The organism is Halobacteriovorax sp. RT-1-1 (assembly GCF_047085455.1).
In the GTDB taxonomy this organism is placed as follows: Bacteria; Bdellovibrionota; Bacteriovoracia; order Bacteriovoracales; family Bacteriovoracaceae; genus Halobacteriovorax_A.
In genome coordinates this window covers 1,600,368-1,715,710 of record NZ_JBKIXZ010000001.1, presented here as the reverse complement: position 1 = coordinate 1,715,710, position 115,343 = coordinate 1,600,368, and the positions used below count along the sequence as shown (strand labels likewise).

Genomic DNA, 115,343 nt, shown 5'->3' with positions numbered 1-115,343 from the left:
TGTACTAAAGCATAGACTGTTCTTTATTCCAATTTATAAGAAGACTTATAAACTAGAATCAAAGGATGCCTTTTCAATCGATCACTTTATGGACTCTCCAAATGTGGCAAAAATGAAGCAAGATCCTACAATGCGTGGATTTGAAAACAAAGGTTACTTCCAGCTTTTTGCAAAGCTTGAAGATGGAAAGTATATTTTTGTTGATCGCTCAAATAGAAAAGCAGACCTGAAAAAGATTCAGGCCCTGCTGTCGGAATTTTAATTTTTAATCGTCTTTAGAATTTTTATCGTCTTCTTCTTTGTAGTTTTGACGAATTGTTTTAGGACGGCGTCCGCCACCTAGGCGCTTTTCTTTAGAGTTGTCGCGTCCATCACGCTCCCAGTGGTTTTTCCATTCCTCTTTCTTAGAGTTCTTTTCTTCCCACTTAGCTTGACGCTCAGTCATTACTTTCTCAACTTCATCTTTCTTTCTAACTTTAAAGTTTCCAGATTGCTTAAGCTTTGAAAGTTTATCATTAACAACTTTTTTATTCTTAGCTTCGCGCTTTGCCTCAACACCAGCTTTAGAGTGTCCAGACATATCCACAGTAACTTCACCATTTACGATTGTCTGACATGACATACGCTCTTTAGTGATGTGAAAAACATTACCGATAAGCTTTTTTTCAACTTCTGTTGGTTCATTAAGATTATCTGCACCGGCCATTACACGAACGATACAATCTGTACAAGTTCCGTGTCCGCCACAACTAGAGTTAACATAAACTCCATTCTTTTTTAGATGCTCTAATAGAGACATCTCATCATCAACATAGATTGTCTCATTTGATGGAGTAAGAGTAACTTTGAACATTTTAAGCCTTCATTATTTTTATTGAGTTAGATAAAGAAGGATTAAACCGTCTTCTTAATCTTATTCTCAATGGTTTCTAAAATTTTTCCTTTAAGAGGCTTTAGCATAAAAGATAGGTCAAGATCAACCAGACAGTAAGATTCTTCAAACTTTAGCTTCAATTCAAAGCCTTTTCCTTTAGCTTGCATGGAAAAATTACCATCATCAGTCGTCACATCAGCTTTTACATTGAATTTTGCGACGTATTCAGGTGTTACGGCCTGCTTACCTAGATTGTAGGCTTCTTCTTGAGATGAAGCTTGGCTATAGTTTACTTTTAAACTCATTACAATAATCCTTATTTTACTACTTTGTCCCTGTTGAGCCGAAACCTCCAGCTCCTCTTTCAGTATCAGATAACTCATCCACGGCCGAAATTCTGGCCTGCCAAACCGGGGCCATAACCATCTGAGCAATTCGCTCACCATGCTTAATGATGAAATCCTCTTTTCCAAAATTTCCAAGAATGATCTTAACTTCTCCGCGGTAATCACAATCGATTGTCCCAGGTGAGTTAACAACAAGTAGGTCAGTCTTAAATGATAGTCCCGAACGTGGCCTAATTTGAACTTCATACCCGTGAGGGATCTCAAAACTAAGTCCTGTTGGAACTAAGACACGAGCACCTGGAGCAATCACAAGGCTATCTTTGTTCTCAAGATGAGCACGAAGATCCGCACCTGCAGCTCCAGTTGTTTCATATTGTGGAAGATCGAAGCTAGAGTCGTAATGCTCTAGCTTCTTTACTTTTAAATCAACTACTCTATCGATCATAAAAATCCTGATCTAACTAACTAGTCTTTTTTCTCACCACGAGGCTTTCTGTCACCTCTTGGCTTTCTGTCATCACGACGAGGGCGACGATCACCTCTATCACCATCTCTTGATTCACGTGGCTCGCGCTTTGGTGCATCTTTTTGAGCTTCTGCTTCAGTTTTACCATCACGACGAGTTAGTGCTTCAACAGCTTTGATTGAAAGCTTTGCACGTCCCATTTTATCAATTTCAAGAACCTTGATCTTAACTTCTTGACCTTCTTCTAGGTAGTCAGCTGCATCAGTGATTCTATCTTCAGCGATTTCAGAGATGTGAACAAGTCCACCAACACCAGCAGCGATATCAACAAATGCACCGTAGTCTTTAAGAGAAGCAACTTTTGCTTCGTAAACTTTACCAACTTCTGGTCCATTAAGTTGTAGGCCAACAAGTGCCATACACTCATCAATCATCTCTTGATTAGTTGAGATGAATTTAGTTGTTCCATCTTCATCAATCTCGATAGTAAGTTCGAAATCTTCTTGAAGCTTCTTAATATTCTTCCCACCAGGACCAATAAGGCCACCGATTTGGTCTTGCTTAATTTGCATAGACTTCATTACAGGAACACCCTCTTTAAGAGTCTTTCTTTCAACAGAAATAGTCTTTGCCATCTCTTCTAGGATGTGAAGACGTCCTTCTCTTGCTTGTGCCATTGCACTTTCAACGATCTCTTTAGTAAGACCTGTAATTTTGATATCCATTTGAATTGCAGTAATACCTTCAGTAGTACCAGCAACTTTAAAGTCCATATCACCTAGGTGATCTTCGTCACCAAGGATATCTGTAAGAATCTTGAATCTTTCACCATCAGTTACTAGACCCATAGCGATCCCTGCAACAGGAGCAGTTAGAGGAACACCAGCATCCATAAGTGCCATTGAACCTGAACATACAGAACCCATTGAAGAAGAACCGTTAGACTCTAAAACCTCACATACAAGACGAGTTGTATATGGGAAGTCTGTTGGGATAACTGCTTTAAGAGCACGCTCAGCTAGGTTTCCGTGACCTTGCTCACGACGTCCAACACCACGTACACCACGTGCCTCACCTACTGAATATGGAGGGAAGTTATAGTGTAGATAGAATTGATCTTCTGAAGTACCAATAATACGGTCACTCATTTGAGCACCTTTGCTACCACCTAGAGTAACAGCGGCCATAACCTGAGTCTCTCCACGTGTGAATAGAGATGATCCGTGTGGAACTTTAAGTACATCAATCTCAGTTTCGATTTCACGTACTTCAGCAAGTCCACGACCAGCAATACGCTTATCTTCATTTAAGATATCTCCACGAAGCATTTCATACATTAGTTCATCTACACCTTTGTATGCTTCTTTTCCGAATGCATCGTTTTCAGTTAGACCAAAAGCTTCTGGTGCGTCTGCCATTGCAGCTTTAACTTGAGCCTCAATAGCTTTAACAGCTTTTTGTCTTTCTAGCTTATCAGTAATCTTAAGCGCCTCACGAGCTGTTGCTGTGTAGTCTGCTCTGATTTTTTCAAGCATCGTATTGTTTGCAGCTGCTGATACGAATTCACGCTTAGCTCTACCAACTTCTTTTTGAATATCTTTAAGGAATGCAACAAAGCCTTCGATTTCTTTTTGACCAAAAAAGATTGCATCTAGAACATCTTGCTCAGGAGCGACTTTCGCTTCCCCTTCAACCATAAGGATTGCATTGTCACTTGCTGCAACAACGATTTCCATATCAGACTCTGCCCACTTGTCATGGTCAGGGTTAATAACAAATTCACCACCGATACGACCAACTTTACAAGTACCAATTGGACCTTCAAATGGGATATCAGAAATAGTTAGAGCTGCTGATGCACCAAGTGCAGCAAGAACCTCTGGGTCACCTTCTGGTGAGTAAGAGATTACAGTTGCAGAAATAACTGTATCAAACATATATCCGTGTGGGAAAAGAGGTCTTAGTGGCCTATCAATTAGACGAGCATTTAAAGTCTCACCAACTGAAGGACGACCTTCTCTTTTTAAGAATCCACCAAGGAACTTCCCTGCTGAATAGAATTTTTCTGTGTATTCAACTAGAAGTGGGAAAAAGTCTTGTCCGTCTTTTACTTCTGTTGCAGATGTAGCAGTAACTAGAACTTGTGTACCACCACTAGATACGATAACTGATGCGTCAGCTTGTTTTGCCATACGACCAGTTTCAATTGTAACTTCCTTACCACCAAAGTTGTAAGTAAACTCTCGTTTGTTGTTTAACATAAATAACTCCATTTATATTTTTGAATGTCTATATTTAGAAATGTGTTAGTTGGAATGTATGTGAGAAGAAATCCAAAGAATATGAAAATCTAAAACCACTGAGATCAGCGTGTTTTTAAATTTTAATATCCCTTAAATCTCAAACTCTCCTCTTAACCATTTCCGTACTAAAATTTTAACTGCTTAAATAAAAAAAAGGAAGCATAAAGCTTCCTTTCTTTTGCCTTGATATATAAAGCTTACTTTCTTAGACCAAGTTTCTTAATTAGTGCTTTGTAGTTTTCTTCGTTGTTTGTAGCAACATACTTAAGAAGACGACGACGACGTCCAATCATCTTAAGAAGACCACGGTTTGAAGAATAGTCGTGAATGTGTGCACCAAAGTGTGTCTTAAGGTTGTTGATTCTTGTTGTAAGAATTGCAACTTGAACCGCTGCACAACCACTGTCTTTTTCACCTGCACCAAATTCTTTACCAAATTCTGCTACGATGCTTGCTGTTTCTGCATTTGAAATCATATTTTTCTCCTAAAACTTACCCAAAACCGAGCAAGGAAGTTATTTTCCAGGCCAAGAAAGGGGCGCTATAATTTTGAGCATACTAACGTATTATTTCACTCATGTAAACCTTTAAATTCTCGAGCAAACGGGCCTCAATTTGGCGAATTCGCTCACGAGAAACCCCATAATCATCTGCGATGGCCTGTAGAGAGCGCGGAGCATCATTTAGAAGCCTTTCGCGAAAGATTTCCTGGTCACGAGGCTTTAGGCCTTGGATAAAATGATCCAGATTATCTTGTAATAATTTCAAGGATTGTTGGAACTCGATATCTTCGGCAAAATCACCAGAATCAGGCAGTAGGTCTCCCATGGTCGAAGACGACTCTCCAACCGGAGTATCAATACTAACTTCAGAGCCACCTTCACCCAGGCGCATATCCATCAGGGCCACGGCCTTTTCACTAACATCAAGGTTCTGGGCAATAGTCTTATGATCAGGCTTAATCCCTTGGGCCTCGAGACGCTCTTTTTCACGCATCAGGTTATAGAACAACTTCTTTTGTTCATTTGTTGAACCAAGTTTAACTAACTTAAAGTTATCGAGAATAAATTTTAGAATGTAAGATTTAATCCACCAAGAAGCATAATATGAAAGCTTTGCGCCTTTATCTGGTTCAAATAATGAGACGGCCTTCATAAGGCCAATATTCCCTTCTTGAATCAAATCCATCACATTAGCGTGAGCACTTCGGTACTCCATAGCGATTTTGACAACTAGGCGAAGATTAGAAACAACGAGTTTCTTTGCCAAATCAATATCACCTGATTCACGAAATTGCTTTACCAGTAGCTTCTCTTGTTCAGGAGAAAGTAGCTCATAACGTGAGATATCTTTTAGATATTGGTTTAATTTATTATCTAGTTTTGAAGGAACAGGAAGATTTGAGGCCAGGGCCGGAAGAGTCTCTTGAATGAGCTCAACTTCTTCATCTATCGTAAGTTTTTTAGGACTGATATCAACATACTCGAGATCATCCTCGATTACTTCGACATCATTATCAAAAAGATCAGAATCCTCAACTGATGGGAGAACCTCAACATCATAATTAGGATCTGACTGATTGTTATTCTTATTATTGTTATTAATTTTTGCCATTAAGGCTATTTATCATTTTTTGGCTTCCGAGGCCATAGAATCGATATTATTTAGAGTTTCTAAAGACTTAATTTCACTTAAATCTCTACTTGATAGATCAGATACAATTCTTTTATTTCGTATTGCAACAAGAGCAAATGGTGCAATTCTAATATTTACGCCAATCTTTAGTTGTCTATTATCTTCACCCTTTGGTAGCTCAATCATATCAATTATATCAAATTGTCTAAAAAGCTCATCTGTTATTATTTGCGTTAAATCAGCATTTACTGAAAACTGCATCAGCGTATCTTTAATATCCTTGTAATCATTTTCGACATAAAGGGCCAAACGCTCCTTTAACTTCTTGATCGACTTATCATCGTTTCCAACATGAGCGATTTTGTATTGCTCATAAATCCATTTGATATCAGTACGAGGAATATTAATATCAAAATGTAGGCCTAACATATTATTGATGTCACTTGCCTTATCAAACTCTCCATGAAGAACATTGAAATTAATCTGAGGAAAGCTTTTATGATAAACAAAGTAGTTATTTACTTCTTTATCAACTTGCATAACTAGGGCCTCTTCGTAAGAGAGCTTTTTAGAATTTGATTTCAGATAATCTGATGCCCAAAAATCCCATAGGCCATCATTTGACAATGAAATATAGTCCTTAATTGTTTTTGAATCATGAGTCCATACATTAAAATCAGGTATGCGAGTAACAAGGGCCAAGAACTGACCAATTAGGCGCGGCCTCTCTTCTTTAAACTCATCAAGAGCACTCACCAACTCAGGACTAACTTCTGTCGAATATTTAGGAGAAGAGAAACGAAATTTTTCACAATACGCTAGTTTGAAATCAAAATTTAAATTGGCAGAACCAACTGGTCGGATGATTCCATTTTGAATTTTTGTGATTTCTTTTGGACGACAAATTTGATTGCGACAAAGCGCCCCTTTTTTGTCAGACAATTTATCATCATAGCTATAAGTATCTAGGCCACTTAATTCACGGATGATAAAACTCATAACAGCGGAAGAAGAAAGAAATTTTGAAAGCTCTCTAGGATACTCAACTTGACCTCCCCAAGAGCATGCGTGTGAAAAAATCCCTGTCGTATAATAAAGTTCATTAACAAGAATTTCATTTTCACTTTGTAGCTTATTAAGTTTATCTGTAAATAATTTCTTTCTTTGATCTATTGGCAAGAATATTTCGCCTTCGTCTTTGAAGTAATTATCGAAATGATACTTTATAAGACGATGTCCCATTAAAGTTATATTTTGCGAACACTTTGAGATGAGAGATCTTACTAAATTATCATATTGCTCGCTATCAAATTGAAGTTTCTTGGCATAAGTCGCTATTGCATGCATCGAATACGTCATCATCTTATACTGAAGAGTTGCCATGATAGTGCGATAAAACTCGTCTCTTTCAAGGCCATTTTTAAAGTATAATTTTGCGCTATTTTCACGACAAAAATAATCAAGTTTCTCATCTTCAAGATAAAATTTTCTATAATCATTTAAGAGATCAAAGTTTTCTTTTGAATTTTTAACGCGAGATTGTTCGATTGATTTACTCAGATTATCAAAAATCATATCCCCTTGTTTGTTTAAAACAAGGCTATCGGCAGCTTGTGAATAAAGAGACAGCAGACCAAATAAGCTCACAAAAACAATGCGCATATAATTTAAGAATTTTGCGAAAACATCCATGTAAAATCCATTTAAAGTTTCCCTTAAGTTATCGGAATTATTCCCGAAAGGTTTAATAGGAAATTTAAAAGAATTAAAATATGAAAATAATTTCACTAAAGGCCATTCTTATACTCATTAGCTTATCATTACTAAGTGAAATGATTCGTGCCCAATCGTATTCTTCGATTATTTCCAGACAAGCAAAAAGAGAACTTGATCCTCCATACAATATTTATCATGAGATTGAGGCCGCCTACTTTAACGAAGGCCTACAACTTGATGATCGTAAAGACTTTCTCGATCAATTACGCGTGGCCAAGTCACTTTTAATAGACGGCCATTCCAACGATGCCATATTGGTATTAGAAAAGTTACTTGCAAAGACTAATAGTTATAAGAAAGAACTCCTTATTAAACGCTTCCTTGTTCTAGCATACTTTTCAGATGCTAGAGCAAAGGAGACAAGAGATACGCTTGCCTCTCTTCAAGATAATGCATCATGGTTTTATCAAAACTGTACACTAAGAATGGTTAGTGCCCTTTCTATGCCAAAGGAAATGGATTCAAAGGTTGAAGAAATATACAATAATTGCATTATTAGAGTACATAATAAAAACCCTTATCAAGATAATACATGGCTTAACTTGGTTTTAGAAAAACGCTTGAAAGGATATGTGAGATCAACACAAATACGAGATCTCATGGCCAGCAATAACTTAGATATCATTAAGACAGTTCTAAGATATGGAATCTTTTTTAAAGAACATGAGAGAGTGTTAAAGCATTATGGAAAAATCCCTGTTGATTTCTATGCTGATCCAATGCTTAGAACTTTAGTTGCAGTAAACCTTTATAATGCAGGAAAATATGATCAGGCTTTAAAACTTGCGCAATCAATAGATAATACGAATACAAACAAGATTAAAGGCCATATGGAAGTTCATAAAGGTGACATTAAAACGGCCTATTCACACTATATCTCTAACTTGATTTTAAAACCTGAATCAATTGTGAATAACAAGTTATTACTAGCTGCCGCATGGCTTAGTGGTAACTTTAGAAACGCAAGGGTTGCCCTATCAAAGATACCCGTATCAGACTCTTTATCGAGAGAGAAAGAGTTATTGAGAATAAATATTCTTATTAAAGAAGGTAAATTTAAGGAGGCCGTCTATCTGATGAATAATCTTGATATTCGTTACAACAAAAGACTTCCTTATGAAGCAGCTATTTTAAGTACATATTTAAAACTGTTAAATAACGATCAAAATTGGGTACAATTGAGTGATAAATCGTGTCTGAATAAGAATATCATCAGTTGTTGGTTACACATGCAATCGAAGCTTTGGAATAACTTTACAACTGAAGTCATAAGAAAAGACCAAAAAATGGAATCTAAAACAATACAGGACCGACTTGAGGCGATGATAGCACCTGTCTCAGATAAGAAATTCGAAGAGCCTGTCTTAATTTATCAAAAAGATATTTACGAGCTTGATCTAGCTCAGTACCCAAAACTTGGGCACTGATAAAAATCTTTTCTTAAAAAGAATAGCGATAGCCAATATTTAATACCGCTCCACTCATATCAACATCACTATCATTTCCACCACCAGAAATTGAATATGAATGGGCCAGATAATCAAATTCCGCAAAAATGAAACTAGCACGATTTAGCCAGTAATCGGCCTTAGCTCCAAAATAGAAACCAATCCCACTATCAACATCAAATCCATCATCAGCATTAGCAAGATTATACTTAGCACCGGCGCGTGCAAAAAGATCTAATTTATCTAGATTAATTACTTTTAGACCAAACTCCCCGATAAAATTAGTTAGAGTTGCACTTACGATACTTGAACTAGCACTAAGTACGATAGGCTCCTCATCAATTGACAGTTGTCCGCTAAGATAGAAAATATGGCCGAATTGATAATCAAGACCTAAATTCATTTGATAAAAACGTTCGATATTATTTGAAAAAGCAGAGGTTTCAAAATTTTCATTTAATAGTCTAAATTTTGCAAATGGCCTAAAACTTCCATTACCAATCAACGCTAAACTTAGCTCAATACCACGCTTACTCAGTTCAAAATCACCTGAACCATAACCGTAAGTATAACCTTGGTTAACGAGTGAAAGGCCAATGATATTTGAAGAAAATCTTTCTGCCGTAGTCATTTTCTTTCCACTTACATTTTTATAACTGGCCAATAAGAGATTTGACTTTAAAAGATTATTTAATTGATTTTGCTTCTCAATTGACTCATGAGTATTGTTGACCACAACAAAGCCACGATTTGGATCAAGAGTCAGATTTTTAGGTGCAATAAAGTTTCCATTTGAACCATTAATGCGGCCGATTTCACGGGCCTCATATACTCGGTATTCTTCGTTAAAAGTGGCATCTTTTTCAGGTGGAATATAAATTCCAGAAACTAAATCAATAAGGCCACCTGCCTTTGGCGCGTATCTTCTTTGATTAGCAGAGTACTGCCCGCGGTATGAACTAACTTGTTCTGCAGGCTTCATTAAGTTAGAAACTAAAGGATATGGTGCAATATTAAAATCATCACTATCAGTATCTTCAGAATAAACTGTCATATCAAGAAGTCTATTACTGTATAATCTTGATAATTGCAGAGGATTGATTTTTACAGGCATAGACACTGGTCTAGAATCGTGAAAAGTAGCACTATACTGTCCTCTAGCAACAGTTGAGACGTCCTTTAAGTTATCCCCAAAGAGGACTTCATTAATTTCCATGCTAAAGTTTTGGAGTTCATTATTTGTGCGAAACTTAAACTTGATCTTTTGCTCTTTAACGCTTCTTCTAAAAACAAGTCTTTCACCTGCACTAAATTTATGAGAACGATTAACTCTTTTCATATTGGCCTTACCTGTAAAAGTAAGAGCACCTGTTACGTTATTATAGATATTGTAGAGGATAAGAGAGTCAGAGTTTTCAAGTCCTACAAGAGCGCTATTAGTGCGCACAAAGACGCGATCAAATCGCCCCTCTCTTACTTTTCGCTGCTTTTTTGCCATGATTCTAACAAGGCCTGCATGAAGCGAAATAAAGTCACCTTCTGTCGCATTAATTAGTTCAATAGTAACCTTCGAATTTGGCCCTATAAAAATAGTATCACCGCGATCATTAACAAGGCGGGCATATGAATTATCTTCAGTAATGATAAGAGTGTCTTGAGAAAGTCCTATCTCTTGGGAAATTTTTGTTGCGTCAATTTGGCGTGAGCCATTCTTGCTAACGAGTGAAATATCACCACGTCCAGAATTTAACTTTATCGCTGCAAAGGTTTGAATTGAAAAGATTAACGATAAAACGAAGAGGGTACTTTTTGAAAGCATGAATATTCCTAAATTGACTTAAATTCTTATATCTAAAGATACTTCAATTTTACTTGAAAGTAATTTTAGGTCAATAAGCAATATAGATTACTCGTTAGTTATCTTCTTTAAACTCAATCCCATCAAAAAGATAAACAATGGACTTATCTTCAACGATAGTAGTGATTGAGACAGGTCTCTTCCAAACCTTGTAGATATTGGCCATTGTATCCTGGGCCTGCCCAACGTCAAGGTCTACTCCCTGGTGTACATGACGAAGAAGAAGCTCACCACGATTCTTATAATTTGCCGATTCCACTTCAATAATTGGTGTACCAAAATTTGTTAATTGATTAAGAAGCTTTGACTTAATTTCTTTGAAGTCACGCGTTTCAATTTCATTGCGTCCTGTACGCGAGTTATACTTATACGTAAAAAGCTGCATACGATTACAGAATTCTTCAGTAAAGAACTCATCAATGAAAGTAATATCATTATGAGTGCGTCTTACTTCGAAGATTTTCTCACGTCCCATATTTGTTTCAATATGCCAATTTTCTTTTTTATGAAGGTCTGTGCAATCTTGATACTCTTTTCCAAATTTTCCAGTATCCCAACGGTATTCAATATCACGCATAAGCTCAATGCCGATCTTATATGGATTGATATTTTGCTTACTCATGGCCATTACACCAGAATGAATATCAGCAAAGTCGATAATTTCAGAACTATTTAAGGCCTTCTTAGTAAGAATCTTAGAGTGCCAGTAAGATGCCCACCCCTCATTCATAATTTTAGTCATTCTCTGTGGAAGAAAGTAATAAGCTTCCTCTCTTAGAATTCCAATGATATCCGCTTGCCAGTCTTCAATTGGAGCGTGATCAATTAGAAATTTCATAATATCACGTGTTCCACGAATTTCTTCATCAAGAAGCTCAAGTGGTGTTTTCTTAACTTCCACCTTATCGCTATCAAGGCCTGAGCGCGCCATTTTAGAATTCATAAATGACTTAAGAACTTGCGAGCGGTCATCCTTAAATTCAAATTCATCATCAGCAGATGTTCTTTGTTTCTCTTCACTTTGGAAAAGCACATTAACATCAAGTAGGTTTTCAAATGATAAGACTGTATCAATAAATTCTTCGACACGGTCTTGGCCATATTTATCCATATAACGACGAACTTTCGTTCCATGATTGGCCATAACATCCATCATGCGACGATCTGTTCCTCTAAACCAAGCATTATTCTTAAAGAAGTCAGCATGCCCATAAACGTGGGCCATAACAAGTTTCTGATCAACATAGCGATTAGAGCTTAAAAGATATGCATAGCAAGGGTCAGTATTGATTACAAGTTCGTATATTTTTTGAAAACCATAACGGTTTCCTTTAGCAAGACGATCATACTCGAGCCCGAATCTCCAGTGCGGGTAGCGAGAAGGAAAACCTCCATTTGCTGCTAAAATACAAACTGTATCGTAGTCACAAACTTCAAAAACAACAGGATAGAAATCAAGGCCATATTCTACTGCATAGCTATGAACCTCATCTCTTAATCTTGCAAGTTCTCCACTTAGTGGTTTAGTTCTTTCCATACTACTTATTACTGGAGTCACGCCTTACTTACCTTTTCCTAGAAAGTCTTTAATTGAATCTAGGATTGCTTCTTTATTTTTAATTTTACTCAAAATAACATCTTCGTGTTTTTCACCGAATTCTTTGGCGAGGTCCTTATAAAACTGACCTGAACCATAACGAGACTCTACTTGTCCGTAGAAGAATGCATTTGAGTTTGGAATAATTGAATTCTTTAAAATATCAAGACAAACCTTAGTGTCCTCTGCAGACCAGTTATCACCATCCGAAAAATGGAAAGGATAAATATTCCACTCATCTGAATTATAATCGCTAGCAATCATATCCTTACAAAGTTTAAGTGCCGATGAAATAAGAGTCCCACCACTTTCACGAGTTCTAAAGAATGTTTCTTCATCAACTTCTTTTGCCGTTGCATCATGAATGATATAGCGAATTTCAATATCTTTATACTGCGACTTAAGCCAGAGATTGATCCAAAAAGATTCAGTGCGAACAATTTCTTTTTGTTCATCCCCCATTGATCCTGAAACATCCATCATGTAGATTACAACTGCAGAGTTTTCAAATTCTATCTTTGAATCACTTGCGCGGTAGCGCATATCACTTTTGATTGGAACAACGACAGGATTCTTTGGATCATATGTCCCCATTGCGATTTGTCGCTTTAGGGCCTCTTTAAAAGATCTCTTGTAGTGCTTAAGTGAATCTGGTCCAACTGTACCGATACTTGTGTAGCGATCAACAGTTGACTGCATATTCTTCTTACCTTTAGGCTCGATCTTAGGAAGTGCTAGCTCATTTCCAAGAATTGAAGCAAGCTCATCTAAGCTCATTTCAACATCGAGGGCCTTATCACCTTCCTGCTCACCAGCTTCACCTGGCTCCCCTTGACCTTCTTGCGGTTCACCTTGTCCATCGACTGGATCACCTGGCTGGCCATCACCCTGTCCTGTTCCTCCTTGGCTTTTATCACCAAAGCGAAATTGAGGAGTGTTGATTGAAGGCATTGGTACTTTAAATTGCCCATTGCCCTTTGGAATTGGCATCTCACCGCCAGCAATATACTTTCTTAGATTATCACGCACCTTTCCTTTAATAATTTTTCGAAAACGTGCGTGGTCTCTTTTAATCGGGTGATCCATTAACTCTCCAGTTGTGGAGGTGCTAAGTCCTAAGACTTAGCACTGTCTCCTTTTGCAAATATACTAGCGACGTAATTAAGAGCGTCAGTTGCTGAAATTTCACAGTAACCATAGTTCTTAATTAGACGAGACTTGATAACATCAATCTTCTCTTGTGTTTCTTTATCAACAACATTAGAGATGATTGTTGTAAGTTTAATCGCATCTTTTTGATCTTCAAAAAGCTTAAGCTCAAGTGCACGGTGTAGTCTTTCATTCATTTTGTAATCGAATTGTTTACCTTCGATTGCAAGAGCACCGATGTAGTTCATGATCTCACGTCTGAAGTCATCCTTGCGAGATTCAGCAATGTCGATCTTCTCTTCAATGCTTCTCATGAAACGCTCATCCGCTTCTTCAAGTTTACCTGTGTACTTGTTGCGAACCTTCTCTTTTTGAGTGTAGGCCTTAACGTTATCAATATAATTTGCACATAGAGTCTCAATTGCAGTTTCATCAAGAGAGATAGCTTTTTGAACATCATTTTTAACAATGTCTGTATACTCTTGGCGAACGATTGCTAGCATCTCACGATACTTATCTACTGCCTCTGGATTATTTGCCATAGAATTTTTAAGTCCAGACTCAAGTTCGTTGAAAACCATAAATGGGTTTAGTGAACCAGTGTGTCCATACTTAACAAGAGCGTTAGAAATTTTATCTTGGATATAACGAGGAGAAATACCTTCTAAACCTTCTCTTACCGCTTCTTTACGAAGCTCTTTGACGTTATCTTCATTATACCCAGTAAGAGTCTTACCGTTATAAAGCTTAAGTTTTTGAACAAGAGTAAGGTCTGCTTTCTTTGGCTCTTCCATTCTTGTTAAAACTGCCCACATTGCTGCCATATCTAAAGTATGTGGAGCGATGTGAACATGAGGGATTTTTTCAGCATTAAAATCACGCTGATAAATTCTCACTTCATTATCAAGACGAGTAATATAAGGAATATCAATTTTTACAGTACGGTCACGTAGAGCTTCCATAAATTCGTTATTTTGAAGCTTTCTAAATTCAGGCTCATTTGTGTGACCAAGAATGACAAGGTCAATATCTGTTTGAGCAAATTTCTTTGGCTTAATTGACTGTTCCTGAGACGCTCCTAGTAAGTCATAAAGGAAAGCAACATCAAGCTTTAACATTTCGATGAATTCGATAATACCACGGTTAGCGATATTGAATTCCCCATCGAAGTTAAAGGCGCGAGGATCTGAATCAGATCCGTATTGAGCGATTTTTCTATAGTTGATATCACCTGTTAGTTCAGTTGAATCTTGGTTTTTCTCATCTTTAGGTTGGAAAGTACCAATACCTAGACGATCCTTTTCAGAAAGAATAAGTCTCTTAACACGGATGTGATTTTCCATAACTTTCATGAAGTCACCGTCATATTTAATCATGTACTCATTTAAGATATAACGGTCAGCAGGACAAACTTCTCCGCGAATTTTAATTTTTTGTTCTTTATTACCCTTATTCATTGCTTCAATGAATTCTTTTCTTACTTCATGTGGAATTAGCTTTAATGGGTCTTCATGCATTGGAGATGGAAAAACTTTTTGACCACCAAGAATGTCTGATTCTTCTTCGTCATACCATTCGAAAGTATAAAGAGCTCCCTCATCTGTTCTTGAGTAGTGTTCAAGACCTTTTTTAAGATTTCTTGCAATTGATGATTTAGCAGAACCTACTGGACCGTGAAGTAGTAATACCCTTTTTTCAGTACCGTAACCAAGAGCAGCGGCCTTGAAAAAGTTTACTAATTTCATTAAGTGTACATCAATCCCAAAAACGGCATCTTTACCATTTCCAATTGGATCATCAAAGAAGTGATATCTAGTAATTTCTTTTTTATATTCTAGGTATGTGCTCGTTCCAAAAGTCATGATCATATCAAAAATTCTTTGGAATGAATTGCGTGCGATTCGAGGATCTTCAGATACAAGATCTACATATTCTTGAAAACTTCCTGTCCAGTGTAAGTGAGCAAAGTCTTCAACTTTGTAGTTCTCACTCATAAAGTCTTTCATATTCATTTTAGTCATATTTTCTCCATCCATGATTTGCATTCTCTGCAAGCTAAATTCCTAAATATATTATAACGTGAAAAACTAAGTAAGATCAAAGGTAAGTATAAAAAAAATATGTAGTGACTTTTTGACACCGTAAAACAATCAAGTAATCACTAAATTTACTAGGCAAATTCTTGGCAAAATTGAAGTCAAACAAAAGCATTTGACTAAAATCTGTATCCATTTGAAAATATAAGAATTACAGATTAAGAATTGTTGAGGGATTACAAGGGTGAACATGGAAATTATTTGTGCCGGCGTATCAGATATTGGCCGCAAGAGAGAAACCAATCAGGACTCTATTTACGTTGGAAATTCAAGTAAACTCTATATTGTAGCAGATGGCATGGGTGGACACTCTGGAGGTGAACTCGCTTCTACAATGGCAATTAAATATATTGCAGAGAAAGTTAAAGAACTAAAAGCTGCCAGCACTGATATCTCAGAAGTACTTAAAGATTCTGTTCACTTTGCAAATGAAAAAATCAAAAACTATGCGGATGAAGAACCATCGCTAAAAGGAATGGGAACAACTGTTGTTGGAATTCTTTTTGGAAAAGATAAAGCAAGTATTGCAAATGTTGGAGACTCTCGTGCTTATGTCATTACTCAAGGTCAAATTTTTCAACTAACAAAAGATCATTCAGTTATTCAAGAAAAAATAAATTTTGGAATTTATACCCGCGATCAAGCAGCAAATGATCCGAATAAGAATTACTTGTCTCGAACGGTTGGTTTTGAATCAGGAATTGAAGTCGACCTTTATGATTACAAACCTAGTAAAGGTGATATTTTTCTACTCTGCTCTGACGGACTTCATGGAAAGCTAAGCGATGAAGATATTCTTTTCATCATTAATGACATGATCAAAAAGAACGACGATCTAAGTCATCAGCTCATTCACGACTGTGCACAGACACTTGTTAGACAGGCCAACGAACACGGTGGTCAGGACAATATATCTGTAATCTTAGCTGTAGTTAATTAATCTTAACTTTCACTACTTGAGAGAAATATTTCGTCTCAATGTGTCATAGATTAATGTCTTGCAAACTGTTATCAAGAAACCTACAATAAACATCAGAAATTATTGAAAATTCAAGGAAGTAATTTTGAGTCGTTTTTACACAATTATGGTAATTCCTGAAAAAGAAAAAGGAGTTAAGTCATTTCGCATACCGCGCGTGATCTTCAACTCTGTATTATTCTTCATAGTTATCATTGTAGCAGTTATTGGAATTCTCACTTTTGACTATATAAAGATCCTTAAGCAGGTATACGAAAATCGTCACTTGAGTATTGAAAACCGTCAGCTTAAAGAGCAAATCCAGCTCTTTAATATGAAGCTCAATACTTTAACCGATGATATTGAACGTATTCAAAAAATCGAAAGTAAATTAAGAGTCATCTCTGGTTTTAAAGATTTTGATCTGACAAAGCCTGTAATGCAGAACTCTGATGAACAAGAGGCCCAAGAAGGTGATCACGGCCATAATCATTCGGCACCATCAAATCCATCTCGTAACCCACAATCTGTTCTCATTCCGCAAAGAGACCAGGAGTTAATGGACAAAGTTAAGTCGGAACTAAAGGAACTCAAAACAGTTGAGGAATTTAGTGACATCAATGATCTGTATGAAAGAAAGATCGCTACTAATTTTGGTCTAACTTCTGGTTATAGCTTCACAAAGGAATGGAGTAGCTTAATTAAACAAAGTTTTAAGTTAGCTGAAAACTTCGCGTTTTTTGATTATCGATATTCAATTCTACGCAAGATTTCAGGTGACTTAGAGATTCGTGTTAATGAGCTCGATCAATTCTTACTTGATCGCGAATCTTTTTTAAGATCAACGCCAACTCTACTTCCGGCCCGAGGCTGGATAACTTCGTACTACGGTCCACGTATGAGTCACTACTCAAAACGTGTAAAGATGCACGAAGGCCTAGACGTCGGTGCACCAATTGGAACAATCATCTTAGCGCCAGCGGATGGTATCGTTAAAGTATCAAAGAAAAATTACGGTTTTGGAAACCACGTTGAAATAGATCATGGATACGGTATAACTACAGTTTACGGACATAATTCAGAAAACATCGTTGTAAAAGGCCAAAAGGTCAAACGGGGGCAACCAATTGCAAAAGTTGGAAACTCCGGTTTATCGACAGGCCCCCACTTACACTACGAAATTCGTGTAAATGGAACGCCGGTGGACCCTCTCTATTATGTACTGGATTAATTAGGAGAAATTTAAATGTTTAATCCGCTTAAGTCTTTTTTTGGCACGAAACACGATCGTGACATCAAGAAAATCATGCCAATTGTTAATGAAATCAACTCACTTGAAGCACAGATGGAAAAGCTTAGTGATGAGGAACTAAAGGCCCAAACGACTAAGTTTAAGCAACGCCTAAGTGAAGGAGCAACTCTAGAACAACTTCTTCCTGAAGCATTTGCGACAGTAAGAGAAGCTGCAAAGCGTGTTCTTGGTATGCGTCCATACGATGTTCAGATCATTGGTGGTATTGTTCTTTTTAAAGGGATTATTGCGGAGATGAAAACAGGGGAAGGTAAGACTCTTACTGCGACTCTGCCTCTTTATCTAAAAGCTCTTGAAGGAAAAGGTGCTCACCTTGTAACAGTTAACGACTACCTTGCTAGCCGTGATGCTAAAGAGATGGGTGTTCTTTATAACTGGCTTGGATTAACTACTGGTTGCATCATTGCAGACATGGAAGATGAAGAGCGCCAAGCGGCTTACGCTTCAGACATTACATACGGAACAAATAACGAATTTGCTTTCGATTATCTAAGAGACAATATGAAATTCTCACTTGAAGAATATGTTCAAAGAGATTTTCACTACTGTATCGTGGATGAGGTTGACTCGATTCTAATCGATGAGGCCAGAACTCCCCTATTAATTTCAGGTCCAAGTGAAGGTGACTCAACACTTTATGGTGTTGCAAATAAAGTTATTCCACAGCTTACTGTCGAAAAACATTTCACGATTGATGAAAAATCAATGTCGGCTGTTTTCACAGAAGAAGGGATTTTGAAAGTTCAAGAGCTAATGAAAGTTGATAATCTTTACGATATCGAAAACTCAGCTCTGCTTCACCACTTAAATCAGGCCCTTCGTGCTCACCACTTATTTAAAAGAGATGCTAATTACATCATTAAAGATGGTGAAGTCATTATCGTTGATGAATTCACAGGGCGTCTTAAAACAGGTTCTCGTTGGTCAGATGGACTTCACCAAGCGATCGAGGCGAAAGAAGGCGTAGAGATTAAGCAAGAAAACCAAACTCTTGCATCAATCACTTTCCAAAACTACTTCAAAATGTACTCAAACCTAGCAGGTATGACAGGTACAGCAGATACGGAAGCGGAAGAATTTAAAAAGATCTATGATCTCGATGTAATTGTTATTCCTACAAATCTTCCAATTGCTCGTGTTGATGAAGCTGATGTTATCTATAAGAATAAGCAAGCAAAGTATAGAGCAATTATTAAGCTTCTAAGAGAATTAAATGAGAAAGGACAACCGGTTCTAGTTGGAACAATTACAGTTGATTCTTCTAACCTACTTTCTCAAGAACTTGAAAAAGCTGGTATTCCACACAATGTACTAAATGCTAAGCAACACGGTAGAGAAGCGGCCATCATTGAAAATGCTGGTCAAAAAGGTGCCGTTACTATTGCAACAAATATGGCAGGTCGTGGTACCGACATTAAAATTAATGACGAAGTGAAGGCCCTTGGCGGTCTATATATCCTTTGTACAGAAAGACACGAGTCACGTCGAATTGACAACCAACTTCGTGGTCGTTCTGGACGTCAAGGAGACCCAGGACGTTCAAAATTCTTCCTATCGCTTGAAGATGATTTAATGAGAATTTTCGGAAGTGATCGTATCGCAAAGGTTATGAACACTCTTGGGATGGAAGAGGATGAGCCTATTGAGCACAAGATGATCACTAATGCGATTGCTAAAGCTCAAAAGAAAGTTGAAACTCATAACTTTGAAATCAGAAAGCACCTTCTTGACTTTGATAACGTTATGAATGAACAACGTCGTGTTATCTACCGTATCCGTCGTGACATCCTTTCAGATGAAGACAACCTTGGATTCGTAAAAGAGATGACAGAAGATGTTGCAGATAACTTATATGAAAATTATCGTCCGCAAAAGAAAGTTCCATTAGAAGACCTTCCTTGGGAAGATATGAAGTCTGGCTTTAGTGCAACTTTTAACACTGAATATGAAGTAAGCGCTGTAGAATGTTCAGAAAAATTTGAAGGAAATGTTAGTAAGTACTTTGAAGAAAGAGCTAAGGAAATCCTAGAAAGCAAATTAGCTGGATACGATGATAGACAAGTAACTTTAGCTCTTAGAGAAATTCTACTATCAACTTTTGATCAACACTGGAAGGATCACTTAAGAAATATGGATCACCTTAAAGAAGGGATCAATCTTAAGGCCTACGCACAAAAAGACCCTCTTACAGAATATAAGAGAGAAGCATTTAACCTTTTTGAACAAATGCGTGTTGATGTAAAAGCAAGTGTTGTACGCAACATGTTTACTGTTCGTCTTTACACTCAAGAAGAAATTGAGGAACTAAGACGTGAGCAAGAAGAAGCACTACAAAGACAATTAGAACTTCTAAAAGCACAAAGAATTGCTGAAGAAGAAGGTCTAGATGAGCCTGTACAACAACAACAAGCTCCACGCTCTCGTGGCCAAGTTAAAGTTGGAAGAAACGATGCTTGTCCATGTGGTTCTGGAAAGAAATTTAAACACTGTCACGGATCATAATTAATATGTCAGATGGCGATAACAAAAACGATTTAACACGTATTGAAGACTTGTCAGAGTTTCTTCATCAAGGTGATGATGAACTCGACAAGCTTCTTGCTGATCTCGATGAGTCAGATGATGGCCAATCAAATGAACAGGAAGATGAACAAGAAGATGAGGCGGAAATCGAGTTAGCGCCATTTGAGTATTCTAATAATTCAAATGACTCCGAAAACGAGTTTGACGATGAAGCCGAAAATTACGAAAACTTCTCAGAAGAAGAATCGTATGACGAAGCCGATTACGCGTTTGACGGGCCAGAGCTTGAAGATGAAGAAAGTGGCCAAAAAAGTGATGAAGAGCAAAGCTTTGACAACTTTGACAACTTTGACAATTTTGAAGAGTCTGACAACTTCGACGAGGTCGACGACTTTGAAGAGTCTGATGACTTAGATAGTGTTGAAGAAGAGCAAAGTGACGATGAAGATTCAAGCTTTGAAAACTTCCCGACTTTTCAAGAAGATCAAGAAGATCAAGAAGATCAAGAAGAAGACCAAGAAGCAGACGAAGAAGCTGAAATCGAGCTCTCACCTCTTGAAGAAGACCAACCAGAATACGAAGCTGAGAGTGAAGTTGAACAAGAAGAGTTTGTAGCACCACAAATTGAGTCCTATGAACAAGTTGAAACACCTCTTACGGCGACTCCTGAAACAGTCGCACCTGAAATAAGGCCGGCCCAAGACTTTAGAGAAGTTAGAGATTTTGCGGCCAATTCAACATATGGAAAGGTAGCGATTGGAGGCAATCCTCCATTTTCAATTCTTATGCAAGGAATAGTTCCTGGAGAATACGACGAGAGTATTCTTGCTATTTTGAATGAGCACGGACTCTTAGGTGACAATGAAGAACTTTATCGAACAAGCTTAGAGAGTGGACAACTTCTCATCGCCCAAATTGGTGAGTTTAGTGCAATTTACTTAGCAGGAAAATTACGTCGCTTTTGTCGTGTGATAAAACTAGGTCTTGCTCATGAAATTCATGCTAGTCCAAACTATGACCATAGCGATCAAAGAGGATTAACAGGGCCACGCTCAATTAATCAGAATCAAACGAAGCACTTTATAAGAAATGACAGGGATTTTACGCAAGAAGATGTCTTATTAAGCTCTTCACACTTCGTCCCGGGATATTTGATAACACATAGCCTTGGACCAATGCAAATCAATGAAGTTATTGATGGCAATGAGTTTAATGATATTAAATCCATTAACCTAATTGAATATTTCAGCGAATTGTTTAGGGAAAGTGCGTTTAAAAAGGGTGCTAATGCAATTATCTCAATTCACTTTACAGTTAATCACCAACGCAGTGATTCGACATCAAATAATATCATTATCATGGCCCATGGGGACTATGTCGTTCTAGAAGAGAACAAAGCATAGCTAAATAGACAATTATGATTAGCAATTTAAGCGAAACAAAAGATTTTTATAGCACTATTATTATTGGTGGTGGCATCGTTGGAGCGGGAGTTTTTAGAGATTTAAGTCTCCACGATATTGATACTCTTCTTATCGATAAGAAGGACTTTGCCTCTCAAACAAGTTCAAAAAGCTCGAAGATGCTTCACGGAGGAATTCGTTATCTTGAAAACTTTGACTTCCCTCTCGTCTGGGAGGCACTACATGAGAAGAATCTTTGGTTAAAACTTGCACCGCACCTTTGCTTTGAAGAAAAATTCTATCTACCCATATACTCTGATTCGATTCGTCCAAAATGGATGATTAGAATTGGATTATTCTTATATGATTTACTATCAAGCTTTCAAAATTCTCCTTATGAGATGAAAAACAAGATTGAAACGCTTGAAATAAATGCAGATCTTAAAGAAGAGGATCTAAAAGGAAGCGGTGTCTACCACGATGCTGTTGTACATGACGGACGCCTAACCATTGAAGTTTTAAGAGACGCTGCAATCAATCCACGCTGTCATGCTCTTAATCATATAGGACTTGAAAATTATGAATTTCTTAATGATGGTAGAATTCGTGTCATTTTGAAAGATGAGATCGAAGGTGTGACTAAGGAAGTTTTCTGCAATGACATCGTTTTTGCAACAGGGCCTTTTACGGATAAAGTTCTAGCAAAGTCTGCGCAAATACATTGGAATCCACAACTTCTACCATCACGTGGAAGTCATATTTGGATCTCAAAAGAGCGCCTTAAGATTAAAACAGCAATTCTACTAACACCAAATGATGGAAGAGTAATCTTTGTCATTCCGCAAGCTGATCGTATACTTGTAGGAACGACAGAGTCTAAAGTAGAAGAAGAGTACTTTGATTTACAGCCGACTGCAGAAGAGATCACTTACCTATTAGCAAATTTAAACCAATATTTTCCAAAAGCTAAAATTCAAGAAGATGATATTCTCTCATCATTTGCAGGAATAAGACCTCTTGTTAAAGATGACTCGACAGCAACTCTTGGAAAAACAGCACGCGTACACAAATACTTTCAACCACTAAAGAATTGCCATGTTCTAGTTGGCGGCAAGTACACAACATTTAGAACGATGGCCCAAGATGTTGCAAGATCGATAGTACACAAACATAAGAAGGCCTATATTCAAGATAAGACCCTCGCTGAATTTCGCTTCAAAATGCGCTACAACCCATTTAAGCAAAAAGGTTTTACTCCTGAGCAAGAAGCGCAAGTGAGAAAGTATGAATTTATTCGTTGTGAAGAAGACTTTAACAGACGCCTCTAATTTCTTAGCTGCGTCTGTTAGAGAAGTAATTAGAAACGTAAATAAGCACCTGCGATTGCTCTAAATCCACTTAAAGAAATTGTATTCTCAACTGTTGAACCGCCGGTTTCGATGCTAAAAGTTGATGAGCTACTGAAGTAGTCACCTTTTGCATAAAAACCAAATCCTGAATCTAGTGTATACTTAATCCCACCACCAACATTCATATAAGTACCTGAACCTGATAAACTCTCAGTTGTCGATGATCCAGCATTTTGTGGAATTTCGTTAAGAGAAGTCATCGATAAACCAAATCCTACTTCTACGTATGGGATAAAACGATTCGTCGCAAGAGGGTTGAAAATGTGGAAGTTAACTGCTCCACCAAAGTCAATTGAAGAAGACGTTGAATCTGAAATTCCATTGCTTCCTGAATAGTAACCAACACTGGCCTTTAAAGAAAACTTTTGTAAAAAACTTTGCGACTTAGGAAAGAACAACTCAAACTCTCCAGCAAAGCCCAGTGTACTTAACTCAGCATCAGAGCTAACTCCAACGTTATCATAAGTACCACTTAGCATATTAAAGCCGGCCGATACATTTAGGGCCATATTTTTATCTAGAATCTTACTTGGTGTCGGCTTTGACATCGTTTGATTACTAGAAAAAGAAGTTGTTTTAATTGCATCAAGCTCACTTTCTTCATCAAAGCTTTCTGACATTGATTTAGAAGGTTGTGAATAGGCACTTCTTTGCTCAGGAGCTTGACGATTTATATCAACAGGCTCGCCCATTTGTCTTCCTGCAGGAAAAGTTGCTTGTAGAGATTTAGAGCGATCACTTGTCAATTTAACAGGTGATGAAATTTTTAAATTTGCAACCTTATCTCTTTGAATTTCACTAGGCTTAACAATGCGGTAAATACTCCAAACAGAGCGAGACGGTGTCGCTTTAATACAGACGGCCCTTGCAAAGACACCAGTTGTGATAAAGAACTTAGCGTGATCTCCAATGACTAATCCATCTTCTAATCCTCGATTCATTAGAATCGTCTTCTTTGAAGATGATGTTTGAAGAATTCTGAAAGTTAACTTCTCATCAATATCGAGAGCGAGAACACTCGAACTCAACAGAGTAATGAGTGAAATAGAGAGAATTTTTAATAAACGTCCTGTCATATCATTTCCTTAAAAAAATATACTTAAACTAGCTATAAATTTTAAATTATTAATTGTTTGATTAAGTTCAAAGTTAGAAGCATCTGTCGCATTAACCTCACTAATCGGGCTTAAACTAAGAAGCTCATAATTTAATTTGGCACCTATTCCATAGCCAAACATATTACCCTTTTCATAATCTCTAAAAGTTGAAATACGAGTTTTGATACCTAGTGAAATTGAGGGTAAGGCCACTAATTCATAGTCATAGCTATAATTAGTGAGTCTTGGCGAAGTTGTCTCACCTGTACCACGCTTTATCCCTAGGCCAACATAAGCAAGCAGTTTATTTCGAACATAAGGTGCATTGTAAAAATAGTAATTCACGTGGGCGCCAAAATTCATATAAGTCATGCGGCCATTGATCCCACCTAAATCAACATTTAGATTCGAAAGATCAAGCCCAAAGTCAACGCTCCATTTTTTTAATGAATCATGTGCTCTAATAAGATGAAACTCATATGAAGCGGCAAGGCCATATCCAAGATTCTGATGATTGCTATCAGAGTCTGTATAATTTGGCATAAGGTTAGAGATAAAACTTAATTGCACTTCATTACCACTTTCAATTGAAAGTACATTTTCTCGCCTAAATTTTTCGCGAGCAATTCCAGAAGATTTTAAGTAGCGACTAAGTTGTTCACTATCCATATCGGCAGACCACAGGGGGCCTTCTTTATCTAAGACGGCCTTAGCTGACTTCGTCACTCGATTCTTTGCTCTTTCTCGTGCAAGACTTTCTTCCATAGCATTTGGAATTGATAAATTTGAATTTGCACCGGTTAGATCTGGCTTTCCACTATAAAGCATTTCCTTATATCCATCTTGTGCAGCAGAAATTTTAATTAATTGATCTTTATTTTGTGCTCCCATTTGAGCATCAAATTCTTGTGCAGATAATTTTGAAGTATCAACAGGCTCTAGCTGGGAGTCCACATACTTATAGCGAAGTCTGCCATCCCTTACGATAATTTCATCACCGTTTCTTAGTTGCGTCTCTTTTGTCACTTTATAGATCGTCGAGTCATCAATATCCTGAGCATAATTCTTATCACTTGGCGTTTCTTTATCTTGAATTAAGTCCGTAGGAACCTGTCCATCAATTGCATGCTGATTATTAAATTCAGTTTTTTTCGACTCATATGCCTTAATTTCATAAACAGGCTTTTTCTTATAGCGGCCACTTGCAGTTTGAGAGCGAATTTGTAGAGCAAGTGTCGCATCAGGCGCGAAGTTTGCACGATTTATCTTATCTCCAGAAATATCCTTGAAGTACCAGTAAGATTCGCGATCAGACACTTTTAAGAGTTCAATGCTACCTAGATAAAGATACTTAGGCTTTTGGTAGTCACCAATGCGCATTGACACATCGGCCACGTCACCAGTTTTAAGTCCGGTAAGCTTACCGACAGAAAGCTTTAAGGTGCGTCCAGATTGAGAAAGGGCCACAACTTTTGCCTGCATCATGGCATAAGTATTTGCCATCAATAAATTTAGCAAAAGTATCATTACGAATTGTTTATATTTATCCATATATTTAATTATAACGAATGGAAGTATTTGAAACAATATGGTAAGGTATGTATATTTTTACAAAATTATGCCACGGTGCACCATGAGTGAACGGAGGAAGATATGGCCAAAAGAAAGAAGAATATTCAAATTTTTCGATACGAATGCCAAATGACTGGCGAAGTTTACAAAACAACAAAGAAAGCAGCTAATCCAGATGACCTAGTTAGCGTAAATGCATACTACGATATGCATCCAGAAGAAGATGATCGCCCTGAGGAAATTAAGAAAGAATTAGGAATTGAGTAAAATTTAATAAAACGGAGTTTTTAAATGGCACACCACAAAGTCATTATTATCGGATCAGGTCCTGCTGGTTACACAGCGGCCCTATATGCATCTCGTGCAAACCTTGGACCTCTAGTTATTGAAGGACATGAGCCAGGGGGACAATTAACGACAACAACTGACGTTGATAACTTTCCAGGATTCCCAGAGGGAATTATGGGGCCAGAGCTTATGGCCAATATGAAGAAACAAACTCAGAGATTTGGTACTGAATACCTGAGTGGTTTCGTCACTGATATTGATACAACAAAGAGACCATTTACTTTAACAGTTGATGGTGACAAAACTTATACTGCTGATGCAGTAATCCTAGCAACAGGTGCCTCAGCGAAATACCTAGGCCTTCCAAATGAGAAAGAACTTATTGGTAAAGGCGTAAGTGCTTGTGCAACTTGTGACGGATTCTTCTACCGCGACCGTGTCGTTCACGTTGTTGGTGGTGGAGATACTGCAATGGAAGAAGCAACTTTCCTTACAAAGTTTGCTTCGAAAGTTTATGTTGTTCACAGAAGAGATGAGCTACGTGCATCTAAGCCAATGCAAGAGCGCGCTTTCAATAACGAAAAGATTGAATTCGTATGGGATAGTGCTGTAACAGAAATCATTGCTGATGCAACTGGTGTTACTTCAATCAAAGTTGAAAACTTAAAAACTGGTGAAGTATCTGAAAGAAAAACTGATGGCCTATTTATGGGTATCGGACATAAGCCAAATACTGATTTCCTAAAAGGAAAAATTGAACTTGATGATCATGGGTTTATCGTGACTCAAGGAAAGCACCCTGATACAAGCGTTCCAGGTGTTTTTGCTTGTGGTGACGTTCAGGACTCTTACTATCGTCAAGCAATCTCTGCTGCTGGTTCTGGTTGTCAGGCGGCGATCAGAGCAGAAAGATTCATCGAAGAAAACGAATAATCTTAAAAATAAATTGTGGCCTAGTCTATTAACTAGGCCACATTATCTGAAATATACAACTCTACCCTTTCAACTGTTTCATTAAAAAGTCGCTTTACAACCTTACTACCATTTTTAAGTCGCTCAACCATATCTTCATATTCAATTAGCGATCCCTTCGCAACAGACTTTAGGCCAACAGCGCCTTCTTTTAATTGTTTTGCCACGAAAAAATATAGATAAAGATCAGCACACTCTTTTTCGTTTAAATCATGCTCATCAAAAGCATTAATTTTTAAGTCATTGGCCTCAATTGAGATTTGAGGTTGAAAATCTTTTTCAAATAATGGAGTGATCTCACTCGTACGAATAGTAAGATTTCCGCTACCTTTATTAAAGATCATAAGTCGTGCAATACAGGCCTTAAGCTCTGAAATATTTCCTGGCCAATCATAATCAAGCAGCATTTTTTGAACACGATGAGAAAGTCGCTTCTTTGCAGTATGATTCTTTAAACTATATTGCGATATGAAGTAATTTGCGAAGAAGAGAATATCTTCCTTTCTTTCAACTAATGAAATTGTTTTAAAACTTGGTATGGCCAACTCTGGAATATAGTCAGTACCTGTAAACATAGTTCGATAAGACTCTCTCTTATCAACTGTATTAATAATATAATTGGCAACACTAGTTGATAGCTTATCAAGGCCCTTAAATATAACGTGGCCATTAATAACGCGATCCCTGATCTTGTCAACGATATCATCAATATCTTTTTTGGTCATTTTGGCATAGCAATTAACAATTTCAATATGCGTGTTAGCGGTACTTGATTGCCTTGCAATTCTTTCACATAGAAAATACTTTCCACTTCCTTCACCACCATAAATATAGACAGGGCCTCTCTCATTTGGAGCACTATATTGCTCAAGAAAAGATTGGGCACCCTTTGCAAAAACACTAATCCCCATAGATGTGTTGAAGGCAACATCCGCCTCATAGTCATCGCTGTGATATTCTTCATATTCCTCAATTTCATCACTCTTATAAAAGTAAAGAAGTCCAATTACTCGGGCCAAAAACATAGCCTGCTTAAGGTCATTATCCGTAAATAGCTCATTCTTTTCTTTATTCGAGAAATTTAAAATACCAAAGATATTTTCATTGTGATCAAAGATCGGACACATCATATATGTTGAAATAGTCGTATTATTAACGACTTCATACATATTAAAAAATTCATCACTAGAAAGAGATTGAGAAAATTTTGATTTGATTCCACGAGGATGATTATAAAGCTCTTCTAGAATACCAACGATTGGATATTCAATTTCTTTCAATTGATTTGTCTGAAAATCAAATTCACTGAATGTATGCTCATCGTGTCCCACAATAAATGCTCGTGCATCGCGGGCCTTTACTATTCTTTGAACTTCTATGATAAATAATTTTATTAATTCGACTTTGTTACGATAATTTTTAAAAATATGAAACAAATCAAGGATCATAGAAACAGAAACATTATCATCAATATCCTTATCAAAGTTATTATCAGAATCATAATTTCCAGCAACAGCTTCATTTAAGACCATGTCATACATGAGATTTCTTAAGCGTCTTTTACCCATTGATGAAACGAGCTCAGTCATAAGATTCATAATATTTTCGACTTCATAATCAATAAACTCAAGGCCAAGGTAGTTATCGCCAATATTGTTAAAATTTGGCCTATAACGTCTAAGCTTTACTGTTTGAAAAAGACGAATTTTTTTGAAACGAATTTCGATTTTGAAAATCTGACTATCAACATACTCTCCTATGAGAACACCAATACCAGTTGTTGAAATATTATCGACAATGACATTAAAAGAATTTGAAGTAGAGTCTCCAATCATTTCATAGAGAATACACTCAATATTATCTGACTCTTTTAGTTTGATACGATAGTTTCTTAGCTTCTTCATATGAATAGTTATCGACTAGTAAAATTACTAACTTTAACTACAAGACATATAAAAATTCTAAAGAAATCGTCGATAAGGGAGTATCTCCAATCGAGCTAAAAATTGAGGAATAATTGAAGTTTAATATTCAAAATTACAAATTTTTCAAATCATATCGTTTTCCAATACATGAAGACGACAAAGTTAGTGCAGAAGTTAGCACAATTGAGCGTGAAAACATAAAGCATAACAGTGTTAGAATCGACTCAATCAACTTATCTGGATTAAATTTCATCTGCTCTCAAAAATACACATTGGGAGAGAAAGTAAAAATCAAAATTCAAACGAAAAGACTATTTAATAACTGGGACTTCGAGCTAACAGGCATAATTATTCGATCTTTCATTTACTGTGAGGATGTAACAAAGACAATCTATGGTATCTCTATTGAACCAAATTCTCAGACAACAGTATTAAAGTACTTCTTAAAAGACTTTTTATCACATTACAGAACCGCAAAACTCAAAGATAAGCTCTTTCAAATCTGCCAAAACAAAATTAAGATCAACCGAGATGACGGTGTTGAACTATTTTCACTTTTTCAAAGTTTGATTCAAAAGACTTATAGTGGAAAAATCATTGATATTTTAAATGAACTTCCTAGCATCTTTCGTTGTGAGAATTATCACATCTTTCTTTTTGATGCCAAAACTGGTGAATTTGAAATAGAGCGAACAAATAGTGACGTGACTCCAAGGGATCACAGCTTTAATAGCATTTTAAAAGAAGCCTATTTCAACAAAGTCATTATCAACAAGAGCTTTCATGAAAAGAAGGCAACGGGTGTTGACCTTGAAATAAAAAACATTCTTATGTCTCCTATCGTGAATCATAATGGAGAAAGCATTGGTATCATTTGCATGTCAAATAGTGTCTCTGGCGGAAAGTTTAATTTCACTATGATTGAGAATATAAAGATCATCGCAAGTCTTATCTCTTATTTCTATGAAGGTAAGAAGCATACAATAAGTAGTGAAAAAGTAGAAAATAAACTTCCTGATCACTTCATATTCAGCGATAAATCACAAACTGGACAGTCGATTATCAACACATTAAACACCATAAAAAACACAAGAGAGAATCTCTATATTCACGGTGAAGTTGGACTGGGAAAAAGCGCCTATGCTCGATATATTTGCGGAGACAATAAAGAAAATATTATCGATTTTAATGATGAAGAAGTGGCCAACCATAAGAAGTTAGAGCAAATAAGTGATCTTACAAACAAGGGAATCAAAGACCTCATTGTTAAAAATATTGAGATGCTAGGCTATGAGGATCAAGCGACTTTCTATAATATTATTAGATCCCTAAAGATTAGAATTGTTACAATTGCCACTAATGATCTTAAGGCGCTTGAAAAGAATGATATTATCCTTACTGATCTTTATAATCTAATAACAACAGTTAAACTCAATGTACCGCCGCTACGACTTCGTCGAGCTGAAATTGTTGAAATAGCCAAGCACTATATCAAATACGAATGTAGCAAAAGAGCAATACCGATAAAAAAACTATCTCAAGAATCGATAAATGAATTAGAGGCCGCAAACTGGGACTTTAACAACAGTACACTTCATTCTTTAATTGTAAAGGCCATTCTAAAGACCGAGTCAAACGAGCAAGTAATTCATCTTATGCTTAAAACAAGGGATTCCAAAAAAATCGTCAATAGCGACAAAAACGCTCAACTACAAGAGTACATCCTTAACACCTTAAATTCATGTGATAAGTCCATCTCTTATAAGAATACTGAAAGTATTTTTGTAGAAAATTTAATGAGAAAAAAAGCTTCTTAGATTTGACAGACCCAGACCAAAATTGAAATAATTTTATTAACAGATCACGGATCGATCTGAGAGTTTACATTTAGTAACTAAAAATTGCATCGGATAGCAATTTTAAAAAGACCAGGGAAGGTATCAATGAGTAATTTCTTTAAGTACAATACACTCAATATTTCACTATCTAGACAAACTCGCACTTGTAACGTTGTTGTTGCTAACAATGAGCAGTTTTTCAATACTTCAACGTACTTAAATGAACTCGAACACTTCTTTGATTGGTTAACTAATAAAATTGAAATTCATTCGGTAGTTTTTAAATTTGCTAGTGATGATATTGAATTATTCAAGAAAGAAGAATTAAGATTCTTCGATGAAGTAAACCTTGGTAATACCCTACAGCAACTCGCAAGGTTAAGTTGGGGACAACTATTATTACCACAGACGATCCTTTGGTCATTTCAAAAATCAGCTTGCCCATTTAGTCTTGAATTAGCTATGGGTGGTGATATTCGCTACTGTGCTCCTTCTTTTAGTGTGACATTTAACCAACTTGATAAGGGAATCACACCAATGGCCGGTATGAATACCCTTACTAATGAAAAAGCAAATAGTGCAAAGCTTATGCAATACCTACTATCTTCTCAAAGCGTAGGTGCCGATGCTCTTATAAGCGCAGGCCTCATCGGTAAAATCCTTTACAGCGAAAATGAACTTGAAGATATTGTAACTCGTATTTCTAAACAGTCTCCTACTGCAAGAATTCAAACAAAGAGATCATTTAACAACGCTCTTATTAAAGCAATGGAAGATGACCTTTTAGAGGAAATTACTTTTGCTAACTCAACGTTGGCCACAGGTGACTTTAAAAACTACGCAAATGGGAAGGACTTCATTAATCCACGCGACTTTGCCCGTGTTTTAAAGCAAACTCCTACTGTTGCAGAGGCCATCTAGCCTAAGAACGGCCCACCTCCTCTTCAAATAGGTGGGCCAAACAACTGATTTCACGTGAATTTCTCTCTAAAATATAGCTCACCATAAAATATTTACACAAAACCACGTAATACACTTTTTTCGTGTTATAACTTCCTCGAACAAGAAAACAAAAATATTGAATGAGGAGAGAATATGAAAAAGTTAATGATTGCACTTTCACTACTTACAGCAGCGAGCTCTTTTGCAAACTGTAAGCAGATTTCGAAACACGTTAAAATTTATGAATGTAGAGATGTAATTGCCAAGCACGTACTTAAAAAAGGTAAATGTTGGTACAACGATAATATGTATATCGAATCATATAATGCCTTTGCAGGTGTAGCTTTTGTGGAGGAAGTATATTTAAAAGATGAGAATCATAATCTGCTTACTGAAAGAAGAACTGTTCTTAGCACGACAAGTGGAACAAGTGCCGGAGTGCAGGCCATGGACTCATACTGGGATTGTCGTAAGGCCATGAATAATCTTGAAACTTACACTCTAGTAGAAGTTAAAGATCTTTATGGAATTGAACAGTAACAAATCAAATTAAATTAAAAAATAAAAAAGTAAACGGAGAAAATTATGAAGAATATTATTTTACTACTATCTATACTAGCAACTACAAATATCCTTGCAAGCACATGGTGTGAAAAAGGTAAGCATGATGAGAACTACAAGTGTCGTGTTTCTATAAATGAATATGCATTATCTGTAGGACAATGTTCTCCCTTTCCATGGCCAAATGGAGATGTTGAATATAGTGCAAAAGCAATGGCCGTCGAAGTATTTCAAGAGTTTGAAGTAAATGACAAGAATGAAGTAGTTTCAGATATTAGATATAACTATATTACAAAACAATCAGTATTCTCTGGAGTCTATGCAATGAGAACGATGAAAATTTGTAATGAAAAAAGAAAAGCGACTCCTACTCACAAACTCGCTGATATTAGAAAAATGTATGGATTAAAATAATTAAAAACTAGGCCCATTTTAAGTGGGCCTTTATTATACTGGTCTTAATTCAAAATTAGCTAGCTGTGTAGGAAGCTTAGAGATATCTCGGGCCAAGCCTAGAAGGAATCCTCCCCCTCCGGCGCCACAAAGCTTTAAATAAAAATCATCTGACTCAAGCCCCTCGCTCCAAAGATCACGATAGAGAGCAGGAATCATCGGATTAAAATGTTCAAACTGAAAAGATGACAGCTCTTTAAACTTCTTCCAAAGTTGTTCGCGATCATCAGCAATATAGTACTTAATGCACTCATCTGAAATAGGTGTTAAAACACGATCACAAAGATAGGCAAAATCCTTAGATGAACACTTTTCCATAAAAAGATTTACCAATGGCTCAGTTCTTCTTGCACGGCCAGTATTTAAAAGGAAAAGCCCTGGCCCTTTGGAATCATTTTTAAGAACAACTTCAGTTAGTTGCTTCTTACTATCAATTAATAGTGGAACATTTAGATAGCTTATAAGCGGATCAACTCCAGATGAAGAGCCATGAAAATGCGACTCCATTTCTTTAAAACAATCTTTTAAGAATGCGATATCATTTCTTTGTTCATCACATATACGAGCATAGCGATCGAAAACGGCTGCACAAAGAGCACCAGAGCTCCCAACACCATAACCTTGAGGGATAGTCGACTTAAATCTAATACCGCTAGAAATATCAAAAGAAAAAGATTGATGATCAAAGTTAAAGCTTAGCTTCCCTTTCTCATTTTGTTTTTTTAAGTATTGAGAAAATGCAGAAAGCTCAGAATCAATTCCAGTATTTTGATCTTCTGGAAAATTTAATTTCCCATCAAAAAGAGCATATGGCATTGCTAATGCTTTTGAAGAACGAATAATTGAATACTCACCAAAAAGAAGAATTTTAGCACTGAAGCTTCCGATATTTTCCATTATGATTCTCGATTTAGAAACTCAACCTCAACACCATTACCCATGTGATCATGGATAACAATCTCATTATGACACAGCTTAGTTACTTCTTCTTCGATGAATTGACGTACCTTCGCTTCATCTTCTTTCAAATAAAGAATGTGAACATTTGGACCAGCATCAAGAGTGAAACATATCTTTGCGCCTGATTGTGCTCTGAAGTTTCTAATCTTTGCAATAATGGCCAAAGTATTCGGTTCCATAAGAATAAATGATGGTTTTGAATTCATCATCAGGCCATGTAGTTCTAGCGCCTCGGCTTCAACAATTTCAGCAAAAGAATTAAAATCACCACTACTTAAAGCAAAGCAAAGTGAATTAAAGTTATTACATGCATTTAAAAAACGCGTCTTTGCAAATGGATGAGTATTCATAAGAGCGTGACCAGCTGTTGAACTAACGGCCTTTTCACTTGCACTTACAATAGCAATAGAATCACAGATACCTTCAAAAGACTTATCAAAGCTATCAAGCCCAATTGCATAGTCTTGAGAACTACCTTGAACAGATTTTCCCCAAATCGACATTTTTGGAAAAAGCGAGCGAGAAGCACTCCCTGATCCTAATCTGGCCATAAAAGAAGCTTTCTTTAGATAGTACTCTTCGTCGTGATCTTCTTCAGTAACAAGCTTCTCGATTTCACATAGTGCACTTGCAAAGTTAGACATTGAAGCAGCGGAAGAAGCAATCCCTGAAGAATGAGGAAATGAGTTCATTGAATCCATTTCAATATTGCACTCATTAATGAATGGGAAGAATTCGATGGCGCGATTAAAGAATTTCTCAACACGTGCCTGAAACTTTTCATTCTTAAGAGATTCAAATTTAAAATCTAATTCAAATTTATTAGATTTAGAAATCTTATAAGTTGTTAAAGTGTGAGCATTATCAAGTGTCACACTCAGTGAAGGATTAGAAGGCAGTTGCTCCCCATATTTCCCCCAGTACTTGATTAATGCAATATTTGAAGGGCTCTTTACTGTGAAAGAGCGGCCTTCATTTAATTTTTCTATATTATAATTCGTTAACTTGAAATTAGTGGACATTATTAGCTTCAACTTTTGGATCATTATCGACAATTAAATCACGGTAAGGAATGATAACCTTTAGGCCTTTTTCCTCAAAGTAATTTGAAACGTACTTTCTATTATTCATTGTTGAAGCAAGAATGAAATCTCCACCCCATGCACCAAGTGATTTGATTTCTCCATCAAAGTCACTAAACGCCTCTTGCTTAATAGGTTTAAGCTTTAACTGCTTTCCAATGATTTCTTCGTGAGCACGAATTAAGAAATTAAACTCTTCTTGTGTCTTTGCCGCAGCAATCTGATTTGAAAGTTCACTAATTGTATTAATTACTTCCGGTGAATGCGGACGTAATTGATTATAATATTCAATAGCGTCACGAGAATTTTTCTTATGACCTAGATAAATAAAGTATAAATTATTTTTAAATGATGGATTAAATTCTACAGGTGACCACTTTGGCCCATCACCACTTTTTTGATAGATAATTGGATCATCACTTTGCGCACAAGCAATGTCATAACCTGATCCACCTAAAGTATTAAATGCTAACTCAAATGGTGAAACCATCGCCCAATCAGCGATATTATGAATTAATGTCGATGAAGACCCAAGTCCCCATTCTAGAGGGAATCCAAGTTGTGTTACAACATGAACATCAACACCATCTCTTAGAAAGTGCTTATTCTGTCTTCTGGCCTGTCTAAGCATTTGCTGTAGAACCATCATCTCTTTCGTTGGGTTTTCATTTAAGATATTGAAGTGCCAAAACTCAAAGATAACTTCAAACCATAATTTTCCGGCCGGATCATATGACTTCCAATATAACTTTGGGTCAAAAGAAGCCGAATATTGTACGCGAAGAGATTGTCCAACAGTTGTTGGTAGACCAAGTGCTTGAGCACCATCTAAAACAAAATACTCTCCAGATAGAAGTAGTTTTCCATGTCCAAAATATAATTGGCCATTCTTTGGAAGTTCAAGAAATTGCTCTCCTTCCAAATACTTTAAAATTGTGTTGCTTGTGTGTGTTGTGTTCATAATTTAGTTTCTTAAACTCTCTAGTTGTTCTCTTACTGCACTAAACGAAACAACCTTGTCCGCAAAGTATTCAGCAATCTTTTCTTTCTCTTCATTATTAGCTTCAAGTTGTCCCAATATATTCATTAGGTGCATTTTCATGTGTCCTTTTTGAATACCACTTGTCACTAAACTCTTTAGAGCTGCAAAGTTTTGAGCAAGTCCTACACTTGCTGTAATCATCATTAGCTCATTTGCACTTGGACGCTCTAATATATCAAGAGACATCTTCGCTAGAGGATGTAGCTTTGTTAATCCACCAACAGTTCCCAATGCTAATGGAATTTCAATTTCAAATAAGAACTTATCCCCTTCAACCTTACAATTAGTTAATGAGCGATACTGTCCATCTCTTGCAGCATATGTGTGCCCACAGGCTTCAACTGCTCTAAAATCATTTCCTGTCGCAATAACAACTCCGTCAATACCATTGAAGATACCTTTGTTATGAGTTGTTGCACGATGCGGATCAATATGAGCGATGCGAACTGCACGTGAAAATTTTTGTACAAAAGTCTTTGCATCCATTCCAAGACTCTTTTCATTTAAGTCTTCAATCGGACACTCTACCCATGCACGGGCCTTACAATTAGGCGTATAATTAGAAAGGATACACATAATAACTTGTACATGCTCTCCTAGCTTTTCTTCTAAATATTTACCAACAGCTTCTAAAACAGAATTAATGAAGTTTGCCCCCATTGCATCACAAGTTTCAAATGCCATTTTGATTTGGTAGTAATTCTCTTCTTTATCAGTTAGATCAACTAATTCAATCGAGCGAATTCCACCACCTCTCTTATCCATATTAATTGTTAATGGAGTCAGAGAGTTTAAAATATCGATTTTTCCGTTTTCAAAGAACTCTTTAAGTTGCGCCTTCTCACCTTCGTAAACAAAGTGCACTTGTCCTATCTTTTCACTTCCAATAATTTCGGCCTTGAAACCACCACGAGAACTCCAAAATTTTGCAGCTTTTGAAAGAGCAGCAACAACAGAGCTTTCCTCAATAACCATTGGAACGTTATAAACTTTTTGATTTAATACAAAATTTGGAACCACACCATATGGTAGGTAGAAATTTGAGATGGTATTCTCAGAGAATTCATCAAAAGTATTTTGTAATTTTTGATCCTGATGCCAGAAAGAGAGAATTTGTTCCTTTGAACCTGTCTCGAGATTTTTGGAGATAAAATCAACTTTCTGCTCTTTTGTTAGTTTTGAAAAACCTTGAATCAATTTCAATTTTCACTCCTTACACTAAGGTATGAATTAGCAAATGCTAGACCTGCTTTAATTTGTGTAACTTGACGACTTACACTTTCATAGTCAACCATGGCCGTCTTTAAAAATTCACTGGCCATACCAAAAATGGCATTTCCTTTTGAGAGTTTACAAAGGTAGAAACCATCAAGATATGACTTAATTCCACCTGAGATAATAAAGTTCTTACACCTTACTTGCTCTCCTAATTGATCGATAATCTGATTGCTCATTTTTACCATTTCTAGGGCAGTATGGCCAACATGACACAGAGGTTCATGAATAGATAAGTCATTGGAATTTCTAATATATTCAAGTTTAGAAAAATTTGTTCCACCAAAGGCAGCAAATTCTATTGCGGCCAGATCCATTTGCATAAGGGCGGCCAAAGATTTTGGTCCCATTCCCTGTCCAACTTCTTTAACAATGATAGGAAAATCAAACTCTTCTAAACATATTTTTATAATTTCTAACGGCGAGCGCTTGATGATATCGCCTTCCGGCTGGAACCATTCTTGTGCAGGATTAACGTGAATAATTAAACCATTTGCACCAAGAGATGAGACCACATCACTTGCTTTATTAAGAGCACCTTCATCAATCAACTCTTCTAGTTGTGCCACACCAAGATTTGCATAGAAAGGAGAATTTCCACAGTGTTTTGCAATATCAAAATCACTGAAGAACTGACTACGACTGTCTTTTGAAAGAAGCTTTCGACAAGAGCCAAGTCCGATACCAATTCCAAACTCTCCACAAGCACGTGCTAAATTTTCATTAATTTTTGCAGCGATGCCCGTTCCTCCAGTCATAGAAGAAACCCAAATAGGTAGATCTAACTTATGACCTGCAAAGTCTAGACTAAGATCGGGCACTTCTCTATTTCCACTAAAAAGAGGTTCATAGTAAAAGCGCTTATCAGCTAAGATGTGAGCTGTCTGTGCAGCATCTGTTAATTTGATATGCTCAAGCTTACGATCGCTTGTTGCCTGAGCGTCTAAATTGTCTTTTTTCATGTACATACCTAATGATTTAGGCAATTTAGCAGATTTTATTCGAAGCAACAACATTCCATTTATGCTTTGGAAAAATCTATCTGATTTGCTTGGCCTCTAAACAATTACTTTATGATAAGAATGAACTCTTTCTTTAAACCAGAAACTTCTTTGAGTAATTTCGACAACTTACCATATTTTAATTCTTCTTCCTCACCGTTAAGTTCCATCCCAACAAAGCCAAGACGCTCACCAAATACTTCAACAGACTCTTCAAGAAGTCTTGTTAAGCGATAGGGAGTATCCATTAGTATCTTAGGCATATCGACTTTTGCTAATTTCTTTAGAAATTCTTTGCGCTCCTCTGGTCTTCGAGGAGGGAAACCAGCAAAGGTGAAATTTGCACAATCAATACCAGATAGCGCTACAGCTAGTGAAATAGAATTACTATGAGGCGTACAAGTGACACGAATACCAAGTTCATGACACCTTTTAACTAGTTTTTGACCTGGATCACAAAAGGCCGGAAGGCCTCCATCGCTCATTAAATAAGCGTCTTTACCGCTTTGGATCTTTGAGATGAGATCGTTTTCTATCTCAACTTGAGTGTGCTCATTGAAGAGAATAAAGTCTTCAATAATCTCTCGCTCAAGTCCAAATCTTATCCAACGTCTACGACAAGGCTTTAAGTCCTCGATTAGAAAAAGACTTTGCTCACGCTTTTCAATAGCAGACTTTAATAAATTTAAAGCTGTAGTCTCAAGCGGGTTTTGCTCATCAATAGGAGTTGCAATTAAATATAGAGTTCCGTATTTACTTTGTTTGGCCATATCATTTATATATGATCAATTGGTTATAAACTCAAGATCGTGTATATAAATAATATGCAAAAAGCTTCAAAAATTTACGAATTATTTCTCTCTGTTACTCCAGGACTAGAAGTCTTTGCCAAAGAAGAGATAAAAGACTTACTAAGTAGCGTATTCTTCAGTGAAGTTGAGCTTGATTTAGAAGATGGATTAACACTCAAATCCAGCGACTTGTTCGTGCTTCTTACCATTATTAAATTTTTAAAAATTCCAACGAGAGTACTTCTTAGAATTGAAGAATTTAAAGCAAGAGATCTTCCTAAACTTTATAAGAAACTTACTAAAATAAATTGGAATGATTATATACCGACAACTGAGATTGAATTTAAAGTTAGCTCTCATAACTCGCGTTTATTTGATGATCGCAAAATCATTAAGGCCACAAAAGATGCAATAAGTGACTATCAAAAGGCCCAGCCTTTTAAAGCGAAGTACTCACAATTAGAATGGAGTCATCCACCGATAATCTTTTTACGCTTTGAAGAAGATATGTGCCAATTATCAATCGATTGTTCTGGTGAAAGATTAGATAAGAGAGGACATAAAATCCTAAGTGCCAAAGCACCGATGAGAGAATCTCTTGGGGCCGCTTTAATCCGTTTTATCAACGAAAATGAAGACAGTGACTATCCCCTGCTTGATCCAATGGCCGGCTCTGGCACAATTGTCAGTGAATACCTTTTACAAGACGAGCTTAATAATAAGAGAGCTTATAATTTTGAGAACTTTCCAATCTTTAGAAAACTTCCAGCAAAGAAGATAGAGATGGCACCTATTGAAATTGCCAGGAAGGCCTTTGCAAATGATATAAACCAAGACAATATCAAGGCGATCAAAAAGAATCTAGAGCAATATAATCTAGAGGTTACTCATGGCGATTTCTTTAAGATGAAAGAACTTAATCATGACAATATCATTATTGCTTGTAATCTTCCGTACGGAAAAAGAATTAAAACACAAAAAAATATCCACGACTTTGTGAATGACTTTTTCTCAAAAGCACAACAAATTGGCGCCAAAAGCGCCTATGCTGTTATCCCAGAGACATTTATCATTGATAAAAAATTTAAGATTCTAAGATCACAAAGGATCAACAATGGCGGAATCTGGATTCAATTTGTAAGAGCTAGCTTTATTTAATTTTTATAGGCCATTGTCTTAACACTTACACCACTAACGTGCGCAACAAGAATTAAGTCTCCAGTCTTAGCAAACTCTGTTTCTGTTCCATTAGTATGTGTAATTTTATGAACTCTAGTTGTTTTAACTTTTCCATCAGGCGTTGTTAAACGAAGCTCATCTCCTACACTTAGGGCGCGATCCTGCCCACGCATTCCCTTAATAAGAATGGCCATATGAGACTTTTTCACAACATCAACGACTTCACCTAAAAAGCCTTCGTCTTGACGTTGAGTGCGCTTATTTTTTAGCTTCTTAAAAAGTACATCAGACTTATTTACGTGAAAGAAACCACGAGTAGTAGAGTTGCCAAATTGTTCTTTAATTTCTTTTGCTTTATGCTTATCGAAGTCATTTACTAAAGAGATAACATCAGAAAGAAGGTTATTATTTTCAAGATGGCGCGTATCCACTCTTAAATCATTAACTCCACACTCTTTTAGTTCATCAATATATTCTAATAGAAATTGATCCTTCGTATTAAACATAAATGTTCCATGTTGATTTTCAACAATTGGAAAACCTTTATGCGGAGATTCTTCACTAGAGCCACTCACTTCAATATAGTCGTCTTCTAGTTTTTCATCTGAATACAAAGGAGAGACAAGATTACGAGGTGTATAGAAAAGTAAAATGCGACCAAATACAAGAAGCTCAGTTTCTACGCCCCAAGATTTAATTTCTGAGCAAAACTCTTTAACCACACTACTTGATAACTCAATTGATAAAACAATCTTTCTTAAACGCTCACCAATTAGTTTCTTCCAAACCTTGATTGAATGTAGGTTATGATGTCCCCCCGTATCGAGAAGAAGATCAATATCAAGTTCTGGATATTCATTTAGACAAAAATTGATTGCTCCAGGATCTCTTAAGCGAATACTTTTAAATTCAAGATCAGCATATTTTCTAAATTGTTCTTTATACATGCTAAAGCGAGATTCAGTCATTAGAATATCCCACTCAAGACAATAAGAGATTCCTTCAGACTTTAAAGAATCGATGGCCTGGGACATCTCTTCAATTGTTAGTTTCCCAACTTGAGAAAACAGACGAGTCGCTAGAATAACTTCACTAATTGTTGCCTTATTAGCAATTATATTAGGAAGATCATTTAAATTATTTAGGTATGTTGTTGTCTTCATTAGCTAACAACCTTTGCACGTACAAGGTTGTTTACCTCAACACCTGCAACATAAGGGATTTTAAAAAGTGCACCAGGACGTGTACGTTCAAAATTCTCCCCCGCAAGATTTGAAATATGATCAACTCTTACATCAACATGAGCATTAGAAAAAGGCATAATCTCAAGAGACTCTCCTAGTTCAAATGCACTTCTAACATCAACGACGATAAATTCGTTATCGACAACTTGAGCAACTTTACCAATTGCCCTGTATGTTTTGTCCTCGTGTTCACGATCGTTATATATTGATGTTTCATCAGCTTCATCAACTAAAGAAGCTTGCGTATAAGCACGGTGAGTAACTTTCGTAAGTTCCTCTTCCCATTTTAAAAGATCATCACTTAAGAAGTTTCCATGCTCTTTGTAATAAGCAAGGGCCCCTGAATAAACCATAGAAATCGTTCCAGCATACATAGGAGACTTCATACGTCCTTCTACCTTTAGCGAATCGATTCCTGCATCAATAAAGTCTTGTAAAAGTCTAATACCTTCAAGATCTTTAGAACTCATGAAATAACTATTAAGCTCTTTTTTACCGTCTTCGATCTTGTATTCAAAGCGACAACTGTGAGCACAACCACCACGATTAGAGTCACGTCCTTGCGTATAATTTGAAATGACACAATTTCCGGAATAGGCCATACACATTGAACCGTGCACGAACATCTCGATTTCAACACCGGCTTCTTCTTTGATCTTCTTGGCATCCGCAATTGAAACTTCACGGCCAAGAACAATCCTAGTTACGCCAAGTTTTTTCCAAAGCTTTGCACTTTCAACGTTTAAACAGCTTGCTTGTGTTGATAAGTGAACCTCGAGATTAGTATTTTCCGCGATATAATTAATAACGCCAGGATCAGAAACGATTACCGCATCAACGCCAACATCATCGAGCTCTTTGATAAAATCAAGTAGGCCGTCAAAATCCTTATCATGGAAGAATGAGTTTAAGACGACGTAGACAAGAGCGCCACGCTCGTGAGCAAACTCAACCCCTTCACGTATCTCATCAATAGTGAAGTTATCGGCCGCTTGGCGAAGTCCATATTTTTGACCACCAAGATAAACGGCATTTGCACCGTAACTAATGGCCACTTTCAATTTTTCTAGGCTACCTGCTGGAGCTAAAAGCTCGGGTACCCATCTGGTGTTTTTTGCATCTTTCATAAGGTCTTCTATGTACCAGAAATTACGTATATAATAAAGTCATAGGGAAATCTTGATTAGTTTTTATGAAAAAAATATTTAACATCATATTTTATTTGGCCTGTGCGTTCATTATCACAATTTTGGGACTTCTAAGTTACCATTATCACGAAGCACCTCTGCGTGAAACGCCAGCACCTTATGTCATGGCCCCTGGAGTCTTTGGCCCAGATGAAGTTGCATCAAATGCAGATGTACTTATTGTTGGCGACGAGATGGGTGTCTCAATAGGTCCATTTATTAACGATATTACGACTCAGCTTTCAAAGAAGCTTGCTCGTCCGTTATCAATTTATAATATTTCCACTAAAGGTGAATCACTTTATCGCACGATTGAGCGAGTTGCTGCTTTAAAAAAAGTTCCAAAAATTCTCATTCTTGCTTCTGGATATTCTGAATTACAAGAAGATATTTATCCGACTAAAAAAGATGCCATAAAAGTAAATAATCAGAATTTTAAATTATTTAGAAATCTGTACATCCAAAGTTTAATAAAATTACACCCTAATCTTTCACGATTAATATTTTTAAACGAAAATCTTAAGCAGTTAACCTCAGAGATTGAACAAATTGATTTCGAGAACCTTTCACCTGAGAGATTTAGAAGTATTCTAGAAAAAGAGCTACTACTCTATGATATTCGCCTAGAAAAATTCTTCAGAAACTTAAAATCACAAGGAATCAACATCCTGACAATAATCCCTCCAATTAATATGGAAATTAACGATTTAAAAATTTGTCAGGATACAACAAGTGTTCTATTTGAAGATGCCCTAAGTAAGCTTGAGACATTACTGTCAGAGTCAAAAACAAAAGAGGCCCATGTCCTTGTACAATCACTTGATAAGAATATTTTGGCCAACACAAAGTTTCATCAACTGAAACAAGAATTTTTTGAGAAGCAAGGTGAAATTACAAAGGCATATGATCAGGCATTACAAAAGGTTGCCTTTGCATGTGAAGTAAAGTCATCACATCCTCTTTTTATAAAACAGTTAGAAAAGATAGCGGCCCATCAAAATGTCGACATCGTAGATTTTAACGAAGTTCTTAAGCAAAATTATACAAGAAACCCTTTATTTATTTCTAATAAAGCCCCACAATCTATCTATTACCCTAAGCTTGTAAGTGAATTAGTCATTAAGCTCAAGCAGATTACTCAATTAAAATAAGAGGCCATATGAGAATTGTTCATAATGAAAATACTATCATCATTAAACAAGGAGACTCTTCGGACACAATCTATCTAGTGGAGGAAGGAGAATTACTTGTCTTTGTTGTTGATGGCAATAAGGTAAGTCCAGTTGCACTAGTTGGCCCAGGGGAGATGATTGGAGAGATGGCCTTTTTTGCAGGCACTCACCGCGCAGCTTATGTCATGGCAAAGTCAAAGGTAACCCTTATGGAAATCGATAGTGAAACGATCAAAGAACAACTACCTGATTGGCTATTTAAGATGACAAAGAATGTGGTTGATCGTATTCATCATCTCGATAAAGTTATTGCTAAAAGTGGAATCAAAAGAAAAAAAGCTGACACGATTAAACCACTTAGTATTGAAGAACAAAGAGAGATTCTAACTCTCATAAAATAATTTCAAGAAGGGCGAGTATATGAAAAAATACAATAGCCTATTCTATTCTAAATGCAGTGACATCGATGTTTCAACTTTACTTGAAACTGATATTGAAAAAGGTCTCACACATCAAGAGGCCCAAAAGAGACAACGTCTCTATGGACCAAATGAACTCTCTGTAAAAGTAAGTACATCCAAAATTACAATACTCATTCGCCAATTAAAAAGTATCATCGTTTTATTACTACTAATTGCGGCCCTAATATCTTTCTTTATTGGTCATATTGTAGAAGGCTTCACTGTCGTTGCAGTCTTAATTATCAATACAGCTTTGGGATTCTTCACAGAACTTAAGGCCATACGCTCAATGGAAGCCTTAAAGAAGATTGGTGTAACGAGATGTGGAGTAATACGAGAAGCACAATCGTTACATCTTAATACGAAAGAGTTGGTACCAGGTGATATTGTCTTGTTTGAAGCAGGAGATATTCTGGGAGCAGACCTTAGAATAGTTCAAGCAAATAACTTAAATGTAAATGAGTCTCTTTTAACGGGTGAGTCCGTACCAGTAGATAAAATAAGCGAAGCTCTCCAAGACGACATGATTATTGCCGAGAGAAAAAATATTCTCTTTAAAGGAACCTCCATAACAAGAGGGTCAGGTCGCGGTATTGTTATAGCTACGGCAATGGATACTGAAGTTGGTATAATTGCAAAAGAAGTAGAAAAAGATAGAAAAGATAATGATGAGACCACGCCACTTGAGAAACGACTAAATAAACTAGCAGGTCAAATTGTTTGGTTCTCATTAGTCATTGCCGCCGTCATTGCAATTAGTGGTATTACAGCAGGAAAGCCGCCTATTCTGATGCTTGAGACGGCCATAGCACTTGCCATCGCAACAATACCTGAAGGACTTCCTATTGTTGCAACTCTTGCCCTGGCAAAAGGTATGTGGAGAATGGCAAATAACAATGCTCTTATTAACAAGCTTGCTGCTGTTGAAACACTAGGAGCCACCTCAATTATCTTCACCGATAAAACCGGAACTCTAACTGAAAATAAAATGACTGTGCAGCTCTATAAGTCTCAAAACAAGAGCTATGATATGAACGGAGTGGAAAATCAATTCATTGATGATGAATTAAAACGACTTCTCCAAATTGGAGTTCTTTGTAACAACTCAGAAATTAATCGCAAGCAGAAGGGCCATAATATTGGAGACCCAATGGAGATCGCTCTACTTGAAGTAGCGGCCAAGTTTAAAATTAAAAGAGCTGAAATGATCCAGCAGATGCCTGAACTAAAAGAGGTCCCCTTTGATAGCTCAACTCTTATGATGGCCACATATCATCAAGTGGCCAATTCAATACTCGTGGCAGTTAAGGGTGCCCCTGAAGCAGTTTTAAAGGCGTGTACGTCTATTCGAAATATTGATGGAGTAATTGAGTTTAATGAAGAATTAAAAAAAGAATGGAATCAAGAAAATCATAAGCTTGCCAGTGAAGGTCTTCGAATCTTAGCACTTGCGACAAAGGATGTTGAGAATATAGATAAGTTTCCTTACGATCAACTCACCTTCTTAGGACTTGTTGCTTTACTTGACCCAGCACGCTCGGATGTTAAAGATGCTATCGAAAAATCGAAACAGGCCGGAATTAGAACAATTATGGTTACTGGAGATCAAGAAGGTACGGCCCTAAAAATTGCAAAGGATATTGGCCTAATTGAAAGTGATAATTTCTTTTCAATTAATGGAAAAATTTTGGGGCAAAGAAAAGATTGGAACAAAGAAATCGAAGAGAAGATAAATCGTGGACAGGTTTTTAGTCGAGTTGGGCCATTACAAAAACTTGATCTCATTAAACACTTTCAAGAAAAGAATGCTGTTGTTGCTATGACGGGTGATGGTGTTAATGATGCCGCGGCCTTAAATCATGCTGATATTGGAATTGCAATGGGAAAAAGAGGAACTCAAATTGCAAAAGAGGCTTCAGATATGATCCTACAAGACGATCAGTTTAATACAATTATCTTGGCCATCAAGCAAGGACGTATCATCTATAGTAATATTCAGCGTTTTGTTGTGTATCTACTCTCATGTAATATAAGTGAAATTCTTATTGTATCAATTGCATCACTTATGAATATGCCATTACCTCTACTACCACTACAGATTCTCTTTTTAAATCTAGTAACAGATGTTTTCCCGGCCCTTGCCTTGGGAATGGGAGAAGGAGATCAAAATTATCTAAAAGCAGCTCCAAGGCCAAGAGACGAACAAATTATAACAAAGAGAAAATGGGCCCTAATATCACTATACGGATTCATTTTAACAACGAGTGTCCTTACAGGATTCTTCTATACCCTATCAACAACTCAAGATAGTCAAAGCGCCTTATCAGTCTCCTTTCTAAGCCTAGGTCTTGGTCAAGTCTTTCATGTATTCAACATGAGACTTGAGAGTTCAAATATATTAATTAATGAAATAACGAAGAATATTCACGTATGGGGAGCTGTACTTCTTTGTATCATACTATTGTTAGCTACAATTTATATTCCAGGATTAAGAAGTATCTTGAACTTAAAAGTGATTGGTTCAAAAGAATGGACTATTGTCGCTTACTCTTCTTTAGCGCCACTTATAATTATTCAATTATTAGCGAAATTAAAATTGGGGATAAGGATTTAGGATATAAGGTGCCCGCAAGATCTCAAGCAGGCACCTTAATATAATTAAACTAGACCTAGTTCTTTTACAGTATTTCTTTCAGCGCGAAGCTCTTCAAGAGTTGCATTAAACTTTTCTTGTCCAAATGCATTGTGCTCTTGTCCTTCAACAACTTTAAGCTCACCGTTTTCAACACGACATGGGAATGAGAAGATTAGCCCTTCATCAACACCGTATTGTCCCTTAGATGCAAGACACATAGAGAATGTCTCACCAGCAGGAGTATCGTGAGTTAAAGCGTAAACACCGTTTACACAAGCATTTGCAGCAGAAGCAGCAGAAGATGCTCCACGTGCTTTAATGATAGCTGCACCTCTTTTTTGTACAGTTTCAATAAACTCACCTTTTAAGTAATCTTCATCAGTGATAACTTCAGCCGCTGACTTTCCACCAATTTTAGCATTGTAGAAATCTGGGTATTGAGTTGCTGAGTGGTTACCCCAAATTGTCATATTTGTAACTTCTGTTACATCAACACCTGCTTTTTGAGCTAGTTGAGTCTTAGCTCTCTTCTCATCAAGAGTCGTCATTGCAAAGAAACGAGACTTATCAAGTCCTGAAGCTTCCATTGCGATGTAACAATTTGTGTTACATGGGTTACCAACTACGAATAATTTTGAATCTGGCGCAGAGTGAGCGGCCATGGCCTTACCAAGTGGACCAAAAATTCCACCGTTCACCTTTAGAAGGTCAGCTCTTTCCATTCCGTCTTTTCTTGGAACGGCACCGATAGCAAGAATCCAGTTTGCATCTTTAAATGCAACTTCCATTTTATCTGTGCAAACAATATTTTTTAATAATGGAAATGCACAGTCATCAAGTTCCATTTTTACACCTTCAAGTGCACCTAGAGCTTGTGGAAGTTCAAGAAGTTGTAATTCTACTTCTGTTTCTGGACCAAACATTTGACCAGAAGCAATTCTAAAAAGAATCGCGTAACCAATTTGTCCCGCTGCACCTGTAACTGCAACTTTAACTCTTTTAGTCATATAATTTCCCCTTTTTAAAAAATTAGAGAGTTGTTCAATTGAAATTGGCCAATTTTATCATAGGTGTTAGACAAGTTGTAGCTTTACTTAGCAATATTAGGGGCTATAATTAAAATTAAATCTAAAAGTTAATAATCTAAGGAATCATAATGGAGCAAGGCAACAAGAACGCCTCAAATTCATCATCAGCATCTTCAGACAAGCCGCAAAATCGTGGGAACAGAAGTCGCTCGAATAATCGCAGACGTCGTAAGCGTCCAGCAAATGCAAGTGCAGCGAATCCTAATAAAGCTCAACAGCCTCAACAAGGGGCAAACAAGAGTGCTCAATCGGGACAAGCAACAAATAAAAAGCCGTCTAATAAATCTTCTAACCGAAATCGTAGACGTCGTGGACCAAGCAAGAATCGTCGACCGAATCCACAACATTTAAGTGGCGAAGACTTTATCATTGTAAAATACTTCAATTTACTTGAGCAGCACATTATGGCCAGACGCAAGTACTTTGATAACTTTGAGCGCGTTGGTGAGAAGCAAAGAGAAAAGCTTGAGCGCAATTTTATTGAAACACAAAAGACTTTCTTGGCCTTTAAAGAAAGACTTAAAGAAGAAGATCTAAAAGTATTTGAAGAAAAATTTGAATCGTTAAAAATGGATCTAACTTACTCTTCAAATCACGAACTTCCAGTTGGTGAAGTTGAGCCAGAGGTTACAGAAGAAGAAATTGAAGATCCACACTATCTTCAAACTCAAGTTGAAGCAAATTATGCAGATGATACTGAAGAGTCTGTTGGTTCACTTGAAGATTACAAGGCATATAAAGGTTTATAATTAAATTTTCTACCATTCATCCTGAACATAAAAAAAAGGGAGCTTTCGCTCCCTCTTTTTTTATCAATATTTTCTAACTAACAACCTTCGAAAAGGTAATCAGATTAGTAAACGAAGTTTGAAGTCGTCGTTGCTTCAGCACCAGTTGTTGCACCAACAACACCTGATCCATCCTTTAGATAATTATCTAAAGTTTCTTCGTGATCTTTAATGATAGCGTCTTTTAATTCAGCTTCATTAATGTCTAAGATTTCACAAACTCTACGTAACATCTTTAGTGGGATGTTGCAAAGAGCACGTTCAACGTTAGAAATGAATTGACCATTCTTGTAACCAAGAAGGTGTGATAATTCTGATTGAGAATATCCTTTTGGATGTGCTGTTCTCTTTTCTTTAATTAGTTTCGCGATGTGACTAAAACTTCTCATGTATTTCTCCTAAGTATTATATTCAAGCACTTACGATTCGTATCTTAATATATTCTAAAGCAATAAAATATTTTTGTAAACATATTAACAGATTTGTAAGAAAACTTTTTACAATTTTCTCGTAATTTTATTGTCGATAGCCGATATTGTTCAACATCATCGATTTAGCCAGCTTAACTGTCTGAAATCACATTGCCGTTATAATACGTCGCTTCAATCAAATCCACGTATAAGGCCCTATCTTTGTTAGGCCTCTTAATCAATTTCTTAAGTTTTTCCTCAGTCGTTAAGCTCGCGCTCATTTTTTTGTCACCAAGGCTCACAAAATGTAGCTTTTTCCCAACTTCGAAATTCCCACTTTCTTGTTCTAATTTAAGGGAATTTGCTCCAGCAAGCGTCGCGCGGTAGAGACCTTGAGTGTAGGAAGTATCGCGGTGGCCTCTTTTATGGTTTTGCATAACAAATGAATTGATTACATCAAGCATCGAAAGGAAAGGTCCACCACCAATATCACTGGCAAGCGCCCAGTGAACGTTGTAACGATTTGCTCTCTTATAATCAAAAAGTCCCGAACCTAGCCCTAGCTCCTTTATTGGAGCATTGCTTGTTGGACAATGTGCAATCATCGTTTTCTTTTCACCTAAAAGTTTTAACTCTTTTGGAGAAAGATAAATACCATGCCCCATGATTGTTTTAGGAGTTAGAAGTCCAACTTTGTCGTAGATTTCAGTATAAGTTTTTACTTTTTCAAATCCCTTAATGTCCTTATAGATACTAAGTACAAAGTCGATTTCATTTTGTGTTTCACTTAAGTGAGTTTGAATAAAAGAGCGATGTTTCTTAGCAGTTTTACCACCTGCGGCCATTGTTACAGGATCTGTTGTAATGGCAAATCGAGGTGTCACTGCATATTTATCTTTGTATTCTTTTGCAAGAGCTTCAGTTTGTGCAATTGTCTCCTCTACGCCCATTGTTAGGTACTCTGGCGAGTTCATCGTCATTTGAACATTACCTAGAATATAATCACCCTTAAAATTTTTAAGTGCTTCTGAGACAGAGTGTGAATGAATTGAGCCATAACATGCTCCACCAATCGTTCCGTTATTAGCAATCTTTGAAGTAAATTCTTTTGCTTTTTTACGTGCAAAAGCTAGCTTCTTAAAATTTGCTTCATAAGGCCAAGTGTAATTTTCAAGCCAGTTAAGAAGATTGGCCTTTGGCATTTCACAAACGGCATCTTGTACCCAGTGAAAGTGCGTATCATAAAGACCAGGGATAATATATTGGCCACTCTTGTCGATCACTTCAACATTTTTCTTACGCGCTAAATAGTCCGTAAGCTCTTTCTTAGGCATACGATCGATGATTTTGTAATCACCTTTTGTCGTGCGCTTTGCAACAATTGCATAATCTTCTAAAAATTCACATTTTTTATCATTTATAGGATTAAAAAAATGAGCGATAATTACTTTATAAGTAATATTATTTGATGACATGAAATCTCCTTTAATAAGCAGGTCAACATATATGAAGAAGCATATCATTACAAGTTTTGTAGTACTCTTTACTCTATTTTTAACGTCATTCGGCGCAGTTGCAGCGGATAGCTTTAACCAAGCCAAAGAAGTTAATATCAATAAAATCGTTGCGGTTAATATTGAAGAGGCCATCACTCCGGCCACTTTAAATTACCTTCAAAAAGCCTTTCAAAGTATTGAAGGCGAAAGAGAAAGCGCGATCTTAATTAAGATAAACACTCCCGGCGGATTAGTTAGTGTTACTAAAGAGATCATGCACCTAATTGCAAATAGCGAAAACCTAGTGATTGGATGGGTGGGGCCTAGTTCAGCATCAGCAACAAGTGCTGGAGCAATTATTGCAAGTAGCATCCCAGTACTCTACATGGCCGATGGAACGCGAATTGGTGCAGCAACTCCAATTTCAGGGACATCAGATATTAAAGAAGGCGATATGAAAAATAAAATCGTCAATGATCTAGTAGCTCTCGTAAAGTCTCAGGCTTCCGCAACTGGAAAAAATGAAGAAGTATTCACAAAGATGATTACTGAGGCCAAGAGCTATACTGAAACAGAAGCACTAAAAGAAAATGTCCACAACGGTATTGTTGATACAATTCAAGGTGTAGGCGGTCTTATCAGCACAATTAACAACAAAACTTTTCTTTCACATCATAAACCTTTTAAGGTTGTGATTGCTGATAACTATGTTCTTACGACAATGGAGAAAACACTTGGGCAAAAACTTTTAAGCTTCTTCGCTTCGCCAGATATGGCCTATATTCTTTTTCTCATTGGAGCGGCACTCATCTACGTAGAGTTCCAAGCTCCAGGTGGATTTATTGCAGGAAGTGTAGGGGCCGTGGCCATACTGATAGCAGGAATATCATTTAATATTCTTTCATTAAATACTGGCGCGTTTCTACTTATTATTGCGGCCTTTGTTCTCTTTATCTTAGAAATATATATTACAAGCTTTGGCCTTCTGACCTTGGCCGGGATAGCCAGTTTGATCTTTGGCTCCATGTTCTTATTTCAAACAGAGGAATCATATCTACAAATTTCATCAACTGTACTCTTCTCAAGTATTGGTGCGATTCTTGCCTTCATTGGTGTTATTGCCTATGTCTTTTATAAGTCCAGAAAAAGAATTTTCTCTGAACCAGAAGATCCGTACACAGGAGTTGAGATTACAGTAACAGATATTGATGGTGATAAATTCTTTTCACGCTACAATGGAGAATTGTGGCAACTTACGGCCACTGGCGATATGTCAAAGCTAAAAGTTGGTGATAAGGTAGAGGTCATAAAAAAAGACAACCTAAAGTTACAAGTAAAAATATAGAGGTATAAAATGAGTCAAAGAAAATCTTTTCGCCAATTAATGAGTTTAATCTTTTCAATGTGTCAGAATGAGCTACCAACTAAGAGCGATATCGACTGGGTAAGAAGAGAGATTAAAAAATTCTTGTGGCTTAAATAATTGAAATAAAAGAAGAAAAAACTAAGGGGACGTTGAGGGACGATTGATTTTTGACAAGGAAGAGAGAGAGTTTATTAAAAATCTCCCCTTAGTTTTCTTAATATAATATTAAACTCTCAGTTTTTTTTAGAGTCAGTTAAATGTAAAGTTTTTGTCAATTCAACGGAGGATATATGATTAATTTTGCGCCTTACTTACCATTTATAATTCTACTATTAATTTTATTGTTCAACACAGTTAAGGTTCTAAAAGAATACGAACGTGGTGTCATCTTCTTTTTAGGACGCTTCACAGCTGTTAGAGGGCCAGGTTTAATACTGCTAATTCCAGGTCTTGAGAAAATGCATAAAGTAGACTTAAGAACTGTCACAATGGATATTCCATCACAAGACATTATCTCAAAAGATAACGTAACACTTAAAGTTAATGGTGTTGTTTACTTTAGAGTTGAAGATCCAGAAAAGTCAGTTGTTGCAGTTGAGAACTATCTACTTGCAACAGGACAAATTGCTCAAACAACTCTACGTTCTGTTATTGGTCAATTTGAGCTAGATGAAATTCTATCTATGCGTGAGCAAATCAATGCACGTCTACAGTCTATTTTAGATGAGCATACAGAGCCATGGGGAATTAAAGTATCAACAGTTGAAGTCAAAGCAATTGACCTTCCGATTGAGATGCAAAGAGCGATGGCAAAGCAAGCAGAAGCGGAAAGAGATAAGAGAGCAAAGGTTATTTCAGCTCAAGGTGAATTTGATGCAGCATTAAAACTAGCAGAAGCTGCAAAGGTACTTAATGAATCACCAAATGCGATTACTCTTCGTTATCTAGATACAATGAAAGAAATTTCAAGCGGAGATGGTAAGTCGACAACTTTCTTCCCACTACCTGTGGATTTTTTAACAAATATAATGGGTAAAGGTAACTAACAAAGTAAGAACAAAGTCATTTATGATTTCAAAATATTTTAATTTAATTCCATTTGCTGAAAATGATCTTGATCTCGAAGCTTCTGCTGAGATCAAGGTCATTGACGGCCATGTTAACTTTCACTTCACACTAAAGGGAGACCTCTCTCCTATTTACATTCACCGTGACAATGGAAAGATGAACCGAGTTATAGGCCTTTGGACACAGACTTGTTTTGAATTCTTTATTCTCAATAAGACAGATGGTGAATATTTTGAATTTAACTTTGGGAGTGATTCAAGTTGGAATTGCTTTATCTTCAATTCATATCGCTCAGAACTTACCGAGTATAATGACATTGAACTTGATAATATTGTCATCAAATCAGAGGATGAACTCTTTACACTAAATTGTCGCTTTGAACTTAAGAAGCTTGGTCACAACTTTGAAGATCTTTCTAATCTAAGAGTATCTCCCACATGTGTATTGACGGCCGAAGGTGACAACACTTATTACTACTCAAATAAGCACCCAGATACTTCACCAAACTTTCACCACCCTGATAGTTTTGAGGATTTGATCTCTTAGTACTCGCTTAAATCGTCTTTTTCTTCTTTAACTTCGATATTCTTTAGAATGTAATCGAGCTTAGCATCGTCATCTTTAAAGTCGACTTCGCCAGATATTTGATAATCAGCAAGATCCCTCTCTTGCTTCTTTCTCTCTTTCTTCGTCTCTATTTCAATTTTTGCCTTGAGATCATCTTTTAAAACTTCATCACGATTTGAAAATGTTTTTCCAAACTTCTTCTTAGCAAAATCATAAAGACTAAATAGTTGAGCTGTTTTGTAATTACCTTTTTCAAGATAATAGATCATTTCACGATAGAAAGCTTCATTTTCAAGCTCATGTGACCAGGCACTATAGAGTAGTGCCATCCCCTTGTATTCAAACCTCTTCTCATACTTAAGCTTTCTAAACTCATTATACATCGCTAGAGAACTCTCCTCATCACGAGAAAGACTAAGCTTTAAATTCTTAACAAGTTTATCAAGGACAACATTATGATCTGGATGATTCTTATTATAGCGAATTGTTTGATGGTACAGACGTCCCTTTTCATAGAAGTAGTTTTTTAGAATACCAGAATTCTTTGGGCCATCGAAAAATTGCATTATATGGAAAGGACCATTTTGCACAATCTTCTTTGCATCTTTTGAAAAAATTTGATTACGAATCTTATAGATATAAAGAAAATAACCAAGCTTTGGAAGTGAGTAATTCGAAAGAAGATACTTAATATTTTTATAACTATATAGATTCAATTTTTTTATTTTAATATTAAGGTTTAAAACATCTAGCCAAACAGCTTGATTTGAAGAAGATTTGATAAATTGAGTAACTACCGGAAGATTAAAAATTGGGTCCATCGGTATAGCGGCCTTAAATTTTTCAATTTCAAAATCATAAACACTCAACACACGTCTATTCTTGTGATCAACAATATCAAAATACGGTAAAGCACTTAACTTATCGACATTTGGACGTGGAAATAGCTTAAAGCTTACATCATCAAAAGGAATATCAAATTGAAAGTTTTGAAAGTGTATCGGTTTCCAAAATAAAGTCGCACCTCGAGATTTTTCATAGGGAGATAGTCCACGATAGAGCCACTCATATCGATTAGTGGCAATAAAGTAGTCCGATTGAATCCCTTCATCTTGGAAGGTATAATAAAATCGGTACGGCATCGTAATGACAAGATAAACACTTGATAATACGAGTACTAGAATGGTCATTAGGAAGATAAGCTTCTTCATTATGAGATTTATCGGTTAATTGACCATTAAACTACATGAAAAAATTAATATTTTTTCAAAATTACCGATAAGTTAGGTGATTAATTCGGAGAATTGAATGAAAAAACTAATTTTTATCACAGCAATCATGGCCCTTACTTCTTGTGTAGCACCAAGAGAGACACGCTCAATCTATGATACGAATAGCTCTGGTTCAGGCTCTAGTATTGGATCAGGAGGAGGCTCTTCAGTCATTGATATTGATGATTCAGGAAGTTCAACTTCAAATGGTTCAAATGCAAATATTCCAAGTGCAATTGCTCACTGTAGCTGGTCTCTTGATGGTCAGACAGGATTTGCAAATACTTCAAATAGTCACCTTGGACCAAATACAATTTGTCAGTCTCGCACTAACGAAACTCAAATCTATGTCCAACTAAAAAACCCTGATACAAATTCTAGAGTTTGTGTCATACCAACTTCAGAGGCCTCAGGAAATTCAATTTATCTTGGTTCTGCCCAATGTAAGTACATTAATAGCTCTGGAACAATTTCATTATTTAACTTAACTAAGAATCGTGATTACGGACGCTATCAACAATTTAGAATCAACGGTGTAATGGTCATGAAGGAGAAAAGCTATGAATTCCCTTCTCCATTTAATCGTGAGCTAATCTCTTACGATGCCTACTTCATGTGTTCAATCAATGTTGATCTATACAACGATAGAACATATTGTGACGCCTTTAAATCTAAGGGCGAATATTTCTACAAATCATTCTAAAAAAAATAATTTAATTAATGGGCAAGCTTATTTCCATCAACGAGCTTGCCTGTTTTATATGAATTCGACAAATCCCCATCAATCGTTGGAAATGAAATAATTGGAACAATCAAGCTTTGCTCTTCTTTTTCTATTTTTGTACAAAGTGCAATATAGAAGAAGCTAACACCACTTTTTTCGAAGGCCTTAAAGTATGCAAAGGCCTCTTCATCATCTTCGTCTTTGAAAACGTAAAGCTCATCGTAAGACTCAATTGTAGGCTTTAAATAGTCCATATAAAGAGTGAAATCTTCAAATGGTATATCGAACTCTTTTCGATGAATCATCATCTCAGCGAGTAATTTAGACTTTTTAAGTTCAATATGCTCAAAATCTTCTGGGTCTAAAATTGAATTACTCTCTATTTCACGGTGGTAATCTTCAAGTGATTCAACCTCTTCTCCAACTTGAAAGTCTTGCACAAAATAATCATTGGCAGTTGCCGTTAATGCCAACACGAATGAAGGCGTATGATCAAAAACAAAGCAAATGGCCATTAAATGGATATCTTCACCTTTATGATTAACTTTAGAAATAAAAGTAAAAATTTCTTCTTTAAGATCATTTTCTAAGCGCCATATCTCATCAGGTTTATGTAGCACACGATCAACAAAAGCAGGATTTTCAAGGGCCTCTAAAGCAGGCTCATCAACGATATTAAGATCTTTTCTCTTCTTTTCAATCTTACCTGTGAAGTAGTCAATTAGCGGTGAATAAAATTTTTCTATACATGCTTCACTACAAAAGCTTAGATTAGAACCATCTTCAACAAAGAGTAAATCTTCGATAGATGGAACAACTTTTTTACAATTCTTGCAGTAGTAAATATTATCTGAAATTAACAATGAAGTATCCTATTTTTAAATTGATAAATTAAGCCCAGCAAATAGCGTATTCCCGTACAATACAGGAAGATCCCAAAGTTTAGTCGTTTCATTTAAAACAGAAGTATCTGGACGACTCACCTGAAAACCTGCTCCCATATTTAAACGAACAGAACGTGACATACGAAGAAACATTTGAGGCATTAAGTATGAATATTTTAAGTCAGAATTTAGAGAATTAGCAGTAAAGAAATCACTTGAAGAGACCTTTACTTCCCCATAAGTCAAAAGGAATTGAATTTCATGTGAAACCATAATTCCAAGGTTGGCCTTAATATGTGAGATGTCACCAACGGCCATTTCTTCGTCATTATCAAGAGTGTCTGCAAAAACTCTTTCATAATCAACACCAAGCGCAACAGCACCAAAGCGTTTTTCTGTAGAAACTCCTAAAAGACGATCATTTCTTTGTGTTGAAAATTCACTATCACCTTTAAATCTCATCCCTAGGTATGTATCGATAATGAGCTTATTATAATCATTACCAATTTCAAGCCAATTGAAGCCAAGCTTAACACCTGAATTGGCCTGTTCAAATTCAGAAGTTTCTAAAGACTGAGCTCCCCTAGCAGATAAGTCGATAAAGATGCCGTGAGCAAATCCCATCTTTAAATTAAAATTTACAAAATTTATATTTTCATCAGTAATGAATGATTTATTTGCAACATAGCCTAGAGAGAAATCATAATACTCTGGTAAAAAGGCCCAAAAATCAGAGCTAGAGCTAGATGTTTGTGCACGAGAAACACTTCTTTCACTTCTAGCAGGAGCACTAGGTCTTGTTGTCACAGGATTATAAGAGCCACCATTACTAGATGATGACTTTGGTGAATAGTCCACCAATGCGAGAGTAGAAAAGTTGAATAAAATTGCCAGGGTTGCAGCTGTTAAGATATTCATCAAAAACATTCCTTGTTCATTGAAAATTTAACGCCTTCTTAGCGTCTACTTAATTGTATCTTTATATTTTCTTAATTTCAATGCATGCATAACCTACCGCAAGCATCAAGTACTTTAAAAATAACAGTAACTTGCCCGAGCGCGTTCATAAATTAACCTGAAAATACGTATAGCATCAAAGGAAATGTATGCCGTCTGCCAAATAGTCTCTAAAATTTATAAAATAACTCTAGAGATTTTCACGAAAAATTTCAAAGCGAAATTCAGGAGGAATGAGTTGATCGAGTTAGGATTTTTAAAACGCTATGATTCAATTAAGAGATTAATCGACTTTGGTGCAAATGGATATTTCCCATTATTTGAAGATATTGCAATGGGAAGTGATTTCGAAGAGATTCGAATGACAAAAGCTCAACGCCTTAAAGCAAAGTCCCTGCTTAAGAAAATTTCATCACATAATAACCTAGAAAAACAACGCGTTCTCTTTTCAACATTTGATGAGATTGACCAATACATCGTCGCTCGTGCATTAGTTGAAATGGTAGAAGGAAAGATCTTAGATGCTAACCCACAGCTTCAATAAGCTATTAATCATTGCAACAATCGCTCTAAGCGCTAATGCTGAATACCGAGTCTATCAGTACATGGTCTCTTCACGTCTAAATCCGAGAGGGCCAGCGAGTGTGATCATTACTTCAACACTTGATCCAAATTCATATGTAAAGTACCACGGAGGCAATCGCTCTATTCGCGTCAACCTCCTTAACACTTGGATGTGTAAAGGTCATACTGGTGGCGATCCAGTTTGTGCAGCACCGCTTGCCAAGCTAATGGATGTAACAAATCCAGAAGAAGCACAAGAGCAAGGAAATAACGGCGCACTATGAGAATTGAAGATAGCAACCAATTTAGTAAGCAGAACTTAAAGCTTAAAAATGAGCGCGAACGCCTTATTAAGGATAAAAAACAAGAAATTGAATCAATCCGTAAAAACTATAATCAGATGGCAAGTGATCAAAGGATTATCGGAGAAGAAAAACTAGATTCAGTACGTGATCAAAACCAAGTAGCTATTATCGAATCACTCAATCATAAAGAGGCCAGGCTTAATGAAATAAAAAATAGTCTTGAAAAAACTGGTCAACAATTTGCAAAGCAAGAAAAGCATACAAAACTTCAAACAGATGCCAATATTGCTGCCATTAGAGACAACTATCAGCAACAATTAGAATATGTCCATCAAAGAGGTCGTGACGATCTTGAGGATACATCAAATACTGTCAACGAATTGGCCCAAAAGGTTAAGTACGACAATGAAGAGTTCATTATTGACGAGACAGCAAAGGCCAAGAATCTCGCCAATGAAATTTCCGTTAGAAATGATGGCTTTATTCAACGAATTAATAAACAATTCGATCAACGTGTTGATAAATTATCAAAAGAAAATTCGACAACCGTTAAAGACCTTGAAAGAGAGCAACGCAAAGAGATGTCTAAGCTAAAAAGCGATCACCATTTCAAGCTAACTCAAACAGATGTTTTTCAACAAAATGAGCTAAAAAGCCAAAAAGCATTCCACGAGGATACTGTAAAAAGCAGAAAAGATGCCTTCGAAAAAAAGTATGCGGATCTTCAAAAGGAACACCAAGGCCTAATGGGGCGCCTTAAAACAAAAATAGATGAAGAGTTAAATGCTCTTAAGAGTTATTATACAAAGGCCAAGGAAACGATCCAAGAAAAAGGCCAAGATAGCTTTTACAATATTACAAAGCTAGAGCCTAACATTAAAAGTGATCAGAACTTTTACTACTTCTCTATTGAAGTGCCTAAACACGAAGAAGAAACTATTCATATCAATGCTCAAGAGCGTGGCATTACAGTTACACAGAATAGAAAATTCGATCAGCGTGTTGAAGAAAATGGAAACACTTTCAAGTCAAAACGTTCAGAGAGTTTAGTTAGACAATTTGATGTACCAGAAATTCTCGATGGAACTAAGGTAAGTCGAAATTACGATCTTGAAACTTCGACTCTTACCTATCGTATTGCAAAAAGATAATTCTTATAAAATATCACGATCTCTTTGGTGAAACTCAACCTTATTCACACGAATGAGCGTTTTAATTTCACGCTTAATCGGAGCAACCCAACGAGGGTGAAGCTGAACATTTAAAGTTAGAAGTCTTTCGTCTGATACAGCATCAAGAACTTCTTCACTTACAATTTCAATATCCTCAACTCTTGAGTATAGAATCTCCTTAACATGTCCACGAATTCGACCATTTGAAAGCACTTCAATATAGAAGTTTTGCTTGGCCTTCTCAGACTCAAGCATACGATAAACTGGGTTAATAAGACGCAGAACTGCAAAAAGTGAAATTGTAATCAAACTAGCAATCACAGGATAACCAAATCCAACAGTCATCCCAATAGCAGCAACAACCCATACAGTAGCTGCAGTCGTCATCCCTACAACATTACCACGGCCTTGTATAATGGCCCCTGCACCCAAGAAACCGATACCACTTACAATTTGCGCGGCCATCCGATTGGGATCGGCCACCGTGCCCATATGCTCACTCATGGTCAGAACACTAAGAGATGTATATGTTGCTGCCCCTAGACAGATCAACATATTCGTCTTTATCCCAGCAGATTTCATCTTCTGTTCACGGTCATATCCGATAAAGCCACCTAGAAAGATTGAGCAAACAACTTTGATGCCCATCGAAATATAAACTGGTTGCTCTCCAATGAATTCAATATACATATAACCTCTTGTGGAATAAAATAAACTAAAGTCTATTTTAACAAGGATTTATCAGTTGAAAAGGGCCAAGGCCGTAAATTTTTTAGCTATTCAGACGAATAACTACCTTAATCTCAAGGCAGACTTCACAATGAGTGAAAATTTGTATTCGAAGAATAAGGACTTTGAAAAATTTGAAGCGCGTTTTCCTATTCAAGCTTATAAATTACTTAGGGCATATGAGTTCGAAATTAAGGTTGTGGCCTTAGATCAAAATAACAAAGAACTCTTCACAAAGAACTTAGAAACAGATTCATATGGAGGCCTGCTTGCCAAGATACCTCTTCCTAGAGATTGCAAGGATTGCTTGGCAAAGATTGAAGCCTACGAAATTTCTAAATACCCAGGGCTTGAGTTACATCTTGGGACCTTCATCCCATTAAAGATTACAGATAATCGAAAAATTATTATCTGTGACTTTGATAAGACGCTTGTTGAAACAAAATACTCGAAGCCAAGTGAAATCTATGACTCATTAACAAGTCCTTTAAAGAATTATCCAACATTAGATAATTCAGTGAAACTTCTTAAGTCATATATTGAAATGGGATATCACCCATTTATTCTTTCAGCATCTCCACACTTTTATGAAGATGCAATTCGTGACTGGCTATACGCTAATGAAATTTTCACGGCCGGTATCTTTCTAAAAGATTATCGCCGCATTCTTTCTATATTAGAAAATGATCTAACTCCAAAAGATATCAAGACTCAAGGAATTTATAAGCTAGGCCACTTACTCGATATCGTTAACATGACAGATATTCCATCTTCTGTTGTTTTAATGGGAGATAATTTTGAGTCAGACCCATTAATTTATCTAACATTCTCTGAGCTGTTATCCGGCCGAGTTGAGCCGAGACAGCTTTGGAATGAGCTAAAAAGAGTGGAAGACTTTAAAGTTACAGCACGTCAAAACGGACTTTTCTTAAATAAGATTTTTCAAATCAAGGATAATGTAAAACACCATGGGCTTGATAAAGAAGTGAAGATTTACATTAGAAAAAAAGGCAATGAATCGCAGCTAAATATTCGCGCTCCGTTCAACTCTTACCATGGAAAGATTGAGTTATATGATGGAAATCTTCTAGCAAATGAAAGTGAGACTAAGAAGCAAATAGAAGCTCAGGGGCCCACAGAATAATTTGTCCAATACAAATATATAGACCTACTTTATGAAACCTTTGAGTGAAATCTTCACCAAAGTTTTTAGAAAATTGTTTTGAAATAGGCCAGTTGGCCGGAGAGAATCTAGTTAACTCAATGGCCACTCTAAGACCAGACAAGGCAACACATACGGCAATAAAAGTTTGATTGCTAGGATTAACAAGTGAACTTAAAATATTAGACATGAGCGCTCCATTTAAAGAAAATTCTCCACTATACATAGAACTCTTCGACAATTTAGAGGAATCAATTTACCAATTGGCCGCCCTCGATAAGGAAGATGTAAAACTTGCCTGGAGTAATTTGAGAGAAAGCTCATATTTTGGGCCAAATATTTTAAAAGGCGCAATTCATAAACTCTTTAGTCAGGTATTTGCCCACCAAAGTACTTTTTTAAAAGACCATTCGGATGAATACTATAGAAAGTCGTATCATAAGCTAATAACTAGCTACGCTCAAGGCCTAGGTATCAGTCCAAAAGACGCACTTTATTTAAGCTTTATGCATGAGTACTTAAATAACCCAAGTGCTGTCTTTGAAGGGATAAAAGATTATCACTTAGAAGCGAACTCTCCAATTGAGTTAATCAATACTCCAATCCAAGAGACTTTCAATGACAAAATTAGATTTGTTCATTTCAAGTCCGGACAAAACCTTGAGGCCATCGTTATTCAAAACCTAATGTCACCTTTTGCAACATATGGTGGTGTTAATGAAGCGGGATTAAGTGTCCAACTAGTGCAAAGAGATGCATTAAAGATCAACTATAAGGGAATGAGCGCAAGCTACTTGGCCCTAGTTGTTTTATTAGGTTTCAACGATATTAATGAGGCCGTAAAATTCTTAAAAGAACAAGAGCTTGTTTTCCACTGGGAGTTCCATATAAAGGATGCTGGTGGTAATTACCGAGTTGTTGCTATTGATGGCCAAGAAGTTCATGTTTATGACGGCAAAGAAAGGACTGAAAAAGATTATTTTAAATACCATCTTGATACATATAAGAAGAAACATTGGCCGACGACAATCTCGGCCTTAACGATTAATTCAGGTGATATTTATCTTTCAATTTTTGATTCAAAGAAATTTGAAATAAAGCAAATTCACTACTGTGATCTCTTTAAATCGACTTTCTCAGTTGTCTCAAAGAAACAAAAGGTGACGAAAGTTTTTAAAGAAATATTTACGATAAAAAACTACCTCAACAACGCGCAAGTAGCTTTTAACAATAATCTTTCGGAAGAGTGTTATCATCAATTGCAACTGGCCATTGTTTTTGCCAAAAAGATGTCAGGGAATGGAAATCAAAAGAAGCTTATCTCAAAGCTTGAACTTACTTTTATGGCCTGCCAGTATATTTTTGAGTCGCATAAAGAAACACAACAATACATTCTACAAAATTTGATAAAATTATATCCATCCTTAGATGACTACCATAGAGATTTAGCACTTATACTAATGCAAAGGCTGCAGATCCTTATGGACGAAAAAATTCATTTAATCGATGGCCCAAAAGAGCTTAAAAGAGTGATTTTTACGGAATCAAAACTTGGAAAATTCCCACACCAGGCCCTAAAGAAAACAACTTTACTAAGGCCAAACCACCTTGATTTCTGCCCGACATCAGGACTGTAGTGGCGCACAAAGAAATTAGAGAATATTTAGCCTTCTGATGGCCTCATTCATCTTCTCTTTTTTGTCTTTTAGCTTCTTTTTCACAGAGCGTTTGCGTTCGTAGAGCTCCTCTACAAAGCTTTTTATCAATGACATACGCTTACTATCATTATTGCTCTCATCAAAATTTTTTGATCCATCACAACCTTTATGAAGCCGCTTCACACGTGTCTGATCTGAGCTTATTTGATCAGTTGGACGCACGGGATTTTCGAGTTTTTTGATATTTAACGCCATGTTCTTATTATAACCTTGTTTAAATTAGACAAAGACTAAATATTATAAAAACTACCTAAGATAAATTACTGAAATTATTCAGTTTTTAAAGATAATTATAATTGTGATTAGGTTGACATTAAAAAACTGTCTTATTCATGCTAAAAGAGCGTAATTTCAAAATGTTAGATTTTTTTAGATTTCTATATATTAGGATTCAATATACGAGGAGAACAACAAATGAAACACACAATTGTTGCGGTAATGAGCATTGTACTAGCAATAACGACAGGGATCTCTTGTAAGAGAGATATGAAACTAGGAAGTAAAGATAATCCTGTTAAACTTTACTTTACACCATCAGTTGATGCAGACACTATTGCGTCGAATTCAGTTCACTTTATCAAATTCTTAGAGAAAGAAACTGGTCTTTACTTCAAGACAGGTATTCCAACAAACTATATCTCAGTTGTTGAATCTTTTGGTTCAAAAAGAGCTGATATTGCTGTTATGAACTCTTTCGGTTACCTAATGGCAAATGAAAAATATGGTGCAAGTGCAAAGCTAAAAGTTCTTCGTTATGGACACGACTACTACCAAGGGCAAATCATTGCTCACGTAGACAGTGGAATTAACTCAATTAAAGATCTTGAAGGTAAGAAATTTGCATACACTGACCCTTCATCAACTTCAGGATACATGTTCCCACTAAAAATTATGATGGAAAACAATGTAAAACCAGGAAACACAACTTTTGCTATTAAGCACGACAACGTTGTAACAATGGTATACCAAAGACAAGTAGATGCTGGTGCAACTTACTACTCTGCTCCTTCAGAAGATGGAACAATCCGTGACGCTCGTTCACGCGTAAAAACTCAATTCCCAGATGTTGAAGATAAAGTAAAAATCGTTCAAATCACTGAAAAAATTCCTAACGATCCATTCGTATTTAGAAAAGATCTACCAGCTGACGTAACAGCAAGCTTTATTGCTGCAGTTAAGAAATACATCGCTACTCCAGATGGAAAAGATGTATTCGAAAATATTTACAGTGTAGGTGGCCTAGTTGATACAACTGATGCAGATTACGATGGACTAAGAAACGTAATTAAAACACTAAATATCAATCTTGAAGAACAACTTAACAAGAAATAGTAGTTTTTTACTTTATTAAATAAAGAGAGAATAAAAATGATTCTAGAAGTTAAAAATGTTAACAAAGTTTATCCGAACGGATGCCACGCCCTAAACAACGTTAGCTTCAACGTTAACAAAGGCGAGTTCCTAGTAATTATCGGTCTATCAGGTTCTGGGAAATCGACAATGCTAAGATGTATGAATCGTCTTCACGACGTTACTAGTGGAGAGATCATCTTCGAAGGACAAGACATCACTAAACTTAAGGGTAGTGCAATGAGAACTGCACGCTCACACATCGGGATGATCTTCCAACACTTTAACTTAATCCCAAGAAGAACTGTTATGACTAACGTTCTTTCTGGAACACTTGCAAGAACAGGAGTTATCAAGTCGGTACTTGGTATCTACTCTGAAGAAGATAAGAAAAAAGCAATGGAATACATCAAGATTGTTGGTCTTGAAGGTAAAGAAAACGTACGTGCAGACAATCTTTCAGGTGGTCAGCAACAACGTGTAGCTATTGCTCGCGCTCTTATGCAAAACCCTAAGGTTCTTCTTGCTGATGAGCCAGTTGCGTCTCTTGACCCTGCAACTTCTCACTCTGTTATGCAATACCTTAAAAAAGTTAACGAAGAACTTGGTGTTACAGTTATCTGTAACCTTCACTTCTTATCACTTGTTAGAGAATACGCATCACGCGTAGTAGCTCTAAAAGGTGGAAAGCTGATCTATGAAGGTCAACCACTTGATATTAACGAAGAATGGTTCCAGACAATTTATGGCGAAGATGCTGTAGAAGTAACAATTAACTAAGTTTTTTGGATATAGGATTAAATAATGACAACGACGACTCAAACGGCAGATACGCAAGTTAATAACTTACCAAAACCAAGAGAAGAGTACACATCATACAAAGTTAAGATGAATTTCTTTTCTTTCTTAATCGATTTTCTTCTTTGGTCATACATGATTCTTGTTTCATGGAAGATCGTATGGGAGAGACTAATTCTTGGTCTACGTTACCCAGACTTTTCTTGGAACCAACCACTAATCGCTCTTGGAGCAGGTTTTGTAGTAGCAGCAGCTCTTTACACAACTAAAATGTCTCTTGGACGCGGATTAACTGGTATTATGAAAAGAGATGAGAACACTCTATTTATGAAAGAGCCATTCTCATTCGTACTTATTGCAACAGTAGCACTAACATTTATTGCTAGTATTTATGTTTCACAAATTTCAATTTATGAATTCCTTTCTGAATCAGGAATGACTGGTGCTAAGAGAATCTTTACAGCTCTTTTAACACCAAACTTTGCAATTTTTGAAGAAGCTCTTTTTGCAGCAATTGAAACGATCTACATGGCCTTCATTGCAACGGCCGTAGCACTTCCAATTGCATTTGTTCTAGCGTTCTTTGCAGCTAGAAACCTAATGAATGGATCTCGTCTAACAATGACAATTTACTCTGTTGTTAGATTCTTTCTAAACGTTTCACGCTCAATTGAGCCACTAGTATGGGCGATTATCTTCTCTGTATGGGTTGGTATTGGACCTTTCGCTGGTATGATGGCACTTTGTCTTCACTCTGTATCTTCACTTTCGAAGCTATACTCTGAGCAAATTGAAAACGTTTCTAATGGACCGATTGAAGCAATGATGGCAACAGGTGCACACCCAGTTCAAGTAATCTGGTTTGGTGTTGTTCCACAAATCGTTCTTCCATACCTATCTTTCTCAATCTACCGTTGGGACATCAACGTACGTATGGCCACAGTAATTGGTCTAGTTGGTGGTGGTGGTATTGGTACAATGCTAATGCAGTACCAAGGTCTAGCGAAATGGAATGAAGTTGGTCTTCTAGTAATCGTTATTGCAGCGATTGTTTGGATCATGGACTGGCTATCTTCTAAGATTCGTGAAGCAATCAAGTAGAACTGATAATTCAATATTTCAATACAAAAGAAGGCCCGCATCCGCGGGCCTTTTTATTTCTCTCCCTAAATAATTAAATCTTAGTTTTCACACATTCCTTTTTTAGAAAATGAGTCTTGAATCTTAAGCGCATCACCTTTTGTATACCAAAACTGGCTATGAGGTTTATCGTTTATCAAGATACGATAATGATTCTTAGCTGGATGCTTTTGTAGTGAGCAAGCACCCTCTACCGATGCAATGTCTCGCTGAGGGGATGTCCCACAAGAAACGAGCGTAAGCCCTAATACGGCCATGGCCATTAACTTTTTCATAATTCCTCCTACGTCCTAATCACGTAGTAAAATTATCGGATAATCTTAAGAATAACTTTAGCGTATTACTCAACTATTATTGTATTTAAAAAAGAACCGCTTTCATGTATGCTTTATAAAAGGAGAAAAAATGAAAGGAAATCAAGAAGTTATCACTATTTTTAATGAGTTACTAACACAAGAGCTATCGGCCATTGATCTCTATTTCCTTCATTCACGCCTTTTTCAAGACATGGGACTGACTAAATTATATGAGCGCATTGATCATGAAAAAGATGATGAAACAATTCACGCAACCAAGCTAATTGAAAGAATTATCTTCTTAGAGGGCCTACCTGAGTTAGGAACGCGTCTTCCATACAAGCCAAGTCGTGATGTGAAGCAATTATTATCTGATGAGCTTCAGTATGAAGTTGAAAATAGTAAATTACTTAGAAAGGCAATCGCCCTCTGTGAGTCTGTTAATGACTATGTTTCAAGAGACCTACTATTGGGACTACTTTCAGATACTGAAAATGATCATATCGATTGGCTAGAAACTCAACTTTCACTAATTGATAAAATTGGTTTACAAAATTATCTACAGACTGCATCTGAATCTGTTTAAAGAAAGTAAAAAAAAGTAAACATTCATCTGTTTTTTATTTATAATTAGATAAATTAATTAAACACGGATGTTTACTTTTATGAATCTAATTAAAATATCATTTCTCTTAATTTCTTTGAGTTTTATTCAATCCAATGCAATTGCCGCCTTTGCAAAAGTTGTAAATATACGAGGAGAAGTTTCACAACTTCCACCTGGTGCCATGCAAGCAACTTGGATCAAGAAAGGACAATTACTAAAAGAAAATACTTCTATTGTAACCAGACTTCGCTCATTTGTGAAAATTGAGATTCTAGATGACGGAAGTTATATTGTTGTTGGGCCAAATTCTAAAATCGAACTCACAAAAGTGGAAAAGAAATCAGGAAGTATTATTCAGGTTCTAAACGGAAAGATGCGATCTAAAATTGTTCCGGCCAAAAAGTCTAAGGGCCATAGCGCATTTAATAAAGTCTATATCAAAACAAAAACAATGGCCTTAGGTGTTCGAGGAACTGAGTTTGTTACAGTCGTCAGCCAAGAAAACCAAGCAACTTCTGTTGTCACTCTTGAGGGAGAAGTAGCTGTTAAGAAAATTAATAGTGAGAGTATTGATCCTGAAAAAACCGTTAGAGACAATCTTGACCGCGATGATGTTACGATTGTTAAAAAAGGGACTGCATCAACAACATATGCACACCTATATGACGAAACTCCACCACAAAAAGTTAACCCAAGCCAGCTTATAGCACTTGAAAAGAATGAGAATTTAGAAAGTGTGAAAAGAAGCGATATCCAAAAAGCAACGACAGAGGATCTTAGTAAGAAACAGATCACAGATCTTTATGGCAAGGATGTTGAAGAAGACGAAGTTCCAAAAAATGGTGCTATCGTCGATCTTGATTCTGCGATTTTTATTCCAGCGATCCAAGACGAGTCACTTGATGTTGGGAGTGTTGATAAGAACACAGGGCAATTTGTTGCTGCCAATGGAATCGAGCTAGACAAAAAGAAAGGCTTTGTTGCAACTAAGCAAGATGATGAGACAAAAGAAGTTGTCAAAAAACTTAATGACAAAATTGAATACAAAGAAGTTCAAGGTCATGAAGTTGTAGACCACCGCCCTTATACAGGTGCTGCCAAATTAGCAGGTATGCAAAATTCGTGGGGACTTAAAACAGGAATTAGTGCCAAGCAAATGAATTATGCGACGATGGGAAATATGAATGGAAGTGATGATGACAATTATATCGGACTTGGTGCTGATATTATTGGACATTACCGTCATGTATTAAATCAACAACTATACCTTGATTACATCTTTGGAATTCATGCCTATTTCATGGATCGAGATAAACTAGAACCAGAAGAAATGGATGATGATATTCTGACATTTGAGCTAGGAATTCAAGCTTATTACCGATTAAATAATCGCTTCAGACTTACAGCAGGTTATTTTATGAATGACGAAATGTTTCTAGTTGCACGATTTGAAACGAGCCTAACTCCAGTAATGGATCAAAGAACACAATTTGCACCTTACCTTAAATTTGGTGCTGAATATGACTACAGTGATAATTGGACATTCCTAACAAATTACCGTTCATATATTGTTGACACTCATCATCCAAATATTGCCATCTACTCTGGAAAAGGTTTTGAACTAGGAGCGAGAAGACATCTTTCGAAGTCAACTGCCCTCTTATTTAATTTCTTACACCGCGAATTTATTGCACAAGATATTATCGTTAAAAATAAAGACTTTAGCGTCTTATATGAAATGGAGTTTTAATGAGAGCGCTATTATTAATTACACTACTTTTTAGTTTATCATCATGTTTTAAAACAGATGCTGATGGTAATGCCTACCTTTTTGAAAATGATAATAGGGCCGTACTCTCTTTTGAATTCTTCAATGCTGACACAACCTTAACTTGGTATTTTGGAATTCAAAACCAAGTTGGGACAAGTGCAACAGATGTGGAAGGCTTTAATTCCTCACAGTACTGGTGTATTGAGAATGTTTATATTCAATTGAATTCTGGGGATGTCTCAAGTGCTAACTTTGATGTTGTCTTAAATAACACTCCAACGGGTGCAGGAATTGGTTTCCCTGGTGGAAATGTAAATATTTCGATAGCTCCCGGTGATCAGGTTAAGGCATATATGACCTGCTCGACTTGCATAAACGGATACGGAACAATTAATTTTGAACTTGGGAAGTGTAACTAGCTCAATTTCTTTCTGCTGAATTTTATGAGTGCGAGGTAAATTATAAGATCAGCGAGATAAAAAATTGGAATCCAGTACTTGTGAAAAACAATAAAGTTTAAAAAGAAATACGAATAATAAATGATATTGACACAAAGGCCGACAAGTAAGAATTTGTCGGCTTTTTTGTATGCAAGATAAGCAAAGCGAATATAGACTAATAAACTCAAAAAAGCGACGACACGATAAGATGCTGTTAAGAGTTTACTCATATTAAATGGCATGATTAATTTTGTGAGCTCATTAGTTGTCTTTGAAAGTACATCATCACTTATACAACATGCACCACTGCCCTCAATTAAATACAGAAAGAAATGAATCCCAAAAATAAAAAGGGCCAAGTAAACCACTATCTTATACATCGTTATAAGTAGACTATGTTCTTTTAGAATATTGCTTAAGATACTCCACAGATCTAGACGAGCAAGAAAAATGAAGAAGAAAATAAGAAGAGTAACTCCAATCTTATAATCAGAATACATGGGAACAAAAACCAAAGAAGTAATAAGAAAACAAATCATCCCTTGATAAAAAGGCATTCTTTCAATTGGCAAAGTCGATTTAAAAATTAGCTTAACTCGTAAAGCATGAAAGCTTAATGCAAGATAGTACAGAGCAGCTAAAAGAGTAAAAGCTACATATATAATTACATTTAGATCAGAGAGTGAATATTCCATAAATTTTCTTAAGATCATCATAATTCAAGCAAGCTAATTTTACTATATTAAAACAATATATTTTATTCAACGACCTCCCCTTTACACAGTCCCAAGTTAAATATAAATACTTGACATCAGACAATAGTTAATAATAAATATTGATAAAAATTTACTTTTTACGGATGGGCCATGAATATTGAAACCTTCAATTTTAATGATGGTAGTGAATACAAATTTGCATTTATTGAGAAAACACAAGCTGATAACTCGACTCCTGTTTTGTATATAGGAGGAGCACTCCAAAATATCAAAAATATTGAATCAGCTTTAAAAGAATTCACAAAGAAGCAAAATACAATCATATTTGAATTTTCGAAAATACCAGATAAGTATTTTACTAATAAACAAATCGATATAGATGAAGTTACCAAGAGAATATCAGATATCCTTTCCGATCTTGGCTATAAGAATATTAACCTAATCTGTTCGAGCTTTGGTGGGATTTACGCAAACTCCATTACTCAATCGAAATTGAATATCAAAAAATGTGTTCTAGCAGCATTTGGGCCAATAAGCCAACGAGGTCACGAATATATCGATAATATCATTAATAGTTCATTTATTAATGATAAAGAAGTTTTAAAGAATCAAACTCTGGAAACCTTATTAAACCATGGAGAGAAGAGTAATATAAAAAACTTTTTTTTCGTTAGAAAGTTACTTAGCTATACACTTAGCAAGTTAAACGAAGATGATTTTAAAAGACAATTACTTAGTTGTTACACTCTAAAAAATAAAACGAAAGAGCTCAAAGTACCTACCTGCAAGACCCTCTGTTTTACGGGTGAATATGATATCTTTACACCTTACTCAAATATACAAGACCTAATATCAATTAATGACAACCTTTCAATTCATAAAATAAAAAATACGGATCACTTCTGTCATATTCAAGATAGAAAGTATGTGGCCAACCTCACAAGTGATTTCTTTGATGAAAAATGAGGACATTATTAAATGAATAATATCAGTGCAAACCAAATAATCATTTTAACGATATACCTATCAACATTATATGTGATCGAAAGAAGAAAGATAATTGACTACAATGATGAATATAAGAAAGAGGCCAAATGTTCTCTCATTGTTATGTCGGGTTCACTATTAACAAAATTCATCGGTAGTCCTCTTCTATTTTTAATTGCATCACATATAGAAAAGTATAAATTCTTTGATTTTCAAATGCCTGCTTTAGTAAGGCTAATCTTAGTTTTTATCTTGGTTGATTTCGCATATTATGTTTTTCATCGTACAGCACATCAAGTAAGGCTTCTATGGGCAAGTCATTCTGTACATCACACTCCTAATGTAATGCAAGTAACAGCAGCTTTAAGACTAGGCTGGGGCGCAGTTATTCCAGGGCAAATAATATTCCTATCTCCTTTACTATTGATTGGAATAAGAGCAGATGAAATTTTCGGAATTCTATCGTTAAATCTATTCTATCAATATTGGCTACACACAGAAGTCATACGAAAACTTCCTAACTTTATCGAGTATCTTTTCAATACACCAAGTCACCACAGAGTTCATCATGGTAGAAACGATATCTATAAGAATAAAAACTTTGGTGGAATATTGATTATTTTTGATCGTCTATTTGGAAGTTTTCAAAAAGAGGAAGAATCGATAAAAATTAAATATGGCAGGTCTGTCCCTATAAAAAGCTATAATCCTTTTTTCGTCGCATTTCACGAATGGATTAGTATTTATAAGGACACAACAAACTACCTTACTCGCAAAGTAAAAAGAATTTCTAATTAACTACTTTACGTATAAGAATTGAACCGGCCACCATTGATAGAACAAAGACAATAATTGGTGCTGATAAGTTAATAAGGTTTACGATTGCTGGCCCAGGACAAATCCCGGCAATCCCCCAACCGATACCAAATAAAGCGGCACCTGTAACAAGCTTTTTATCAACAATCTTATTTGTCGGAAGATGAAATTGAGTGTCACAGATTGGTGCACCACGCTTTGTAATTAGCTTGGTTGCAATTACACCGATAACAACAGCTCCACCCATTACAAATGCAAGAGAAGCATCCCATCCTCCCTGTAAAGAGAAGATATCAAGGAAGCCAATAACTTTCTTCGGATTCACCATACCAGATACAGTAAGCCCAATTCCAAATATGATTCCAGCTAGTAAACTTGTAAATTTTTTCATTATAGTAACCCCACTAAAGAAACAACTGCTATTGCAACGGCCATAAAAGTTAAAGTTGCAACAAATGAGCGCTTAGAAAAACGTGATAATCCACACACACCGTGACCACTTGTACAACCAGAACCAAGTTGTGTTCCTGCTCCAACAAATAATCCTGCGATAATTGCCTTAGGATATGAGAGCTCTAGTGCGTAAGAGAAGAAATCAGGATTAACAAACTTAACGATCAGTCCACCTGCCAACAGACCGAGGACGAAGAAAACTCTCCAAAGCCCGCCATCATTCTTCTTATGGAAGTTAAAAAATATTCCAGAAATACCCGCAACTCGCCCATTAAAATAGAGCAAAAATGCTGCAGCTACTCCAATTAAAATTCCGCCCACAAGCGGCCATGTAAAGTTAGTCATATACTCACCTTTTTGTTAAATATCGTTACTTTGTATTACTTCTTAAGAGTCTTCTAAGACTTTCAAAGTTAAATTAATTATATATAATGATTATAAATTAACATTGATCGCCATCAAACTTGGAAAAACATGATTAAGGAAATCTTAAACAATATTGAACAACCTATTTATCGCCAATATCAAAAAGGTGAAGTTATATACAGAGAGTCAGAATTCCCACAATATCTCTATATTGTAGAAGAAGGCATTATTGGTCTCTACTACAATAGTGAAAATGGAAAAGAGAGCTTCCTAAGAGTTTACGGGCCAGGGGAAATCTTTGGCCATCGTTCATACTTTCTAGAAACTCCTTATCATGCAAACTCAGTTAGCTTGACGAAAGCTAAGCTTATGCTCATCGATCGTAAGCAGTGTGACAATATATGTCTTGAAAGCCCTGCCCTCTTGAAGAATATGACAAAGATTCTCGCAAGAGAGCTAGGAAATGCAGAGAGAAGACTGGCCGGAATGGCAGATAAATCAGCTAAGGCCAGAATTGTTGAGGCACTTGTCTACTTGAAACTCAAGCATCCTGAACACAATTGGACGAGAAAAGAGATAGCTGACTTTGCGGTATCAACTTTTGAAAGTGTGACAAGAATCTTAAGTGAATTAGAGGCGCAAGGTTTAATCACTAAGAGTGGCAGAAGTATTGATATCGTTGATGAGCAGAAGCTACTAAAATTCGCAAATGAGAATTATTAAGATCTTGTTAATTTCTTAGCAAATTTTACATTTAAAATCTCTAGAGCTTGTCTATATCACCCTATTTAGATAGGATGCGGCCAACTGTAACCCACACAAAGGCCATTTTATGAAATTAGCAATTACTCTTTTATCGTTTATCTCATGTCTAGCAATTAGCTCAAACGTAATCGCTTGTGACAATGCCGTAAGTAAGCAACTTGAAAGAAAGATTAGAGCGGATCGCCCTCTAGAAGTGAAGTATCTAATGTACCTTACTCAAGGTAGCGAACTTCTAAATGAAAGAGGAAATAAGCTAGCACAATTCAACGAAGATAAGCTTATCTACTCTGCAATTGGTTCTGAACACTCTGGTTGGTTTAATGCTGCAATTGCTGTTGATCCAGACACATGTTCGGTAGATTACATTGGCTACTTTGCAGCTGAATAAGTCAAAATTATATATTTAAAAATATTCAAGGCCCAGTCTCATCTGGGCCTTTCTATTTCCCAAACAAAATCCATGTAAAAACCTTAAGAAATTCTATAGATTTTTTGAAACTAAAAGCATTTAGTTTAACTAATTAACTTTATAAGGCCTTGAAATCTCATCTTACAATTTTGAAAGTCCACAAAAAATTGCCACAAAATTAAATATTACCCTTAGAAAGCCGATATAAGTAACTGAATTTAGTGATCTGTTCATTAAATGCTTTAATACTAAAGAAATATTATATTAAGTCGAAAATATTTAAGAACAAATTTTATTCACCATCGGCTAAATATTAAGAAAGTTGTGAGGGACTTTGAAAAAACCAATACTCTACGTCGGACTAGCGCTGGCATCACTATTTAGCTTTAGCTATATCTTCTTTGCAGAAGATACAGCGAAGACAAATAGCTACAGTGAGATTGCGAAAGAGATTGGTATTGAATATGAACTAGTTAAACCAAAAGTTAAAGCAAGGCTAAACTCAAATGTAGCTACGTTCAGTAAAAGAAGTCCATCTTCAATTGCACAAGAAAGTGTAGACGAAGCAGTTGAACCGAGTAAAAAAAGAGCAGATTTTCAAATTTCAAAACTTGCTGTTAATAAAAAGAAAAATAATTCAACACAAGTATTCTTAAACGATTCAGATTACTCTAGGCCATATTATTCGAATAATTCATTTGAAAGGATGCCTGCAAAAGCAATTGAAAAAATAGAGAAGCAAGAAGAAAGTAAACAAATTGTTTACTCCATCCCAACTCCTCCAAATGATATTGAAGAAAATGAAGAAGAAATAGATACTAAGCAACAAAACACTGGTTCAAGCAATACAGTCATTGTTACTCCGGCCATTGAAGGGCGAATCCCTCCTCTATCAGGACTAATAACACAAACAAATAAAAGTATCTTCATTAATAATGCCTATGCAGCAACAACTTGTGACAATCCAAAGGTAGAACTTTTTGATCTTGTGACAATGACAGTCCTTGAAGATAACCCGATTACATTTGAAGGAATCAACACTTCAACTTATTTTAATTTTGATGCAAAAAAGTTGGCCCTCGATCTGACAGCTCCTGCTCGTTACAAAGTCAAAGTATCTGGTTGTAGCGATGAGCTAGAAAAAGTTGTAACTAGTTACTTTACTCCACAAGATATTACTCCGGTTTCAACATTATTAGCAAAAATCACGAATACAGATTTTGAGTATACTCCAACGAAAGAGCTTGCAGATTATCTCGATCGCACAGAAGCTTTAATTGAAGCAAGTATCGATAATCAAACAATAGACTATGACTTAATTTACAGTGAGCTTGAGAATAATACAGAGGCAAGCAACATCTTCACAGAATTAACGAATGGTGAAACTGCTGCAATTTTAAAAGATGCTGCACCGAAGTTAAAAACTCTTGAAACACCTACTTCATTAAAAGAAGGAATTTCTAGTGACTTTAAAACAAGTGCAGTTCACTGGGATTCATCATATCCTGTTGCCTATCAATGGATACTTAATGGAGCGACTGTTTCAAATGCCAGTACATGGAGCTACACTCCACCAGCTGATACTGCAGCAAGTGCTGAGATAATTGTTAGAATTGGAAAGAAGAATGATGGTGACGACAATGTAAACACAGCAATTCCTCATCATCAATTTATCTATACTCTCGATGTAGAACAAATTAACGATGCTCCTACTCTTGTAGCATCCCAAAGTGTAAATGTAACAGAAGATACAATTCACAACTTCTTTCTGACAACTGGTGATGATGTGGACTCGCCAAGTCTATCTTATATTACAACTTCACTACCAACAAACGGAACGCTTACTTGTGTAGGAACAACTAATGAATGTACGTATACACCAAACGCAGATTTTGTAGGTGTTGATACCTTTACATATAAAGTTAATGATGGAGAGCTAGACTCAACTGAAGCGACTGTGACTTTAAATGTATCAAATGTTAATGATAGGCCAGTTATTGGTGCAGATCAAAGTCTGACTTTAGCTGAAGATAACACACTTGCAATCACTCTTAACCAGGCTACGGATGTTGATAATTCACAAGCATCCCTTACATATAAAATTGTAAGTTCTCCGAATAATGGAACTCTTTCAAATTGTATTACAACAGGTACATATGGAAATGATTTAACTTGTGATTATACTCCAAATACAAATTTTTATGGAAATGATAGCTTTAGTTATATTGCAAATGACGGGTCTCTAGATTCTGCAGGTGTAGCAACTGTATCACTAACCATTACTCCAGTTAACGATGCTCCTACACTTGCAGCTACTCAAGCAGAAACGACAAATGAGGATACAGTCATTAACTTCAATCTAGCGGCCGGAAGTGATATTGAAGCAACACCTCTCAATTATACTATTATTTCATCAACGACTAGTGGTGTACTTAATTGTACACAGGGAACATCGACAGCTTGTAGCTATAATCCAAATTTAAACTTTTTTGGAACTGATACATTTACGTATAAAGTTGATGACGGAGAGCTTGATTCAACAACGGCCACTGTGACAATTACTGTTAACACAGTAAATGATGCTCCAGTAATGGGAGCAAATCAATCAGAGACGACTAATGAAGATACTGCAATTAATTTCACGTTAAATACTGCAACAGACGTGGATCTTCCTGCCCAAACAATCTCATACAAACTTGTGTCAGCTCCTACTAACGGTACTCTATCAAATTGTATAACGACTGCGACTTATATCAATGATAGAGACTGTACATATACTCCAAATGCTAATTACAACGGATCAGACTCATTTACATATATTGCAAATGATACTGTCACAGATGCAGTCACTTTTGCGACGGTAACTCTAACAATTAACGCTATTAATGATGCTCCGACACTTGCTCTAACTCAAACAGTTAGTACAAATGAAGATACAGCACTTAACTTTACTCTAAATGCTGGAGCAGATATTGAAGGAGACACACTTTCATATATAATCGTTTCAGCCCCTGCAAAAGGTACCTTAACTTGTACTGGTGGTACATCTAGAGATTGTTCATATACACCAGACCTAAATGATAACGGATCAACTACTTTCACATATAAAGTAAATGATGGACAACTTGATTCATCAGTAGCAACAGTTACCGTGAACATTACTTCAGAAAATGATGCTCCTGTAATGGCCGGAAACCAATCTGAAACGATTGCAGAGGATAATACTCTTAGCTTCACTCTTTCAGGTGCTACGGATGTTGATATCCCTGCACAAACAATTCAATATAAACTAATTACAGCTCCAGCAAATGGTACACTTTCAAACTGTATTAATACATCAACGTACTCTACTGATATTATTTGTGACTATACGCCAGGAGCAAATTTCAGCGGAAGTGACTCTTTTACATATAGAGCAAATGACACACTAACAGACTCTGCAACGGATTCAACAGTATCGATTACAATCACTCCTGTAAACGATGCTCCAACTCTTGCGGCCACTCAAAGTGTATCAACAAATGAAGATACAGTACTTAACTTTAACCTAACTGCAGGTTCAGATATTGAGGCGGATACACTTTCATACATAATCGTTTCAACTCCAGCAAATGGGAGCCTTAGCTGTACAGGTGGTACATCTACGGCCTGTACATTCACACCTGATTTAAACTTTAATGGTTCAACGACATTTACCTATAAAGTAAATGATGGTGCACTTGATTCGACTCTTGCAACAGTTACAATTAACGTTTCAGCAGTGAATGATGTACCTGTTATGGCAGCAGATCAAGCACATTCAACAAATGAAGATACTGCTGTAAACTTCACACTTAATGGTGCGACAGATGTTGACCTTCCAGCTCAGACATTAAGTTATAAGATCATTACTTCTCCTACAAACGGTACTATTTCAAATTGTATTACAACTGGCAGCTATGGAACTGATATCTCGTGTACTTACACACCGAATGCAAACTTCTATGGAAGTGATTCATTTACTTATACTGCAACTGATAGTGTTGGGGTTGCTGTAACAAATGCGACAGTTTCATTAACAATCAATAGTGTAAACGATGCTCCTACTCTTGCTGGAGACTGGTCTTTTTCAACAAATGAAGATACGGCCCATAGCTTTAATCTAACAGCGGCCACTGATATTGAAAATGATGCGCTTTCATATCTTATTGTATCAAATCCAACAAACGGAACTCTTTCATGTACAGGTGGAACGTCAACAGCATGTACATATACACCAAGTCTTAATTTTGAAGGAAGTGACTCATTTACTTATAAAGCAAATGACGGAGCACTTGACTCAAATACTGTTACAGTAAATATCACAGTTAATGCAATCAATGATGCGCCAGTAATGATTGCAGATCAAAGTGAAGTAACTAATGAAGATACTCCATTTAGTATAACTTTAAATGGAGCTACTGATGTTGACCTACCAGCGCAGACTATTAGTTATAAAATAATAAACTCTCCAACAAATGGTACAATTACAGACTGTATCACAACAGGCTCTTACGGAACTGATATCATATGTACTTATACACCAAATGCAAATTTCAATGGTTCCGATTCATTTACATATCTAGCAAATGATGGACTACTAGATTCAGCAACAAGCTCAACTGTTAACCTTACAATTAACGCTGTAAATGATGTGCCAACTCTTGCAGCAACTCAAACTGTTTCAACAAATGAAGACACAATACTAAACTTCAACTTAAATGCTGGCTCAGATATTGACGGTGACACACTTTCATATATCAAGCTTACAGACCCAGCGACAGGAACATTAAGTTGCACAGGAGGGACTTCACGTGCCTGTACTTATACGCCTGCAACAAATTTTAATGGTACAACTACTTTTACATATAGAGTAAATGACGGCTCAGCTAATTCAACAGTTGCTACAGTTACGATTATTGTAAACTCTATTAATGATGCACCAGTTATGGCAGCTGATCAGTCATTTGCCACAAATGATAATACAGCACTGGCAATTACATTAAGCAATGCTACAGACGTCGATGGAGATGCTCTTACTTATAAAATTGTTACGCCACCATCTAATGGAACACTTTCAAATTGTATCACAACAGGTAGTTATGGAACTGATCTTACATGTACATATACTAGTAATGTTAATTTCCATGGTAGCGAAACATTCACATTCATTGCAAATGATGGAACTATTGATGCGGCTTCTGTTGAAACTGTAACGATTAACGTAACAGATAAAACACCTTCAGCTGCACCGACTATTGCACTTACATCTGCGACTTATACGAACTCAACTGCAAATACTATGACAGTAAGTAGCTGTAGCGATATTTCTTCTGTGATCATTAACGAAGGAAGCCAGCCGGCCGCTGGTGATGCATGGGTAGCATGTTCAACAGTTGCAAATGCTACAACATATACTCTTGCAAGTGCAACTCAAGGGCTTCATACACTTAGAGCTTGGTCAAAAGATCCACACGGAAATATTTCCACATCATCAACTAATATAAGTGTTTACTACGATACAATTAACCCAAGTCTTTCTCTAACAACTCCTTCGATTCAAAAAGGCGGAAATAATATCAATCTTGCATGGAGCGCTACTGATGCCAGTACGTCGACGGCACAAAACTTCCAAGTAGATTTCTACAACGGAAGTAGTTGGTCTTCAATTGGCACAACTGCGGCCATTAATGGACCAATTAGTTCACAATCTTTTACAAGAGCGTGGAGTGTTCCATCTATTAATACATCAAACGCTAAGTTTAGAGTTTCATTTACAGACCTAGCTGGAAACTCTGCAACAGTTGAGTCAGCTGCATTTGTGATTGACTCTATTGCACCAGCACTAAGTTATACATCACCAGCAAATAACTCTTACCACTTATCAAGTACGACGATTAACGGAAATTGTGAAAGTGGATTAAATATTAATATCTCTGGTGATATTCAAGCTGCATTTTCGATTGCTTGTTCTGGTGGGACTTTCTCACAAACAGTAAACTTCTCAGACAACGATGGAGCAAAGAATATAACAATCAATCAAGTCGATGCAGCAGGTAACTCGACTTCTGTTACAAGAACTTTCATACGTGATGAGGTCGCTCCAATTCTTACTAAAACTGCTGGTATCTCACCAGACTTTACAAATGCTAACACACCAAACGCATGGTCAGGTACTTGTGAAGGAACATATACGATTTATGTTACAGGTGATGAAACAACTTCATTTAATTGTTCTTCTGGGACATGGAGCTGGACACCTTCACCAAAAACAACAGATGGAACATTTGTTTATAACTTAGTTCAAACTGATGCTGCAGGAAATACATCTTCTCCGGCCCTATCTCTTTCTTGGCAACGTGACGCTACAGCTCCGGCATTTAATGCGACAGCACCAATCCAAATCGAGATCGGAGAAAACCAATCAGAAACAGTTCTGAGAGACAGCATAACAGTATCTGGTATTTGTGAAGGAACAAATGTTATCTCTATCTCTGGAACAGAGTCAGCAAGTATTACTTGTTCAGCGTCATCTTGGACATGGACATCGGCAAATTACACTACAGATGCCACGAGAGCATTCACATTCACACAATCTGACTCAGCAGGAAATATATCAGCACTAACATATACTTGGACAAGAGACTCTAATTTCCCTGCTCTAGCGATCGATGTTAACGCGATAAAAAATAATGGTTCTACTGCCACATTCACAGGAACGTGTGAAAATGGATTAACGATCAATATTACTGGAGCACAAACGACGACAACAACTTGTTCTTCAGGTGTATGGTCATGGACAACAGCATCAACTGCATCAGATGTTAACAATACATATAATTTTGCTCAAACGAACGCTGCCTCTAATACGACAACAGTTTCAGGTAACTGGTATCGTGAAACAGGCCTTCCTGTTATAAATACGATATCTGCAGGAGTTGCGGATCCATCACCAACTAACTTTATTCCATATTCGTTAACAGCTAGTTCTCAAAATGCGAATGTTTACCTAACTCATATTTGTCTTCAATCAAATACAACGACTCAACCTGCAAGTGACGATGCTTGTTGGATTGCAGTGAACTCGACTTCGATTGGAATAACTCCAGCACAAAATATCACTGTAACAGACTACTCTTATCTTCTTGGTTGGGAGCCTGCTTTATACGATGTTTATGCTTGGGTAAAAGATGAAGCTGGAAATATTTCATCAAACACACAAGTGCTAAGTACTGACTACGATCAAATTGTATATAGTAAAGATGCTCCTCCACTAATTTGGGACGTAGCTGCTGCTAATAATGATTTATCATCAATTCCTCCAACAAGAGCAGAATCCTCTGTTCCAACAGGTACTGACCTTTATATTCGTTGGAAGGTAGACGATGCTGTTGGTCTTTCGACTACGGCAATTAATCTTTTCTATACACAAGATGAACAAACATTTACGGCAATTGCTGGAGCACAAGGAATTTCACCACATACTAATCACGGTTGTCCTAGCATCACTTTAGCTGCAAATGAAGGTTGTTTTAAGTGGACAGGTGGTTCACCTCTGGCAACTGCATACAAGATCAGAGTTAAGGTAACAAATATCTCAGGTATTAGTACACAGCTTACTTCAACTCCATTAAATGCTGATCGTATTAAGATTATTGCAGGAAATACTGAAGCAGGTCTAGGTGGGGATGCGAGATCGGCCCTATTCTTTAACAAGCGCGTTGGTGACTCTTCTGATATCCACACTCTTGTCTTTACTGATGATGGTAATATTTATTTTGCAGATTATAAAAGAGGTATTATCACTGTTGACCCTGCAGATGGTAAGCAGAAACTCTTCATTGCAAAAACTGGAACGTCAACTGGAGATGGTGGACCGGCCGAGAGTGCAACTCTACGCTACCCTATGAAAATCACTCTTGATTATCAAGGGAGACTATTAATCCTTGATTATAACAGAATTAGAAGAGTTGACTTAAATCTTGAAAACCCAACAATTGAAACGATTATTGGTGGTGGCTCTAGCACTGCAGACACTGTAGCAAACCCACTAGATCTTCAAATGCGAGGATTATCAAGCTCTGATTACCGTACGAATGCTGTGTTATTCACACCACTACCAAATGGTGATATCTGGTTTAATGCTGAAAGATCAGAAAGTATTGAAACAGACGGCAACTTCAAAGTGCGTATCTACAGAGCAGCAACAGGGCAAGTTGAATCATTCTATCTTGGTGGTACAGGAAATGGTTGGCAGGCATCTCAAGACCTATCTAAGTGTCGAGTTGGATATACTGGTATCAAATTTAATCAAGCGACATCTCAGATTCAAGGAATCACTGGAACGGCCTATCACCATAAGAATTTTCCAGGCTGTGATATGTATGGATCAACTTCTGACTATACTTATGCAAGAATTTATTTTGATCCAACAACTGGTCAATCTATTACACCACTAGATAATAGCTACCGTTGGTATCACTACTATAACTATACAGGTATGGATGGTAACTCATATGTAACAGTAGCAAGAAGTTACATGAATCGAAATAATTTTGATGGAACATACACAAGAATCCTAGGTTCTGGAACGCTTGGAGAATGTGCAGATGGTACTCTGGCCACTGCATGTAATATGGATATCTATTCGGTTTTCGTTGATAAGAATGGAAAAATTTACTTCAGTGACCGCGGTAAAATTAGAACCCTAGATAACGAAGGGAAAGTTGTTACAATCTTTGGCCAAGGTCAGTCTTACGGAGATAATGTAAATGCCGTTAATGCTCGCTTTAGTAATATTAGCCGTGTCACAAGATTAAATAACGGAAAGATTGTTGTAAATGACACTTCATCTTACTATCTAAAAGAATTTACTATCGAAGGGAATATTCACAGTATCGCAGGTAATGGTACAGTGGCCACAGCTTCAACTGCTGCAGCTGCAACAACACAGCCAGTAAGAAACCCATATTGGACCGTAGTTGATCGTGCAACGGGAAATATCTATATGGACCGTGTAGAATGGCACTATGGACGTTTTTCAATGCTTAACCGCTCGACAGGTATGTGGGAAGATGTCTTTAGCAATACAAGTGGTACAGCTTATTATGACCCGACTTCTGATGGAAAAATTGGCAGTGACATTGATGTTGCCGGTGATCAAAACAGGGCCCTACCTCTTGGTTTTGCCAATGGTAAGCTATTCTTAAATAGAATGAGATATAACTCAACAGACCTAAGATACGAAGACTTTATGCTTAAGGCATATGATTCGGCCGATAGCTACAGACAAGAACACGTCTGGGGTGTTCTTGGATACAATAGTACAGAAGAAGGTTGTACAGAACTAAGAACTGCACCAACTTCTGGTAGCACTTGTGAATATGAGTACTGGGATAATTACAGAAATATCTACTACGATAGTGTTGATGCGAAGTATGTAACAGCGAAGATGTATCGTGGTGCTCAGCGCAGAATTATTGCCTTTAAAGACGGAAACGTTGAGCAAATTGCCTATACAGCTAGAAATATTGATGACGGTTTCGTTTACACTAGAAGAGGCGGAACGCAATATCTCTACTACTGCTATGCTAGCAGACTATATGCTCACAATATCGATACTGACACTGATCTTGGTGCCCTGAGTTGGACAATGCCTCAACTTTCATGTCGTGGTGTGGAGTTTGACTACAATCCAACTAACGACTCAATCATCTTCCCATTTGAGCAAAACGGACTCTATGGAGTTGCAGAATACTTCCTCTAAACAAGTTTAGATTACCTAACATTTGTTCCTATAAAATACTGATTTTACTCATGTACAAAAGACATACATAGTTATAAATAATGCTCAACAATGAATATTTTCATCTTATTTAAGCTAAGATGTGAGCATTATGAAGAAGATAAAAACTACGCTTTCCCTATTCGTTTTTTTCATCAATTTACTAGTACTAGGTAGTGAACTAGATATTAGTATGCTTCCAGACAAGAGTGTTCTTCCAGGTGAAGTTGCCATACAAGTTCTTCCGATAAAATCAGTATCAAATGCCACGTATAAAATTACAATTGAAAGTAATCAGCAGTGGCGTGCCGAAGGCCCAGAAGAAGCAAACCTAATTGCTGGCGATCTAACTTATTTAACTTTTTATACATACACTCCAAGCTTTGTTGATGCAGGAACAATTCATGAATTGAAAATTGTTTTTACCAATACACAGACACAAGAAAAGATTGAAAACAATATTAGCTTTGTTGTTGCCAAGAAACATAATCTCGATTTTTTTGATGCTGATCAAAATATTGAAACAAATAAGAAAAATCACTCTCTTAACTTAAAGGTTAAAAATACTGGTAACTCAAGTGAAGTTTATAACTTCTCAATAAGAAACTTAACACCTGAAGTAAGTGTGAGTGTAAACAGCTCCCCTATTACCATTGCTGCAAATGAAGTAAAGCTTCTTCCTGTAAGAGTTAACTTTAAAAATAGTACATCAACTTATGCGGCCTTTGAAGTGAGCGCAAAAGTTGGAACAATTACAAAATTTCAAAAAAAATTCCAGGTAAAATTTGTTAGCTCAACAAATAACCAGGATAGACAAGGTAATTACCTTGATACAACACTAACTATTACTAATGACTACATGAGTGTGGAAGGTAAAGACTCAAATCTAAGTTCAGTAGTCTTAAATTCTAACGGGGCCCTATCTGACTATGTTTCTTTATCAAGCTACGTACAAGCAAATATGGTCAATGGACAAGCACAAGATGCACGTGGCACATTCCACTTTGATGGTGATAACTGGCGATTTAGTGCTGGAAATAATGTCGATCTAGACGTTGATACAAATGTTGGTAACGAGGCCCGTGATGGTGTTGCCTATTCAAGAGATATATTGCCTAACCTAAAAGTTGGAACGCTAGTAGGTGTTGACGAAAATGATGAATTTAATACAGCGGCCATGGTTCAATATGACCCAAAACCAGGACAACGAACTTTTGTTATCATCAACCAGAATACAGACTCTGGAGAAACATCTGGCTCAATTGGCTATCGTGGAAATTTTAATCCTAATGATAAATTATCATTTGCACCATCCCTAACTGTTTCCGATGACCCTCAACGTGGAGTAATTCAAGATTACCGTACAGCTATTCGTTACATGGTAAGAAAGAACCTCCCTATTGCAATAACTTCTGGTTATAGAAGAGATCGTTTTCAAGAAGTTATCTATAATAATACTTCTCTATCTTACGATTTTGATGGTGTTCTTCTCGAACTTAGCAGAAATGACGAACTAAACAAAGACACTTTCGAAACAAATGAGCAGAGTAGATCACATCGCAGCTCTAATAATGTTCGTGTAAGCTTTCCAATGGGAGGAGGCTTGTCGGCCAGTGTTAACTACCAAGATCAAACTAGCTCAAGTGAAAGTGAACAAAGAAAGTTCATCACATTCGCCTACCAGAACAAGCAATTATATGCCGCAATGAGAGCTGGTGTTGCAAGCAAGAATTATACAGATGCAAATATTCAAGACTATACTAACGAGCCTTTCATATCTGTTGATTTAAGCTACAAAGCACCAAAGTTCACAATAAGATCGCATTTTGAGTATGAATCATATGGGGATGACTCATATCGTACACGTACTAGTGTAGGCGTAAACTATAATATCAACAATAACCACTTTAATGGTGATGCCTACGTTAGAGTTGGACATGATGAAGGCCAAAGAAACGATTACGTAACACAAACACAAACTGATCTTGATTATATCGAAGCAGGTATTCGAACAGGAGCAGACAGTAATTATTCATTCGAAATTTATACAAGAGCGGAAGATAATCATCAATATGATGATATCGATTATCAAATAGGTATTCGTTTTCAATACCGTTTTGGAGCAAAGACGCCAAGAGGTGTCGAAGATGCTTTTGGTGGAAAACGCACAGGTAGTATTGCTGGCCGAATCTGTATTGATCGAAACCTAAATGGCCTATGTGAAGACTTTGAGCCGGGTGTTGAAGGCCTTAATATTTATAGCGTAACAGGAAGCACAACAACCGACAAAAATGGCAAATACATCATTAATGAGCTTAAACCAGATATTGACCACATCTCTCTTATTGAGCGACAAGTTACTGCGAAGTCTTTGGAGTCAGCGCAATACTATAAGGGGACAAAGGTCATAAAGAATCAAACTGTACATGTGGACTTTGCACTAAAGGAAATATCATCAATCAATGTCTTCTCTTATAATGATATTAACAAGAATGGACGTTTTGAAAAAGACTTCGATACTCTAATTGGAGATATCACATACCAATTAATAAATAAGAATGGAGAGATTATTCCAATAAGCGCCCGTTCTTTAAATGGAATTAATTACTCACGTCTTAAAAACGGAAATTACAAGTTAATTGCGACAGCAAACTCTCCTATTTACCAAGAGATCCAGAAAGAAGTTACATTAGAGCTACCTAAAGACAATATGCAGACAATATCATTTGGGTTCGAAATCATTAATGCAGACACTCTGCCGACACAGGAGCTTATTGTTTCAGAGTTTGACAGCAGTATAATTAGTTCGCCTAAATTTAGCGCCTTATTAATATTAGACTCATCTGAAACTGAATACACAATTCTTTCAGATATTTCCGTAGAACTTGATGGCTATCAAGTTGATATAGAAATCGAAGAAGTATATTCTGGCATGTGGGATATTAATATCGACTTGAAAAATCTTATTTCATTGCTAAGTCAAAAAAACGAGATCACTATTGATATTGAGTTAGAAAATGAAAATGGTGAAAAACTACAAATCAGAAGAACTAGAAACCTCTTCTACAATAATTAAGGCCAATAAGAGATGAAAATATTTTTAACTATCATTCTACTTTGTGCAAACCTTTCAGCTTCGGCCTGTCTCGTTCTACAAAAAGACGATAATGGCAAAAAGTCACATCCTGCAATCAAACATTATGTTGAAGATGGAGACAAGAAGAGAGAAGTCGTTGTTAAAAACACAAGTGACAGTATTTGTCGCTACACTATTATCAAAACAGAGCTTATCCAATCAAGAGATGGTAGTTATAGCTATCTTCCATATAGAATTGGTCAAGATGTAAGTTATTCATTAGCGCCATATATGTCACTTTTAGATGAAAAAGGGATTGAAAGCTTTTCTATTGAACAGAGTTTAGCTCCTGGAGAGACAAGGCACTATGGACTACAAATTAACATTGCCTCTGACTTAAAGACAGGTAGTTTTCAGGCCGGATTTAAAATTGATTATATGAGTGGAGCAACAAGTTTCATCGTTGGTGAAATTTATTACTCAACTAAAGAGGCTCAAGTATCACCACAATTGAGATTCTTAAAATTTGACAAGAAAAAGAACAAGCTTACATATGCACTTGCAAATAAAGGAAACGCTTACACATTCTTTGAGATGAATCTAATCTATACTGATCCAATATCAGGGTTTGAGTCTCATGGTGTAACTGTGGATAACGAACTGCACTTATTTAAGGCCAATATAAAAAACCACCTCCTGCCAGGAGGTAAGACAATTTTATCGGAAATTAGTCTTAAATCACACCTAAGAAATTTAAGAAAACAATTTGCGCAACAATACCCTGGACTGGACTTTCCAGAAGTATTAAATCTTACGGCCGTTCCGCTATACGGGATTGACTACGAGAACTGGACAAATCACAAAAACTTACCATTAGGATTCAAATCAGTAATGATTCAAACTAATTTATAAATTTAAGGAGAAGACAATGAAATTAATTAAGCTAGCAACACTTGCAACAGCATTAAGCTTCAATTCATTTGCAGCAGATTCAACAGCAAATGGATCAATTACATTATCAGGTGGATTTTCACCAAAGGTTAGCAGTGTTTCGATTGCACTTGTTGATTGTGGAAAAGACGTAACATTTAATGACTGTGATGCAACTCTAAGTTCAACAAGCTTTGGATCACACACACAAGATGCAACATTAAACCTAGGTACTTTTGATGGTGAATCAAATACACGTTATATAAAATTTGAAATCAAATCAAAAATGTTACTTTTCAAAGGTGACTACCTGAAAATTTCAAAATCTCTAACATCTTCTTCAAATGATGTATCTGTAGCACTTGAAAAAATGATTTTTGTATCTGCAGGCCTAGATACATATGGACAACAGACTCTTGGTGGAGCGACTTCTAGCCTAGTATCAGGCGATATCATGGTAGACACTAAAAAAGCTATTACTGATGTTGCATCAGAAGTATACAACTCTGCAGCAGCTAACCCAGGTGAAGCAAACGCTAAAGTTCTATCTGCCTTAGCAGATAACACAGCACTTACAGTTAGAGGAATTATCGCTCTTGAAGCTGGTGATGAAGCGACTTCAGACAACTTCCAAGCTGTAATCAATGTTGGTTTCACTGGTGTTGACGGCCTATAATGATTAAAAATATAGCTCTCACATTCATAACTCTTATTGCTTTTAGCATTTATGCTTCTTGTAATATGGGTGGCTCTTTTGGATGTGAGAGCTATTCTGATATTGGCCTTAATGGTCTAACTCTTGATCCATGGCAAGTGTATGAAGGTAGCTACTCTTGTTCATCACCGAGTAATTCAAATTACTACTATGATATCCAAGACATTAGTATAAAAGCTGGAATGACACTGGAGATTAGTTTTAAGACTGATACAAGTGCAGAACTCGATTTAAAGGCCATCACTTCAAAAGGGATTAGACATATCCAACGAGTGAAAAATCAGCTGATGTATGATGCTATTGATGGAGATCGTTGGTATTGGCAGACATATCAGCTTACTATCACTGGAAAAGCAACAACGCTAACTCAACTTAGAATTAAGCTTCCTGCATATACAAATATTGATGATTTCCAGTGGACTATTGAGGACTCATCTGGTTCTGGGACGAATGGACGTTATTTACAATTAAATGATCAAATACATTTCAACTACACTATTTCAGAAGATGACTTCTTCTCTCCAGTTCCAAAGGTATGGAATATAGAGCTCGAAGGTGTCTTTGGAGCAAATGATGAAGCATTAATAGGATTTGCACCTCGTAGTACTAACCCAATATTTCTTCCAAGCTGTGAATCTATCGTAGATTCACTTATTGTTGTTACTGCGCAAGAAAGTGGTAATGACTCATTTTCAATAGAGTGTGATCAGTTAATATTCCCACTTAGTGCACGAATCCCCTATTTAAGATTAAAAAATAACACGGCAAAGAGTTATTGTTCGGCAATAAATTTTTCGATTCAAACTCGATTTAGACTATCTATCTCAGATGATATTCAATCAACTGATTACAACGAAGTATTCGATATTATTACAGAATTTAAGTAAGAAATAATTTCAGGGATACTTGGCCTGCCTTGCATTTCCAGATGTAAAATGCGATTTAGTAAACAAATATACAAACAAAAAATAGATAGTGAGGATAATATGAAAAAAGCACTTTTATCACTAGTGTGTCTACTTACACTTAATGCACAGGCCGGTATCTCTATTGGACTACCTCCAGGAATGAGCATGCCAGACTTTGATTCAATTGAGCAATCTCAACGTGTTTTTGAGGAAACAGTTGAAGAGCTAATGGCAAATGAAGAAGTTAAATCAATAGTTAGAACTGTTGAAGAAGACTACCTAGCAGCTTGTACTGCACAGCCAGAAAAAGCTTCTGCATCACTATTTAATATGTACCTTCGTTATAACTGTGAAGGTGCAACAGATGTTAAACTTGTTATTACAGCAAAGATCAAAAAAGGCGTTGTAAAAGTAAAAAACTATAAAGTTAAGTTCTAAGAAATAAAATAATTGGGCCAGCCTAGCTGGCCTTTTTATTTGCCCTTTTAATTATATTAATGTAATTAATACCAAAATTTATACAAGGGAGCTGCACCATAATGTGGCTGAGAATAGCGGAATTGGCCGTAAAACCTTCTAACTTGATCCAGGTAATGCTGGCGTAAGGAGATTCAGATGAAAATACTGATACTAGTATTTATTTCCCAACTAATTCATGCTCAAACAAAAACAGTAGATTCAGACAATGCAATCTATATCTATGGTCTTTTTGAAAAGAAAGAATATTACAGTGATGCTAATAGTATTTCTTTAAAGACGCAAAAAGATTTTTCGCAACAACAATCAACAGATATCAGTGAGACCTTTAAGGCGATTCCAAACCTAAATATGGCAAATGGTAGCTCTCGCTCAAGCTTCTTTCAAATAAGAGGTATTGGAGAGCGCTCAGCATATGAAGGGATTTCGAATTATTCAGTTGGTTTAATGGTAGATGAAATAGACTATACGGGAGTTTCTGGAACAACAAACCTTAACGGAGTTAAGCAACTTGAGATCTATAAAGGACCTCAAGCAACACGTTTTGGTCCAAGTGCAATGGCAGGAATGATTCATGTAAAATCTCTTACACCATCACAAAAATCCCAAATAAATACATATCTTTCATATGAATCATTTAACACTTGGGAAGAAAGTATCAGTTATTCAGGAATGCTAAGTAAAACGACAGGGCTAGCACTCGCTATTAGTAAAAGAGATAGCGATGGTTATATGAACAATGATTACTTAAGTCGCAAGGATACAAATGGACAAGACGAAATAAATCTACGCACTAATCTGACGATGGACTTTAACACGGCAACTCTAACGACAGGGTTACACTACTTTGATAAAAACAACGGATACGATGCGTTTGTTCAAGACAACGGTTTCACGACACGTTCAGATAAACCAGGTAAAGATGAAAGTAGAACATTTGGACAATACATAAAACTTGAAAAAGATTTGAATGCAAACCTGACAAGTACATCGATATTAACTCACTTCAAAAACGAATCTTATTATAGCTACGATGAAGACTGGGGAAATAATCCATACTGGAATTCAATCCCAGGATGGAACGCAGACTACGACTACAATATTGAGTTCCCAAGAGAGCGAGAGGATTTCACATTGGATCAACGTCTCTCATCAAAGGCCACGACAGCTGGTATTTACCTAAAATCATCTAACGAAGATTTCAAGGAAGTTGGTTATGAAGACTCAGCAGTAAGAAAAAATATAAGTGGAGAAGTCGATACAAAATTAGTTTCAATTTACGCTGAAAGTAGAAATGAGCTAAGTGAAAAATTGAGCTTAGACTATGGTGCACGTCTAGAATATCGCAAGGTAGAATTTGAATCATTAGAAGGCGGTATTAAAACAAATCTTACACCAGAAGATCTGATGTATGGCCTTAATATCACGCTATCTAAGAAAGAACTTCTTGGTGATCTTGCATACGCTAAACTATCTAAAGGATATAAGCCTGGTGGTATAAACACACAGTCGGCCGTACCAAATTCGAGAAAAGAGTTTCAACCTGAAGACCTCTATTCATTAGAAATTGGACAGAAATATCTGATAAAAGAAAAAGGGATTTCAATAAATAGCTCTCTTTTCTTTATGTATCGAAATAATGCTCAAGTTAAAACATCATTTCAAGATGATCCAATGGATCCAAGTTCGTTCACATTCTACACAGATAACGCTGCAAGTGGGTTCAATTATGGAGCAGAGATTGAAGCTAGTCTTGAAAAACCATATGGCCTAAACCTCTCTTCAGGACTTGGTCTACTTGGAACGCGCTACGGAGACTACAATATTGGTACACGTGATCTTGAAGGAAGACAAATGCCTCATGCACCAAACTACCAAGTTAATTTAAACCTTAACTATAAATATAGAAATGGACTGTATTGGGATATCAACTTCTACGCTTCAGATGATTTCTACTACTCAAATTCACACGATTTGAAATCTGATCCGTATCAGATAGTTGATACTAAGATAGGATATCGCTACAAGTCTTTAGACGTCTCAATTTGGTGCAAGAATGTATTTGATGAAACATATTCTCTGCGTGGTTATTACTTTGCGAATATGCCTCCAACTTGGCAAGATGAGCTATATACTCAAAACGAGGCCCCAAGAAGCTATGGGCTTAGCTTAAAGTATGAATTTTAAATTAAGTACTAGAGATAATCTTTATTAATACCATATGCATTAAAAATATGATCATCAGGAGTTACACGATAAAGTTTTAATTTGTTTCTCTCTCGATGTTGTGAAATATATGTTTCATAACAATCTTCTACAGATAGAACTTCACTAGTGAAAACTCCTTGCTGGTCAAAAGCAAAGCGTTCAGCACGAAAAGCATGTTGGGCGCGATTTTTCTCTTTTATTTCATAAATTTCATACATCTTATTCGTTTCATATTCTGAAAGATCCTTCATAGGCTCAAGATCTAGACCGAATAACTTTTGAAAGTCTTTGAATGTATTATAATAAATCATATCCACTTCATACTCTTGTGGTATTAGCTCATCAAGAGCATGTGTTGCTTCATGAACAAAGAAGTGAGCAACAAGTCCTAATTCATCTTCAAGACCGATGAAGATTGTAGGTGTCTCCATTGTAAAGTCAAAAAGAGCAGAAGTTCTCTGTGTTAATCCTCTACGCTCTCTTTCAAGCTTTGAAAGGTTTCTTATTTTTAATTTACCATCATCTAATAAGGGCCTGATTCTATTAACAACCTCCTGGCCTTTCTCAGTTGTTGATACTAATGAGAAAAGATCATCAATTGAATAGTTACTTTTATTTAAGTGATAATCTTGCCCAGCTCGATTAATTACACATCTATCAACTTCGGCCCTTTGATCTTGCGTGCGGTGTCGATAAGTTGGGTTATGATCTATATCTGGACCAAAACCACCGAGACCACCGAGACCACCGAGACCACCTAGGCCGCCAAAAGATGCTAGAATATTTAGTTTTATGAATGTGAGAGCTAGGTATTTTTCCATAATGATCTTCCTTTAAGATGAAGATATCACTTAATAGATGCTACTTGTCATTAATTGAAGATACTTCATATTTGACTATTTTCTATACATATTTCAGCAACTTAGCTTAATTAAATAGGCCCAGAACTAGACGATTTATGATGATTTGACTAAAACTATAGGATACTAATTTAACGTAAGAGAGATTTATGGGAAGAAAATCAGCAAAAATTGCGGCCAAAAAAGGCGCAGCAGACAAGGCCCGTGGGCAAGTATTTACGAGAGCTCTTAAAGATGTATTCTTAGCATCGAAAAGTGGTAGTGGAGATCCTGATACTAACTTTCTTTTGAAGGTTGCTATTGATCGTTGTAAGAAGTTTAACGTACCAAAAGACAATATCGACCGTGCGATAAAAAAAGGACAAGGTGGTGATGGTGCAGGTTACGTCGATATCAACTATGAAGGTTACGGACCTGGTGGTGTGGCCGTTTTCGTTGAGGCCTCAACAGATAATAATACAAGAACTGTAGCAAGTGTAAGAAGCTACTTTAATAAAGTTCAAGGATCACTTGGACAAACTGGTTCTCTTGAATTCGTATTTAAAAGAGAGGCAAACTTTCTCGTGAACGAAGAGAATGTTTCTGATAAAGACGAATTTGAACTTGAGATTATTGATGCAGGTGCTGAAGATATTACTCTAGAAGACGGTGTTTTTGAAATCATCGCACCAGTTGAATCATTTGGAGATATTCAAAAGAAACTTCAAGAAATTGGGATTACACCTGAAGAAGCGAGACTCGAAAGAGTTCCTTTAAACTATAAAGCAATTAATGATGAAGATACATTGAAGCAATTCGAAAGATTAATCGATCTTCTTGAAGAAGACGACGATGTTGTTACTGTTTATCACAACCTTGAAGAATCAGAGGAGTAATTCATGAAAAAAATCATTATTGCTCTAATCACTCTTATTGCAACAGCTGGCGCTTCAGATTTAAAAGTAGAAAAAGATTTTGCGAAAAATCTATTTCTTTCTCTAGAGTCAACAGTAGAACCAGATTGCAACGGGTCTAAATGTATAATCGAATTAGACCAAATTTTTTGTACACAATTGTTTAAAAAGACAAAATGTACAGTAGGTGCTTTTTCAAATGGTGACATTCTTGTTAAGACAGTAAAGGGTGACGAGGCACAAGATATCTCGGACGCTTTATACGATATTAGCGAAGCGACTTGTTCATCAGACAAAGATGCCTGTGGAATTCATTTCTACAATGTAACTTGTGAAGAAAAATCAAAGTTAGTATTTAAATCATATAAATGCCATTTAAGTGACTTAAGAAAATAGTTTAAATAAAGGGATCCTTAGGATCCCTTTTTTTTAACTAACCAAGCTTACTCATATCAATGACAAAGCGATAACGGACATCGCTTTTAAGTACCCTTTCATAAGCTTCATTAACTTGTTTAGGCTCAATCATTTCTATCTCAGGGGAAATATTATGCTTCCCACAGAAATCTAACATTTCCTGTGTCTCTTTGATTCCTCCAATAACAGAACCTGCATAACTTCTACGTTTCATAATAAGTGGAAATGGATGTATTGCTAAAGGTTCTTCAGGAACTCCAACAGAGACCAATGTTCCATCTAGTTTTAAGAGATTAAAATAATTTCCCATATCTATTTTATTACTAGAAACAGTATTAATAATAAGGTCAAACTTTTCGGCGTTCTCTTCAAAAACTTTCTCATCTCCCGTATAGAGGAATTTATGCGCTCCTAATTTTGAAGCATCCTCTTGCTTATTCTTTGTATGACTAAGAACTGTAACTTCAGCACCTTTTGCGGCCGCTATCTTAACTCCCATGTGCCCTAGTCCCCCAAGCCCCATAATAGCAACTTTTTTGCCAGGGCCAGCTTTCCAATGAGTTAAAGGAGAATACAGCGTTATACCTGCACACATAAGCGGGCCAGCTTTTTGTAAATCAATATTGTCAGGAATCTTTAAAACGAAGTCTTGGTCAACTACGATAACATCAGAATAGCCACCTTGAGTATGGCCAGTACCATCATCAACTTCCGAACCATATGTCTGTGTTGCCCCTTGCTCACAATATTGTTCAAGATGATTTTCACAAGGAGAACAACTACGACAAGAATCGACAAGACATCCAACTCCAACACGATCCCCTATTTTATATTTTTTTACATTTGCACCAACCTCTCGAACAACACCAGCAATCTCGTGCCCAGGAACTAGAGGAAAAGGTGTACCTAGTCCCCACTCATCTCTTACCATATGAATATCAGAGTGGCAGATACCACAATACTTAATATCGATCACAACATCATTAGGTCTAGCTTCTCTTCTTTCAAAATTATATGGTTCAAGTGGCGCTTTAGGACTCTTTGCCGCGATTCCTTTTGATCTAATCATTACAGTCTCCTTGTTTAAGATGATGGCATTTTACAAGGTAAGTGCTACCTAATAGATTAATGATTTTCTTAAATTTTATTCTTCGGATATAATTTAAACATGGCAAAGCTAAATGTATCAATTGAGGGTGTTAGGTATAATCTGTTTAATGATTTATACTATCGAATGATCAGAACATCCTGGTCTCGTTTTTTTCTAACTGCGAGTTTAATATACTTGATCATTAACTTTCTTTTTGCGTTACTTTACTTTTACTCTCCAGCAGAAATTTCAAATACTAATAGTAACTCGCTTTGGGATGCATTTGTCTTCAGTTTTCAAACAAGCTCAACTATCGGCTATGGTTACTATCTTCCTAAAAATGACCCTGCCCACTTCTTAGTGATAATCGATGCCATGACTGGTATCTTCTACGCTGCAATTATAACAGGTATGGCCTTTGCTAAATTTGCAAAACCTTCAGCTAAGATTATTTTTACAAATAATATTATCATCGCTACGTTTGATTCAGTACCGACTCTAATGTTTAGAATTGCCAATAGTAGGGATACACATATTATCGATGCATCAGTTAAGGTTGGGGCCTTAATTCCCTATGTTTCTAAGGAAGGCCATCATATAAGACGTACATGTAACTTAAAGTTGATGAACACAGAAAACCCGACATTTCTTCTAACATGGACAGTTATGCATCCCATCGATACAGAAAGTCCACTCTATGGCCTAACGTTAGATGAAATAAAAGAGAAAAGAATATCTTTTTCAACTTCATTTACTGGAATAGACAAAGTACTTACTCAAACTGTTCACTCTAACCACATCTACCTTGCAAAGGACTTACTCAAGGCAAAGAAGTTCAAGGACGTCCTCAAGCATGATCAAGAGGACTCCTATCAATTAAATTTAGATAATTTTCATTCGATAGAAGATTAGAATCTAATCCCAGCTCCAATGTAAAAATTGAATCCACTTTGATCAATTTGTTGTGAAACACCACTTTCATGTGCCATTGGTGCAAGCACGTAATCTCTTTGCTCTACTCCTACTTGTACAAAGAAATTATCCCAAAAAATGGCCTTCGCCTCAAGCGAGACACCGTAAGAATAGCCACCAATATCGTTAAAGTGATTTTCTTCATACTCTGTACCATTGTAGTAAGTTTTAGTATCAGATTGGACATGAACTAAACCTGCACTTATACCTGGACTTAACTCAAATCTAAAACGGGGAGTATCAACAAGTCTAATGGCATATTTCATACCAATTTGGATATCATTCAATATCGTAACATTTTTAGCTTCATAGACATCATATTGATCATCCTCTAGAAAGCCTCCTTCAGTTACACCAACATGTCGACCAGACATATTATAGCGACGATACGTATCGGCCAATTCAATACTAAAAGTTTGAGTAACAAGATACTCAATTGTTACTTTATGACCTTCTTTAAATTTTAAATTTTCATCTAATATTCGATCGAATTCTTCATCATATAAATCGTAAAGAGAATCTCCATCATTTGAAACATTATAAGAGGTATCCATATCTGAACGATTTATCTTAGAATATGTTATAACAAATCTTTTTCTAATTCCGTCAAGGAGCGATTCCTCCTCTACTTCGAGCTCCTTTATCGCAATAGGCTCAAAGACAGCTTCGTTATCACCAGTTAATTCATTTAAGTGAGCGTGATTGATATTTAAGTTCTCACCAAAAACCTGAGGAATAAATAATAGAAATGATAAAAATATTTTTTTCATCTAATGCCTTGTTTTAAAATATTAATAGAATTCTGGTAGATCTAACTCTTCCTCAACGTATTCGTCATATTCTTTATCACCTTTTTTTGTATCAACTTCATATGACTTACCAAAGAAGAACTCTTCCATATCAAAACGATATTGATAAGTGAGCATAAACTGTGTTTCATCGAAGCTCTTTTGACCACGACCGAAATTCTCATTGAATTCGTTACGCTTTACTTTTAGACCAAAAGTATGCTTCGACTTTTCACTTGGCCGATATTCAATACCTGCTCCATATTCGTTTCTCTGATAAGAGTAATTAAATTTTTTATCTTCAGTTTCAAAATTTCTTTCATCACCTTGTTTGTAGTAGGCATAAGCTCGGGCATTACCATCACCAATTTTGAAATGGATTTCACCAGTTGCTTCGATATCTAAATTGACCGAGTCTTGATTATAGATTCTCTTATAGGAGCGACCGAGATTACGACTATCTTCTTCATTAAACTGATGAACACTCCAAGTATCACTTGCTTTTGCAACACCTGATAGAATTAATGTCACACCATCATCTAAGACAAATGCTTTTCTAATTACTAAGTGCGCATATTGAATACTACCGTGCTGCCCGATAGAGTCATGGATCTTTTCATATTTTGCGCCAAGGGCCCTTAGAGCGATCTCAACACCACCAAATTCTTCTCTTTGATACCTTTTTTCAAATTGCATCCAGTCCAACTCTGCAAGCTCCAAATTACCGTTACTATCGGCCCTAAAAGTGAGTGTAACTGGCCCTTCATCAAGGCTTGAGTCTTTATACCAATTGCCAAGATTAGTCTTAACACCGGCCTCGGCCCCATATAAATTATCAGCCGCAAAAGACGTTGAACTAGAACAAATTAAGAACGTACTTATAATAGATAAGCTTTTAAGTGATTTAATCATATGATTGATAAAGCAAGTAAAATGCCAATAAATCGCACAATAAATGTAGTATTTTAGCTTAGAATTGATCAAAAAATAGACGGCCGTCTGTTAATCTAAACAAAATACGAGCAGATGATACGTAATAACTTCGAAAAAATGGCACCTTCTTTGCTGTGTATATGACATATGCATATGAAATATAAAATTCTATTTATCTATACTCTTGGCCTATCATTTTTTGTCAATGCAGATCCATATACAGATATATTGCTTGGTAAGAATGTCGATAGCTACAAGATAAACGAGTATTATAAGAAGCATTATATTGAAGATAAAGAATCTCTTGTCGTGATAGGTTCTCATTATAAAGAGAGTGAAATGCCGATTGCCGGAACAGGTTTCACCATAGAAAGTGATAATAGGAAGTTTATTATCACAAATTCACACCTGGTCGACGGTGATAATAAATTCTATGTCTATCGTGGAGAGCTTTTTCCTGTACAAGAAGATAATACACTCTCATGTGCAAACGATGATGTTGCGGTCGTTGAAGTTAATAATAATATAAAAGAGATATTTGGAAGATATGATCGACATAAGAATTCTCTTTATACTCATGGAAAAAATAATTCGCCAAGAGGTCAACAAAAGTCTGAGTTTCATTTTGGAGAAAATAGAGAAATAAATTACAATAATAGACCACTCTTTGAAAATTCACTATCAGGAGAAACTCTCTCTTACGTACAGATCGGTAATATGTATGATCTTTCATGTAACTTCTATCCAAGCTCGCCTGAACACTACAAGGGCAATGCACTCTTTGTTCCTATTTCAGAAGCAATCAAGTCGATAACGACTGAAGCGATCCCATATAAGCAAAATCATCACAATCAAATTGGAATGATGAATTCAATTATGGATCTGGTAACACATAATGAATGTCGAATAAATTTAGATTCGAAAGTAAAAGAGCATGAAAAAAGCCGTCAATCATTTTTAAGTAAAGCAATAATCACTCCCTCAAGCATTGTTCCAGGAATGAGTGGGTCACCACTATTACAAAATAACAACTTAACTCAAAGTAAGTATCAAATTGCAGGCATTGCCACTTCTTATGATCGAATCATGCAAAGATCGATCTTTACTTCGCATTCTAATATTAAAAGTTGTATCAAAAACTATTTAAATGGGAAAAGAGGACACTTAGATTCGGTAAGATTTAAGTATTCGACAAAGTATCAATCAACTTATCGTCAAAAGAATCAGGATAGACTAATTGAAGAAATCCCAAACACGCATGGTAAGGCCAATGGAGATCTAACTGATACAAAAATAAAAGAACTTTACGACCTATACCTAGAGAAAAAAAAGAAGGATTTAAATATTGATCAAGATAATAGGTCAAATATACAAACAATTGAAATGTTAAAAGAATTTAAAGGTAAATTCAAAGACAATACAATTATAAGAGGTGGTAATGGTTACGGAAATGGTGGCGGGCCACTTGTATACAATTCAATAGAGTTTAGAGAGAGAATAATTATTCCAACGGGATTATCAATTGCAGGAAATTTAGTAATTGGCTTCAGGTGCAAAAATTCACATGAAAAAAGTGATGACAATTATATCTTCGCAAATTGGGAAGGCCTTGCATACAGTGAAATAGCAAAGTGTAAGGAAATCTACAGTAATGATAAAGTCGACTTAATAAAAATATTGAGAAAAAAGATTAGGAACTTTAAAAGTAATAAGGATCAAAACACAGAAGAAACCTTCTCAATTAGATCAGTCATTAAGCTTAAGAATGATAAGATAATACTAACGATATCTGGAAAGAATCATAACAAGAACTTTAAAGAATCAGTTGTCATTGATAATGATATTGAAAAATTTGTCCCAAGAATTGAAATCATATTAGATGAAGACAATACAATTATAGCTGATATAAAAGAACTCTTCTTTACAGATATGCTAAACGTCTCTAGGACAAGCAAGAATCAGAGCATTGAAGATGCTCTACTTAGGGATAACAAAGCTAGAGTTTTTTATAGCGTAAAAAAGAAAAACAGCAACAAAGGTAGTATACCTCTAATTAATAGCTGGAACTAATGAGTATAACTATTCACCCCTCACATTTAATCGATGCTGATATAGCACAATTAACGAAACTTTTTTTTGAACTAGAATATAAATCTGAGGATTCTTTATATACTCAAATCATGATGGCCTATTATCTAAACGATAAAACTAAGCTTCAGCGCTTACAAAACGAAGTAAAACCAAATTCTTTTTTACATGTTTTCTGCCTTTGCCGTATCGCTATTTTAGAAAATAAGTCTTATGAAATCGAGAATATTGAAATATATAAAAACTCTCCCTATATCGGTGATCTCTATTTTGCCCTGGCCCTAATAGCAGCTCAACAAGACAATCATATTCAGGTAAAGAACAACTTTCTAAATGCCTATAACTGCTACACAAAAATCGGAGCAAATAAAAAATCACTAACGGCCCAGATGAATACAATAACAGCAGAAGGTAATATTGATCTAAGAAAAAGATTACTAGCAAATTATATCGAATCAGTTGATAAACTAATTGAACATGAATCCATAACAAGTGCAGCAAATATTTGTGTTAATATCGCTGATGAGTTTCATAAGATTGGTGCCCAACGTTCGGCCTATCGCTACAATGAAAAAGCATTAATGATTTTAGCTGATCAAAAGAACACTCTTCAATATGCACAAGCATTAACTCATCTTTGTGAATCGATGTTTTGTCTTGGGCAAAATATTAATGCGAACAAGGTTCTTGATGAGCTTCAATGTTACGACTTTATTGAAATCAAAGAAGCAATAAAGGCCATTGAAAATGTATATCTCAGCAAGAATAATACAATTAACAAAGCTCAACTCACAATGGCGTGGAGAATCAGACTAGAGAAAAAGACTTCTCCTTACCTACTTGGAGAAATAAGTGACCAGTTAATTCACCTTTTAGCTTACGGCCCATGTGACTTTAAAGAGATTATAGAGGAAATTTATCCGAATACAGATGAGCTTGATGCAAGAAATCGCTTAACGACCTTAGTGTCTAGAATAAATAAAAAAATAGAAGGACTTATCATTTTCGATCAAAAGAATCAGCTGTTTTCTTTATCAAATAATGAGAAGATCATATTTGCTACACAGGAGTCTTTATCATGATCGATGCACTTCTTAGCAAAATTGATAAAAAAATATTAAATATTATCGATATAAAGTCTCTATCACATAAACAATTAGCTAATCTTCATTCGATAATTCGAAGCAAAGATAATAATTTATTAAACCGTACATTATTTTATCTTTTATCTGCTAAACTACATGGAGAAGATTTTTCAAAAGAAATTGAAGTCGATATAAACTCTTCATCAGATGATCCCAACCATGGACTAATCTCAAGTCTATTATTAAAAAACAAAGTCCCGCATGAAATTGAGATTAATGGAAAATTAAGTAAGAAAGAGAATGTTCTTTTAGACGCTTTAAAAGAAGCTAAGTCCAATAGACAGCAGCTAATAATAAAAATCTATGGACAAGATTGTGATTACCTTAAGGCCGAAACAAGCTTTAAATCATTATTATATCGTTTTAAAAAGAAACTCAATGGCGAGATCATCATATCAATAGATGGAACATACTCGATATCTATATAAGTACACTGAATATATAATATTAATGTATCATTGTACTTGTATTGTCTTGAGCAATGTATTCATTATTTGTCGTTGCCACCAAAGAAGTCGGAATAATTACCTTAAAAGTAGTACCTTGATCAGAAGAAGTAAAATCAATAGTTCCACTTAAGTAATCAACAGATTTTTTAACAATATACATTCCTATACCAGTACCTATTGACTTATCCTCATTGAAACGAACAAATTGCTCATAGACTTGAGACTTACTTTCACATGGTATTCCAACCCCATTGTCTGCGACTGTGATATAGAGATTATCAATATCATCATGAATTTCAACATTTACAAATGGAAGATCTTTTTTAACATCATAATACTTAACTGAATTGATAATGATATTACTTAAAATTTGAAATACTCTAACTCTTTGGGAAGAGTGCCCACGAGATAGGTCGACATCAGTTGAAAAACGAATATTATTCTTCTCTATTAAGTATTCATTTGAAATTACGATATCAGAAATCATTGTCTCAAAATCAAGTTCTTCATTAGGATGTGTTGATACGTCTAGGCGTGCCAGTTCTAAAAGACTTGATATCAACTCGGCCAAATGATTAACACGACTTCTAATCTTTTCAACCTTAAGTTTAACGTCTTTTTCGTTAAACCTGTTAGTTTCAATACTTCTTATAATCAAATCTGATAAAATACTTATTGTTGTCAAAGGTGATCTCAGGTCATGAGATGTACGGTAAGAGAACTGAAGAAGCTCTTCATTTGTTTGAGTAAGTTTCTTATTTGTTCGATCCAGTGCCAATAAATCGAAATAGTACATCGACGCCATTGCAAAAATAAGAAGTACAATCGCAATAACACTAAATCGAGAGATATCCTGTGAAATATTATTAAGCTGAACCTCTTTACTCTCCAATATGCGAATAACTTCCTTGGCCGCTAAATCGGCCTGTGTGTCATCAACACGTACAAGATAATCCCTTTCTTCGGCAGAAAGGTTCTTGTCACTATTTTTTAAAATTTCAAGATTGTTACGATATTCTTGTGCTGTTGAAAATAAATTTTCGAGAGACTCTCTTTCTGTATCGGATAGTTTATAATCTTTTGAACGAAGATAAGCTTCTTCGATTTCATTAAATTTTATGACAGCTTTTTTGTAATATGCTTCATTAGATCGATTTACATAGTTTTTAAAATTATGAATAAGGCCATTATATCCAAAATTGCCGACGACAGAAACGAAGAGGTCAATTCTCTGATTTAACTCAACTACGGCCTTACGGTTTTTACTAGAGAAGTAATAAGCACAGCTAATACCAAGAAGAATAAACATCAGAACTGACGCTAGAAACAACTTCTTTTTAAATATATTAGCGTTAATTAACAAATCCACTACCTTTATAAATTAATCATCTAAATGATAGATTAAGAATCAATCCATGTAAAATAATTCACTTAGATTTGAATCATCAAACAAATGGTTACTGCACAGAATTTTTGTTGCTAATAAAGGCATATTATTTATCCCTCTATCACGTACCTACTTGTGCAGTATTGTATGACTGAGCGCTTAAATGATACAATAGATGGAATCTAGAGTTAGGAATGATTTGAATGAAGAAGTACTTTTCCCTCCAAAATATCGCACTTGTCATTGCTTTGGGAGTGTTTATCGTAAAGCAGGCCCCGATAATTGCGAATAGTTTTAAAATTAAAGAAAGAAAGATCCAAACAAGAACTGTAAAGACAATTGAGCTTAATTCGAAGGCTTTAGAATTTCCTCCACAAAATAAAGTAGTAGCGTTTTATTGGATGACAACATGTGCTCCATGTAAGCTTGAAATGCTACGATTAAAAAAATCTGTCGAAAATGGTAAAATTGCAAAGGATTCGATCTATGCTATCAACCCATTTGAAAGTACTGAAAAAATAAGAAAATACCTAAAGAAAAGTCCATATCCTTTCACTTTTATTGAAGATAATGATCTAGGTTATGATTTAGGAATACAGGTTACACCAACAACAGTTTTCTTAGATAAAGGAATAGTTAAGTCCTTCTCAACAGGAATAAGCTTTCTTGGAATCTATGAAGCAGAAAATTTTCTAACTAATTAAGCTTCTTTAAAGTGAATTCCTCTCCTTGTGTAAAGATAAGGATCTCTCCATCATCTGACTTTCAGATTGGGGAGTTTGAGAGTATTCCTTGTAATCAGCAAGATCTGTCATATTTGGAATACCGCTACGATGGCGAAGCAAGTCCTCAATAGTGATCTTATCTGCCTTATCTATCTTTGGATAATAGAGAGAAAGCTTATCTGAAAGCTTTAATTTCCCCTCTTCCTCTAACTTTAGAATAATTGTAGCAGTATATATTTTCGAAACAGAACCTATGCGATAAATAGGATTCTTATTATTTTTATCAAAATTATAATTTTTATTATAAATGGACTTACCATCTTTTACTAATATAGCACTTCCTGAAACTACTTTCTTATTTTCTAAAACATCAAAAAACTTATCTAATTTTTCAGTATTAATATTAGACTCCTGACCAAATTGACATGATAGACAAAAAATAAAAGTGACAAAAAGAATTACTTTTATGAAGACCTCTATTGAAATTAAAATTGAAATTGTAATGCAAACACTATATCGGTCTAAAATTATTGATCTTTAAATATTAAATTCTAATCTAAATATTTATAATTATATAAAACGAAGATAATAAATAGCTTTCTTTCTCATTTTAAATTTGACAGACTGCTTAGAAATCCGTACTAAATAATTCTCCAAGCAAAACTTTTTTCTTGGAGAACCTAATGAAGAATTCCCTACTTCTACTTATTTCACTTGTATTTACTTCTAACACTTCATTCGCATCTTATGACGGATACGATGATTACTATGGCGAAGACATTAACACAGTTGTCGAAACGATAACTTCTTGTCACGACAGAAATTTCAACAAAAAACTTATCGTTAAAAAAGTGTACTCAGATGTATCTGGAGAAGCTCTATTTAACGAAATTTCAATTGATGGTAAAGCACTTGAAAAAATTGACTACAAATTCGAAAGTAAGAACTTTGTCGATCCATTAACTAATCTAACAAAAACAGGATATCTTCTAGAACTAAGTCATCAGTCGGTCGACAACTCTTCGACACTGAGTCTAATTGCTTCAAGCTTAGATGCTCATCTCTACAACCCAACTTGGGAAAACTATGACCTAAGAGGAACGCTAAAAATTGCTTCAATATACAATAACGAAACGAGCTACGATGTTCGTTGTAGTATTAAATCTGAAGTTCGTTACGGGACACCAGAAGAAATTGACGTACTTTTTGAAAACTTTGATTACGATTCTTACAATGACAGAAGATAGTAGTCACAATGCTTAAATATATCATTCTAACGATATTTATCACATCAATGTCGAGGGCCACGGTCCTCGACAAAGATACTTTTCTCAACTGGGTCAAATCAAATGACTTTCAAACACTTACACAAGTTATTGAAAGTATCCCGGAGGAAGACTATCAAAATATGACATTGGCCTATAAGTCAGGGGCGCTACTACCAGCAGCACCAAATAAGCTAAGGCCTGTGATTTGGAATGAGAAAAATTCATTTGTTATTACCTTTTCAACATTTGAAGCAGATCAACACGAAGAAGATTCGATTGAGGCCATCGCTTGGAATCAAGAAGAGCTCCGCTATGAGCTTCTTGTCTTAGACCTTAAAAACAAAAAGTGGCTCATAAATCAAGCCAAGTGCCTTGAGTGCCACGGGCAGCGTCCAAGGCCATTGTGGGGTGAATATCCAACATGGAACGGTTTTGTTGGCCAACGAAATGACTTAATGAATATCAGAGATCGTAAATATCTGAGTAACTTTTTAAAGAGCTCAGAGCCTCGCGGCGAGGCAGTAAGAAGAAAGATAAAGCGCGAAGGTGCACCATTTCCATATAGAGTTGCCACAAAAGAATACTTTGACCACAGAGAACACTCGCAGGCCGATCACAGGCCAAATATGCGCCTTGGACAATTATTTGCAAGGCACCATACTCTATCCATATACAATGATCTAAGAGATGCCTTAACACATACTGAATTGGATGCGCTCTTTAGAATAATTCAATCAAAAAGATACTGGTTAGAAGAAGAAAAGCTTAATTATTACTTTAATAAAGCAGGCCTTACTCTATCTGATCTGGACATTGCTCAAGTTGCCAATCAAGAAATAAAGACGACATGGGAGCATATCTATTTTGATGGAGATGCAGAGATTCTAGAGTACCTTACATGGCAATATTTAAATGATTCAAAAATGACCCTAGGAAATGAAGTTTCATTAGAGAAAAAATATCCTTTTCACTTCCCAAATAATCTGGATGTAAAAGAGACAATCAGCCTATTCGATACAATTACTAAATGGATACAGCTTGATTTTGAAATGACAGACAGAAACAAGAAGAGAAAGCGCCATCGTGTTGAATGAGTTAATTGTAACAAATGTATTTCTAACAACTTAGCTCTTACCACCACCATTAAGTAAGAAATAAATTCATGATTTTTAAAAACGTCACCTCATGTAAATGAGATAAATTCTGATATCCATTACCTTGCCTCCATAACAAAAAAAATAAAAATGGAGACGAGAAATGAAAAAATTAGCACTTACTTTATCACTACTACTGGCAACTCAAACTTTTGCCTTTAACTGTAAAAATGAACTCGCAAGAGATATTCAAATTAGAACAAAGTCTACAAGCTATCTCCCATCAAAAATACCTGGAGAGATGATTAAAGAGTGCTTCTCAAAGCAGAAGAACTTAAAAGAGAATCTTATTTATTGTGGATTTGCTGCCTATATCCCGGGTTCAATTATTGGTGTAGCAATAGGTGCAGGATTACCAATTCTTGCTCCAATATTTGCGGGAATTGTACTCGTGATGGAAAATGGAAATAAAGATAAGAATGGGATTTCAGGTATTGATCACAAGCGCCAACTTAAATTAAGTAGTCGTCTCTACAGTGTACTTTCAGGTAACACAAGAGATCTATGGTTAATTAAGAATTATCTTCCGGCCTATAAGCATGTTTCAAATGAAGACTTAATGTCTATTCTTACTAAGATGGATGAAGATGGAAGTCTTTGTAATGAGCAAGGCTTTAGAGATAGAGTTCACAAAATATCAGAAGCAGGACTTAGAGAACTTGAAAGAAAAAGTGTCGAAGTAGGAGTTAAGCTTAATTGGATGGATCTTCTAACAATTGATGGTGTTGATTCAGTTTTAACACAAGAATACAAAGAATGGTTTTTATACCGTTACACTTACTTTGATTATACGACTTTTGGACAAGTAATCGATAAGAAGAAACTAAAAAAAGCATTAAAAGAAGAATTTAAGGACCTAGGTTATCGTCCTAGACACCAAGGTCACTCAAATAGATAATTAAACTAATATATTGGCCCCTGTTTAAACTGGGGCCTTTCTTATTTCTTAGCAAGCGAATAGATATAATTCTCAAGATCTTTAATTTCTTTTTCAGTTAAGACATTCTTCCAACCAGGCATCTTCTGTTTATAACTAGAAACCAATAAGTAGAAATTAAAGTTAGGGATTTCTTTAGATAATTTTTGAAGATCAACTTTATCAACACCCCTTCCATTTTCACCATGACACTGAGAACACTTATTCATGTAAATACGCCTGCCCCTAAGAACTGATTCGGCACTATAAATACGAGTCACAGGTGTTTTATTTTCACTCTCTGCCACTGGAACAACTCCATGCCTCATGCTCTTATCTTCATAATACTGACGTGATTCAGTGTTAACGCTTGAGCATGATGAGTAAGCTAAAAATAGAATAAAAAGTAATATAAAATTCCTCACAATCACCTCTTATTTAACTTCACGTAAAATCATGAGACGACAAGGGGCATGGCCTACCATGTATTCCGCAAACGAGCTGGAAAATAGTGCTGAGATTCCATGCTTACCTCTTGTTTCAATGATCATTTCATCAATTTTATTATCTTCAGCATATTCCTTTAGTGCAACCTTTGCAGAACTAGCAAAGAGACATTTACCAAAGACCTTTCCCTTATAATCTTCAGAAACAATTTGATTAGAAAGACCCAGTAAGAGATCTGAAACAGACTTTTCAATATCACCCATTTGTCCTTCAAGCGGATAAGAAGCAAAATAGAAAGTATCTGCATAGACTAGTGTTTCAAAACCGTGCACGAGATGAACTTCATCCCAGCGATTCCAGTCGAAATCCTTTAATTGATTCTTATAGGCATTGATAGACTCATCAGTTATATCAACACAAATCATTAGCTTACTCATGGAACCTCCCTTTGTTCTGATATCGATATTATCTCTTTATACAATAGTACTCGAATATGACATACGTCACATTATAGATAAGAAGATCTTAATCTTTATTAATAAAACTTGAAGCTGAGTACTTCCGTTAGCTGGTATACGAAGGATTTGCCCGACTCCTCCCATCCTGGTCGTCGCTGGATAGTTCGGCATTAAATACCGTCGTGGTATTTAACGCCTCCCAAACCGGGAGAATACATATTTAAATCGAGCTTATCTTCAGGTTAAAAAAGAAAACCCAGGACAAGCCTGGGTTTTTCTTTTTGAATTTGGAGGATTCGATAGATTCTCCAATATTTCAATAAGTTAAGTATTCAATTAAGCACATGTAAGCACGGCCTAACGTGATGAAAATTCATCAATTTTTACCACTACTATCATCTTTAATAGGTGCATAAAATATTGGCCAATAAGCAAAAAGTAAAAAGTAATAGAATGCCTCTAAATAATCAAATTCGCCATTTTTATAATACGTAAATATCAAACTAACTGAAATAGCATATACAAAAATTAATATACTCCTTCGCGAGAAGGCGTCACCAATAGAAATAAATACTCTCTCCTTCTCAAATGGAAAAGGTATAACAACATAAATAAATGTCGATAAAAATAAGAGACTAATATAAATCCAATATTGCTCATATACATTTATATTTAATATAAATAAGGTCAAAGCTAAAATAATGTACAATAATAAGTTTTGAATAAAATTTTTATTCTTAAGTTTAGTAATCAAAATGACCCCTTATTAATATCATTTTGTATATCATTAGGCTTTAAACGTATCTTAGCCGGTATTGTATACAAATTATAGTTTCCATCTCTCGTATTATTAATTAAATCTCTATTTCTAGTATCTATGCAATTATCTCCTTCACATACAGGGTTCTCAATCGGGTTGTTTGAAGGCTTCGGTTCGTCGTCTGGTTTATCCGGATTAGTCGGCCCATCTTCTGGCTTATCAGGAACATCTGGCCCGAAGTCAGGAGTGTCTGGGACAATAGGCGTATTCGGGTCTTCATCCTCTTTTGGATTGTCAGGATCATATGGAGACCCGTATCCTGGAAATTTTGGCTTCTTTGGTTTACATGAAGGAGAAGATAATCCACCTGTCGCACATCCTAAGAGAGCTCCCACAATAGCCGACTTTACTCATAGCTTGTGATTACTCACCTTCATAGACATTACAATGTAGAGTTCCATCATCATATAGAACCTCCTGTAACTTAATCTTGATAGTTTCTGTGCTATAAGTATCCCTTTCACCAGAAAATTCCCCAGAATACGTAATGACACCATTTTCAATTTTCTTTATAGAACAACTCGTATCACAGCTAATTCCATTTGAGCAATGAACGAGTCTTCCAACTAAAGGATACTTCTTATCGAGCTCATTTTTTGTCATTTTGAAGACACTTTTATCAAGAACAACCAAGTCTTTAGCTTCATCCACATCCAACCAAAGATCGTCTTTATGAAAAAGCTTTATTCTATTGTTACGAAAGTCTTTTGCAAATGGAGAATACTTAAACGGAACTTCAGCTATGACACTAGAAGATGTTAACTTTATTGCTAATCTTCTTGCAATTTTACCAGGAGAACTTCTTGAGTGTTTTCTCAATAAAACTCCAATATCTGCAATTTGTTCATTTTTATTTGGATATTTATAAACTGGAGCCACACTAATAAACTGTTCCTTAAATTTTAGCTTCCTCTCAAGGTCAATGGGATTACCCCCATGCTTTTTCTTGAACAAACCTCTTTGTTCAAAATAGCACTTACTACGATCCCTACCTTTTAACTTATGGCACTTAGATACAATTGAAACATAGTTTTGATTGATTTCTTTTACTTTTGCTTCAAAGTCTTTTGCACGCTTCTTTATTTCTTCTTTTAGCTTACCACGATATTCAATCTTATAGGCTCCATAGTAAATCCCATCCTGAGAGTAGACAGCGATTGAAACAAAAAAAGATAATATAAAAATTAGAATACTATTCTTGATAATCGATGAGTTTTTCACGATAAACCTTCTTCTTTCCTTTTAATACTGCATTTGCTCCTGGCGAGTACGGCCCTTAATCACTTATGAAAAAAATGAAAAGAGTTTTGTTACACTTTATAGTTTTTAATTAAGACATATTTTCATCAGTTTATATTTCTTGATATAGTTGCTCAAAAGCTCCATACAAATCATCACGTCCGTAGACGCTAGAGCATAAACAAGCAACTAAACTGACTATTATTAATTTATTCATTCAAACCTCCCTGCTGAAAGTAATTTTTTTACTCACTCTTCTCTCGGACTGAACAACTTACAGTCCCATCTTCAGTAAGAATATCTTCAATTTTGATTTTGACAGTTTTTACTTCATAGCTATATCTTTCACCATGAAACTCTCCAGTATATGTAACAAAGCCATCCTCGATTTTATCAATTTTACAATAATCATCACAACCAACACCATTGCTACAATCAACAAATCTGCCAACTAAAGAAAACTTCTTATTAAGCTCACCTTTTGTCATTTTAAAAATATTTTTATCAAAAACAATTAAATCTTTGGCTTCATCTACATCTAACCAAAGATCGTCTTTATGAAAAAATTTTATCCTGTTGTTACGAAAGTCTTTAGCAAATGGAGAATACTTAAATGGAACTTCAGTTATAACCTTAGATGTAGTTGACTCAATTGCCAGCATTTTTACTATTTCGCCTGGAATGCTTCTTGAATTTATCCTTAATAGAACTCCAATGCCTGCAACTTTTATTTTTTTTATTGAATCACTATATATTGAAGCCACGCTGATAAACTGTTCCTTAAATCTTAGCTTCCTCTCAAGTTCAATGGGATTCCCCCCATACTTTTTCTTGAACAAACCTCTTTGCTCATAAACGCACCTACGAAAATCTTTACCTTTTAAATTATCGCACTTAGATACAATTGAAACATAGTTTCGATTGATTTCTTTTACTTTTGCTTCAAAGTCTTTTACACGCTTCTTTATTTCTTCTTTTAGCTTACCACGATATTCAATCTTATACGCATCGTAATAAATCCCATCCTGAGAGTAGACAGCGATTGAAACAAAAAAAGATAATATAAAAATTAAAATACTATTCTTGATAATTGATGAGTTTTTCACGATAAACCTTCTTCTTTCCTTTTAAAACTGCATTACCAAATACTAAAGCTGAACCAGAAATATTAGCGGAAGCTAGGGTTAGATCTTAAAACTGTAAAATATAGTAAAGTTAAAATAAGAAATGTCATGAAGGCATCTTCCTATGGTATCGGTATTGCAGCTAAACCAGCACAAATCGTTTGAGTAGCAACGTAATATAATTATATACAAAAAATGAACTTGTTCACTAAATTTTATTTTGATCAATAGAGATAGGTATGGGTTAGTTTCTATGCATAAGATTTTGCCCGACTCCTCCCATCCTGGTCGTCGCTGGATAGTTCGGCATTAAATACCGTCGTGGTATTTAACGCCTCCCAAACCGGGAGAATACATATTTAAATCGAGCTTATCTTCAGGTTAAAAAAGAAAACCCAGGACAAGCCTGGGTTTTTCTTTTTGAATTTGGAGGACGAGACCGGATTTGAACCGGTGAAAAACAGTTTTGCAAACTGCCCTATTAGACCACTCTAGCACCCGTCCGCAGAATGATTTTAGATTTCCTATAATATGGATATTTTTTAATAAGTCAATTTAAATGCTTAAAAATATTGACCTGCCGCTGATGCGGCAGGCCTATATCTAAGTATTAAAAAAACAGGATGCGTGGCCGTTAAGCTTCGCGGATAACGTACTTGTCTTTACCCTCATCAACCATTTCTCTTAGCTCTTTACCAACTTTGAAAAATGGAACCTTTTTTGGTGGTACTTTTACTACCTTACCAGTCTTTGGGTTACGACCTTCGTACGCTTTATAATTACGATTGGCGAAAGATCCAAAACCTCTGATTTCGATTCTTTCATCATTGAATAAAGCATTGATCATGTCATCAAAACAAATATTAACAACAGTCTCGGCCTGCTTGTGCGTTACATTTGCTTGCTTTTCGATTGCTGCAATTAAATCTGCTTTTGTCATTTTAATCTCCTCTCGATATGAGAACTCTTTCGAGCACAAACTCAATCCTATGATTTTTAGTTACCTCACTTATCGTCCAAGTCGCTAAAAACATTAGGAATATTTATTGTGCCACAAAAACTTTACTATCATTATACACTAGATTTTATTTCCTAACAGTATAACTACTTAAAATTACGTTTATTTTTACAGAATTTCAATGAAATGTAAGAAATTAACCTAAAATTAAAGAAGTCAACGAAAACTGGCGATTAAGTAAGTAGAAAATTAAGGAAATAGGCCAATGAAGGTAATATATTTAATTGTATTCTTATTTATCACATCTTCCTGTGTTCCACAGGTTGCGCGTCCAGATGGATTCTTTGACGACGTCAATAATATCGATACTTGTGAAGATCTATTCTTTCTTTTGAACGAAGGAAATGTATGTGCAAGTTCATGTGGTGAAGGAGAAGTCGTTGCAGACGAAGCGCAATTAGAAGAAATTCTGGCCGATGAAACCCTTGATGACTTTACTCGAGAAAATATTGAGGCCTCTGCAGGTGTTTGTATTACAGCACCAGAAGTGATTGCTCGTCCAAGTGACTCTGTATTCATTGATGACGACTTTTGTATTTGTAAGAATCAAAAAGTTGCCTCGGTAACAAGTGGTGCTTCATGTGCAGCTACTTGCCAGGAAAAGACGGCCACAGTTGCTACCCTATACGGAACAGTGACAGTTGGGCCAAAAATTAAAGACGACTCTAAACTACAAAACCTCTTTGGTTTTTGTAACAACTCAATTGAAAATGGTGCTCAAAATCCACCTTCATGTAAATTAGTTGCAACAGATATTGATGGACGCCGTTACACGGCCGATCTTAAGACTTATCAAGGAACAAATATTTTTGAAGCAAATCTTGAGGCCACAACAGTAAACTTTGGTGAAGCTTATACTTTTCATATTGAAGAAACTGGAAGTGGTGTTGAGAATGCAAAAAGTGATTACGAGCAGTTCAAATTATTTGAGCCAGGTGATGATGACGAATACGAAGGTAATCTTAAGATAAAACTTATCTCACAATACACTTGTATGATTCGTGCGACGGCCACAAGCTCTAACTACGATCCAAGAGATCAAATCTACTTAGATACTGTTAGAAAACACTTCTACATGCCTGTTGACTACCCGACTCCATATCTTCCACCAGGTGTTTCAGATACAATCTTTTGTCACGACTATATTAAGACAGGGCAAAACGATGATGCTCCACAATTTCCACGTTTAGAGCTAGTTCCTGATCACTTTTCTCTGTGGGATATAAATGATGTGCGCTTTATTGCAGATGGTGAAAACCGCAAGGTTGATTTCTTAATTAAAGATCGCATGATTGAAATGGGCGCCAACGTTAGCGGGACTAAATCATACTTTGCACCTCTTGAGACATGTGTGGCACCAAATGTTAGCGTTGAAGACGGAGGCTTCCCTGAAGCCTGTTCAGGAGCTGAGTCAGGGCTAATTCAATCAGGGCTTGCTATGATTCCATTCTTTACTGACAATAGTGGACGCGCAATTTGTCCAGGATATACTGAATACAATTCAACAAATATTGAATTTAAGGCCCTTGGTGAAATTATTGGAACGCCAACAGAAGGCCTCTACTTTGCCAAAGGCCCTCGTGAAGTAATAGATCTTGGTGATGGTAATAAGCAAGAGATTAAGCCAGCTGACGTTATGTTTATTAGAGAAGGACAGCTGAAAAAAATCTGGTTTCATTTAACTAATGATGGAATTCACTACAAGCCTACAAGTGATACTCAGTCGCAACCAACTTACTTCTACTGGCCAGCGGATGAAGATGCACCATACGTTCAAAAACGTGGGTACCAGAAGCTTTATCAGGTAATGCACTCAAGTGAGTTAGCAAGTAGTGGTTACACGACATCAATTCCTACGACGATCAAACCACTTGATCGTAAGATGGGCTGTATTCCAGTAACAAGTAGTAATTAGAAACTAGAGAACTCTTTTTATGAATACATCAACACTTGGATCTAAGTAATCTTTATAAATAAAGTAAAGAACACCTGCTTTGAATCCAGTCGAAAAAACAAAGAAGATGAGCGACTTTACATAGCGAAAGACAAAGAATTCATCTTTTTTGATAAAGGCCCTCTTAAGAAAGAAGCTTAGAATGAAAAGAAAGATCACAGCGCCTAAAGCAAGCTTTAGCACATCCTTATCTTGAGTTAACTCAAATAAGTAAAGCAGTGCCTTATCATCTTTTACAAGACCAACAGCAAAGTTTACAAACCTATCGCTATTAGTAAAAAATTGCATCATTTGGTTTTGAGAGGCACTGTCACGAATCATTTGTGCCACTTGTGCATCAGGAACATTCTTAAATTGTGCATTAATCATCTTAATTGCACGTCTCATCATTTCGGGGTCGGCCTTTCCATTTTTTAGAGTAAGGCCTTGTGTTGGCATCGAGACAATATTAACCCCTTGCCCGCCATTTTTTTCAATTTCTTGATTAAGAGTCTCAATTGACTCTTGAAGATTTTCGACGTCTTGAGATGAAGATGTTTTATCACGACTATCGTAATCTTCATCTCCATACGCAAAAACCCCATGTGTACTAAGAAGTACACACAGGGCAATTAAGTATTTAATAAAACTAAACTTTGAATTAAGCGTTTGCATCTGCAGTTTTCGCCTGCTCCCCTCTAAATTTATCAAATAGAAGTACAACTGGTGCTGCAACGAAGTTAGATGAGTAAGTACCAACAACAACACCAAGAGTGATTGCCATAAAGAAATCACGAATTGCAAGACCACCTACAAAGAACATCGTTGCCGATACGAAAAGTGTCGTACCAGAAGTAAGGATTGTTCTTGATAGTGTTTCGTTAATTGCATTATTGATGTGTTCTTTAATATCACGTCCAACAAACTTCTGCTCATGCTCACGTACACGGTCATAAACGATAACTGTATCGTTCACCGAGTAACCGATAACCGCAAGGATTGCAGCAACTGTCTGAAGAGTAAACTCTGTTCCAGTTAGAGCAAATACACCTAGAATGATAGTTACGTCGTGGAAAAGAGCAACAATTG

General features: G+C 36.1%; 106 protein-coding genes, 1 tRNA gene and 1 riboswitch (2 of these 108 cut by a window edge). Of the genes, 56 read left to right on the top strand and 51 right to left on the bottom strand.

Annotated features, from left to right (window positions below; all coding sequences use genetic code 11):
• A protein-coding gene (locus ACMAWV_RS08410) for a hypothetical protein (protein ID WP_103217301.1) crosses the window boundary here: on the top strand, positions 1-262 show its 3' portion. Its footprint begins 299 nt before the window's first position; the window shows 262 of its 561 coding nt (coding positions 300-561); its start codon lies beyond the left edge, outside the window; the stop codon is at positions 260-262.
• Between the two features lie 3 nt (positions 263-265).
• Here the strand turns inward: ACMAWV_RS08410 and ACMAWV_RS08405 are convergent, their stop codons facing one another.
• The 7 genes from ACMAWV_RS08405 to ACMAWV_RS08375 all read right to left on the bottom strand — a co-directional run bounded on the left by ACMAWV_RS08405 (position 266) and on the right by ACMAWV_RS08375 (position 7,317).
• Positions 266-853, bottom strand: a complete 588-nt coding sequence (locus ACMAWV_RS08405) for a 2Fe-2S iron-sulfur cluster-binding protein (protein ID WP_103217302.1) — start codon at positions 851-853, stop codon at positions 266-268.
• Between the two features lie 41 nt (positions 854-894).
• Positions 895-1,179, bottom strand: a complete 285-nt coding sequence (locus ACMAWV_RS08400; RefSeq protein ID WP_103217303.1) for a polyhydroxyalkanoic acid system family protein — start codon at positions 1,177-1,179, stop codon at positions 895-897.
• 19 nt (positions 1,180-1,198) lie between these two features.
• Entirely contained in the window at positions 1,199-1,666 is a 468-nt protein-coding gene (gene dut, locus ACMAWV_RS08395) for a dUTP diphosphatase (RefSeq protein WP_103217304.1), read from the bottom strand.
• A 20-nt stretch (positions 1,667-1,686) separates the two neighbouring features.
• The gene (gene pnp / locus ACMAWV_RS08390; protein WP_103217305.1) at positions 1,687-3,948 is read right to left on the bottom strand and encodes a polyribonucleotide nucleotidyltransferase; all 2,262 of its coding nucleotides are present in this window, start codon (positions 3,946-3,948) and stop codon (positions 1,687-1,689) included.
• Positions 3,949-4,187: 239 nt separating this feature from the next.
• On the bottom strand, positions 4,188-4,466 hold the full coding sequence (gene rpsO / locus ACMAWV_RS08385) for a 30S ribosomal protein S15 (protein ID WP_103217306.1): 279 nt from the start codon (positions 4,464-4,466) through the stop codon (positions 4,188-4,190).
• Between the two features lie 82 nt (positions 4,467-4,548).
• A complete protein-coding gene (locus ACMAWV_RS08380; protein ID WP_392991847.1) occupies positions 4,549-5,604 on the bottom strand; it encodes an RNA polymerase factor sigma-32 in 1,056 nt (351 codons plus the stop codon).
• 12 nt (positions 5,605-5,616) lie between these two features.
• Positions 5,617-7,317, bottom strand: a complete 1,701-nt coding sequence (locus ACMAWV_RS08375; RefSeq protein ID WP_412462642.1) for a hypothetical protein — start codon at positions 7,315-7,317, stop codon at positions 5,617-5,619.
• A gap of 80 nt (positions 7,318-7,397) precedes the next feature.
• On the opposite strand from ACMAWV_RS08375, the gene ACMAWV_RS08370 reads away from it, so the two are divergent.
• Positions 7,398-8,828: a hypothetical protein gene (locus ACMAWV_RS08370; RefSeq protein ID WP_103217309.1), complete on the top strand. Its 1,431-nt coding sequence runs from the start codon at positions 7,398-7,400 to the stop codon at positions 8,826-8,828.
• 13 nt (positions 8,829-8,841) lie between these two features.
• On the opposite strand, the gene ACMAWV_RS08365 is transcribed toward ACMAWV_RS08370, so the two are convergent.
• The 4 genes from ACMAWV_RS08365 to ACMAWV_RS08350 all read right to left on the bottom strand — a co-directional run bounded on the left by ACMAWV_RS08365 (position 8,842) and on the right by ACMAWV_RS08350 (position 15,474).
• Positions 8,842-10,668: a hypothetical protein gene (locus tag ACMAWV_RS08365; protein WP_412469589.1), complete on the bottom strand. Its 1,827-nt coding sequence runs from the start codon at positions 10,666-10,668 to the stop codon at positions 8,842-8,844.
• A gap of 94 nt (positions 10,669-10,762) precedes the next feature.
• The gene (locus tag ACMAWV_RS08360) at positions 10,763-12,244 is read right to left on the bottom strand and encodes a SpoVR family protein (protein WP_103217311.1); all 1,482 of its coding nucleotides are present in this window, start codon (positions 12,242-12,244) and stop codon (positions 10,763-10,765) included.
• Between the two features lie 24 nt (positions 12,245-12,268).
• Positions 12,269-13,390, bottom strand: a complete 1,122-nt coding sequence (locus ACMAWV_RS08355; RefSeq protein ID WP_103217312.1) for a DUF444 family protein — start codon at positions 13,388-13,390, stop codon at positions 12,269-12,271.
• 29 nt (positions 13,391-13,419) lie between these two features.
• Positions 13,420-15,474 (bottom strand): PrkA family serine protein kinase, encoded by a 2,055-nt coding sequence (locus ACMAWV_RS08350; protein ID WP_103217572.1) that lies wholly within the window; start codon positions 15,472-15,474, stop codon positions 13,420-13,422.
• Positions 15,475-15,739: 265 nt separating this feature from the next.
• Here ACMAWV_RS08350 and ACMAWV_RS08345 point away from each other — a divergent pair, with 265 nt between their 5' ends.
• The 5 genes from ACMAWV_RS08345 to ACMAWV_RS08325 all read left to right on the top strand — a co-directional run bounded on the left by ACMAWV_RS08345 (position 15,740) and on the right by ACMAWV_RS08325 (position 23,073).
• Positions 15,740-16,489, top strand: a complete 750-nt coding sequence (locus ACMAWV_RS08345) for a Stp1/IreP family PP2C-type Ser/Thr phosphatase (protein WP_103217313.1) — start codon at positions 15,740-15,742, stop codon at positions 16,487-16,489.
• Between the two features lie 124 nt (positions 16,490-16,613).
• On the top strand, positions 16,614-17,738 hold the full coding sequence (locus ACMAWV_RS08340; protein WP_146037805.1) for a M23 family metallopeptidase: 1,125 nt from the start codon (positions 16,614-16,616) through the stop codon (positions 17,736-17,738).
• Between the two features lie 15 nt (positions 17,739-17,753).
• Positions 17,754-20,321, top strand: a complete 2,568-nt coding sequence (gene secA, locus ACMAWV_RS08335; RefSeq protein ID WP_412469590.1) for a preprotein translocase subunit SecA — start codon at positions 17,754-17,756, stop codon at positions 20,319-20,321.
• A gap of 5 nt (positions 20,322-20,326) precedes the next feature.
• Positions 20,327-21,745, top strand: coding sequence for a hypothetical protein (locus tag ACMAWV_RS08330; RefSeq protein WP_412469591.1), 1,419 nt, complete (start codon positions 20,327-20,329; stop codon positions 21,743-21,745).
• 14 nt (positions 21,746-21,759) lie between these two features.
• Positions 21,760-23,073: a glycerol-3-phosphate dehydrogenase/oxidase gene (locus tag ACMAWV_RS08325; RefSeq protein ID WP_412469592.1), complete on the top strand. Its 1,314-nt coding sequence runs from the start codon at positions 21,760-21,762 to the stop codon at positions 23,071-23,073.
• A 29-nt stretch (positions 23,074-23,102) separates the two neighbouring features.
• Here the strand turns inward: ACMAWV_RS08325 and ACMAWV_RS08320 are convergent, their stop codons facing one another.
• Together ACMAWV_RS08320 and ACMAWV_RS08315 are read right to left on the bottom strand one after the other, a co-directional pair.
• Positions 23,103-24,230, bottom strand: coding sequence for a hypothetical protein (locus ACMAWV_RS08320; protein ID WP_103217318.1), 1,128 nt, complete (start codon positions 24,228-24,230; stop codon positions 23,103-23,105).
• 9 nt (positions 24,231-24,239) lie between these two features.
• On the bottom strand, positions 24,240-25,754 hold the full coding sequence (locus ACMAWV_RS08315) for a hypothetical protein (RefSeq protein ID WP_412475823.1): 1,515 nt from the start codon (positions 25,752-25,754) through the stop codon (positions 24,240-24,242).
• A 150-nt stretch (positions 25,755-25,904) separates the two neighbouring features.
• Between ACMAWV_RS08315 and ACMAWV_RS08310 the strand changes: the two genes are divergently transcribed.
• Positions 25,905-26,090, top strand: a complete 186-nt coding sequence (locus ACMAWV_RS08310; RefSeq protein ID WP_103217320.1) for a hypothetical protein — start codon at positions 25,905-25,907, stop codon at positions 26,088-26,090.
• A gap of 24 nt (positions 26,091-26,114) precedes the next feature.
• Entirely contained in the window at positions 26,115-27,044 is a 930-nt protein-coding gene (gene trxB, locus ACMAWV_RS08305) for a thioredoxin-disulfide reductase (RefSeq protein WP_103217321.1), read from the top strand.
• Between the two features lie 32 nt (positions 27,045-27,076).
• Here trxB and ACMAWV_RS08300 read toward each other — a convergent pair whose 3' ends face one another.
• Positions 27,077-28,987 carry a hypothetical protein gene (locus tag ACMAWV_RS08300; protein WP_103217322.1) on the bottom strand — a complete coding sequence of 637 codons (1,911 nt, stop codon included), beginning with the start codon at positions 28,985-28,987 and terminating at the stop codon, positions 27,077-27,079.
• A 113-nt stretch (positions 28,988-29,100) separates the two neighbouring features.
• Here ACMAWV_RS08300 and ACMAWV_RS08295 point away from each other — a divergent pair, with 113 nt between their 5' ends.
• From ACMAWV_RS08295 to ACMAWV_RS08280, 4 genes are all read left to right on the top strand, one after another.
• Positions 29,101-30,825, top strand: a complete 1,725-nt coding sequence (locus tag ACMAWV_RS08295; protein WP_412469594.1) for a hypothetical protein — start codon at positions 29,101-29,103, stop codon at positions 30,823-30,825.
• A gap of 126 nt (positions 30,826-30,951) precedes the next feature.
• Positions 30,952-31,767, top strand: coding sequence for an enoyl-CoA hydratase/isomerase family protein (locus ACMAWV_RS08290; RefSeq protein ID WP_103217324.1), 816 nt, complete (start codon positions 30,952-30,954; stop codon positions 31,765-31,767).
• Positions 31,768-31,941: 174 nt separating this feature from the next.
• Positions 31,942-32,328, top strand: coding sequence for a hypothetical protein (locus tag ACMAWV_RS08285; RefSeq protein WP_103217325.1), 387 nt, complete (start codon positions 31,942-31,944; stop codon positions 32,326-32,328).
• Between the two features lie 45 nt (positions 32,329-32,373).
• A complete protein-coding gene (locus tag ACMAWV_RS08280; protein WP_103217326.1) occupies positions 32,374-32,763 on the top strand; it encodes a hypothetical protein in 390 nt (129 codons plus the stop codon).
• A gap of 33 nt (positions 32,764-32,796) precedes the next feature.
• On the opposite strand, the gene ACMAWV_RS08275 is transcribed toward ACMAWV_RS08280, so the two are convergent.
• The 6 genes from ACMAWV_RS08275 to ACMAWV_RS08250 all read right to left on the bottom strand — a co-directional run bounded on the left by ACMAWV_RS08275 (position 32,797) and on the right by ACMAWV_RS08250 (position 38,932).
• Positions 32,797-33,699, bottom strand: a complete 903-nt coding sequence (locus tag ACMAWV_RS08275) for a mevalonate kinase (RefSeq protein ID WP_233189699.1) — start codon at positions 33,697-33,699, stop codon at positions 32,797-32,799.
• On the bottom strand, positions 33,699-34,784 hold the full coding sequence (gene mvaD, locus ACMAWV_RS08270; RefSeq protein WP_412469595.1) for a diphosphomevalonate decarboxylase: 1,086 nt from the start codon (positions 34,782-34,784) through the stop codon (positions 33,699-33,701). Before mvaD ends, ACMAWV_RS08275 begins: the two co-directional genes overlap by 1 nt.
• Positions 34,774-35,805, bottom strand: a complete 1,032-nt coding sequence (locus ACMAWV_RS08265) for a GYDIA family GHMP kinase (protein ID WP_103217328.1) — start codon at positions 35,803-35,805, stop codon at positions 34,774-34,776. Before ACMAWV_RS08265 ends, mvaD begins: the two co-directional genes overlap by 11 nt.
• Before the next feature lie 3 nt (positions 35,806-35,808).
• Positions 35,809-37,089, bottom strand: coding sequence for a hydroxymethylglutaryl-CoA reductase, degradative (locus ACMAWV_RS08260; protein WP_103217329.1), 1,281 nt, complete (start codon positions 37,087-37,089; stop codon positions 35,809-35,811).
• Positions 37,086-38,123 (bottom strand): isopentenyl-diphosphate delta-isomerase, encoded by a 1,038-nt coding sequence (locus tag ACMAWV_RS08255; protein ID WP_392991827.1) that lies wholly within the window; start codon positions 38,121-38,123, stop codon positions 37,086-37,088. The genes ACMAWV_RS08260 and ACMAWV_RS08255 overlap by 4 nt, the downstream gene beginning before the upstream one ends.
• A gap of 104 nt (positions 38,124-38,227) precedes the next feature.
• Positions 38,228-38,932, bottom strand: coding sequence for an SAM-dependent methyltransferase (locus ACMAWV_RS08250; protein ID WP_392991825.1), 705 nt, complete (start codon positions 38,930-38,932; stop codon positions 38,228-38,230).
• Between the two features lie 54 nt (positions 38,933-38,986).
• Here ACMAWV_RS08250 and ACMAWV_RS08245 point away from each other — a divergent pair, with 54 nt between their 5' ends.
• Positions 38,987-40,111 carry a THUMP domain-containing protein gene (locus ACMAWV_RS08245; RefSeq protein WP_412469596.1) on the top strand — a complete coding sequence of 375 codons (1,125 nt, stop codon included), beginning with the start codon at positions 38,987-38,989 and terminating at the stop codon, positions 40,109-40,111.
• Here the strand turns inward: ACMAWV_RS08245 and ACMAWV_RS08240 are convergent.
• The gene (locus ACMAWV_RS08240) at positions 40,108-41,295 is read right to left on the bottom strand and encodes a peptidase U32 family protein (protein WP_412469597.1); all 1,188 of its coding nucleotides are present in this window, start codon (positions 41,293-41,295) and stop codon (positions 40,108-40,110) included. The two genes, ACMAWV_RS08245 and ACMAWV_RS08240, sit on opposite strands and share 4 nt — an antisense overlap.
• Positions 41,295-42,503, bottom strand: coding sequence for a peptidase U32 family protein (locus ACMAWV_RS08235; protein ID WP_103217334.1), 1,209 nt, complete (start codon positions 42,501-42,503; stop codon positions 41,295-41,297). Before ACMAWV_RS08235 ends, ACMAWV_RS08240 begins: the two co-directional genes overlap by 1 nt.
• Before the next feature lie 65 nt (positions 42,504-42,568).
• Between ACMAWV_RS08235 and ACMAWV_RS08230 the strand changes: the two genes are divergently transcribed.
• The 3 genes from ACMAWV_RS08230 to ACMAWV_RS08220 are packed head-to-tail and all read left to right on the top strand — an operon-like array spanning position 42,569 to position 46,810.
• Complete coding sequence (locus ACMAWV_RS08230) at positions 42,569-43,714, top strand: hypothetical protein (protein WP_412462650.1); 1,146 nt, start codon at positions 42,569-42,571, stop codon at positions 43,712-43,714.
• A gap of 8 nt (positions 43,715-43,722) precedes the next feature.
• Positions 43,723-44,136: a cyclic nucleotide-binding domain-containing protein gene (locus tag ACMAWV_RS08225; RefSeq protein WP_103217336.1), complete on the top strand. Its 414-nt coding sequence runs from the start codon at positions 43,723-43,725 to the stop codon at positions 44,134-44,136.
• Positions 44,137-44,155: 19 nt separating this feature from the next.
• A complete protein-coding gene (locus ACMAWV_RS08220) occupies positions 44,156-46,810 on the top strand; it encodes a cation-translocating P-type ATPase (RefSeq protein WP_412469598.1) in 2,655 nt (884 codons plus the stop codon).
• A gap of 44 nt (positions 46,811-46,854) precedes the next feature.
• On the opposite strand, the gene ACMAWV_RS08215 is transcribed toward ACMAWV_RS08220, so the two are convergent.
• Positions 46,855-47,838, bottom strand: coding sequence for a malate dehydrogenase (locus ACMAWV_RS08215; RefSeq protein ID WP_103217338.1), 984 nt, complete (start codon positions 47,836-47,838; stop codon positions 46,855-46,857).
• Between the two features lie 149 nt (positions 47,839-47,987).
• Between ACMAWV_RS08215 and ACMAWV_RS08210 the strand changes: the two genes are divergently transcribed.
• Positions 47,988-48,668 (top strand): hypothetical protein, encoded by a 681-nt coding sequence (locus tag ACMAWV_RS08210; RefSeq protein ID WP_103217339.1) that lies wholly within the window; start codon positions 47,988-47,990, stop codon positions 48,666-48,668.
• 104 nt (positions 48,669-48,772) lie between these two features.
• Here ACMAWV_RS08210 and ACMAWV_RS08205 read toward each other — a convergent pair whose 3' ends face one another.
• On the bottom strand, positions 48,773-49,096 hold the full coding sequence (locus ACMAWV_RS08205) for a helix-turn-helix domain-containing protein (RefSeq protein WP_103217340.1): 324 nt from the start codon (positions 49,094-49,096) through the stop codon (positions 48,773-48,775).
• Positions 49,097-49,269: 173 nt separating this feature from the next.
• On the bottom strand, positions 49,270-50,592 hold the full coding sequence (locus ACMAWV_RS08200) for an amidohydrolase family protein (RefSeq protein WP_158246824.1): 1,323 nt from the start codon (positions 50,590-50,592) through the stop codon (positions 49,270-49,272).
• A 31-nt stretch (positions 50,593-50,623) separates the two neighbouring features.
• Between ACMAWV_RS08200 and ACMAWV_RS08195 the strand changes: the two genes are divergently transcribed.
• The 4 genes from ACMAWV_RS08195 (at position 50,624) to ACMAWV_RS08180 (ending at position 53,593) form a co-directional block, all read left to right on the top strand.
• Complete coding sequence (locus ACMAWV_RS08195; RefSeq protein WP_158246825.1) at positions 50,624-51,958, top strand: NfeD family protein; 1,335 nt, start codon at positions 50,624-50,626, stop codon at positions 51,956-51,958.
• A 9-nt stretch (positions 51,959-51,967) separates the two neighbouring features.
• A complete protein-coding gene (locus tag ACMAWV_RS08190; RefSeq protein WP_255407610.1) occupies positions 51,968-52,096 on the top strand; it encodes a hypothetical protein in 129 nt (42 codons plus the stop codon).
• A gap of 173 nt (positions 52,097-52,269) precedes the next feature.
• Positions 52,270-53,025 (top strand): slipin family protein, encoded by a 756-nt coding sequence (locus ACMAWV_RS08185; protein WP_103217343.1) that lies wholly within the window; start codon positions 52,270-52,272, stop codon positions 53,023-53,025.
• A gap of 22 nt (positions 53,026-53,047) precedes the next feature.
• On the top strand, positions 53,048-53,593 hold the full coding sequence (locus tag ACMAWV_RS08180; protein WP_103217344.1) for a hypothetical protein: 546 nt from the start codon (positions 53,048-53,050) through the stop codon (positions 53,591-53,593).
• Here ACMAWV_RS08180 and ACMAWV_RS08175 read toward each other — a convergent pair.
• Positions 53,590-54,825, bottom strand: coding sequence for a hypothetical protein (locus ACMAWV_RS08175; protein ID WP_392991810.1), 1,236 nt, complete (start codon positions 54,823-54,825; stop codon positions 53,590-53,592). The genes ACMAWV_RS08180 and ACMAWV_RS08175 overlap by 4 nt on opposite strands.
• Positions 54,826-54,922: 97 nt before the next feature.
• On the opposite strand from ACMAWV_RS08175, the gene ACMAWV_RS08170 reads away from it, so the two are divergent.
• Positions 54,923-55,588 (top strand): hypothetical protein, encoded by a 666-nt coding sequence (locus tag ACMAWV_RS08170; RefSeq protein WP_412469599.1) that lies wholly within the window; start codon positions 54,923-54,925, stop codon positions 55,586-55,588.
• Positions 55,589-55,602: 14 nt separating this feature from the next.
• Here the strand turns inward: ACMAWV_RS08170 and ACMAWV_RS08165 are convergent, their stop codons facing one another.
• Both ACMAWV_RS08165 and ACMAWV_RS08160 read right to left on the bottom strand, forming a co-directional pair.
• Entirely contained in the window at positions 55,603-56,472 is an 870-nt protein-coding gene (locus ACMAWV_RS08165) for a hypothetical protein (protein WP_412462653.1), read from the bottom strand.
• A 15-nt stretch (positions 56,473-56,487) separates the two neighbouring features.
• A complete protein-coding gene (locus ACMAWV_RS08160; RefSeq protein WP_412469600.1) occupies positions 56,488-57,411 on the bottom strand; it encodes a hypothetical protein in 924 nt (307 codons plus the stop codon).
• 277 nt (positions 57,412-57,688) lie between these two features.
• Here ACMAWV_RS08160 and ACMAWV_RS08155 point away from each other — a divergent pair, with 277 nt between their 5' ends.
• From ACMAWV_RS08155 to ACMAWV_RS08145, 3 genes are read left to right on the top strand one after another with little or no spacing between them, the layout of a single operon-like run.
• A complete protein-coding gene (locus ACMAWV_RS08155) occupies positions 57,689-57,994 on the top strand; it encodes a hypothetical protein (RefSeq protein ID WP_103217349.1) in 306 nt (101 codons plus the stop codon).
• A complete protein-coding gene (locus ACMAWV_RS08150; RefSeq protein ID WP_392991804.1) occupies positions 57,972-58,298 on the top strand; it encodes a hypothetical protein in 327 nt (108 codons plus the stop codon). The genes ACMAWV_RS08155 and ACMAWV_RS08150 overlap by 23 nt, the downstream gene beginning before the upstream one ends.
• Complete coding sequence (locus tag ACMAWV_RS08145; RefSeq protein WP_103217351.1) at positions 58,295-59,470, top strand: Hsp20 family protein; 1,176 nt, start codon at positions 58,295-58,297, stop codon at positions 59,468-59,470. The genes ACMAWV_RS08150 and ACMAWV_RS08145 overlap by 4 nt, the downstream gene beginning before the upstream one ends.
• 3 nt (positions 59,471-59,473) lie before the next feature.
• On the opposite strand, the gene ACMAWV_RS08140 is transcribed toward ACMAWV_RS08145, so the two are convergent.
• A complete protein-coding gene (locus tag ACMAWV_RS08140; protein WP_103217352.1) occupies positions 59,474-60,181 on the bottom strand; it encodes an MgtC/SapB family protein in 708 nt (235 codons plus the stop codon).
• A 130-nt stretch (positions 60,182-60,311) separates the two neighbouring features.
• On the opposite strand from ACMAWV_RS08140, the gene ACMAWV_RS08135 reads away from it, so the two are divergent.
• Positions 60,312-61,364 (top strand): phosphatase domain-containing protein, encoded by a 1,053-nt coding sequence (locus ACMAWV_RS08135; RefSeq protein WP_412462654.1) that lies wholly within the window; start codon positions 60,312-60,314, stop codon positions 61,362-61,364.
• On the opposite strand, the gene ACMAWV_RS08130 is transcribed toward ACMAWV_RS08135, so the two are convergent.
• Complete coding sequence (locus tag ACMAWV_RS08130; protein WP_103217354.1) at positions 61,327-61,572, bottom strand: hypothetical protein; 246 nt, start codon at positions 61,570-61,572, stop codon at positions 61,327-61,329. The genes ACMAWV_RS08135 and ACMAWV_RS08130 overlap by 38 nt on opposite strands.
• Between ACMAWV_RS08130 and ACMAWV_RS08125 the strand changes: the two genes are divergently transcribed.
• Positions 61,571-63,019, top strand: a complete 1,449-nt coding sequence (locus tag ACMAWV_RS08125; protein WP_412469601.1) for a hypothetical protein — start codon at positions 61,571-61,573, stop codon at positions 63,017-63,019. The genes ACMAWV_RS08130 and ACMAWV_RS08125 overlap by 2 nt on opposite strands.
• Positions 63,020-63,034: 15 nt before the next feature.
• Here ACMAWV_RS08125 and ACMAWV_RS08120 read toward each other — a convergent pair whose 3' ends face one another.
• Positions 63,035-63,295, bottom strand: coding sequence for a hypothetical protein (locus ACMAWV_RS08120; protein WP_103217356.1), 261 nt, complete (start codon positions 63,293-63,295; stop codon positions 63,035-63,037).
• A 219-nt stretch (positions 63,296-63,514) separates the two neighbouring features.
• On the opposite strand from ACMAWV_RS08120, the gene ACMAWV_RS08115 reads away from it, so the two are divergent.
• Genes ACMAWV_RS08115 through phnE form a run of 3 tightly spaced genes read left to right on the top strand, consistent with a single transcriptional unit; the run spans position 63,515 to position 66,349 of the window.
• Entirely contained in the window at positions 63,515-64,432 is a 918-nt protein-coding gene (locus tag ACMAWV_RS08115; protein ID WP_392991797.1) for a phosphate/phosphite/phosphonate ABC transporter substrate-binding protein, read from the top strand.
• Between the two features lie 36 nt (positions 64,433-64,468).
• The gene (gene phnC, locus ACMAWV_RS08110; protein ID WP_103217358.1) at positions 64,469-65,230 is read left to right on the top strand and encodes a phosphonate ABC transporter ATP-binding protein; all 762 of its coding nucleotides are present in this window, start codon (positions 64,469-64,471) and stop codon (positions 65,228-65,230) included.
• Between the two features lie 24 nt (positions 65,231-65,254).
• On the top strand, positions 65,255-66,349 hold the full coding sequence (gene phnE / locus ACMAWV_RS08105; protein WP_103217359.1) for a phosphonate ABC transporter, permease protein PhnE: 1,095 nt from the start codon (positions 65,255-65,257) through the stop codon (positions 66,347-66,349).
• An 80-nt stretch (positions 66,350-66,429) separates the two neighbouring features.
• On the opposite strand, the gene ACMAWV_RS08100 is transcribed toward phnE, so the two are convergent.
• Positions 66,430-66,663: a hypothetical protein gene (locus ACMAWV_RS08100; RefSeq protein WP_103217360.1), complete on the bottom strand. Its 234-nt coding sequence runs from the start codon at positions 66,661-66,663 to the stop codon at positions 66,430-66,432.
• A 130-nt stretch (positions 66,664-66,793) separates the two neighbouring features.
• Here ACMAWV_RS08100 and bfr point away from each other — a divergent pair, with 130 nt between their 5' ends.
• From bfr to ACMAWV_RS08085, 3 genes are all read left to right on the top strand, one after another.
• A complete protein-coding gene (bfr, locus tag ACMAWV_RS08095; RefSeq protein WP_103217361.1) occupies positions 66,794-67,270 on the top strand; it encodes a bacterioferritin in 477 nt (158 codons plus the stop codon).
• A gap of 79 nt (positions 67,271-67,349) precedes the next feature.
• On the top strand, positions 67,350-69,041 hold the full coding sequence (locus ACMAWV_RS08090) for a FecR domain-containing protein (RefSeq protein ID WP_412462656.1): 1,692 nt from the start codon (positions 67,350-67,352) through the stop codon (positions 69,039-69,041).
• The gene (locus ACMAWV_RS08085) at positions 69,041-69,481 is read left to right on the top strand and encodes a hypothetical protein (protein WP_412469602.1); all 441 of its coding nucleotides are present in this window, start codon (positions 69,041-69,043) and stop codon (positions 69,479-69,481) included. The genes ACMAWV_RS08090 and ACMAWV_RS08085 overlap by 1 nt, the downstream gene beginning before the upstream one ends.
• Here ACMAWV_RS08085 and ACMAWV_RS08080 read toward each other — a convergent pair.
• On the bottom strand, positions 69,478-70,197 hold the full coding sequence (locus tag ACMAWV_RS08080; RefSeq protein WP_392991790.1) for a hypothetical protein: 720 nt from the start codon (positions 70,195-70,197) through the stop codon (positions 69,478-69,480). The genes ACMAWV_RS08085 and ACMAWV_RS08080 overlap by 4 nt on opposite strands.
• Before the next feature lie 171 nt (positions 70,198-70,368).
• Here ACMAWV_RS08080 and ACMAWV_RS08075 point away from each other — a divergent pair, with 171 nt between their 5' ends.
• Positions 70,369-71,184, top strand: a complete 816-nt coding sequence (locus ACMAWV_RS08075) for an alpha/beta fold hydrolase (protein WP_392991789.1) — start codon at positions 70,369-70,371, stop codon at positions 71,182-71,184.
• 12 nt (positions 71,185-71,196) lie between these two features.
• On the top strand, positions 71,197-72,003 hold the full coding sequence (locus tag ACMAWV_RS08070; RefSeq protein ID WP_392991787.1) for a sterol desaturase family protein: 807 nt from the start codon (positions 71,197-71,199) through the stop codon (positions 72,001-72,003).
• Here ACMAWV_RS08070 and ACMAWV_RS08065 read toward each other — a convergent pair.
• Together ACMAWV_RS08065 and ACMAWV_RS08060 are read right to left on the bottom strand one after the other, a co-directional pair.
• Positions 71,996-72,412: a DUF6691 family protein gene (locus ACMAWV_RS08065; RefSeq protein ID WP_392991785.1), complete on the bottom strand. Its 417-nt coding sequence runs from the start codon at positions 72,410-72,412 to the stop codon at positions 71,996-71,998. The two genes, ACMAWV_RS08070 and ACMAWV_RS08065, sit on opposite strands and share 8 nt — an antisense overlap.
• Positions 72,412-72,819, bottom strand: coding sequence for a YeeE/YedE family protein (locus ACMAWV_RS08060; RefSeq protein WP_412469603.1), 408 nt, complete (start codon positions 72,817-72,819; stop codon positions 72,412-72,414). Before ACMAWV_RS08060 ends, ACMAWV_RS08065 begins: the two co-directional genes overlap by 1 nt.
• 129 nt (positions 72,820-72,948) lie before the next feature.
• Here ACMAWV_RS08060 and ACMAWV_RS08055 point away from each other — a divergent pair, with 129 nt between their 5' ends.
• From ACMAWV_RS08055 to ACMAWV_RS08015, 9 genes are all read left to right on the top strand, one after another.
• The gene (locus tag ACMAWV_RS08055) at positions 72,949-73,563 is read left to right on the top strand and encodes a Crp/Fnr family transcriptional regulator (RefSeq protein WP_103217368.1); all 615 of its coding nucleotides are present in this window, start codon (positions 72,949-72,951) and stop codon (positions 73,561-73,563) included.
• A 109-nt stretch (positions 73,564-73,672) separates the two neighbouring features.
• A complete protein-coding gene (locus tag ACMAWV_RS08050; protein ID WP_103217369.1) occupies positions 73,673-73,993 on the top strand; it encodes a hypothetical protein in 321 nt (106 codons plus the stop codon).
• Between the two features lie 355 nt (positions 73,994-74,348).
• Complete coding sequence (locus tag ACMAWV_RS08045; RefSeq protein WP_412469604.1) at positions 74,349-83,798, top strand: tandem-95 repeat protein; 9,450 nt, start codon at positions 74,349-74,351, stop codon at positions 83,796-83,798.
• 130 nt (positions 83,799-83,928) lie between these two features.
• On the top strand, positions 83,929-86,892 hold the full coding sequence (locus ACMAWV_RS08040) for a hypothetical protein (protein WP_412469605.1): 2,964 nt from the start codon (positions 83,929-83,931) through the stop codon (positions 86,890-86,892).
• A gap of 12 nt (positions 86,893-86,904) precedes the next feature.
• Positions 86,905-87,804 carry a hypothetical protein gene (locus tag ACMAWV_RS08035; protein ID WP_412469606.1) on the top strand — a complete coding sequence of 300 codons (900 nt, stop codon included), beginning with the start codon at positions 86,905-86,907 and terminating at the stop codon, positions 87,802-87,804.
• A gap of 16 nt (positions 87,805-87,820) precedes the next feature.
• Complete coding sequence (locus ACMAWV_RS08030; protein WP_392991774.1) at positions 87,821-88,498, top strand: hypothetical protein; 678 nt, start codon at positions 87,821-87,823, stop codon at positions 88,496-88,498.
• Positions 88,498-89,424 carry a hypothetical protein gene (locus ACMAWV_RS08025; protein WP_412462660.1) on the top strand — a complete coding sequence of 309 codons (927 nt, stop codon included), beginning with the start codon at positions 88,498-88,500 and terminating at the stop codon, positions 89,422-89,424. Before ACMAWV_RS08030 ends, ACMAWV_RS08025 begins: the two co-directional genes overlap by 1 nt.
• A gap of 99 nt (positions 89,425-89,523) precedes the next feature.
• Positions 89,524-89,883, top strand: coding sequence for a hypothetical protein (locus ACMAWV_RS08020; RefSeq protein ID WP_392991771.1), 360 nt, complete (start codon positions 89,524-89,526; stop codon positions 89,881-89,883).
• Between the two features lie 74 nt (positions 89,884-89,957).
• A riboswitch (TPP riboswitch) is annotated at positions 89,958-90,070 on the top strand.
• Entirely contained in the window at positions 90,061-92,109 is a 2,049-nt protein-coding gene (locus ACMAWV_RS08015; RefSeq protein WP_412469607.1) for a TonB-dependent receptor, read from the top strand. It overlaps the preceding riboswitch by 10 nt.
• Before the next feature lie 8 nt (positions 92,110-92,117).
• On the opposite strand, the gene ACMAWV_RS08010 is transcribed toward ACMAWV_RS08015, so the two are convergent.
• Positions 92,118-92,951, bottom strand: a complete 834-nt coding sequence (locus tag ACMAWV_RS08010) for a hypothetical protein (RefSeq protein ID WP_412469608.1) — start codon at positions 92,949-92,951, stop codon at positions 92,118-92,120.
• A gap of 188 nt (positions 92,952-93,139) precedes the next feature.
• Here ACMAWV_RS08010 and ACMAWV_RS08005 point away from each other — a divergent pair, with 188 nt between their 5' ends.
• Both ACMAWV_RS08005 and ACMAWV_RS08000 read left to right on the top strand, forming a co-directional pair.
• Positions 93,140-93,865: a YebC/PmpR family DNA-binding transcriptional regulator gene (locus ACMAWV_RS08005; protein ID WP_392991766.1), complete on the top strand. Its 726-nt coding sequence runs from the start codon at positions 93,140-93,142 to the stop codon at positions 93,863-93,865.
• A 3-nt stretch (positions 93,866-93,868) separates the two neighbouring features.
• Entirely contained in the window at positions 93,869-94,279 is a 411-nt protein-coding gene (locus ACMAWV_RS08000) for a hypothetical protein (RefSeq protein ID WP_412469609.1), read from the top strand.
• Positions 94,280-94,316: 37 nt separating this feature from the next.
• Here ACMAWV_RS08000 and ACMAWV_RS07995 read toward each other — a convergent pair whose 3' ends face one another.
• Complete coding sequence (locus ACMAWV_RS07995; RefSeq protein WP_392991762.1) at positions 94,317-95,369, bottom strand: NAD(P)-dependent alcohol dehydrogenase; 1,053 nt, start codon at positions 95,367-95,369, stop codon at positions 94,317-94,319.
• Between the two features lie 99 nt (positions 95,370-95,468).
• Here ACMAWV_RS07995 and ACMAWV_RS07990 point away from each other — a divergent pair, with 99 nt between their 5' ends.
• A complete protein-coding gene (locus tag ACMAWV_RS07990; protein ID WP_412462664.1) occupies positions 95,469-96,302 on the top strand; it encodes an ion channel in 834 nt (277 codons plus the stop codon).
• Here the strand turns inward: ACMAWV_RS07990 and ACMAWV_RS07985 are convergent.
• On the bottom strand, positions 96,299-97,132 hold the full coding sequence (locus ACMAWV_RS07985) for a hypothetical protein (RefSeq protein WP_412469610.1): 834 nt from the start codon (positions 97,130-97,132) through the stop codon (positions 96,299-96,301). The genes ACMAWV_RS07990 and ACMAWV_RS07985 overlap by 4 nt on opposite strands.
• Positions 97,133-97,153: 21 nt before the next feature.
• The gene (locus ACMAWV_RS07980) at positions 97,154-98,062 is read right to left on the bottom strand and encodes a hypothetical protein (protein ID WP_412469611.1); all 909 of its coding nucleotides are present in this window, start codon (positions 98,060-98,062) and stop codon (positions 97,154-97,156) included.
• A 174-nt stretch (positions 98,063-98,236) separates the two neighbouring features.
• Here ACMAWV_RS07980 and ACMAWV_RS07975 point away from each other — a divergent pair, with 174 nt between their 5' ends.
• The 3 genes from ACMAWV_RS07975 to ACMAWV_RS07965 are packed head-to-tail and all read left to right on the top strand — an operon-like array spanning position 98,237 to position 101,744.
• Positions 98,237-100,153, top strand: a complete 1,917-nt coding sequence (locus ACMAWV_RS07975) for a hypothetical protein (RefSeq protein WP_412462666.1) — start codon at positions 98,237-98,239, stop codon at positions 100,151-100,153.
• Positions 100,153-101,253: a hypothetical protein gene (locus ACMAWV_RS07970; RefSeq protein WP_412469612.1), complete on the top strand. Its 1,101-nt coding sequence runs from the start codon at positions 100,153-100,155 to the stop codon at positions 101,251-101,253. Before ACMAWV_RS07975 ends, ACMAWV_RS07970 begins: the two co-directional genes overlap by 1 nt.
• Positions 101,250-101,744, top strand: a complete 495-nt coding sequence (locus tag ACMAWV_RS07965) for a hypothetical protein (protein WP_412469613.1) — start codon at positions 101,250-101,252, stop codon at positions 101,742-101,744. Before ACMAWV_RS07970 ends, ACMAWV_RS07965 begins: the two co-directional genes overlap by 4 nt.
• A gap of 19 nt (positions 101,745-101,763) precedes the next feature.
• Here the strand turns inward: ACMAWV_RS07965 and ACMAWV_RS07960 are convergent, their stop codons facing one another.
• On the bottom strand, positions 101,764-103,128 hold the full coding sequence (locus ACMAWV_RS07960) for a sensor histidine kinase (protein WP_412475824.1): 1,365 nt from the start codon (positions 103,126-103,128) through the stop codon (positions 101,764-101,766).
• A 227-nt stretch (positions 103,129-103,355) separates the two neighbouring features.
• On the opposite strand from ACMAWV_RS07960, the gene ACMAWV_RS07955 reads away from it, so the two are divergent.
• Positions 103,356-103,856, top strand: a complete 501-nt coding sequence (locus ACMAWV_RS07955) for a TlpA disulfide reductase family protein (protein ID WP_412469615.1) — start codon at positions 103,356-103,358, stop codon at positions 103,854-103,856.
• Positions 103,857-103,862: 6 nt separating this feature from the next.
• On the opposite strand, the gene ACMAWV_RS07950 is transcribed toward ACMAWV_RS07955, so the two are convergent.
• A complete protein-coding gene (locus tag ACMAWV_RS07950; protein WP_412523477.1) occupies positions 103,863-104,279 on the bottom strand; it encodes a serine hydrolase domain-containing protein in 417 nt (138 codons plus the stop codon).
• 281 nt (positions 104,280-104,560) lie between these two features.
• On the opposite strand from ACMAWV_RS07950, the gene ACMAWV_RS07945 reads away from it, so the two are divergent.
• The 3 genes from ACMAWV_RS07945 to ACMAWV_RS07935 all read left to right on the top strand — a co-directional run bounded on the left by ACMAWV_RS07945 (position 104,561) and on the right by ACMAWV_RS07935 (position 107,197).
• A complete protein-coding gene (locus ACMAWV_RS07945) occupies positions 104,561-105,124 on the top strand; it encodes a hypothetical protein (RefSeq protein ID WP_412469616.1) in 564 nt (187 codons plus the stop codon).
• An 8-nt stretch (positions 105,125-105,132) separates the two neighbouring features.
• A complete protein-coding gene (locus tag ACMAWV_RS07940; RefSeq protein ID WP_412469617.1) occupies positions 105,133-106,239 on the top strand; it encodes a hypothetical protein in 1,107 nt (368 codons plus the stop codon).
• A 163-nt stretch (positions 106,240-106,402) separates the two neighbouring features.
• The gene (locus tag ACMAWV_RS07935) at positions 106,403-107,197 is read left to right on the top strand and encodes a hypothetical protein (protein WP_103217394.1); all 795 of its coding nucleotides are present in this window, start codon (positions 106,403-106,405) and stop codon (positions 107,195-107,197) included.
• 41 nt (positions 107,198-107,238) lie between these two features.
• On the opposite strand, the gene ACMAWV_RS07930 is transcribed toward ACMAWV_RS07935, so the two are convergent.
• The 8 genes from ACMAWV_RS07930 to ACMAWV_RS07895 form a co-directional block, all read right to left on the bottom strand.
• Positions 107,239-107,640: a cytochrome c gene (locus ACMAWV_RS07930; RefSeq protein WP_146037812.1), complete on the bottom strand. Its 402-nt coding sequence runs from the start codon at positions 107,638-107,640 to the stop codon at positions 107,239-107,241.
• A gap of 9 nt (positions 107,641-107,649) precedes the next feature.
• Complete coding sequence (locus ACMAWV_RS07925; RefSeq protein ID WP_103217396.1) at positions 107,650-108,099, bottom strand: universal stress protein; 450 nt, start codon at positions 108,097-108,099, stop codon at positions 107,650-107,652.
• Positions 108,100-108,496: 397 nt separating this feature from the next.
• On the bottom strand, positions 108,497-108,874 hold the full coding sequence (locus tag ACMAWV_RS07920) for a hypothetical protein (RefSeq protein ID WP_412469618.1): 378 nt from the start codon (positions 108,872-108,874) through the stop codon (positions 108,497-108,499).
• On the bottom strand, positions 108,871-109,275 hold the full coding sequence (locus ACMAWV_RS07915) for a hypothetical protein (protein ID WP_412469619.1): 405 nt from the start codon (positions 109,273-109,275) through the stop codon (positions 108,871-108,873). The genes ACMAWV_RS07920 and ACMAWV_RS07915 overlap by 4 nt, the downstream gene beginning before the upstream one ends.
• A gap of 28 nt (positions 109,276-109,303) precedes the next feature.
• Positions 109,304-110,161 (bottom strand): hypothetical protein, encoded by an 858-nt coding sequence (locus ACMAWV_RS07910; protein WP_412469620.1) that lies wholly within the window; start codon positions 110,159-110,161, stop codon positions 109,304-109,306.
• Between the two features lie 263 nt (positions 110,162-110,424).
• The gene (locus ACMAWV_RS07905; protein ID WP_412469621.1) at positions 110,425-111,285 is read right to left on the bottom strand and encodes a hypothetical protein; all 861 of its coding nucleotides are present in this window, start codon (positions 111,283-111,285) and stop codon (positions 110,425-110,427) included.
• A gap of 445 nt (positions 111,286-111,730) precedes the next feature.
• Positions 111,731-111,807 (bottom strand) — tRNA-Cys (locus tag ACMAWV_RS07900).
• Positions 111,808-111,937: 130 nt separating this feature from the next.
• Positions 111,938-112,243: an HU family DNA-binding protein gene (locus ACMAWV_RS07895; protein ID WP_021266755.1), complete on the bottom strand. Its 306-nt coding sequence runs from the start codon at positions 112,241-112,243 to the stop codon at positions 111,938-111,940.
• A gap of 283 nt (positions 112,244-112,526) precedes the next feature.
• Between ACMAWV_RS07895 and ACMAWV_RS07890 the strand changes: the two genes are divergently transcribed.
• The gene (locus ACMAWV_RS07890) at positions 112,527-114,236 is read left to right on the top strand and encodes a hypothetical protein (RefSeq protein WP_103217401.1); all 1,710 of its coding nucleotides are present in this window, start codon (positions 112,527-112,529) and stop codon (positions 114,234-114,236) included.
• A 3-nt stretch (positions 114,237-114,239) separates the two neighbouring features.
• On the opposite strand, the gene ACMAWV_RS07885 is transcribed toward ACMAWV_RS07890, so the two are convergent.
• Entirely contained in the window at positions 114,240-114,929 is a 690-nt protein-coding gene (locus tag ACMAWV_RS07885) for a hypothetical protein (protein ID WP_103217402.1), read from the bottom strand.
• Positions 114,916-115,343 carry the end of a protein translocase subunit SecF gene (gene secF / locus ACMAWV_RS07880; RefSeq protein WP_103217403.1) on the bottom strand. It continues 499 nt past the right edge of the window, so 428 of the gene's 927 nt are visible here — the last part of the coding sequence; the start codon falls outside the window, past its right edge; the stop codon is at positions 114,916-114,918. Before secF ends, ACMAWV_RS07885 begins: the two co-directional genes overlap by 14 nt.

Bases quoted from the DNA above. Each gene is read 5' to 3' on its own strand.
- ACMAWV_RS08405 (WP_103217302.1), bottom strand. From the start codon at position 853: ATGTTCAAAGTTACTCTTACTCCATCAAATGAGACAATCTATGTTGAT.
- ACMAWV_RS08400 (WP_103217303.1), bottom strand. From the start codon at position 1,179: ATGAGTTTAAAAGTAAACTATAGCCAAGCTTCATCTCAAGAAGAAGCC.
- dut (WP_103217304.1), bottom strand. From the start codon at position 1,666: ATGATCGATAGAGTAGTTGATTTAAAAGTAAAGAAGCTAGAGCATTAC.
- pnp (WP_103217305.1), bottom strand. From the start codon at position 3,948: ATGTTAAACAACAAACGAGAGTTTACTTACAACTTTGGTGGTAAGGAA.
- rpsO (WP_103217306.1), bottom strand. From the start codon at position 4,466: ATGATTTCAAATGCAGAAACAGCAAGCATCGTAGCAGAATTTGGTAAA.
- ACMAWV_RS08380 (WP_392991847.1), bottom strand. From the start codon at position 5,604: ATGGCAAAAATTAATAACAATAATAAGAATAACAATCAGTCAGATCCT.
- ACMAWV_RS08375 (WP_412462642.1), bottom strand. From the start codon at position 7,317: ATGGATGTTTTCGCAAAATTCTTAAATTATATGCGCATTGTTTTTGTG.
- ACMAWV_RS08370 (WP_103217309.1), top strand. From the start codon at position 7,398: ATGAAAATAATTTCACTAAAGGCCATTCTTATACTCATTAGCTTATCA.
- ACMAWV_RS08365 (WP_412469589.1), bottom strand. From the start codon at position 10,668: ATGCTTTCAAAAAGTACCCTCTTCGTTTTATCGTTAATCTTTTCAATT.
- ACMAWV_RS08360 (WP_103217311.1), bottom strand. From the start codon at position 12,244: ATGGAAAGAACTAAACCACTAAGTGGAGAACTTGCAAGATTAAGAGAT.
- ACMAWV_RS08355 (WP_103217312.1), bottom strand. From the start codon at position 13,390: ATGGATCACCCGATTAAAAGAGACCACGCACGTTTTCGAAAAATTATT.
- ACMAWV_RS08350 (WP_103217572.1), bottom strand. From the start codon at position 15,474: ATGACTAAAATGAATATGAAAGACTTTATGAGTGAGAACTACAAAGTT.
- ACMAWV_RS08345 (WP_103217313.1), top strand. From the start codon at position 15,740: ATGGAAATTATTTGTGCCGGCGTATCAGATATTGGCCGCAAGAGAGAA.
- secA (WP_412469590.1), top strand. From the start codon at position 17,754: ATGTTTAATCCGCTTAAGTCTTTTTTTGGCACGAAACACGATCGTGAC.
- ACMAWV_RS08330 (WP_412469591.1), top strand. From the start codon at position 20,327: ATGTCAGATGGCGATAACAAAAACGATTTAACACGTATTGAAGACTTG.
- ACMAWV_RS08325 (WP_412469592.1), top strand. From the start codon at position 21,760: ATGATTAGCAATTTAAGCGAAACAAAAGATTTTTATAGCACTATTATT.
- ACMAWV_RS08320 (WP_103217318.1), bottom strand. From the start codon at position 24,230: ATGACAGGACGTTTATTAAAAATTCTCTCTATTTCACTCATTACTCTG.
- ACMAWV_RS08315 (WP_412475823.1), bottom strand. From the start codon at position 25,754: ATGGCAAATACTTATGCCATGATGCAGGCAAAAGTTGTGGCCCTTTCT.
- ACMAWV_RS08310 (WP_103217320.1), top strand. From the start codon at position 25,905: ATGGCCAAAAGAAAGAAGAATATTCAAATTTTTCGATACGAATGCCAA.
- trxB (WP_103217321.1), top strand. From the start codon at position 26,115: ATGGCACACCACAAAGTCATTATTATCGGATCAGGTCCTGCTGGTTAC.
- ACMAWV_RS08300 (WP_103217322.1), bottom strand. From the start codon at position 28,987: ATGAAGAAGCTAAGAAACTATCGTATCAAACTAAAAGAGTCAGATAAT.
- ACMAWV_RS08290 (WP_103217324.1), top strand. From the start codon at position 30,952: ATGAGTAATTTCTTTAAGTACAATACACTCAATATTTCACTATCTAGA.
- ACMAWV_RS08285 (WP_103217325.1), top strand. From the start codon at position 31,942: ATGAAAAAGTTAATGATTGCACTTTCACTACTTACAGCAGCGAGCTCT.
- ACMAWV_RS08280 (WP_103217326.1), top strand. From the start codon at position 32,374: ATGAAGAATATTATTTTACTACTATCTATACTAGCAACTACAAATATC.
- ACMAWV_RS08275 (WP_233189699.1), bottom strand. From the start codon at position 33,699: ATGGAAAATATCGGAAGCTTCAGTGCTAAAATTCTTCTTTTTGGTGAG.
- mvaD (WP_412469595.1), bottom strand. From the start codon at position 34,784: ATGTCCACTAATTTCAAGTTAACGAATTATAATATAGAAAAATTAAAT.
- ACMAWV_RS08265 (WP_103217328.1), bottom strand. From the start codon at position 35,805: ATGAACACAACACACACAAGCAACACAATTTTAAAGTATTTGGAAGGA.
- ACMAWV_RS08255 (WP_392991827.1), bottom strand. From the start codon at position 38,123: ATGAAAAAAGACAATTTAGACGCTCAGGCAACAAGCGATCGTAAGCTT.
- ACMAWV_RS08250 (WP_392991825.1), bottom strand. From the start codon at position 38,932: ATGGCCAAACAAAGTAAATACGGAACTCTATATTTAATTGCAACTCCT.
- ACMAWV_RS08245 (WP_412469596.1), top strand. From the start codon at position 38,987: ATGCAAAAAGCTTCAAAAATTTACGAATTATTTCTCTCTGTTACTCCA.
- ACMAWV_RS08240 (WP_412469597.1), bottom strand. From the start codon at position 41,295: ATGAAGACAACAACATACCTAAATAATTTAAATGATCTTCCTAATATA.
- ACMAWV_RS08235 (WP_103217334.1), bottom strand. From the start codon at position 42,503: ATGAAAGATGCAAAAAACACCAGATGGGTACCCGAGCTTTTAGCTCCA.
- ACMAWV_RS08230 (WP_412462650.1), top strand. From the start codon at position 42,569: ATGAAAAAAATATTTAACATCATATTTTATTTGGCCTGTGCGTTCATT.
- ACMAWV_RS08225 (WP_103217336.1), top strand. From the start codon at position 43,723: ATGAGAATTGTTCATAATGAAAATACTATCATCATTAAACAAGGAGAC.
- ACMAWV_RS08220 (WP_412469598.1), top strand. From the start codon at position 44,156: ATGAAAAAATACAATAGCCTATTCTATTCTAAATGCAGTGACATCGAT.
- ACMAWV_RS08215 (WP_103217338.1), bottom strand. From the start codon at position 47,838: ATGACTAAAAGAGTTAAAGTTGCAGTTACAGGTGCAGCGGGACAAATT.
- ACMAWV_RS08210 (WP_103217339.1), top strand. From the start codon at position 47,988: ATGGAGCAAGGCAACAAGAACGCCTCAAATTCATCATCAGCATCTTCA.
- ACMAWV_RS08205 (WP_103217340.1), bottom strand. From the start codon at position 49,096: ATGAGAAGTTTTAGTCACATCGCGAAACTAATTAAAGAAAAGAGAACA.
- ACMAWV_RS08200 (WP_158246824.1), bottom strand. From the start codon at position 50,592: ATGTCATCAAATAATATTACTTATAAAGTAATTATCGCTCATTTTTTT.
- ACMAWV_RS08195 (WP_158246825.1), top strand. From the start codon at position 50,624: ATGAAGAAGCATATCATTACAAGTTTTGTAGTACTCTTTACTCTATTT.
- ACMAWV_RS08190 (WP_255407610.1), top strand. From the start codon at position 51,968: ATGAGTCAAAGAAAATCTTTTCGCCAATTAATGAGTTTAATCTTTTCA.
- ACMAWV_RS08185 (WP_103217343.1), top strand. From the start codon at position 52,270: ATGATTAATTTTGCGCCTTACTTACCATTTATAATTCTACTATTAATT.
- ACMAWV_RS08180 (WP_103217344.1), top strand. From the start codon at position 53,048: ATGATTTCAAAATATTTTAATTTAATTCCATTTGCTGAAAATGATCTT.
- ACMAWV_RS08175 (WP_392991810.1), bottom strand. From the start codon at position 54,825: ATGAAGAAGCTTATCTTCCTAATGACCATTCTAGTACTCGTATTATCA.
- ACMAWV_RS08170 (WP_412469599.1), top strand. From the start codon at position 54,923: ATGAAAAAACTAATTTTTATCACAGCAATCATGGCCCTTACTTCTTGT.
- ACMAWV_RS08160 (WP_412469600.1), bottom strand. From the start codon at position 57,411: ATGAATATCTTAACAGCTGCAACCCTGGCAATTTTATTCAACTTTTCT.
- ACMAWV_RS08150 (WP_392991804.1), top strand. From the start codon at position 57,972: ATGCTAACCCACAGCTTCAATAAGCTATTAATCATTGCAACAATCGCT.
- ACMAWV_RS08145 (WP_103217351.1), top strand. From the start codon at position 58,295: ATGAGAATTGAAGATAGCAACCAATTTAGTAAGCAGAACTTAAAGCTT.
- ACMAWV_RS08140 (WP_103217352.1), bottom strand. From the start codon at position 60,181: ATGTATATTGAATTCATTGGAGAGCAACCAGTTTATATTTCGATGGGC.
- ACMAWV_RS08135 (WP_412462654.1), top strand. From the start codon at position 60,312: ATGAGTGAAAATTTGTATTCGAAGAATAAGGACTTTGAAAAATTTGAA.
- ACMAWV_RS08125 (WP_412469601.1), top strand. From the start codon at position 61,571: ATGAGCGCTCCATTTAAAGAAAATTCTCCACTATACATAGAACTCTTC.
- ACMAWV_RS08130 (WP_103217354.1), bottom strand. From the start codon at position 61,572: ATGTCTAATATTTTAAGTTCACTTGTTAATCCTAGCAATCAAACTTTT.
- ACMAWV_RS08120 (WP_103217356.1), bottom strand. From the start codon at position 63,295: ATGGCGTTAAATATCAAAAAACTCGAAAATCCCGTGCGTCCAACTGAT.
- ACMAWV_RS08115 (WP_392991797.1), top strand. From the start codon at position 63,515: ATGAAACACACAATTGTTGCGGTAATGAGCATTGTACTAGCAATAACG.
- phnC (WP_103217358.1), top strand. From the start codon at position 64,469: ATGATTCTAGAAGTTAAAAATGTTAACAAAGTTTATCCGAACGGATGC.
- phnE (WP_103217359.1), top strand. From the start codon at position 65,255: ATGACAACGACGACTCAAACGGCAGATACGCAAGTTAATAACTTACCA.
- ACMAWV_RS08100 (WP_103217360.1), bottom strand. From the start codon at position 66,663: ATGAAAAAGTTAATGGCCATGGCCGTATTAGGGCTTACGCTCGTTTCT.
- bfr (WP_103217361.1), top strand. From the start codon at position 66,794: ATGAAAGGAAATCAAGAAGTTATCACTATTTTTAATGAGTTACTAACA.
- ACMAWV_RS08090 (WP_412462656.1), top strand. From the start codon at position 67,350: ATGAATCTAATTAAAATATCATTTCTCTTAATTTCTTTGAGTTTTATT.
- ACMAWV_RS08085 (WP_412469602.1), top strand. From the start codon at position 69,041: ATGAGAGCGCTATTATTAATTACACTACTTTTTAGTTTATCATCATGT.
- ACMAWV_RS08080 (WP_392991790.1), bottom strand. From the start codon at position 70,197: ATGGAATATTCACTCTCTGATCTAAATGTAATTATATATGTAGCTTTT.
- ACMAWV_RS08075 (WP_392991789.1), top strand. From the start codon at position 70,369: ATGAATATTGAAACCTTCAATTTTAATGATGGTAGTGAATACAAATTT.
- ACMAWV_RS08070 (WP_392991787.1), top strand. From the start codon at position 71,197: ATGAATAATATCAGTGCAAACCAAATAATCATTTTAACGATATACCTA.
- ACMAWV_RS08065 (WP_392991785.1), bottom strand. From the start codon at position 72,412: ATGAAAAAATTTACAAGTTTACTAGCTGGAATCATATTTGGAATTGGG.
- ACMAWV_RS08060 (WP_412469603.1), bottom strand. From the start codon at position 72,819: ATGACTAACTTTACATGGCCGCTTGTGGGCGGAATTTTAATTGGAGTA.
- ACMAWV_RS08055 (WP_103217368.1), top strand. From the start codon at position 72,949: ATGATTAAGGAAATCTTAAACAATATTGAACAACCTATTTATCGCCAA.
- ACMAWV_RS08050 (WP_103217369.1), top strand. From the start codon at position 73,673: ATGAAATTAGCAATTACTCTTTTATCGTTTATCTCATGTCTAGCAATT.
- ACMAWV_RS08040 (WP_412469605.1), top strand. From the start codon at position 83,929: ATGAAGAAGATAAAAACTACGCTTTCCCTATTCGTTTTTTTCATCAAT.
- ACMAWV_RS08035 (WP_412469606.1), top strand. From the start codon at position 86,905: ATGAAAATATTTTTAACTATCATTCTACTTTGTGCAAACCTTTCAGCT.
- ACMAWV_RS08030 (WP_392991774.1), top strand. From the start codon at position 87,821: ATGAAATTAATTAAGCTAGCAACACTTGCAACAGCATTAAGCTTCAAT.
- ACMAWV_RS08025 (WP_412462660.1), top strand. From the start codon at position 88,498: ATGATTAAAAATATAGCTCTCACATTCATAACTCTTATTGCTTTTAGC.
- ACMAWV_RS08020 (WP_392991771.1), top strand. From the start codon at position 89,524: ATGAAAAAAGCACTTTTATCACTAGTGTGTCTACTTACACTTAATGCA.
- ACMAWV_RS08015 (WP_412469607.1), top strand. From the start codon at position 90,061: ATGAAAATACTGATACTAGTATTTATTTCCCAACTAATTCATGCTCAA.
- ACMAWV_RS08010 (WP_412469608.1), bottom strand. From the start codon at position 92,951: ATGGAAAAATACCTAGCTCTCACATTCATAAAACTAAATATTCTAGCA.
- ACMAWV_RS08005 (WP_392991766.1), top strand. From the start codon at position 93,140: ATGGGAAGAAAATCAGCAAAAATTGCGGCCAAAAAAGGCGCAGCAGAC.
- ACMAWV_RS08000 (WP_412469609.1), top strand. From the start codon at position 93,869: ATGAAAAAAATCATTATTGCTCTAATCACTCTTATTGCAACAGCTGGC.
- ACMAWV_RS07995 (WP_392991762.1), bottom strand. From the start codon at position 95,369: ATGATTAGATCAAAAGGAATCGCGGCAAAGAGTCCTAAAGCGCCACTT.
- ACMAWV_RS07990 (WP_412462664.1), top strand. From the start codon at position 95,469: ATGGCAAAGCTAAATGTATCAATTGAGGGTGTTAGGTATAATCTGTTT.
- ACMAWV_RS07985 (WP_412469610.1), bottom strand. From the start codon at position 97,132: ATGAAAAAAATATTTTTATCATTTCTATTATTTATTCCTCAGGTTTTT.
- ACMAWV_RS07980 (WP_412469611.1), bottom strand. From the start codon at position 98,062: ATGATTAAATCACTTAAAAGCTTATCTATTATAAGTACGTTCTTAATT.
- ACMAWV_RS07975 (WP_412462666.1), top strand. From the start codon at position 98,237: ATGAAATATAAAATTCTATTTATCTATACTCTTGGCCTATCATTTTTT.
- ACMAWV_RS07970 (WP_412469612.1), top strand. From the start codon at position 100,153: ATGAGTATAACTATTCACCCCTCACATTTAATCGATGCTGATATAGCA.
- ACMAWV_RS07965 (WP_412469613.1), top strand. From the start codon at position 101,250: ATGATCGATGCACTTCTTAGCAAAATTGATAAAAAAATATTAAATATT.
- ACMAWV_RS07955 (WP_412469615.1), top strand. From the start codon at position 103,356: ATGAAGAAGTACTTTTCCCTCCAAAATATCGCACTTGTCATTGCTTTG.
- ACMAWV_RS07945 (WP_412469616.1), top strand. From the start codon at position 104,561: ATGAAGAATTCCCTACTTCTACTTATTTCACTTGTATTTACTTCTAAC.
- ACMAWV_RS07940 (WP_412469617.1), top strand. From the start codon at position 105,133: ATGCTTAAATATATCATTCTAACGATATTTATCACATCAATGTCGAGG.
- ACMAWV_RS07935 (WP_103217394.1), top strand. From the start codon at position 106,403: ATGAAAAAATTAGCACTTACTTTATCACTACTACTGGCAACTCAAACT.
- ACMAWV_RS07925 (WP_103217396.1), bottom strand. From the start codon at position 108,099: ATGAGTAAGCTAATGATTTGTGTTGATATAACTGATGAGTCTATCAAT.
- ACMAWV_RS07895 (WP_021266755.1), bottom strand. From the start codon at position 112,243: ATGACAAAAGCAGATTTAATTGCAGCAATCGAAAAGCAAGCAAATGTA.
- ACMAWV_RS07890 (WP_103217401.1), top strand. From the start codon at position 112,527: ATGAAGGTAATATATTTAATTGTATTCTTATTTATCACATCTTCCTGT.
- ACMAWV_RS07885 (WP_103217402.1), bottom strand. From the start codon at position 114,929: ATGCAAACGCTTAATTCAAAGTTTAGTTTTATTAAATACTTAATTGCC.